General features: G+C 57.2%; 96 protein-coding genes and 1 tRNA gene (2 of these 97 running past the window's edge). 45 read left to right on the top strand and 52 right to left on the bottom strand.

The window, feature by feature from the left end; all coding sequences use genetic code 11:
• Positions 1 to 506: the 5' end (the start) of an acyl-CoA dehydrogenase family protein gene (locus NCG89_RS15095; RefSeq protein WP_251087393.1), read on the bottom strand. Its footprint begins 721 nt before the window's first position; the window shows 506 of its 1,227 coding nt (coding positions 1-506); its start codon is at positions 504 to 506; its stop codon lies beyond the left edge, outside the window.
• Between the two features lie 59 nt (positions 507 to 565).
• The gene (locus tag NCG89_RS15090; RefSeq protein ID WP_251087392.1) at positions 566 to 1,222 is read right to left on the bottom strand and encodes a histidine phosphatase family protein; all 657 of its coding nucleotides are present in this window, start codon (positions 1,220 to 1,222) and stop codon (positions 566 to 568) included.
• A 159-nt stretch (positions 1,223 to 1,381) separates the two neighbouring features.
• Between NCG89_RS15090 and NCG89_RS15085 the strand changes: the two genes are divergently transcribed.
• The gene (locus NCG89_RS15085; RefSeq protein WP_251087391.1) at positions 1,382 to 2,275 is read left to right on the top strand and encodes a LysR family transcriptional regulator; all 894 of its coding nucleotides are present in this window, start codon (positions 1,382 to 1,384) and stop codon (positions 2,273 to 2,275) included.
• A 5-nt stretch (positions 2,276 to 2,280) separates the two neighbouring features.
• Here the strand turns inward: NCG89_RS15085 and NCG89_RS15080 are convergent, their stop codons facing one another.
• From NCG89_RS15080 to NCG89_RS15065, 4 genes are all read right to left on the bottom strand, one after another.
• Positions 2,281 to 3,540, bottom strand: a complete 1,260-nt coding sequence (locus NCG89_RS15080; RefSeq protein ID WP_251087390.1) for a glycosyltransferase — start codon at positions 3,538 to 3,540, stop codon at positions 2,281 to 2,283.
• 15 nt (positions 3,541 to 3,555) lie between these two features.
• On the bottom strand, positions 3,556 to 7,527 hold the full coding sequence (locus NCG89_RS15075; protein WP_251087389.1) for an amino acid adenylation domain-containing protein: 3,972 nt from the start codon (positions 7,525 to 7,527) through the stop codon (positions 3,556 to 3,558).
• A 391-nt stretch (positions 7,528 to 7,918) separates the two neighbouring features.
• Complete coding sequence (locus tag NCG89_RS15070) at positions 7,919 to 8,875, bottom strand: sulfotransferase (protein ID WP_251087388.1); 957 nt, start codon at positions 8,873 to 8,875, stop codon at positions 7,919 to 7,921.
• A 69-nt stretch (positions 8,876 to 8,944) separates the two neighbouring features.
• The gene (locus NCG89_RS15065; RefSeq protein WP_251087387.1) at positions 8,945 to 9,253 is read right to left on the bottom strand and encodes a hypothetical protein; all 309 of its coding nucleotides are present in this window, start codon (positions 9,251 to 9,253) and stop codon (positions 8,945 to 8,947) included.
• A 274-nt stretch (positions 9,254 to 9,527) separates the two neighbouring features.
• Between NCG89_RS15065 and rimO the strand changes: the two genes are divergently transcribed.
• The 9 genes from rimO (at position 9,528) to NCG89_RS15020 (ending at position 21,708) form a co-directional block, all read left to right on the top strand.
• Positions 9,528 to 10,844, top strand: a complete 1,317-nt coding sequence (rimO, locus tag NCG89_RS15060; RefSeq protein WP_251087386.1) for a 30S ribosomal protein S12 methylthiotransferase RimO — start codon at positions 9,528 to 9,530, stop codon at positions 10,842 to 10,844.
• The gene (locus NCG89_RS15055) at positions 10,841 to 11,551 is read left to right on the top strand and encodes a 16S rRNA (uracil(1498)-N(3))-methyltransferase (protein WP_251087385.1); all 711 of its coding nucleotides are present in this window, start codon (positions 10,841 to 10,843) and stop codon (positions 11,549 to 11,551) included. Before rimO ends, NCG89_RS15055 begins: the two co-directional genes overlap by 4 nt.
• Positions 11,552 to 11,930: 379 nt before the next feature.
• Entirely contained in the window at positions 11,931 to 13,163 is a 1,233-nt protein-coding gene (locus NCG89_RS15050) for a porin (protein WP_251087384.1), read from the top strand.
• Between the two features lie 11 nt (positions 13,164 to 13,174).
• On the top strand, positions 13,175 to 13,600 hold the full coding sequence (locus tag NCG89_RS15045; protein ID WP_251087383.1) for a type 2 periplasmic-binding domain-containing protein: 426 nt from the start codon (positions 13,175 to 13,177) through the stop codon (positions 13,598 to 13,600).
• Positions 13,601 to 13,615: 15 nt separating this feature from the next.
• Entirely contained in the window at positions 13,616 to 15,919 is a 2,304-nt protein-coding gene (locus tag NCG89_RS15040) for a putative bifunctional diguanylate cyclase/phosphodiesterase (protein ID WP_251087382.1), read from the top strand.
• A gap of 205 nt (positions 15,920 to 16,124) precedes the next feature.
• Positions 16,125 to 18,773 (top strand): aconitate hydratase AcnA, encoded by a 2,649-nt coding sequence (gene acnA / locus NCG89_RS15035; RefSeq protein WP_251087381.1) that lies wholly within the window; start codon positions 16,125 to 16,127, stop codon positions 18,771 to 18,773.
• An 89-nt stretch (positions 18,774 to 18,862) separates the two neighbouring features.
• A complete protein-coding gene (locus NCG89_RS15030; RefSeq protein ID WP_251087380.1) occupies positions 18,863 to 19,162 on the top strand; it encodes a DUF6489 family protein in 300 nt (99 codons plus the stop codon).
• Between the two features lie 34 nt (positions 19,163 to 19,196).
• Positions 19,197 to 20,786: a bifunctional GNAT family N-acetyltransferase/carbon-nitrogen hydrolase family protein gene (locus NCG89_RS15025; RefSeq protein WP_251087379.1), complete on the top strand. Its 1,590-nt coding sequence runs from the start codon at positions 19,197 to 19,199 to the stop codon at positions 20,784 to 20,786.
• 109 nt (positions 20,787 to 20,895) lie between these two features.
• A complete protein-coding gene (locus tag NCG89_RS15020) occupies positions 20,896 to 21,708 on the top strand; it encodes a peptidoglycan-binding protein (protein WP_251087378.1) in 813 nt (270 codons plus the stop codon).
• A 33-nt stretch (positions 21,709 to 21,741) separates the two neighbouring features.
• Here NCG89_RS15020 and NCG89_RS15015 read toward each other — a convergent pair whose 3' ends face one another.
• The 4 genes from NCG89_RS15015 to NCG89_RS15000 all read right to left on the bottom strand — a co-directional run bounded on the left by NCG89_RS15015 (position 21,742) and on the right by NCG89_RS15000 (position 26,778).
• Positions 21,742 to 23,361: a carboxylesterase/lipase family protein gene (locus tag NCG89_RS15015; protein WP_251087377.1), complete on the bottom strand. Its 1,620-nt coding sequence runs from the start codon at positions 23,359 to 23,361 to the stop codon at positions 21,742 to 21,744.
• Positions 23,361 to 24,845: a wax ester/triacylglycerol synthase family O-acyltransferase gene (locus NCG89_RS15010; RefSeq protein ID WP_251087376.1), complete on the bottom strand. Its 1,485-nt coding sequence runs from the start codon at positions 24,843 to 24,845 to the stop codon at positions 23,361 to 23,363. Before NCG89_RS15010 ends, NCG89_RS15015 begins: the two co-directional genes overlap by 1 nt.
• 63 nt (positions 24,846 to 24,908) lie before the next feature.
• On the bottom strand, positions 24,909 to 25,406 hold the full coding sequence (locus NCG89_RS15005; RefSeq protein ID WP_251087375.1) for a DUF2505 domain-containing protein: 498 nt from the start codon (positions 25,404 to 25,406) through the stop codon (positions 24,909 to 24,911).
• A 478-nt stretch (positions 25,407 to 25,884) separates the two neighbouring features.
• A complete protein-coding gene (locus NCG89_RS15000) occupies positions 25,885 to 26,778 on the bottom strand; it encodes a bile acid:sodium symporter family protein (protein WP_251087374.1) in 894 nt (297 codons plus the stop codon).
• Between the two features lie 195 nt (positions 26,779 to 26,973).
• On the opposite strand from NCG89_RS15000, the gene NCG89_RS14995 reads away from it, so the two are divergent.
• Complete coding sequence (locus NCG89_RS14995) at positions 26,974 to 28,068, top strand: tRNA nucleotidyltransferase/poly(A) polymerase-related protein (RefSeq protein WP_251087373.1); 1,095 nt, start codon at positions 26,974 to 26,976, stop codon at positions 28,066 to 28,068.
• Here the strand turns inward: NCG89_RS14995 and folK are convergent.
• The 3 genes from folK to tsaD are packed head-to-tail and all read right to left on the bottom strand — an operon-like array spanning position 28,065 to position 29,976.
• A complete protein-coding gene (gene folK / locus NCG89_RS14990) occupies positions 28,065 to 28,604 on the bottom strand; it encodes a 2-amino-4-hydroxy-6-hydroxymethyldihydropteridine diphosphokinase (RefSeq protein WP_251087372.1) in 540 nt (179 codons plus the stop codon). The two genes, NCG89_RS14995 and folK, sit on opposite strands and share 4 nt — an antisense overlap.
• Entirely contained in the window at positions 28,570 to 28,932 is a 363-nt protein-coding gene (gene folB / locus NCG89_RS14985; RefSeq protein WP_251087371.1) for a dihydroneopterin aldolase, read from the bottom strand. The genes folK and folB overlap by 35 nt, the downstream gene beginning before the upstream one ends.
• A gap of 3 nt (positions 28,933 to 28,935) precedes the next feature.
• Complete coding sequence (gene tsaD / locus NCG89_RS14980; protein WP_251087370.1) at positions 28,936 to 29,976, bottom strand: tRNA (adenosine(37)-N6)-threonylcarbamoyltransferase complex transferase subunit TsaD; 1,041 nt, start codon at positions 29,974 to 29,976, stop codon at positions 28,936 to 28,938.
• Positions 29,977 to 30,256: 280 nt separating this feature from the next.
• Between tsaD and rpsU the strand changes: the two genes are divergently transcribed.
• The 5 genes from rpsU (at position 30,257) to NCG89_RS14955 (ending at position 35,425) form a co-directional block, all read left to right on the top strand.
• Positions 30,257 to 30,472 carry a 30S ribosomal protein S21 gene (gene rpsU, locus NCG89_RS14975; protein ID WP_251087369.1) on the top strand — a complete coding sequence of 72 codons (216 nt, stop codon included), beginning with the start codon at positions 30,257 to 30,259 and terminating at the stop codon, positions 30,470 to 30,472.
• A 21-nt stretch (positions 30,473 to 30,493) separates the two neighbouring features.
• Positions 30,494 to 30,946 carry a GatB/YqeY domain-containing protein gene (locus tag NCG89_RS14970; protein ID WP_251087368.1) on the top strand — a complete coding sequence of 151 codons (453 nt, stop codon included), beginning with the start codon at positions 30,494 to 30,496 and terminating at the stop codon, positions 30,944 to 30,946.
• A 67-nt stretch (positions 30,947 to 31,013) separates the two neighbouring features.
• Entirely contained in the window at positions 31,014 to 32,948 is a 1,935-nt protein-coding gene (gene dnaG / locus NCG89_RS14965; RefSeq protein ID WP_251087367.1) for a DNA primase, read from the top strand.
• A gap of 104 nt (positions 32,949 to 33,052) precedes the next feature.
• The gene (rpoD, locus tag NCG89_RS14960; protein ID WP_251087366.1) at positions 33,053 to 34,837 is read left to right on the top strand and encodes an RNA polymerase sigma factor RpoD; all 1,785 of its coding nucleotides are present in this window, start codon (positions 33,053 to 33,055) and stop codon (positions 34,835 to 34,837) included.
• A 66-nt stretch (positions 34,838 to 34,903) separates the two neighbouring features.
• Entirely contained in the window at positions 34,904 to 35,425 is a 522-nt protein-coding gene (locus NCG89_RS14955) for a hypothetical protein (protein ID WP_251087365.1), read from the top strand.
• Positions 35,426 to 35,440: 15 nt separating this feature from the next.
• Here NCG89_RS14955 and NCG89_RS14950 read toward each other — a convergent pair whose 3' ends face one another.
• Genes NCG89_RS14950 through NCG89_RS14940 form a run of 3 tightly spaced genes read right to left on the bottom strand, consistent with a single transcriptional unit; the run spans position 35,441 to position 39,925 of the window.
• Positions 35,441 to 37,645 (bottom strand): ATP-binding response regulator, encoded by a 2,205-nt coding sequence (locus tag NCG89_RS14950; RefSeq protein ID WP_251087364.1) that lies wholly within the window; start codon positions 37,643 to 37,645, stop codon positions 35,441 to 35,443.
• Positions 37,642 to 38,013, bottom strand: coding sequence for a response regulator (locus NCG89_RS14945; protein WP_251087363.1), 372 nt, complete (start codon positions 38,011 to 38,013; stop codon positions 37,642 to 37,644). Before NCG89_RS14945 ends, NCG89_RS14950 begins: the two co-directional genes overlap by 4 nt.
• Positions 38,014 to 38,020: 7 nt before the next feature.
• On the bottom strand, positions 38,021 to 39,925 hold the full coding sequence (locus tag NCG89_RS14940; protein WP_251087362.1) for a response regulator: 1,905 nt from the start codon (positions 39,923 to 39,925) through the stop codon (positions 38,021 to 38,023).
• A gap of 166 nt (positions 39,926 to 40,091) precedes the next feature.
• Here NCG89_RS14940 and NCG89_RS14935 point away from each other — a divergent pair.
• Positions 40,092 to 40,168: transfer RNA gene (locus tag NCG89_RS14935), tRNA-Ile, on the top strand.
• 101 nt (positions 40,169 to 40,269) lie between these two features.
• Here NCG89_RS14935 and NCG89_RS14930 read toward each other — a convergent pair.
• The 7 genes from NCG89_RS14930 to NCG89_RS14900 form a co-directional block, all read right to left on the bottom strand.
• Positions 40,270 to 40,983, bottom strand: a complete 714-nt coding sequence (locus tag NCG89_RS14930) for a M48 family metallopeptidase (RefSeq protein WP_251087361.1) — start codon at positions 40,981 to 40,983, stop codon at positions 40,270 to 40,272.
• Complete coding sequence (locus NCG89_RS14925; protein ID WP_251087360.1) at positions 40,983 to 44,072, bottom strand: type I restriction endonuclease subunit R; 3,090 nt, start codon at positions 44,070 to 44,072, stop codon at positions 40,983 to 40,985. The genes NCG89_RS14930 and NCG89_RS14925 overlap by 1 nt, the downstream gene beginning before the upstream one ends.
• A gap of 42 nt (positions 44,073 to 44,114) precedes the next feature.
• Positions 44,115 to 45,182 carry a type II toxin-antitoxin system antitoxin DNA ADP-ribosyl glycohydrolase DarG gene (darG, locus tag NCG89_RS14920; RefSeq protein ID WP_251087359.1) on the bottom strand — a complete coding sequence of 356 codons (1,068 nt, stop codon included), beginning with the start codon at positions 45,180 to 45,182 and terminating at the stop codon, positions 44,115 to 44,117.
• Positions 45,182 to 45,835, bottom strand: coding sequence for a type II toxin-antitoxin system toxin DNA ADP-ribosyl transferase DarT (gene darT, locus NCG89_RS14915; protein WP_251087358.1), 654 nt, complete (start codon positions 45,833 to 45,835; stop codon positions 45,182 to 45,184). Before darT ends, darG begins: the two co-directional genes overlap by 1 nt.
• A gap of 6 nt (positions 45,836 to 45,841) precedes the next feature.
• On the bottom strand, positions 45,842 to 47,767 hold the full coding sequence (locus tag NCG89_RS14910; RefSeq protein WP_251087357.1) for a restriction endonuclease subunit S: 1,926 nt from the start codon (positions 47,765 to 47,767) through the stop codon (positions 45,842 to 45,844).
• Positions 47,767 to 50,172 (bottom strand): type I restriction-modification system subunit M, encoded by a 2,406-nt coding sequence (locus tag NCG89_RS14905; protein ID WP_251087356.1) that lies wholly within the window; start codon positions 50,170 to 50,172, stop codon positions 47,767 to 47,769. The genes NCG89_RS14910 and NCG89_RS14905 overlap by 1 nt, the downstream gene beginning before the upstream one ends.
• Positions 50,173 to 50,275: 103 nt before the next feature.
• Positions 50,276 to 50,515, bottom strand: a complete 240-nt coding sequence (locus NCG89_RS14900) for an HTH-like domain-containing protein (RefSeq protein ID WP_251087355.1) — start codon at positions 50,513 to 50,515, stop codon at positions 50,276 to 50,278.
• Between the two features lie 366 nt (positions 50,516 to 50,881).
• Here NCG89_RS14900 and folE point away from each other — a divergent pair, with 366 nt between their 5' ends.
• The 3 genes from folE (at position 50,882) to NCG89_RS14890 (ending at position 52,371) form a co-directional block, all read left to right on the top strand.
• The gene (gene folE / locus NCG89_RS14895; RefSeq protein WP_251087354.1) at positions 50,882 to 51,559 is read left to right on the top strand and encodes a GTP cyclohydrolase I FolE; all 678 of its coding nucleotides are present in this window, start codon (positions 50,882 to 50,884) and stop codon (positions 51,557 to 51,559) included.
• Positions 51,560 to 51,706: 147 nt separating this feature from the next.
• Positions 51,707 to 52,003, top strand: coding sequence for a thiol-disulfide oxidoreductase DCC family protein (locus tag NCG89_RS16940; RefSeq protein ID WP_432757876.1), 297 nt, complete (start codon positions 51,707 to 51,709; stop codon positions 52,001 to 52,003).
• Positions 52,004 to 52,092: 89 nt separating this feature from the next.
• On the top strand, positions 52,093 to 52,371 hold the full coding sequence (locus NCG89_RS14890; protein WP_251087353.1) for a DUF3081 family protein: 279 nt from the start codon (positions 52,093 to 52,095) through the stop codon (positions 52,369 to 52,371).
• Positions 52,372 to 52,398: 27 nt separating this feature from the next.
• On the opposite strand, the gene NCG89_RS14885 is transcribed toward NCG89_RS14890, so the two are convergent.
• Entirely contained in the window at positions 52,399 to 52,650 is a 252-nt protein-coding gene (locus NCG89_RS14885; protein WP_251087352.1) for a TIGR03643 family protein, read from the bottom strand.
• 63 nt (positions 52,651 to 52,713) lie between these two features.
• Between NCG89_RS14885 and NCG89_RS14880 the strand changes: the two genes are divergently transcribed.
• Positions 52,714 to 52,932, top strand: a complete 219-nt coding sequence (locus tag NCG89_RS14880) for a hypothetical protein (RefSeq protein ID WP_251087351.1) — start codon at positions 52,714 to 52,716, stop codon at positions 52,930 to 52,932.
• Between the two features lie 130 nt (positions 52,933 to 53,062).
• Here NCG89_RS14880 and NCG89_RS14875 read toward each other — a convergent pair whose 3' ends face one another.
• Positions 53,063 to 54,292 (bottom strand): ABC transporter permease, encoded by a 1,230-nt coding sequence (locus tag NCG89_RS14875; protein ID WP_251087350.1) that lies wholly within the window; start codon positions 54,290 to 54,292, stop codon positions 53,063 to 53,065.
• Complete coding sequence (locus NCG89_RS14870; protein WP_251087349.1) at positions 54,292 to 54,972, bottom strand: ABC transporter ATP-binding protein; 681 nt, start codon at positions 54,970 to 54,972, stop codon at positions 54,292 to 54,294. Before NCG89_RS14870 ends, NCG89_RS14875 begins: the two co-directional genes overlap by 1 nt.
• 48 nt (positions 54,973 to 55,020) lie before the next feature.
• Between NCG89_RS14870 and NCG89_RS14865 the strand changes: the two genes are divergently transcribed.
• Positions 55,021 to 55,704 (top strand): DUF3299 domain-containing protein, encoded by a 684-nt coding sequence (locus NCG89_RS14865; RefSeq protein WP_251087348.1) that lies wholly within the window; start codon positions 55,021 to 55,023, stop codon positions 55,702 to 55,704.
• Between the two features lie 35 nt (positions 55,705 to 55,739).
• On the opposite strand, the gene NCG89_RS14860 is transcribed toward NCG89_RS14865, so the two are convergent.
• From NCG89_RS14860 to NCG89_RS14835, 6 genes are all read right to left on the bottom strand, one after another.
• Positions 55,740 to 56,795: a CobW family GTP-binding protein gene (locus tag NCG89_RS14860; protein ID WP_251087347.1), complete on the bottom strand. Its 1,056-nt coding sequence runs from the start codon at positions 56,793 to 56,795 to the stop codon at positions 55,740 to 55,742.
• Between the two features lie 164 nt (positions 56,796 to 56,959).
• A complete protein-coding gene (locus NCG89_RS14855; protein ID WP_251087346.1) occupies positions 56,960 to 57,361 on the bottom strand; it encodes a MerC domain-containing protein in 402 nt (133 codons plus the stop codon).
• 22 nt (positions 57,362 to 57,383) lie between these two features.
• Positions 57,384 to 57,845, bottom strand: a complete 462-nt coding sequence (locus tag NCG89_RS14850; RefSeq protein ID WP_251087345.1) for a Fur family transcriptional regulator — start codon at positions 57,843 to 57,845, stop codon at positions 57,384 to 57,386.
• Between the two features lie 20 nt (positions 57,846 to 57,865).
• Complete coding sequence (locus NCG89_RS14845) at positions 57,866 to 58,474, bottom strand: DUF2796 domain-containing protein (RefSeq protein WP_251087344.1); 609 nt, start codon at positions 58,472 to 58,474, stop codon at positions 57,866 to 57,868.
• 62 nt (positions 58,475 to 58,536) lie between these two features.
• Positions 58,537 to 60,930: a TonB-dependent receptor gene (locus NCG89_RS14840; RefSeq protein WP_251087343.1), complete on the bottom strand. Its 2,394-nt coding sequence runs from the start codon at positions 60,928 to 60,930 to the stop codon at positions 58,537 to 58,539.
• 27 nt (positions 60,931 to 60,957) lie between these two features.
• Entirely contained in the window at positions 60,958 to 61,650 is a 693-nt protein-coding gene (locus tag NCG89_RS14835; protein ID WP_251087342.1) for a DUF1826 domain-containing protein, read from the bottom strand.
• 327 nt (positions 61,651 to 61,977) lie between these two features.
• Here NCG89_RS14835 and NCG89_RS14830 point away from each other — a divergent pair, with 327 nt between their 5' ends.
• A complete protein-coding gene (locus tag NCG89_RS14830; RefSeq protein ID WP_251087341.1) occupies positions 61,978 to 62,421 on the top strand; it encodes a YkgJ family cysteine cluster protein in 444 nt (147 codons plus the stop codon).
• Positions 62,422 to 62,699: 278 nt separating this feature from the next.
• Here NCG89_RS14830 and NCG89_RS14825 read toward each other — a convergent pair whose 3' ends face one another.
• The 4 genes from NCG89_RS14825 to NCG89_RS14810 form a co-directional block, all read right to left on the bottom strand.
• The gene (locus NCG89_RS14825; protein ID WP_251087340.1) at positions 62,700 to 63,470 is read right to left on the bottom strand and encodes a 3-hydroxyacyl-CoA dehydrogenase; all 771 of its coding nucleotides are present in this window, start codon (positions 63,468 to 63,470) and stop codon (positions 62,700 to 62,702) included.
• Positions 63,471 to 63,677: 207 nt separating this feature from the next.
• The gene (locus NCG89_RS14820) at positions 63,678 to 64,073 is read right to left on the bottom strand and encodes an NUDIX domain-containing protein (RefSeq protein WP_251087339.1); all 396 of its coding nucleotides are present in this window, start codon (positions 64,071 to 64,073) and stop codon (positions 63,678 to 63,680) included.
• Between the two features lie 238 nt (positions 64,074 to 64,311).
• Positions 64,312 to 65,154 carry a BLUF domain-containing protein gene (locus tag NCG89_RS14815; protein WP_251087338.1) on the bottom strand — a complete coding sequence of 281 codons (843 nt, stop codon included), beginning with the start codon at positions 65,152 to 65,154 and terminating at the stop codon, positions 64,312 to 64,314.
• Between the two features lie 386 nt (positions 65,155 to 65,540).
• Complete coding sequence (locus tag NCG89_RS14810; RefSeq protein WP_251087337.1) at positions 65,541 to 67,217, bottom strand: GMC family oxidoreductase; 1,677 nt, start codon at positions 67,215 to 67,217, stop codon at positions 65,541 to 65,543.
• Between the two features lie 272 nt (positions 67,218 to 67,489).
• Between NCG89_RS14810 and NCG89_RS14805 the strand changes: the two genes are divergently transcribed.
• From NCG89_RS14805 to NCG89_RS14790, 4 genes are all read left to right on the top strand, one after another.
• Positions 67,490 to 69,271, top strand: a complete 1,782-nt coding sequence (locus tag NCG89_RS14805; protein ID WP_251087336.1) for an SLC13 family permease — start codon at positions 67,490 to 67,492, stop codon at positions 69,269 to 69,271.
• Between the two features lie 567 nt (positions 69,272 to 69,838).
• Positions 69,839 to 71,686, top strand: a complete 1,848-nt coding sequence (locus NCG89_RS14800) for a monovalent cation:proton antiporter-2 (CPA2) family protein (protein WP_251087335.1) — start codon at positions 69,839 to 69,841, stop codon at positions 71,684 to 71,686.
• Positions 71,687 to 72,439, top strand: a complete 753-nt coding sequence (locus NCG89_RS14795) for a sulfite exporter TauE/SafE family protein (protein WP_251087334.1) — start codon at positions 71,687 to 71,689, stop codon at positions 72,437 to 72,439.
• Positions 72,440 to 72,826: 387 nt separating this feature from the next.
• Positions 72,827 to 73,384, top strand: coding sequence for a hypothetical protein (locus NCG89_RS14790; RefSeq protein WP_251087333.1), 558 nt, complete (start codon positions 72,827 to 72,829; stop codon positions 73,382 to 73,384).
• A 15-nt stretch (positions 73,385 to 73,399) separates the two neighbouring features.
• Here NCG89_RS14790 and NCG89_RS14785 read toward each other — a convergent pair whose 3' ends face one another.
• The 4 genes from NCG89_RS14785 to NCG89_RS14770 are packed head-to-tail and all read right to left on the bottom strand — an operon-like array spanning position 73,400 to position 77,694.
• Positions 73,400 to 75,478, bottom strand: a complete 2,079-nt coding sequence (locus tag NCG89_RS14785; protein WP_251087332.1) for a TonB-dependent receptor domain-containing protein — start codon at positions 75,476 to 75,478, stop codon at positions 73,400 to 73,402.
• Positions 75,479 to 75,509: 31 nt separating this feature from the next.
• Entirely contained in the window at positions 75,510 to 75,833 is a 324-nt protein-coding gene (locus tag NCG89_RS14780; protein ID WP_251087331.1) for a DUF3325 domain-containing protein, read from the bottom strand.
• Complete coding sequence (locus tag NCG89_RS14775) at positions 75,830 to 77,401, bottom strand: PepSY-associated TM helix domain-containing protein (RefSeq protein WP_251087330.1); 1,572 nt, start codon at positions 77,399 to 77,401, stop codon at positions 75,830 to 75,832. Before NCG89_RS14775 ends, NCG89_RS14780 begins: the two co-directional genes overlap by 4 nt.
• Complete coding sequence (locus NCG89_RS14770) at positions 77,398 to 77,694, bottom strand: hypothetical protein (protein WP_251087329.1); 297 nt, start codon at positions 77,692 to 77,694, stop codon at positions 77,398 to 77,400. The genes NCG89_RS14775 and NCG89_RS14770 overlap by 4 nt, the downstream gene beginning before the upstream one ends.
• 270 nt (positions 77,695 to 77,964) lie before the next feature.
• Between NCG89_RS14770 and NCG89_RS14765 the strand changes: the two genes are divergently transcribed.
• The 4 genes from NCG89_RS14765 to NCG89_RS14750 all read left to right on the top strand — a co-directional run bounded on the left by NCG89_RS14765 (position 77,965) and on the right by NCG89_RS14750 (position 81,423).
• Positions 77,965 to 78,879, top strand: coding sequence for a LysR family transcriptional regulator (locus NCG89_RS14765; RefSeq protein WP_251087328.1), 915 nt, complete (start codon positions 77,965 to 77,967; stop codon positions 78,877 to 78,879).
• Between the two features lie 80 nt (positions 78,880 to 78,959).
• Entirely contained in the window at positions 78,960 to 79,373 is a 414-nt protein-coding gene (gene arfB / locus NCG89_RS14760; RefSeq protein ID WP_251087327.1) for an alternative ribosome rescue aminoacyl-tRNA hydrolase ArfB, read from the top strand.
• A gap of 212 nt (positions 79,374 to 79,585) precedes the next feature.
• Positions 79,586 to 80,815: a S1 family peptidase gene (locus NCG89_RS14755; protein WP_251087326.1), complete on the top strand. Its 1,230-nt coding sequence runs from the start codon at positions 79,586 to 79,588 to the stop codon at positions 80,813 to 80,815.
• 17 nt (positions 80,816 to 80,832) lie between these two features.
• Positions 80,833 to 81,423, top strand: a complete 591-nt coding sequence (locus tag NCG89_RS14750; RefSeq protein ID WP_251087325.1) for a hypothetical protein — start codon at positions 80,833 to 80,835, stop codon at positions 81,421 to 81,423.
• A gap of 22 nt (positions 81,424 to 81,445) precedes the next feature.
• Here the strand turns inward: NCG89_RS14750 and NCG89_RS14745 are convergent, their stop codons facing one another.
• A complete protein-coding gene (locus NCG89_RS14745; RefSeq protein ID WP_251087324.1) occupies positions 81,446 to 82,294 on the bottom strand; it encodes a universal stress protein in 849 nt (282 codons plus the stop codon).
• A gap of 28 nt (positions 82,295 to 82,322) precedes the next feature.
• Positions 82,323 to 83,813: a SulP family inorganic anion transporter gene (locus tag NCG89_RS14740; protein WP_251087323.1), complete on the bottom strand. Its 1,491-nt coding sequence runs from the start codon at positions 83,811 to 83,813 to the stop codon at positions 82,323 to 82,325.
• Positions 83,814 to 84,139: 326 nt separating this feature from the next.
• Here NCG89_RS14740 and NCG89_RS14735 point away from each other — a divergent pair, with 326 nt between their 5' ends.
• Complete coding sequence (locus NCG89_RS14735) at positions 84,140 to 84,766, top strand: glutathione S-transferase family protein (protein WP_251087322.1); 627 nt, start codon at positions 84,140 to 84,142, stop codon at positions 84,764 to 84,766.
• 64 nt (positions 84,767 to 84,830) lie between these two features.
• Here the strand turns inward: NCG89_RS14735 and NCG89_RS14730 are convergent, their stop codons facing one another.
• A complete protein-coding gene (locus NCG89_RS14730) occupies positions 84,831 to 86,762 on the bottom strand; it encodes a sigma 54-interacting transcriptional regulator (RefSeq protein WP_251087321.1) in 1,932 nt (643 codons plus the stop codon).
• A 320-nt stretch (positions 86,763 to 87,082) separates the two neighbouring features.
• On the opposite strand from NCG89_RS14730, the gene NCG89_RS14725 reads away from it, so the two are divergent.
• From NCG89_RS14725 to NCG89_RS14695, 7 genes are all read left to right on the top strand, one after another.
• Positions 87,083 to 87,565 (top strand): MSMEG_0572/Sll0783 family nitrogen starvation response protein, encoded by a 483-nt coding sequence (locus NCG89_RS14725; RefSeq protein WP_251087320.1) that lies wholly within the window; start codon positions 87,083 to 87,085, stop codon positions 87,563 to 87,565.
• Positions 87,566 to 87,662: 97 nt separating this feature from the next.
• Positions 87,663 to 88,727, top strand: coding sequence for a Nit6803 family nitrilase (locus NCG89_RS14720; RefSeq protein ID WP_251087319.1), 1,065 nt, complete (start codon positions 87,663 to 87,665; stop codon positions 88,725 to 88,727).
• Between the two features lie 2 nt (positions 88,728 to 88,729).
• A complete protein-coding gene (locus NCG89_RS14715) occupies positions 88,730 to 89,857 on the top strand; it encodes an MSMEG_0568 family radical SAM protein (RefSeq protein WP_251087318.1) in 1,128 nt (375 codons plus the stop codon).
• Positions 89,850 to 90,485, top strand: coding sequence for an MSMEG_0567/Sll0786 family nitrogen starvation N-acetyltransferase (locus NCG89_RS14710; protein WP_251087317.1), 636 nt, complete (start codon positions 89,850 to 89,852; stop codon positions 90,483 to 90,485). Before NCG89_RS14715 ends, NCG89_RS14710 begins: the two co-directional genes overlap by 8 nt.
• Positions 90,485 to 91,537, top strand: a complete 1,053-nt coding sequence (locus tag NCG89_RS14705; protein ID WP_251087316.1) for a sll0787 family AIR synthase-like protein — start codon at positions 90,485 to 90,487, stop codon at positions 91,535 to 91,537. Before NCG89_RS14710 ends, NCG89_RS14705 begins: the two co-directional genes overlap by 1 nt.
• Entirely contained in the window at positions 91,513 to 91,803 is a 291-nt protein-coding gene (locus tag NCG89_RS14700; RefSeq protein WP_251087315.1) for an MSMEG_0570 family nitrogen starvation response protein, read from the top strand. The genes NCG89_RS14705 and NCG89_RS14700 overlap by 25 nt, the downstream gene beginning before the upstream one ends.
• Positions 91,804 to 91,822: 19 nt before the next feature.
• Positions 91,823 to 93,067, top strand: coding sequence for an MSMEG_0569 family flavin-dependent oxidoreductase (locus NCG89_RS14695; protein ID WP_251087314.1), 1,245 nt, complete (start codon positions 91,823 to 91,825; stop codon positions 93,065 to 93,067).
• A 708-nt stretch (positions 93,068 to 93,775) separates the two neighbouring features.
• Here NCG89_RS14695 and NCG89_RS14690 read toward each other — a convergent pair.
• Entirely contained in the window at positions 93,776 to 95,641 is a 1,866-nt protein-coding gene (locus NCG89_RS14690) for a fatty acid desaturase (protein WP_251087313.1), read from the bottom strand.
• 280 nt (positions 95,642 to 95,921) lie between these two features.
• Between NCG89_RS14690 and NCG89_RS14685 the strand changes: the two genes are divergently transcribed.
• The 4 genes from NCG89_RS14685 (at position 95,922) to NCG89_RS14670 (ending at position 101,495) form a co-directional block, all read left to right on the top strand.
• Positions 95,922 to 96,530, top strand: coding sequence for a TetR/AcrR family transcriptional regulator (locus NCG89_RS14685; protein ID WP_251087312.1), 609 nt, complete (start codon positions 95,922 to 95,924; stop codon positions 96,528 to 96,530).
• A gap of 290 nt (positions 96,531 to 96,820) precedes the next feature.
• The gene (locus tag NCG89_RS14680) at positions 96,821 to 98,002 is read left to right on the top strand and encodes an acyl-CoA dehydrogenase family protein (protein WP_251087311.1); all 1,182 of its coding nucleotides are present in this window, start codon (positions 96,821 to 96,823) and stop codon (positions 98,000 to 98,002) included.
• Between the two features lie 27 nt (positions 98,003 to 98,029).
• Entirely contained in the window at positions 98,030 to 99,082 is a 1,053-nt protein-coding gene (locus tag NCG89_RS14675; protein ID WP_251087310.1) for an acyl-CoA dehydrogenase family protein, read from the top strand.
• A 133-nt stretch (positions 99,083 to 99,215) separates the two neighbouring features.
• Complete coding sequence (locus NCG89_RS14670) at positions 99,216 to 101,495, top strand: TonB-dependent receptor (RefSeq protein WP_251087309.1); 2,280 nt, start codon at positions 99,216 to 99,218, stop codon at positions 101,493 to 101,495.
• Positions 101,496 to 101,637: 142 nt separating this feature from the next.
• Here the strand turns inward: NCG89_RS14670 and NCG89_RS14665 are convergent, their stop codons facing one another.
• From NCG89_RS14665 to NCG89_RS14640, 6 genes are all read right to left on the bottom strand, one after another.
• Positions 101,638 to 102,831 (bottom strand): cytochrome P450, encoded by a 1,194-nt coding sequence (locus NCG89_RS14665; RefSeq protein ID WP_251087308.1) that lies wholly within the window; start codon positions 102,829 to 102,831, stop codon positions 101,638 to 101,640.
• A 514-nt stretch (positions 102,832 to 103,345) separates the two neighbouring features.
• Positions 103,346 to 103,762 (bottom strand): hypothetical protein, encoded by a 417-nt coding sequence (locus NCG89_RS14660; RefSeq protein WP_251087307.1) that lies wholly within the window; start codon positions 103,760 to 103,762, stop codon positions 103,346 to 103,348.
• A 619-nt stretch (positions 103,763 to 104,381) separates the two neighbouring features.
• Positions 104,382 to 104,693: a hypothetical protein gene (locus NCG89_RS14655; RefSeq protein ID WP_251087306.1), complete on the bottom strand. Its 312-nt coding sequence runs from the start codon at positions 104,691 to 104,693 to the stop codon at positions 104,382 to 104,384.
• 62 nt (positions 104,694 to 104,755) lie between these two features.
• Complete coding sequence (locus tag NCG89_RS14650) at positions 104,756 to 105,331, bottom strand: hypothetical protein (RefSeq protein WP_251087305.1); 576 nt, start codon at positions 105,329 to 105,331, stop codon at positions 104,756 to 104,758.
• 352 nt (positions 105,332 to 105,683) lie between these two features.
• Complete coding sequence (locus NCG89_RS14645; RefSeq protein WP_251087304.1) at positions 105,684 to 106,223, bottom strand: hydrolase; 540 nt, start codon at positions 106,221 to 106,223, stop codon at positions 105,684 to 105,686.
• A 52-nt stretch (positions 106,224 to 106,275) separates the two neighbouring features.
• Positions 106,276 to 106,872: a protein tyrosine phosphatase family protein gene (locus tag NCG89_RS14640; protein ID WP_251087303.1), complete on the bottom strand. Its 597-nt coding sequence runs from the start codon at positions 106,870 to 106,872 to the stop codon at positions 106,276 to 106,278.
• 350 nt (positions 106,873 to 107,222) lie between these two features.
• On the opposite strand from NCG89_RS14640, the gene NCG89_RS14635 reads away from it, so the two are divergent.
• Positions 107,223 to 111,500: a bifunctional diguanylate cyclase/phosphodiesterase gene (locus NCG89_RS14635; protein ID WP_251087302.1), complete on the top strand. Its 4,278-nt coding sequence runs from the start codon at positions 107,223 to 107,225 to the stop codon at positions 111,498 to 111,500.
• Positions 111,501 to 111,667: 167 nt separating this feature from the next.
• Entirely contained in the window at positions 111,668 to 111,952 is a 285-nt protein-coding gene (locus NCG89_RS14630) for a late competence development ComFB family protein (protein WP_251087301.1), read from the top strand.
• A 136-nt stretch (positions 111,953 to 112,088) separates the two neighbouring features.
• On the opposite strand, the gene NCG89_RS14625 is transcribed toward NCG89_RS14630, so the two are convergent.
• A complete protein-coding gene (locus NCG89_RS14625) occupies positions 112,089 to 113,216 on the bottom strand; it encodes a protein-glutamate methylesterase/protein-glutamine glutaminase (protein WP_251087300.1) in 1,128 nt (375 codons plus the stop codon).
• A 257-nt stretch (positions 113,217 to 113,473) separates the two neighbouring features.
• On the bottom strand, positions 113,474 to 115,343 hold the 3' portion of the coding sequence (locus NCG89_RS16895; protein ID WP_285236379.1) for a methyl-accepting chemotaxis protein. It continues 956 nt past the right edge of the window; 1,870 of the gene's 2,826 nt are visible here — the last part of the coding sequence; the start codon falls outside the window, past its right edge; it ends in the stop codon at positions 113,474 to 113,476.

The raw sequence follows: 115,343 nt of genomic DNA, 5'->3' as shown, positions 1-115,343 counted from the left end.
CGACCGTTAAGAACCCACTCACCGCCATCTTTCTCAATGCGCAGCTCAATATTGGTGGCATCACTTGAGGCTACCTGGGGCTCGGTCATAGCGTAGGACGACCGGATGTCGCCGTTCAGCAAAGGCGTCAACCACTGCTCCCGCTGGGCATCGGTGGCGTAGTTCATGAAGACTTCCATGTTGCCGGTGTCGGGGGCATTGCAGTTAAACACCTCCGGCGACCACAGCACTCGCCCCATCTCCTCGCACAGCGGCGCGTAATCGAGAAAACTCAGCCCACCGTGGGGGCTGAGTTCGGCGTGTTCCTCGGGAATAAACAGGTTCCACAAGCCAGCGGCCTTGGCCTTGGCTTTCAGCTCATCCATCAGCGGCATCGCCTGCCAGCGATTGCTGGCGTTGTGTACCTGCTCGGCATAGGCCTTTTCGTTGGGGTAAATATGCTCGGCCATAAACTGCTTGAGCTGGACCAACAGTTGCTCTGCCTTGGGCGAAGGGCTCAAATCCATGGTGTTTCTCCGATACGAATTATCATTTTTTTGACTGCCTTGACGTAACAAGCCGTCCCTCAGGTATAGCTGATCAAGTGCTGAAGTTCAGCGTTGTCCAAGTGGGGCACGCTGTTGAACTGATTCATAGACCACCGCCCGTTTTTGCAGAAATAGCGGCTCACTCCGGTGTTGCGGGACTGAAGATTGAGATTCACCAGGGTGGCCACATCGGCGCCCAAGACCTCGGCAGCAAGGGCACTGGCGGCACCCCCCGAGGTCACGACCAGCACCGGCCCCGTTGCCGCGGCCAGGGTATCGCGGGTTGCCAGCACCCGCTGATGAAATTCAGCAAAGGTCTCGCTGCCCTGCAACTCGCGCCGCTCCCAGGCCAGCAGGGCAGCGCGCAGCGAACTGTAAAACGCCTTGGTATTGGTGTGGTCGATGGTTTGCTGCTGAAGTCGCCCATACTCGGCTACCAGGCCGTGGAAGTCGTATTCATTCAGCCCCGGCAAGACCGCGACATCCGGCAGGGTGTCAAAGGCATCGGCGATGCCGGCAAGGGTCTCTCGGTGACGGCGCAAGCTCCCCATAAACACTGAACCAAGTGTCACGCCAACGCTGCGAAAATAACGGCCCAGCAATTGGGCCTGGCGCCAACCCTGCTCGGTTAAACGGTCGTAATCGTCGGTACCGAATGCGGCTTGACCGTGTCGAACGATAAGGATTTCTGCCATGTTTTCCGCCCGCTTGCGTATTGGCCGACAGTAGTCGCGGCAATGCGCTTTCAACAATGAGCTGTCACTGTACGCCGCTCACATTTATTATTTAAATTTATTTTTTTTATTTTTAACCATAAAATTTATTTATTTTGAAACACTAGGAACGCCAGCGCCTTGCCCATTTCGCGATTCGATCTCAATCTGTTTGTGGTATTCGACACCATCTACAGCCAGCAAAGCCTGACCAAAGCGGCAGAAGTGCTCCACGTTACCCAGCCCGCTATTAGCAGCGCCCTGGCAAGATTACGTGAGCGGTTTGACGACCCCTTATTTGTTCGCACCCCCGCCGGCATGAGCCCCACGCCACTGGCGCGGTCACTCATTGAACCCGTTCGCGCCGCGCTGGGCACCCTCGACGACTGTATCAGTGCGCGGCTGGACTTTGACCCCGCCAGCGCCCACCAGACATTTCGCCTGCACGCCACCGAGGTCGCCGAAGTGACGTTGCTGCCTTCGCTGGCCGAAGCGCTGCAGGGCACCTCGCCTGAATCGAACCTGGAGGTTTTCAGCGGCAGTCGCAAGGAAGTGCCCTTGGCCCTGGCCAGCGGTGACCTGCATGCCGCCGTTGATACTCCCCTGCTCAACCAGCGCGACCTGATGAGCACGCCGCTGCGCGATGATCACTATGTCTGCGTGATGCGTCGCGCTCACCCCCTCCTCGATCGGCTCGACCTGGATGGCTTTTTGGCTTGCCCGCAAATCCATATTTCCAGCCGAACCCGGGGCGGCGGCCATATTGATCTGGCCTTGCGTTCTATCGGTCAGCGCCGCCGCGTTGCACTCCGCCTACAACACTACACGGCCCTGCCAGAGCTACTTCAGCGCAGCGACTTGATTGCCGCCGCGCCCAAAAGCCTGGCCGACACCTGGCCCCTCGCCCAGGCACCACTGCCCTTTGAAACACCTCGACTGGAATTGTTATTGTTCTGGCACAAAAGCGTGGATAGCGATCCCGCAAATCGCTGGTTTCGCCAGGTCATTTGCGAGGTCATGATGGGCGCCGCCTGAGGCGCTCAGGCCAGTAACCCCCAGCGCTGCATCTGCGTAATCGCCGAGGCGATGCCCTGCTCCCCAGCCACCACTTCGCCAAGGGCCGCCGCCCGCTGCCGGGTCGCAGGCAGGAGCGCTGTCTCCAAGGCCCGTGCAATCGCGTCAACATCAAGTTGAGTTGCTGGCAGCGCGGGAGGCGCCACACCCAGCCGTTGCAGACGCCAGGCCCAAAATGGCTGGTCGCCGAAGAAGGGAATCACCACCGAAGGAATACCTGCCCGCAGGGTGGCCGCGGTGGTGCCCACGCCACCGTGATGAATCGCCGCGCTCACCCTGGGAAACAGCCAGTGATGAGGGGCTTCTTTGAGCTGAAAAATTTGCTCGCCCAGACCATCCGATTCTGCCAAGCCGCCCCATCCTGTGGCCAAAATTGCCCGATGCCCGCTACGGCGTAGCGCCGCCAGCAAGGAGTCGGTCAAGGCCGCCGAAGTACCGCTGACCATGCTGCCAAAACCGATGTAAACCGGCTTTTCCCCAGCCGCCAGGAAGGCCTGCAGCGCGGGCGGCGGCTGCCAATCTGCGTCATCAAGAAACCAGTTACCGGCAACGTGAACGCCGGCGGGCCAGTGGGGGGACGGTGGCAGCAAGGTGGGACTGAAGCCATACAAGAGTGGGTAATGATCCGGGTCCCGCCCGCGGTAGGGTCCCCGCCAGGAAATCGCCGGCAAGGCCAAAGCCCGACGCAGAGGATCAATGGCTGCCCGCAGCATCTGCCAGACAATCAGACGGTAGAAATGTGCAAGGGCCAGATTCATCGGCCCCCAGGGACGCTCCCCCTTTGGGGTCACCACCATGGGTGGAATATCCGGGCAGGGTGTCACCGGCTGTAATTGGGTTTCCAGAAAACCAATTCCCAGCTTTTCAGCCAGCGACCCAGCCAGCATCGACACCATGCCATTGCCAATCAGCAGCTCCTGCCCCTCGGCCGCTGCCAAGCCCTGCTCAGGCCAGCTTACCGACATCTCGGCCAGCAGCTGCCGGGCGGTGCGCAGGAAGGTGAGCGGATGCTTGCCCCGCTGCAAGACGCCGGGGTCCTTGGCCATGGCTTCGAGAAAATCTGCCGTCAACGGCGCAAATTCCAGACCGCAGCGCACAACCAATTCCCGGCAGGCCGCCCCGCTGGCAATACGCACCTGATGGCCCTGGGCCGCCAACCCCAACCCCAGCGCAACAAAGGGCCTGACATCACCCTGGGTACCAATAGAGAAAAGCGTTATACGCATGGATATGACTGCCGACTATTCACCGTAGTTTGCTGCTGACTTGCCAGCGGTCGACAGCCGCTGACCCAGTTCGCGTCCGATTTGCCGGGCCGGCTCCGGGTCTAGCATAGCCTGATGATGACAGGCGATGCCGACACGCTCTAACTTCCCCTTCAGCTGACGCGCCCACACCTCTGGGTGATGATCCACCACACCGCTAGTATCCTCGGCGCCTTCCAGCGCCTCAAAGAACAGGAGATCGCTGTCGAGCTCCCCCGGCGAATAGGCCCGTAACAACCCCAGGTTTTTCTCGACGACGCTACGCAAGCGCTGCAGAAACCCCGGGTCGCTGCGCAGCAGCTCGGCAACCACCGGGGTGTCGTGAATATCGTATATCTCACTCAGCCAGTCGGCGAGTTGATCGAGGGTCTGTGGCCACAGTTCCCCCGACGCTGGCGCAATGTTTAGAAAGGCCAGCGCACTCGAGACCAGGTGCGCTGACGACCAGTCTTCGGCCCGATCCCGCTGAGTAAAAGGGTAAGCGTCCAGCATCGCCACCAGTTCCACCTGGTCACCTGCCAGGCGCAGCTGGCGCGCCATCTCGTAAACAATCGCGCCGCCCATCGACCAACCGAGCAAGCGATAGGGTCCCTCGCTCTGCTTAGCGCGCAAGCTGTCTAGGTAAAAGCCTGCCAGCCCCGGCAGGTCGGTAATGGGTGGCGAGACATCGGTAAGGCTGGGTGACAGCCCTGGTGATTGCAGGGCGTAAACGGATAGCTCATCGGGCAAGTGCGGTAACAGCGCACCGAAGGCCCAGCCCAACCCAACCACCGGGTGAGCGCAGAACAGCGCTGGTGCGCCCGGGACTTCCCGCAAGGTAATCAGACTGGCCAATGGGTCCAGCCCGTCGACGGTCAACAGGCGCTGCGCCAGCTTGGCGATGGTGTCGGCTTCGAACATCACCACCAGCGGAATCTCCCGGCGTAGGGTCGTACGTAGCTGGCCAACGACTTTCGCCGCCATCAGCGAATCGCCGCCCAGATCAAAAAAACTGGTGTTCACCGAGAGAATGGGCCGGGCAAAAGTCTCCTGCCAAATTTCTGCGATGGTCTGCTCCAGGGGGGTGCGCGGGGGCTGCTCGGGATCGGCCGTTTGCCAGCGGGGTTCCGGCAGTGCATTGCGGTCCAGTTTGCCGTTTACATTCAATGGCAGCGAGGCAAGGGGCTCGAAATGTGCTGGCACCATATAATCCGGCAATCTGGCCGCCAGCGTACGGCGCAGAGCTTCCGCTGAAGGTTGCGCCCCATTCGACTCATCACGCTGGTAGTAGGCCACCAGCCGCGAATGTAACCGACCGTCTTCCCGCAGCACCACTACCGCCTGACGAACACCCGGGCACATCTCAAGTTGCCGGGCGACCTCCTCGGCCTCAACCCGGTAGCCCCGCACTTTGATCTGAAAATCATTGCGCCCCAGGTACTCCAGCACACCATCGCTGCGCCAGCGCGCCTGGTCACCGGTGCGATATAACCTGCCGGGACCAAATGGATTGGCAATAAAACGCTGGGCGGTCAACTCAGCCCGGCGAAGATAACCCACCGCCACTCCGTAACCGCCAATATATAACTCGCCAACCGCCCCCGTGGGCGCCAGGCGAAGCGTCGAGTCCAACACATAAACTTGGGTATTGGCCAGCGGCCGACCTATAGGCGGATTGGCCAGGTCAGCGGGGCCGATAGGCATAGCGGTTGACCAGATGGTGGTCTCTGTCGGCCCATACAAATTCACCACGGCCGCGGCGCTCCGGTGCAGTTGAGTTGCCAGCTCACCCGGTAAGGCTTCGCCACCGACCAGCGCGCGGATATGACCCATCTCCCCGTCCATCTCGGGCAGCAGCACCCGCCAATGGGACGGGGTTGCCTGAATCACGCTGACTCCCTGGTCTTTCACCAGGGCGGCCACCGCCGCCGGGTCCCGCGCGCTGTCCCGGTCACACAGCACGACCTGCCCCCCCTTCATCAGGGGCAGAAACAATTCCAGGCCAGCGATATCGAAGGCAACCGTGGTCATCGCCAACAACCGGTCTTTGCTCGACAAGGGCACCACCTGACCAATGCCGAACAGAAAATTGGCCACATTGTCGTGGCTGACAATCACGCCCTTGGGGCGCCCAGTCGAGCCAGAGGTGTAGATCACATACGCCGGCGCGTCGAAGCCATCCCAATGGGGCGGGTTGGTATCGGCGTAAAGGGCCAGGTCCATCAAATCTGTCAGCACGACCCGCGCCCGGCACTGGGGCAGATCGATACTGCTGTGACTGATCAGCACCGCCGGCTCTGCGTCTTCCAGAATGTGCTGCTGACGCAGGGCGGGGGCGGTCAGATCGAGGGGCAGATAGGCCGCACCCGACTTCAATATTCCCAACAGGGCGACGAGTAAAATCGGCTCCCGCGGTAACAAGACGGCAACCAAATCGCCCTCACCCACATCCTCGTCTGCCAGAGCGTGAGCGAACTGATTGGCCAGGCCATTCAGTGCCCCATAACTCAGGGAGCCACCCCGCCAGTGCAGGGCCGGCGCCGCGGCCTGGAATTGGGCGTGGTTTTCAAAGGCCTTTATCAGGGACAAGGTCGGCGGTACCGACGGACCGTTCCATTCCACTAACAAACGCCGGTATTCCTCCGGCGGAATCAAATGCAGGTCGCTTACCCTAATCTCCGGCTCGGACCAAAAGTGATTGATCATCAGGTCCAGCCGGTCACGGTGACCGTCAAGTGCCGACTGGGAATAGAGCCCGGGGTTGGCGTCTAAATCAACACGCAGCCCGCCCTCATCGCCCCGGTCATACACGAAGAATGTCAGGTCATCCACAGTGCCATTGGACAGGTTATGAATCGCACAGCCTCGGCCACCCAAGCCAATCCGGTAATCGAAGGGCTCAATGTTGATTCCCAGCCAGGCAATTTGTTTACCTTGCCCCAGCAACCCCAACTCCCTACGCAGCGTTTCGTAGCGATACTGCTGATGCCGCAAGGCGCTGCGCACCACTTTGGCCACTTGCTGCAGCAGTGCTGTCATGCTCATGTCAGCCGACATTTGCAGGCGCAGTGCCACGGCATTGGCAAACATGCCGGGTGTCGCGCGCTGGCTGGCGCCGAGCCGGGCAGACACTGGCATCACAATCACCAGATCGTCGACACCAGTAAGGCGGTAAATATAAGAGGCCAGCAGGGCAATCATTAATTGCGGCAAACTGTGACCCCTGTGGGTTGCGTTAGCCTTAAGCGCGCCATAACACTCTCTGCTCAGCACCAGACTGCTGCGGCGCAGGCCACCGCTGGGCAACCCACCTCCCACGGCCAGTGACGGCGAATCCGCCAGGTCTGTCATGCGCTCAAGCCAGTATGCCTGGTCCCGCTGCCGTCGCGATGACGCCTGGTAATCCCGTTCCGCGTCAAGCTGAGTTTCAGCGGAAAGAAAGGGCGACGCGGGCGGAACCCGCCCTTCACTGATGGCATTGTAAAGCTGAGCAACGCGGCGGCTAATCAAGCTGGCGCCGAAGCCATCCAAAATAGCGTGATGGCTGCGGTGATACCAAAAAAACCGCTCTGGCCCGATTTTGAACAGCGCACAACACCACAGTGGATCAACACTTGGGTCAACCGGCCGGTGCAACTCGGCACGCATCCAGGCCACCGCATCCTCTGCGGCACAAGCGCGATCCGAATAATCGAAGTACGGCACCTCCCGGTAACCCTCGGCAGAAATTCGCTGCACAGGGCCGCCGCCGGTCTCAACAATCTGGGTTCGCCAGGGATCCGCTTCCTCGGCCACCTGTTTGATCACAGCGACAAACAACTGCGGGTCAACCGAGGCAAAAAACTCGACGTATTCCGCCAGGTTGAAGACCACGTCGTCGGCACTGATCTTGTCACTTACCCACATGCTGCGCTGGGCGATGGAGAGCGGCACCTCGCGATAGCGCGCCTCTTTTAACTGAACTTGCATAAAAAGCTGTCCGATCCGTACGACATTTGAAGACTCGGTCCCTGAGAGGGGAATCTCCCCCACACCACGCAAACAACAGCCGCACCTGGCTGACGCAAATATTGCCATGGTGATCAATGAGTAAAACTGAGGACCCCATTACCTCTAACGCATAGGACGAGCCCCAACGCCAGTCACAACCCATACTATGACACATAAACAAAATTCAGTGCTGCGACTGGATCTCAACTCCACCCATGCCACACTTATACAAAGCTACCGAACAAAATTAAAGCAGAGCCTTAAATTTATAATGATTTTATTATCGACACACAGACGAGCAGCAAAACAGCGCCCACGCAGCCATCTCACATCAGATGCAGCTATGACACATTAAAATTTATGCGCTAATTTATAAAAACATCTCGGCAGACAGTGCGGCGACCAGCGGGTGCAATGGCCGGGGGGACGCTGCGGAAAACTGGCTTGGGGGCACGTAATCCTGCTCGAGAAAGGACGACAGACTGGCCATCACCGCGCCCGGGTCGGCCATTAAGTCAGCATAAGCGACCTCGGTGACCTGGTGGGAAGGAAGCAACTGTAGTTCTTGCGCCAGCGCGTGGTTCTGTGCCCGAACCTGCCGCACCAACCGCGGCAACGCCAACCGCGCCAGCACCGCTTCACCCACCAGTGAGTGCAGTTTAGAAAGCACCCACCACAGGCGATACCCATTGCGATAGCTTCGCCGGTCTCCCCGGGGGCTTAGCAACAATTCCAGGTAAGGTTGCGGTCCACGCAGGTAGCTCAGCAAGGCGTTCAGCGAACTGCTGAGCACCTCCCGGGCATCCCGCCGCAGATAAATAAAGCGAGCATCGGGAAACGCGCGGATCAGTGCATCAGCGTTGCCGGTATCCCAGGGATTTTTCAGCAACACCGCCTCTGCACCCGGGCTGATCTCCAGCAATGTCCGACAGAGGCGCACCAATACCGCTTGGTTGTGCGCACTCACCCTGAAACCGCCGCCACAGCGGCGCAGTAAAAAGCCGTATTCCTCGACCGCCTCCGCCGTTATCGCTGTGCTGTCTAATCCACGGTCAACAATCCCCAACTGGCCCAGATAGCGGTTGAGGGCCTGCTTGTCATGGCCCTCACCGCCCTCATAGTGATTTTTCAGCAACCTGAAAAAGTAGAGGAGTCGATAGAGATTAAGATGACTGAAAGAGAAACTGCGGGCGAGACAGTCATACAAAAAGGTCGTGCCCGACCGGTGCAGCCCCATAATAAAAACCGGCCTCAGGGGCCCATCGCCAAGCCGGGGCAGATACACCTTATCTTCATCGCCCGACGGAAAATCCGGTCTGCTGGGCATTTGCTTGCCAGGCAATGTCGGCACTCCCTGTGATAAATATTGACGAGATCCCAACCCACTGAGGCAAGATCAGCTACTGCCGTTGAGCTCCTCAAATTGAGACCAGATCAGGCCCTGGTATTGCCCCGGCAGATCGTGCCATTCAATGCGCCGACCCACACCGGGCTTTGGCCGCCCCTCAAAGACATCCACCACACCAACATTGCCCTTACGATCAACCCCGGCAGCCACCGTGTGCGCCCGACCGGCATCATCAACAAAGACCACCGCGAAGCGATCACGCATGTCGGGGCCGTTGTCAATCACCACTTCAATGTATTCGTCCTGCTCCTCCTCGTTGGGCAGTGACGCCGAAATAAAACTCTCTGGCTGGGCCATCAATTGTCTCCCTCAACACAAATCCCGGCGGGCACTGACAGCGCCGCCGCTCAATCACCCTCTTTGCACTTGCCGACAGCGCCTGGCAGATCCCAAAGGCTGGCATGAACTTAAGCCCGACGAACTTCCGACACTATTTTCGCTATCTATACGCCACCAACCTAGGGGGATGCAATACCGATATTCCGACCCTGCGAGCCGGCATAGGCGAGAGCACCGCGATCGGCTAGAATGCGCGGTTTTCTCCTGAGCATTCTTCCCCGAGGTTCCAATTATGGCCACGCCCCCTAAAGTCGGCTTTGTCAGTCTGGGCTGCCCCAAAGCGCTAGTGGATTCTGAGCGCATCCTTACCCAATTGCGTATGGAAGGCTACGATCTGGTGCCTAGCTACAACGACGCCGACGTGGTGGTAGTCAATACCTGTGGGTTCATAGACAGTGCCAAACAGGAATCCCTCGACGCTATCGGCGAGGCGCTCAAGGAAAATGGCAAAGTCATCGTGACCGGCTGCATGGGCGATGATGCAAAAATTCGCGCCGTTCACCCCGACGTGCTGGCGGTCAGCGGGCCTGCCGCCTACGAGGAAGTGGTCACCGCGGTACATGAATGGGCACCGCCGGTGAAAGCCCACGACCCCTTTACCGACCTGGTGCCGCCCCAGGGCATCAAGTTGACCCCCCGGCACTACGCCTACCTGAAAATTTCTGAGGGCTGTAACCACCGCTGCAGCTTTTGCATTATTCCCTCCATGCGCGGCGATCTGGTCAGCCGCCCCATTGGCGATGTGCTTGAAGAAGCCCAGCGCCTGGTCAAAGCGGGTGTTCGCGAACTGCTGGTCATTTCCCAGGACACCAGCGCTTACGGTGTGGACATTAAATACCGCACCGGCTTCTGGAACGGCCGCCCGGTCAAGAGCCGAATGTTGGAGCTGTGCGAAGCCCTTGGCGAGATGGGGGTGTGGGTACGGCTGCATTATGTCTACCCCTACCCCCACGTGGACAACGTGATTCCGCTGATGGCCGAGGGCAAGATCCTGCCCTACCTGGACATCCCCTTTCAGCATGCCAGCCCGAAAATTCTCAAGGCCATGAAGCGCCCGGCTCATCAGGAAAAGACCCTGGAGCGAATCAAGGCCTGGCGGGAAATCTGCCCCGACCTGGTCATCCGCTCTACCTTCATCGTCGGCTTTCCCGGCGAAACCGAGGAAGACTTCCAGATGCTGCTGGACTGGCTCAAAGAAGCCCAACTCGATCGGGTCGGCTGCTTCGAGTACTCCCCGGTGGAGGGCGCCAGTGCCAATGAACTGCCCGACCAGGTGCCCGACGAGATCAAGAAAGATCGCTGGGAGCGCTTTATGGCTGTTGCCCAGGAAATCTCCAGCGCTCGCCTGCAGGCCAAAATTGGCAGTCAACAGGAAGTGCTGATCGACTATGTCGACGAAGAAGGCGCAGTGGGCCGCAGCATTGCCGACGCCCCAGAAATTGACGGCAAGGTTTACCTCGACGGAGTGACCGATGTGCAACCCGGCGACGCCCTGGTCGTGAATATTATCGGCGCCGACGAATACGATTTGTGGGCCGAGCCGGCGTGAATTTACTTCTGCTCACGGAGGCAGATTTCACCCGCCCCGGGCGGGTACAACTCACCGATCAGCGGGCTCGTCACATCATCCAGGTACTGGGCAGCGCCGTGGGTGACTCACTCAAGGTTGGCCAGCTGGACGGCCTCCGGGGTAGTGGTACGATTATCGAGTTGAGCAATAATAGCGTCACCCTGGAAGTGACCCTCGATACCCCACCGCCCGCAAAACTGCCTTTAACCCTGTTACTGGCCTTACCTCGCCCCAAGGTGGCCCGCCGCGTTCTGGCCGCCGCCACCGAGCTGGGGGTCGAGAACATCATTTTGATCAACAGCTACCGGGTCGAAAAGAGCTATTGGCAGAGCCCGCTGGTAGACGATGACCACCTTCGCAATGCCATGCTCGAGGGCCTGGTCCAAAGCGGCGACACCCACCTGCCGAGCCTGACCCGGGCTACCTTGTTCAAACCCTTCGTGGAAGACCACCTGCCCGAGTGGTTGTCGCAGCGCACCGGTTTACTTGCCCACCCCTACGCCGAGGTTGCCTGTGATGGGGCTCCCCAGAAGCCCTGCCTGCTGGCGATTGGCCCCGAGGGCGGATTTATTCCTTACGAAGTGGACAAATTGCTCAGCGCGGGCATGACCGGGATCAGTCTCGGCCCACGCATTCTGCGAGTGGAAACCGCCGTCCCCGCCCTGATCGGCGCCCTCTACTACTGACCTTCAACCAGCAGCATGGCACTGGCGCAATCTGATTGCGCCGCTCGGCGCCTTACTTCCATAGCCCCTCCCCCGGAGGCCATCCCCTCAAACCCCAACCAGGGACCCTCTGCATAACTACGGATAGGCGGCAGTTTCGCTTTGCTCTAGTGTTATTGCTGTGAGAATTAGCGCCGACCGGGAAACTCCGACCACGGTGAGCGCAAACCTAATAAGAACATCAAAGAAAACGACGGGCGCAACATGGAAATACGCAGCCAACACGTTAACCAGGAAAGGCCTAACTACCATCACTATGCGTTACCACCCCAATCGTAAATTCAGCCGGCACCCGCTCGCTCCCTGTTTCTGGACGCGCGCCGCTACCGGCCTGGCGTGCTTGCTGCTGTCACCCGTGATCGCGGCCCAGCCCTGGTCACCGGACTACACCTTGCACGGTTTCGGCACCCTCGGTGCCGTGCACTCCACCCAGGATGACGCCGATTTTAGCGGCAACCTGTTCCAGCCTAACGGCGCCGGAAAAACCCGGGACATTAGCACCAGCGTCGACAGTAAAGTCGGGCTGCAGCTTGACGCCGACTTCGCCAATGACATCACCGTCATCGCCCAGGTGGTCTCGGAATACCAGTACGATGGCAGCTACTCGCCGGAAGTCGAGTGGGCCTTCGTTCAATACCACCCCTTGCCCGAGCTGAGCCTGCGCGCAGGACGCATTGTGACCGCGCCCTTTATGGAATCCCAGACACGACTGGTGAGTTACAGCCAGACGTGGGTACGTCTGCCCAATGAGCTGTACAGCCTCAACCCCATCACCCACAAACAGGGGTTTGATGCGCGCTACCAGATCCCCCAGGGCCATCTGACCCATACCGTCAGCGCATCCTGGGGCACCACCAAGGAAAACTTTGCCAACGGCGCCAACGTCAAAGCTCGCGACCTGTGGGAATTCGAGTATCGTCTCGACATCGCCGCCACCACCTTCCGGCTGGCCTACTCCAATATTAATTTTGACCTGAACTCCACCGAGCTCAGCGCTCTGGCCACCGGTTTGTCTGCGTTCAAGGATGATCCCGGCAGCAACGGCGCCGCCGCCCGAGACAATATTCGCTTGATCCGCAACCGCGGCGGCACCTACGAGATTTTTGCCGCTGGCCTTCAGCATCAACCCAACAACTGGCTGTTGCGCAGCGAACTTGCCGTGGTTCGCACCGACGACCGCACCTTTATCTCTGATACCCACGCCTGGTATCTGACCGTCGGCCGCCGGCTGGGCGCCTTCACTCCCTACCTCAGTGTTGCCCAGGTCAAAGCAGACCGGCGAGATGAGGCGCAACTGAGCACCGAAGGCTTGAGCCCCGAGGAGGCCGAGCAGGTCAATCAACTCAATCAGGGTGTGGCGCTGACCATCGACTCCTTCACCTTTGATCAACGCAGTTTCGGGGTCGGCCTGCGCTGGGACTACGCGCCCGGCCTCGCCCTCAAACTTCAGTTCGACCACGTGGAGTCGAAGGACGGTGCCCGCAACATCGGCCGGTTTGTAAACCCGACAGGGGACTTTTCAGCGGGTAATTCAGCCAATGTCATCAGCCTCAGCATGGACTTTGTTTTCTAATGAGATACGCAATGAAACTGATTAGCTGCCTGGCGGCCTCGGTCATGCTGTCTCAGATGGTGCATTCGGCCAGTGCCGAGGTCGTTGTGGTCGTCGCCGCCGACAGCCCAGTAAATTCGCTCAGCAAAAGCCACATCGCCAATATCTTCTTGGGCCGCAACAACTACCTGGATGGGCGCATCAGGGTCACCCCCGTCGACCAGCCCGAAGGCAGTCAGGCCAGACAGGAATTTTATGAAAACGTGGTCAACTGGAATCCCGCCAGTGTTAAGGCGCATTGGTCAAAAATGATCTTTACCGGCCGGGGCAAGCCGCCACGCCAGGTTGCCAGCGACACCGCTGTGAAAGCACTGGTGGCCAGCAGCCCGGGTGCGATCGGCTACATTGATGCTGCCAGTGTCGACAGCTCCGTCAAAGTGCTAAAGCTCGCCCAATAGCCGGGCGCTATCTCAATGGCCGATATGATGAAAACAAAACCCTTCAAACGCATGGCTCAGCGCGTCACCGAAACACAAATTCTGTTTCCGGCCTTGGCCCTGATCGTCAGTGCCGTGCTATGGATGGGCACGGTCTTGCTGATCCGGGTCGATACTCAAGCCACCCGCGACAGCGCCCTTGCCATGACCCGGGAACTGACAGAAACCTATGAGGCCCAGGTACTCAGAGTACTGCGGGAAATTGAGCAGAACTTCAAAATCATTCAATACGCCTTTGATCAGCAGCCACGTGATCAAATTCTCGCCGAACTGTCAGTGCGAGAACTGCTGCCCCCAACCCTGTTGTTCAACATCGCCATCTTGGGCCCAGGCGGCCGGCCCTTGCCCGGCTCTGCCACATTGGCCTACCCCGTGGACGAAGACACCCTGGCGACTCACGCCCAGAGCGATAACCTGATTATCGATGCACCGGCAGCCACGACAAGCTCAAGCGAGTATTTGCAGTTCCGCCGCCGCCTGAGCAATCAACAGGGCGACTTCGTTGGCGTGGCGGTTATCGAAGCAGACGCGGCCTTTTTCACCAGCAGCTATGACGAGAGCCGAATGGGTGAAAACGGCATGCTGGCGCTGATCGGCACCGAGGGGCAGGTCAAAGTGCGCCGCTTGGGACAGCAGGTCATCGCGGGCGAACCGATGAACTATGGCGAGTTCATGGAGGGCCTGGCCAGCGACATGGAAACCGTATCGCTGTTGCGCCGCTCCCCACTGGATGGCGAGCTGCGCTACATCTCCGCCCGCGCGCTGTTTGGTTTTCCGCTGGCGGTCGCAGTGGGGCTGTCGGAGGCAGAGCAACACGCCCCAATGCAAGCGCGAGCTGACACCTATATCGCGCGCGGAGCCCTTATCAACCTTTTGTTATTGCTGGTCATTGGCTTGCTGTGGCGGCTCAGCGCCCAGCTCGCCCGCAGTCGCCGACTCGAGGTGGAAAACAAGATCGCCCATGCAGAGCAGATCGAATACCTGGCCTACCACGACGGTCTCACTGGCCTGCCCAACCGCAGTCTGTTCAGCAAACTGCTGAGCCAGAATATCGCCCAGGGGGTACGCGCCAACACCCAGTTGGCCTTGATGTTTCTGGACCTGGATCACTTTAAATACATCAACGACACTCTTGGCCACGACGCCGGGGATGATTTGCTCAAGGAGGTGTCCCAGCGCTTGCGCGATGCCCTGCGAGAAAGCGATATCGTCGCCCGCCTGGGCGGCGACGAGTTTGTGGTTATTTTGCCCGTGGTGAAAACCGCGGAAGAATGCGTGACCGTCGCCCGCAAAATTATTCAGACCGTTGCAAAACCCTACCAGCTCGCCGGTCAAAACTTCAGCGTCACCGCCAGTATCGGCATCAGTATGTTCCCCGAAGACGGCCGCGATGAAGAAACCCTTACCAAGCACGCCGATATCGCCATGTACAAGGCCAAGCAAGAGGGCAAAAACACCTTCCAGCTTTACTCCTCTAATTTGCACGCCGAATCCATTGAGCGCCTGGCCCTCGAGAGCAACTTGCGACAGGCACTGGAGCGCGACCAGTTCACGCTGATGTTTCAAGTCAAACAGAACCTCAAACGGGACGGCATTTCCGGCGTGCAGGCGGTGCTGCGCTGGCAACACCCCCATATGGGCCTTGTGACACCCTCTCGCTTCCTGAAAGCGGCTGAAGAGATGGGCCTGTTGGTCCCGATTGGCCGATGGATGCTCAACCAGGCCTGCCGCCTGCATCAGCAATGGTTGGCGGCCTCGGGCCAAACCCTGTGCATCGCTGTGGAGCTGTGGCGGCCAATGTTTTACGCCAGCCACCTGCTTGCCGACATTCAATCAGCACTCAAGGATGCCGGCCTGCCACCCGAGTGCCTGGAGGTCGAAATCAGCGAAAGCGTGTTGATGGAAGACATCGACAAAAGCATCAAAATACTCAGCAACCTCAAAGCCCTCGGTGTGCGCATCGCCCTGGGCAACTTTGGCGTTGGCTATTCCTGCATGGGCAATTTGCGCAGCCTTCCTGTGGATGTGATCAAACTCGACCGCAGCTTTGTCAGCAATCTCAGCCCGGACAACGAGGACCGCGAACGGGCAGAGGCAATTTGCACTTTGGGCAAAAGCCTCGGCATGACGCTGATCGCCGACGGCGTGGAGACAGACAGCCAGATGCAATACCTCAAGGCCAACTCCACGCGTTGCCTGGAAGGCTTCTACCGCAATTCGCCCATGACCGCCGAGGCCTTCTCAAACCTGATTCAAAGCCTCGAACGGCAGGCGAGCTAGTGGCCCTTGCAATGGGCCGGGCCAGAGCCTGCCCCATGAGCGCAGCGAGTGCTTTGGGTATTCCGCGGGCTACGCCTTGCCAAAAGCCCTTGTGCCGAAGCTGGACGAGACATTGTTTAGCGCATGGGCCACTACGACCTGTCTATTTTGTGGGCCTGTGCTAGGGTAACTGCTGTGGATTACGGAGAAGCCAGAGGAGCTTGCCATGCAGTCTACCCAACATCTGTTGACGGAGCTGACGTGCAACAACCAGCAGTACCGCTACTTTGATCTGACCAAACTCAACGACCCCCGGGTGGCGAAGCTGCCCAAATCCCTCAAGGTGCTGCTGGAAAACCAGCTGCGCCATTTCGATGGCAGCACCATTACCGACGACATCATCGAGGCCTTTCTCGATTGGGTCGACTCGCCCACCGGGGGCGACGACCTGAACTTCTCCCCCGCCCGGGTGCTGATGCAGGACTTTACCGGTGTACCCGCCATCGTCGATCTGGCAGCGATGCGCGATGCGGTGGCCAAACGGGGTGGCGACGTTCGCGCTATCAACCCGCAAATTCCCGTGGATCTGGTCATCGATCACTCCGTTACCGTTGACCAGTTTGGCTCCGCCCAGGCCTTCGCCGAGAACGTGGCCCTGGAGATGAGCCGCAACGTGGAACGCTATCGCTTTCTGAAGTGGGGGCAATCGGCCTTCAAGAATTTCAATGTGGTGCCCCCTGGCACCGGCATCTGCCACCAGGTCAATCTCGAGTACCTGGCCCGGGTAGTGTGGCATGAGAACACCGACGACGGCGCACTGGCCTACCCCGACACCTGTGTGGGCACCGACAGCCACACCCCTATGGTCAACGGCCTGGGTGTCCTAGGCTGGGGGGTCGGCGGCATTGAGGCCGAAGCAGCCCTGCTGGGCCAGCCTTACTCCATGATCCTGCCCGAGGTGGTCGGCTTTGAATTACAGGGCAAACTGCAGGAAGGCGTCACCGCCACCGACCTGGTGTTGACCGTGGTCGAAATCCTGCGCAAGGAAGGAGTAGTCGGTAAGTTTGTCGAATTCTTCGGCGACGGCCTGGCCCAGCTGACCGTGGCCGACCGGGCCACCATCGCCAATATGGCACCCGAGTACGGCGCCACCTGCGGTTTCTTTCCTGTGGATGATGCAACCCTCGATTATCTTCAACTCAGTGGCAGGCCGGAGGAGACCGTCGCCCTGACCAAAGCCTACTGCCAAGCTCAGGGGCTGTGGCGGGCGCCCGGTGACAGCCCGGTATTCAGCAGCACCGTCAAACTCCAGCTCGATACCGTAGAACCCAGTCTGGCCGGGCCCAAACGCCCCCAGGACCGGGTGGGGCTGAGCGGCCTGCAAAACGCCATGCAGGAGTTTATCGAGCTCGGTGGCGCCAGTGTCGACGACCGCCTAGCCATCGAGGAAATGGACCTGGAGCTGCACCAGGGCGCCGTCGCCATTGCTGCTATTACCAGCTGCACCAACACCTCCAATCCCGATGTGATGATCGCCGCCGGGCTGGTCGCCCAAAAGGCTCGCCAGCGCGGCCTACGCGTCAAGCCCTGGGTCAAGACCTCGCTGGCCCCCGGCTCAAAAGTTGTCAGCCAATACTTGAGCGAGAGCGGCCTCCAGGAAGACCTCGACGCGCTGGGCTTCGACGTCGTGGGCTACGGCTGCACCACCTGCATCGGCAACTCAGGCCCCCTGCCCGAGCCCATCGCCAAGGCGCTCGAAAATAACAACCTCACTGTATCAGCCCTGCTTTCCGGAAACCGGAATTTTGAAGGACGAATTCACCCCCAGGTGAAGGCCAGCTGGCTGGCATCGCCGCCACTGGTGGTGGCCTTTGCCCTTGCCGGCACCACCATGACCGATATCCAGTCTGACCCGCTGGGTCAGGACAAAGACGGCAAGGACGTCTTCCTGAAGGACATCTGGCCCACCGGTGATGAGATCCAACAGATCCGTAAACTGGTCAGCGGCGACATGTACCGCCAGGCTTACAGCGATGTCTATCACGGCACCGAAGAGTGGCGCGCGCTCAGCGTGGAGGCCAGCGATACCTACCCCTGGCAGGAAGACTCCAGCTATATTCGCTGCCCAACGTTTTTTGATCAGCTGGACATTCGCGAGCCCGTTTTTCCGGAAATTCGCGGCGCGCGCATGCTCGGCCTGTTCGGCGACAGTATCACCACCGACCACATTTCCCCCGCCGGCAAGATCGCCCTGGACAGTCCCGCCAGCCACTACTTGCAGAGTCTCGGCATCAAACCGGAGGACTTTAACTCCTACGGCTCCCGCCGAGGTAATCACGAAGTGATGATGCGCGGCACCTTTGCCAACACCCGGCTGAACAACCTGCTGGTCGATAAGGTCGGCGGCTACACTCGGGGGCCCAAAGCCGACGAAGTTTTGAGTTTCTTTGATGCAGCGATGAAGTTCGCCAAACAAGGAACCCCGCTGGCGATCGTCGCCGGCAGTCAATACGGTACCGGCTCGAGTCGCGACTGGGCGGCCAAGGGACCGCTGCTGCAGGGTGTCAAAGTGGTCATTGCGGAAAGCTTCGAGAGAATCCACCGCTCCAATTTAGTCGGCATGGGCATCGCCCCGGTGGAGCTCGACCCCGAGGTGCCGCTGTCGATGCTCGATTTGCAGGGCGATGAGCAAATTGACGTGCTGCCCTGCGACCCCGAGCTTAGCCCCAAGCAGAACCTGCGGGTGATTTTCTCCCGCCAGGGAGGCAGCCGCCACGAGGTGCTCGCCCGTTCCCGAATCGATACCGCCCAGGAGGTGGAGTACTTCCGCCACGGCGGCATCCTGCAATACGTACTGGCCAAGCTCGATCGCTGACTTGAATGACGGCCGAGGCTTTGCCGCGGCCGTCGCCAGTGGCATACTCACCCCCGAAGACGGGTACACTTTTTGTGGAGCAAGGCGGCATGAAAATAAACCTGGAAGTCGATATCACCCCGGAAGAGCTGCGCCGCTTTATCGGCCTGCCTGACGTACAGCCATTCTGGGACGCTATCTCCAAACGCATCTCCGATGGCGATTCAGAAATGGTCCAACAGATCGCCAAAACCGCCTTCACCGAAGGCATGAAAACGGTGGACCTGTCAGCGCGCATTCTCAAATCCCTCAGCGCCTATGCCACCCGCCGCAATACGGAAGAGCCCGAAGAAGCGGAGGAAGACAAGCCGCGCCGGCGCGCCCCCCGAAAAAAAGCGGCCAGCAAATAGGCGTCATCTAAGCCAATCCATTGAGTTGTAAATCATGAAATCCAAAACCTCCTCCGGCAGTAAGAATCTGACTGCCTCTGGCAAAGTGTTGCGAGTACGAAATGCGGCGCTCGGCGATATTCCGTCCATCGAGGCCCTCTCCAAACGGGTTTACAAGGGCACTGGCATCGACCCCTACACCCGCGCCGAACTGCGCGGCCAGCTGAATTATTTTCCCGAGGGCAAGTTCGTTGTCACTCTCGATGATGACGTAGTCGGCTACTGCGCGACCTTCCGCATCAGCAGTGAAATAGGGCTTAAACCCCATACCTGGGAGTCAATCACGGCAGATGGTTTTGGCTCCCGCCACGACCCTCAAGGCGAATGGCTCTACGGCATGGAGGTCTGTGTCGATAAAGAAGTACGCGGCTATCGAATTGGCCAGCGCCTCTACAATGCCCGCAAAAAGCTGTGCGAGTCCCTGGGTCTGAAGGGCATTGTATTTGTGGGCCGCCTGCCGGGATTGTCCCGGCGGATACGACGCTACGGCAGCGCAGACGCCTACCTTGATGCCGTGGTTAACAAGACCGCCAGAGACCCCGTGCTGTCGTTCCAGTTACATAACGGCTTTGAAGTCCTGTCTTTGGTGCCCGGCTATCTGGTCACCGATCTGGACTCGATGGGCTACGGTGTTCACCTGGTATGGCGCAACCCCAAAATCGACAGCGCCGCCAGCGATGCCCACATCAAGCGTTATGGTGGTCGTCAACCTGATACGGTTCGGGTGGGCACCGTGCAGTACATGCAGCGACGGGTTCACTCCTTCAGCGAATTCATGTCCTTTGTGGAGTACTTTGTTGACGTGGTCGCCGACTACAAGGCCGACTTCGTGGTGTTTCCCGAACTGATTACCCTCCAGCTACTGTCGATCGAAGACCAGGAGCTGACCCCGATTGAATCGATCGAGGCACTCACCAAGTACACCCCCCGGTTCAAAGAGGCCATGCAAGACCTGGCCGTGCGCTACAACATCAATATCATCGGCGGCAGTCACCCGACCCGGGTACCAAACGGTCGCGTGGAAAACATTTCCTATGTGTTTCACCGGGACGGCCGCATCGACGAGCAGGCCAAAATCCATCCCACACCCAATGAGGTATTCTGGTGGAATATCGAAGGCGGCAGCGATCTGAACGTGATCGACACCGACTGCGGCCCCATCGGAGTGCTGGTCTGTTACGACTCGGAATTTCCCGAACTGTCCCGTCACCTGGTAAACCAGGGCGCTGAAATTTTGTTTGTGCCCTTCTGTACCGACGAGCGCCAGAGCTATTTGCGAGTGCGCTACTGCTGTCAGGCCCGCGCGGTGGAGAACCAGATTTACGTGGTCATGTCGGGCAACGTGGGCAACCTGCCCAACGTTGCCAACATGGATATCCAGTACGCGCAAAGCTGTATTCTTACACCCTGTGACTTCCACTTTGCCCGGGACGGCATTGCGGCCGACACCACCCCCAATGTCGAGACCGTGGCCATTGCCGATCTTCGCCCAGAGGCCCTGCGTATTGCCCGCAACAGCGGGACCGTGCAGAACCTGCGCGACCGCCGCCACGATTTGTACCAGATGAAGTGGCGCGGTAAATAAATTCACAGACCGCACACCGGGCAATACCCGGTGTGCATTTGTCGATTTATCCGCTGACGTCTACACTGAGCCATACATTTGTAATGCTAGTAATGGGCGAAAGGGAACCATGAGCGCAGATCTCAAACTTGGCTGCAGAGGGGACGAGGTCGCCCGACTTCAAGCCCATCTGTGCCTGGCGGGATTTGATGCGCATCCCATTGACGGCCATTTTGGCCCGACCACTGAGGCCGCCCTGATCGCCTGCCAGCGTTTTTTCGGACTGTTGCCCAACGGCGAGGCCAGCGACGAATTGCTCACTCAGATTGGCGTGACGGGCCCAGACCTGAGCTGTCAATTCCACCCCATCTGCCACCAGATCGACGTGGATTTCGTGGCCGCTATTTTCCCTGAAAGCACCCCGCGAAAAAACATCGAAGCCAATTTGCCGGAAATCTTGCTGGCCATTAAATACGGCGCCATGGACGACCGGGACCTGGTGCTGATGGCCCTGGCCACCATCCGGGCCGAAAGCGAAACCTTTGAGCCCGTCTCGGAGGCGGTATCGAAGTACAACACCTCCCCCAATGGCCGCCCCTTTGATCTTTACGACTATCGCAGTGACCTGGGCAACATCGGCCCACCGGACGGCGCCAACTATCGTGGCAGAGGCTTTATTCAGCTGACCGGCCGGGCAAATTATCAACACTTCTCCCTGCAGCAGGGTCTTGAGGATCGCCTGCTGGCGCACCCAGAATGGGCCAATCATCCACGCCTGGCAGCACGGCTGCTGGTCGCCTACATCCAGAGCAAGCAGGCACGTATCAAATACGCTCTGATCGGCAATGACCTTGCCAGCGCCCGCAGACTGATCAACGGCGGCAGCCACGGCCTGGCGCGATTTATTGATACCTTCGAAAAAGGCAAACAGCGCCTGACCTAACAAGCAAGATCAGGCGAGAACTTATCGGCGCCATTACCAAAATGAAAACTCGGGGTGGCGCGCCCAAAACTGACACTGTTCCTGACGCAGGGCACTACCCACCTCAGGACCAGCGCGCAGCTTCAGGTAGCGGGGCTCGGCCTCGCTGTAGCGCGGCCACTGCGGTAGCTCCGCCGCGCTGGGTGTCCCGGAGCGGGCGAAGGCAGACCAGTAATCCATCACCAGAGACCGGGTACGCCGCTGTTGCTCATTCCCCACGCGACCGGCAAAGCTGTTATATCCAAAAACATAGGGCATCTCTGCCCCGTGATACGTGCCCAGCTCAGCGGCGCCATCGTTGAAAAACCAGGTCATGATCGACAGCAACGGCGCACTCGCTTCCTCTTCAAAGTGATAGAAAAACACCGCATTTTGCGTTGACCACAGGTCAGCCAATTCACGACTGGGACACACCTGCATCACGTCGTTAAACAGTTGCGAGAACGCGCTCCCGATTGGCTGGTAATCGTCATAGGGATATAACGTCGCCAATTCCTGGCCACTGCCAGGCACCATTTCCTCCAACCGCTGCAGATATTCCGCCTCGCTTTGGGGAAATTCCAGGTTGCCGGTGAACAAACTCCCCTCATCTCGATTGATCCCCACCACCATGGGTACGCCAGCTTTAGGCTGCGCCGCCAAACTCGACATCGCCGTGTCGTGCAGAAAGTGCTGGTCGATAACAGGTTTGGGAAAGTAGGAAAACGACTCAGAGCTGGAGGTCAGCAGATTACTCGGGGTAATACCGCGATCTTCAATCTCCTCGGGGCTCAGGGATCGAGCACAGTCGATCGGCGACGCAGCGTCACTGCAGCCGATAGTCGACAGGAATTTTTGCTGCTGGGCTTTGGCCTCTTCGGCACTGAGGGCACCCAGGGCCTCGCACACCCCACTTTGCAAAATAACGCGATGCATCAGCCCCTCGGTCAGGGGCGAGGCCAACAGCAGGCAGGTCGCGACGCCGCCGCCGGATTCACCAAACACGGTTACCCGTTGCGGATCGCCGCCAAATGCGCGGATATTTTCCTGCACCCATTGCAGGGCAGCGACCATATCCAGCAAGCCCTGGTTGCCGGGGACCCCACTCCCTTCAAGATCGTCAGTTTGTAAAAATCCGAGGTAACTCAAGCGATAGTTGAGGGACACCACAACCACGTCCTGGCGGCCGCTGAGTACTTCGCCGTCGTACTGCGGCTCATTGGCGGAGCCCAACATTAATCCGCCGCCATGAATCCAGACCATGACCGGGTACTCGCCCGGTGCAGCCGGCGCCCACACGTTCAGATACAAACAGTCCTCATTGGAGCCCGATGCCATTTCAGGCTTGGCCCCCTGCACACAGGCATCGGAGAAGGAAGCGGCGTCACGCGGACCTTGCCAGGGGGTGACCGGGCGCTGGGGCGCCCGCCAACGAAGTTCACCCACTGGCGGTTGCGCATAGGGAATGCCCAGGAAGCGCTGGACACCATCGCGTTGCTTGCCGATCAAGGTCCCCGCGGCTATCGCCAGGTGCACATCATCGCCCGCAGGCCTTCGACTTAGCAGCCAAACACCCATGACGACGATGACAATAACCAGCAGCACAACCAAACGCCGACTTGCTTTGCCTGCCATCAGGACTTCGCCTTAGCGCGTCCTGTGGTTGCCTGCTGGCGCCGGGCAAGGGAGGCCGCGCAAAGTTCGTCAAAACTTTCTTGCAGGCACTGCGCCAGTTGCTGAGGATCGCTAACCCAACTCGGGCAGGCCGACACCCCAATGGTCAATCGACCGTTATAACTTGTGCTGGCCACCAGCAATCCCATACCGGGAACCAGAGGACCCACACCCGTAAAAATCAGCATCTCGGCACCCAGGAAGTAGAGCGGCTGTTGCGGACCTGGCACATTGCTCACCACCGCATTGGCAATCGGCCTCGATTCAAACTTGCTCAAGGCGAAGGGCAGCAGCGCACGCGCACCGGCAGCCACCAAGACATTGGGAATATTTTCACTGATCGCCAGCATTTCTTTGGTTGAATTCGCGCGCTGAATTTTCTTGGACTCTCGGGTCTCCTCAGCCACCAGCTTCATGCGCACAGCGGGGTCGCTCTCCTCAGTGAACATACACGCCCGCATCAACGAAATGTTGTTGCCAAAACTGCTGCTATTACTAAATTTATCCTCGCGCATGTTCACCGGGCACATCGCAAACAGATGGTCGCTTGGCGGCGCATTCTGGCTTTCCAGGTAGCGACGAAGCGCGCCCCCCACTAGGGTCAGCACCACATCATTGACGGTCGAATTCTCGGCCAGCACGCGCATGCCCTTGATCGCATCCAGGTCAAAGGCCCTGGCCTGGAACACGCGTCGGTACTCCATCGGACCGTTAAACAATGTCTTCGGCACTGCCACTTGCTCGTCAATTTCAGCATCCTCAAACAGTGACTCAATACGATTCACCGCCAGTTTGCCGAGGGACTTCCCAAGCATGGGCACTTTGCGCAGGAAGGAGGCTTCTGTCTTCCACCCTTGCTTGAAATTATTGACCATCGCCCGACGGGACATGGTCAGCAGCGATGGTTCCGGCTGCGCTTCATAGTTTGCCGGTGGTTCATAGCTCACACCGGCCGGCTGATGCAGTGCCGCCAACAAACCGCGAACCGTATCGCCGTCGGCAAGGGAGTGCTGCATGCGGGTGAGTATGGCGAAGCAGCCCTTGGGAAGATCGTCACAGTTATCCAGCCCCTCAATCACGTGCATATCCCACATTGGCTTGGAGTTATCGATTGGGGTCGCCTGAATTTGGGCGCATAGAATGCAGAACTGCCGCCAATCCTTGGGGGCTGGCAGGGCAATGTGTTTGATATGCGATTCAATATGAAAATCCGGATCATCCACCAAGTAAGGGGCATCCAGATTGAAGGGCACACCGCAGACTTTACGCCGAAAGATTGGCAGCCCTGCCATCACTTTGTCGAAGTAACTGAGAATTTCCTGAAAACCCAGCTTGCCGCCCTTCACCGTGGACTGATCATAAATGGTCACCACAGTGAAATGGGTTTTCACGGCAGCCGTCTCCAATTGAAACATCGCCGCATCTTGACCTGTTAGCTGTAGCATCGCATCCCGCCCACTTATTGATTAATGTTGTTATTCACGCCACATCGGTCGCCGCCAGCTGCGCTAAACTGCGCCGTCGATATCCCCGCGCAGATACGCCTGTAGAAACGTCAATTCCTGCTCCACCCCCTTGTCGGCCTGGCTGATCACAAATTTCTCCAGGCGTCGGCCAATAAGGGGGACGCGGGCAGCACACTGATGATTGATCGTATAACGGCAACCCGCACGATGGGGTTCAAGGGCAAAGTCGCCATAAATATCAATGCTTTGACCTTCAATCGCGACCTCAAACTCGCCGTTCCAGCCCTTCACTGTGTTTTGCCAATTTTCTCGCAAATGGAATAGCTGACTCGGCTCAAAGAATTTGCTGAACATCGCGGGCAAGGACCGAGTTACCCGACGCGACATGAGAAACTCGTGACCCTGACTGGCCGTCTTCTTCACTTTGCAGCTTACCTGGCTCTCGCCAAGACGTTCACTCCTGAAGCGCCTGAAGTCCGGGCTTAGAAAAAGCGCCGCCACCTCGGGCAAGTCCCGATCAAATACAAAGGTTACCGCCAATGCCAACTCCTTGAGCGCTATTTATGATTATTAACGTCGCAGATTTCTGCCGCGCTTTTGCTCCGGTCCACCATCGTGACTCACCCGGATTTGGCTTTTATCGCACGAATTTTGTTAATCAGCAATTAAGCAAATAGCCCCTTGATAGGGCTCATTGATGAAAGTCGCTCGAGCTGCTGCCCTAAGGTGTCAGCCATCATCCAACAGAAGAGACAAAGGATCACCAACGGGGTGAGTAGGACGCAATGACGGGTAGATCACGATCCACCAACAGGCAACACGGCAGAGATCAAAATGGCTAACACGACGGAATGCGCCCTGCATAAGACGCACAACGAAAATGGGCAGGAGAAGAATCAACCGATAAAATTTAATTCCAGAAATACAGCTTAATTTAGTCGTTATTACTTTTTGCTATTTTTCTTCGCAGCAGAAGCCACCCCTGCGCGAAAGCAATCGAGCTGCCGAAAAAATGGGGCTACGCTGAAACCTGTGCCCCAGCCACCTTCTTACCCAGCTTGGCATTCACCAGGGCAAACGCACCGACTACAAACATCATTAATGCGCCGTAGGTTGCTGGCAACATCCCAATGGCTTGATTCTCAAGCACGACCGTTGCCACAAACACGGCAACCGAAGTATTCTGCAAGCCGACTTCTATAATGATGGTAGTACGCTGCTGCCTCCCCAATCGTCCGAGGGTGCCTAACAGCCAACCCGCCGCCATCACCGTCAACATAAAGCCAATGACCAGCACACCCATGCTCGTCAAATTCTGCAGCAACAATGCTCGCTCGCTCACCAGATAACCCGTTAACACGAAGGCCATTGCCACCGCTGCTGCAATCCGCATTTTACCTTCCATGCCAATGGCAAAGGCGGGAAAATAGCCCCGCACTAGCATTCCTACAGCGACCGGCACAACACACAGCATCATCAGCTGTTTGATCAGTAAGCCCACCGGAAGCGAAAAGGCGGCCAGCTCCTGCAGAGACAACAAACTGGGCGCCAGCCCCAGGATCAGCGGCATGGTAACCACAATCAGCAGGCTATTCATCGCCGTTAGCCCCACCGACAGCGCAACATCGGCCTTCGCCGCAAAGGACACCGCGTTTGAGGTCACCCCGCCCGGGCAGGCCGACAACAACAGCAAGCCCAACGCGACGTGATCAGGCACGGTCACCAAGCTTAAAATGGCAAGAGCGATTAGTGGCAGCAACAGCATTTGGCCAAGCAGGCCGAGCAACACTGGTTTGGGCCGTCTGGCCAGCACCGCAAAGGACGATGGCGTTAAACTCATGCCCATCCCCACCATAATCAAAATCAGGGTAGCGGGAATAATCACGGTAAAAAAAAGGTCAAACGAACTCATGAAGTGACAACTCTTATTATCAATTGGCCCCATGATACGCGAAGCTCCAGGACAGACGAAGCGGCCCCCGGCACAGCGCAGTCAGCACATCACCGCGGGCAGACGTTGCCGTGTTGCCCACGCACCATTGCAAACGCTCGGGGGGATGGCACTATACTGCCCCTACTTTGCGGTAATCAGGACATTTCGACGCAGATGCAGACCTATCTTGTGGGCGGCGCAGTCCGCGACCAATTGCTGAACTACCCCTATCAAGACAAGGACTGGGTGGTGGTCGGTGCCACCCCCGATGAGCTGATCGCGCTTGGTTATCAGCAGGTCGGCAAGGATTTCCCGGTGTTTCTCCACCCTGAAACCAAAGAGGAATACGCACTGGCCCGTCGGGAGCGCAAACAAGGCAGCGGATATCACGGTTTTGTCTGCGACTTCGGCCCGGAGATCAGCCTGGAGGAGGATCTCAGTCGCCGTGACCTGCGTATCAACGCGATGGCAATGGACAGCGAGGGCACGATCATCGATCCCTACGGCGGCCAGCAAGATATTGCCGACCGCCTGCTGCGACACATCGCCCCCGCCTTTCGGGAAGACCCCCTGCGGGTGATCCGGGTGGCCCGCTATGCAGCCCGCTATGCCCATCTGGGTTTTCGAGTTGCCGAGGACACCCTGGCGCTGATGACGGAAATGAGCGACAGCGGTGAATTGCGCACCCTCTCCCCCGAGCGCCTGTGGACCGAATTCACACGGGCCCTGGGGGAACGCAGCCCGGCGGTGTTTTTCAAAGTGCTACTGGATTGCCGGGCAATCGCCAGCCTGCACCCCGCTTGGGCTGAGGCCCTCACCGACCGCATTCTCAAAGCCGTTAGCCGGGCGGCTACCCTACAGCTCGCCACGCCAGTGCGCTTTGCCATCAGTGCGGCGGCACTGGATACCCAGCAGGCCAACCAGCTGTGCCAGACCCTGCGCTGCAGCGCCAGCGCCCAGCGACTGGCTACCCTGTTTGCCGCCCATATCCCGCTGCCCGCCCTGGACAACCCGGAGAACATCCTGACCTTGATTGAGCAATTTGACTATTTGCGCCGCCCCGAGTTGCTCAAAGACTTTTGCGATGGGGTCCGGGCAATCAGCGGCAGCCATGATGCGATTCTGCAACTGATCGAAAAGGCAGCCCGCAGCGCTGCCGAGGTGAATGCGGCAGAATTAATGGCGGAGGGATACAACGGCAAGGCCCTCGGTACCGCCCTGCGTCAGAAACGCTGCGACGTCATCGCCAAGCTGATGAAACCGAATTAATCGCTGGTGGAAATGTGCTGATCGCGCCACCGGAAAGGTACGGGCTGCAACACTTGCTGCCCGGGATAATGGCGCCAGAGTTGCTGGTAACTGCGTTGTGCCACCGGGTGCACCAAATTCGGCGCCAGCTCGCTCAGCGGCCACAACACAAAAGCATTGGTCAGCACCTCGCCCCGCGGCAGCTCCACACCATCGATGACCCCGGTGGCATCGCCATACAGCAACAGATCAATATCGAGGGTGCGCGGGCCATATTTGGGCGCATTCGGCTGGCGGCCGTGGCGATATTCGATGGCCCTTAAGGTCTCGGCCAGCGCCGCCACCGACAAGTCGGTGGTCAACGAAACCACCATATTCAGGAACAGGCTGCCCTGAAAACCAACTGATTCGCTCTCAAACACCCGGGACAGACCCAGCTTGCCGAAGCGCTCACTCAGCTCGTCCAGCGCCCTGGCCAGGTGGGTGTAGCGCTGGCGGTTGCTGCCCAGGCCGAGATAAACCTCAACCACCCGTGCGACTGCCCCGCTCAATGACAATGCCAACATCCTGAGCCCGGCCGACCGCCTGGGGTTTGCTCAAGGTCAGGCGCAACCAGGGAATGCCGAACTCGCGCCGCAGCAGCGCAGCGCACTCTTCGGCCAGGGTTTCCACCAGCTCATAGCGGCTGGCCTCGACAAAATCGATGAGCGCCTCCGACACCGCTTTGTAATTCAAAGTCAGGGCGATATCGTCATCGGCCGCGGCTGGACGAATATCGGTCGCCATTTCCACATCCAACACCACCGGCTGACGGTGCTGCCGCTCCCAATCAAAAATGCCAATAATAGTGTCTATGCGCAGGCCGCGCAGATACACAATATCCATAACTTACTCCTGAGCGTTGCCAACCGCCGCCAATTGATCCATCGGCCAGCGCGGGCGCACTTTGACGCCCAGCGGTTCGAACTCACCTGCCAGCAGACGACAGCATCCGGCGTAGGCGATCATGGCCCCGTTATCAGTGCAAAAGGCAGGCCGCGGATAGAACACCCGGCCGCCCAGTTTTTCCAGACGAGTCGCGAGCTGTGCGCGCAACATGCTATTGGCACTCACGCCACCGGCAATCACCAGGCGGTTGAGCCCCTCCTGCTCCAGGGCCCGGGTGCATTTAATCACCAGGGTCTCCACCACCGCCCGCTGGAAAGCAGCGGCGATATCGGCGCGATCGGTTTCACTGAGCTCACCGTCACCACGGCAGTCAGCAATCGTATTAAGGGTGAAGGTCTTGAGCCCGCTGAAACTGAAATCCAGACCGGGGCGGTTCACCATTGGCCGGGGAAAGGTGAATCGGTCGAGGTTACCGCGATCGGCGAGCCGGGCCAGGGCGGGGCCGCCGGGGTACCCCAACTCCAGCATCTTTGCGGCTTTGTCAAAGGCCTCGCCGGCGGCATCATCCAGTGACTCGCCCAGCATCTTGTATTGGCCGATGCCCTCTACCCGCACCAACTGGGTATGACCGCCGGAGACCAGCAGGGCAATAAAGGGGAACTCGGGGCGGTCCGCCTCAAGCATCGGGGCCAGCAGGTGGCCTTCCATATGATGTACGCCGATTGCAGGCACCCCCCAGCCATAGGCTAGCGCCCGGCCGCCGCAGGCACCGACCATCAAGGCACCGGCCAGGCCCGGCCCCTGAGTAAAAGCCACCGCATCAATATCGGCAGCACTGAGGCCCGCCTCGTCAAACACCTGACGCACCAGCGGCAACATTTTGCGCACGTGGTCCCGGGAAGCGAGCTCGGGCACCACACCACCAAACTCGGCATGGAGCGCCACCTGGCTGTACAAAGCATGGGCGAGCAAACCCGCATCACTATCAAAAATAGCAACGCCGGTTTCATCACAGGATGTTTCCAGACCTAAAACCCGCACAACACCATCAACTCAATTTGCCGCCGTATAAGGAGGGGCCGCAATGATACTGAGTTCAGACGCCTCTGCACAACTTGCGGCCCGCCGAGCGCCGACGCGCCAAAGCACTGTTTAGGCGGTTAATATCTCCTTTCGGGCTTTGCTTTTTCGCCCGCTTGGGTTTAGAATTCTGCGCCCTTGGAGATGTCGCTAACAAAACGTGCGGCATCATTTGCCAGAAAACTGCAAATTTCCGTTGTTAGACTGCAATTTGCCCACAATTTCAGGACAGGTTTTACGAATGCCTTCAGTGAAAATCAAAGAGAACGAGCCGTTTGATATTGCCCTGCGCCGTTTCAAGCGCTCTTGTGAAAAGGCCGGTGTACTGGCAGAAGTACGTCGCCGCGAGTTTTACGAGAAGCCCACTTCTGTGCGTAAGCGCCAGGCAGCGGCTGCCGTAAAGCGTCACGCCAAAAAAGTTTCTCGTGACCTGAAAAAACAAACCCGCCTCTACTAAGCCGGCCGGGGCTTGTTGACCATGGCAGATCAGACGCTAAAACAGCAGCTCACCGCGGAAATGAAATCCGCGATGCGAGCCAAAGAAAAAGAGCGCCTGGCTGCCATTCGTCTTATCCTCTCCGAAGTTAAACGCATCGAAGTTGACGAGCGCATCGACGTTGACGATGAGCGCATGCTCGTTGTCCTGGACAAAATGTGCAAGCAGCGTCGCGACTCCATCAGCCAGTACGAGCAAGCTGGCCGTGACGACCTGGCAAGCCAGGAGCGTTTTGAGATGGAGGTGATCCAAACCTTCATGCCCACCCCTCTGACCGATGCCGAGCTCGACACCCTGATTGCAGACGCCATCAGCCAAACCGGCGCCACCAGCATGAAAGATATGGGTCAGGTCATGGCGATCCTCAAGCCGCAATTGCAGGGCCGCGCCGACATGGCCGCCGTCAGCAAAAAAATCAAGGCTGGCCTTCAGTAAGTCGGTAATTGCCGACACCCATCGGCACTGTTACGCTCTTTCGTCTCGCCGATAACGGAATCCTGACGTGGCCGCCAAAGGACTCATCCCGCAATATTTCATTGATGACCTGCTGTCCCGGGTGGATATTGTCGACGTCATCAACCGCCGGGTGGCCCTGAAAAAAGCCGGTCGCAATTACACCGCCCGCTGCCCCTTTCACGAAGAGAAAACCCCCTCTTTCAGCGTTAACCCTGACAAACAGTTCTATTACTGCTTTGGTTGCGGTGCCAGCGGCAACGCCATCGGCTTTTTGATGGATTACGAGCGCCAGGACTTCCCCCAGGCGGTGGAAACCCTGGCCACCAGCGCCGGTGTTGACGTGCCCCGGGAGGAGCTCAGCCCCCGCCAGGCCCAACAGCAGGAACGCCGCAAAACGATATACGATCTGATGGAACAGATCAGCAAGCACTACCAGCAACAGCTGCGCGACCACCCCCAGGGCAAGCGTGCCGTCGACTACCTGAAAAAACGCGGCCTCAGTGGCCGCATCGCCCGGGATTTCGAGCTCGGTTATGCCCCGCCCGGCTGGGATAATCTGTTGCGCGAATTCGGCCAAAGCGATAGCCAGCGCCAACAGTTAATGGATGCCGGCATGCTGGTCGAGCGGGAAGACGGCAAGATCTACGACCGCTTTCGCGACCGCATCATGTTCCCTATTCGGGACAACCGCGGCCGGGTGGTGGCCTTTGGTGGCCGGGTGCTCGGTGACGAAAAACCCAAGTACCTCAACTCCCCCGAAACCGACATCTTTCATAAAAGCAAAGAGCTGTATGGCCTTTACCAGGCCCGCCAGCGCAACCGCCAAATTGAGCAATTACTCGTGGTTGAGGGCTACATGGACGTGGTTGCCCTGGCCCAGAACGACATTAACATCGGCATTGCCACCCTCGGCACCGCCAGCAACACCGACCACCTGCGCACCGCCTTTCGCTACTGCAGCGAGGTTGTCATTTGCTTCGATGGTGACGAGGCGGGTCGCCGCGCCGCCCAGCGCGCCCTTGAGAATGCCCTGCCCGCCATGGAAGACGGCCGTCAGATTCGCTTCCTGTTTTTGCCCGAGGGCGAGGACCCGGATTCACTGGTGCGAACCAAAGGCAGCGCTGGCTTTCGCCAGTTGCTGGCCAAAGCCAGCCCGCTGGAAAGCTTTTTCTTCGAGAGCTTTTACAGCCAGGCCGACCCAAACACCCTGGAGGGCAAAGCGCGACTGGCAAAATTGGCAGCACCGATGCTGAATCAGCTACCCGATGGCGTGTTCAAGCAACTGATGCTTGACGCCCTCGCCCAGCGCACCGGGCTGAGCCGCAGCGCCCTCGACCAACTGCTCGCCGCTCAGCCAGAAGCGGCACCAGTCCAGAGCACAGCGCAAGGTGACGAGGCACATCCCGCTGCCGCCAGCCCCGGCCCTGTCACCCGCCGGGCCGACCGCCCCCTGGTCGCCAAGCTGCCCAAGGGCCAGCAGGACCCGCTGCGCTTCGCCCTCGCCATGCTGCTGTTCAACCCCCGGTGCGTAAACACCGGCGCCGCCATGAGCCTGCCTACCCTAGAGGGCTCAGCCACCGCGGCGCTGCTGCAGGAGCTGATCAGCTTGCTGCGACGACGCCCCGACACCAACACCGCCGCCCTGCTCGGCTACTGGCAGGGTCAGCCGCAATACCAGGAATTGACCCAGGCACTCAAAACCATCGAGCTGTTGGGCGCGTCATTAAACGACGAGCTGGCCACCGCCGCCTTTGTCGACGTCCTCAAGCACTTGGAAAAGCAGAAAATGGCCCAATATCTGCAGGAGGAATTGGAAAAATTACAGGCATTGTCGCGCCCTGCGAAGGCGCCAGACCCCGCTAAAGAAATGGGTCAGAAAGTCGACAAAGCCCCTCAGCAGAACTACGCTCAATTGGACGACGAGCAGAAAAAACGCTTGGCCGCCATTCAGGAAATGTTGCGCCAGCGCCACAAGCAGTAAGCACCTAGCGAAACAAGCCGGTATTTTGCTGGTCGTAGCCCTAGCCGATGCAGTATAATTCGCGGCTATTTTTTCAACGCGCAGCCCACGAGTACATTGCCAGAATGAGTGACTTCAATCATCAATCTCGCCTCAAACAACTCATTGCCAAGGGCAAAGAGCAAGGTTATCTGACCTATTCTGAGGTGAACGACCACCTTCCGGAGGACATTTCTGATCCGGATCAGGTGGAAGAAATCATTCAGATGATCAATGACATGGGCATCCAGGTGTTTGAACACGCACCGGATGAAGACACCCTGATCATGGCTGGCAGCGATTCGCCTGACGATATCGCCGCCGCCGAGGCCGCCGCCGCCCTGGCCGCGGTTGAGACCGAGACCGGCCGCACCACCGACCCCGTACGGATGTACATGCGGGAAATGGGCACCGTTGAACTGTTGACCCGCGAAGGCGAGATTGTGATCGCCAAGCGCATCGAAGAAGGCATCCGCGAAGTGATGGCGGCCCTGGCCTTCTACCCCGGCGTGGTCAATGGCATTCTCGGCGAGTACAACAAGGTCGCCACCGAAGAGCGCCGCCTGGGCGACATCATCAGCGGTTACCTAAACCCCGAAGACAATGTTCCCTCGCCCCAGGCCCAGGCTGCTGCCGCGGCGGAGAACAACGACGACGAAGAGACCACCTCTGGCCCCGACCCCGAGGAAGCCGCCAAGCGTTTTGGCGCCCTGCAAAAGCAGGCCGACAAGGTCGAAAAGAGCATTGCCAAACACGGTCGCTACAGCAAGCAGACCGCAAAAGAGCTGACCGAGCTGGCTGAAATCTTCAAGTTCTTCAAGCTGACCCCCGCCCTGTTTGAGCCGCTGGTTGAGGAAGTGCGCACCACCCTCAGCTCTATTCGCGCGCTGGAGCGTGAAATCATGATTATCGCCGTCAAAAATGTCGGCATGGATCGCAAGGATTTCATTCGCAGCTTCCAGGGCAGCGAGGCCAACCTGAAATGGGTCGACGAACAGGTTAAAAAGACGCCCCGTCTGGCGGACTTCAGAGATCTGATCATTCGCACCCAAAGCAAGATTGCCCAGATTGAAGAGCGTCAGGACCTGACGATTTCCGACATTAAAGAAATCAACCGCCGCATCTCCATTGGCGAGGCCCGTGCCCGTCGCGCCAAGAAAGAAATGGTCGAGGCCAACCTGCGCCTGGTTATCTCCATTGCCAAGAAATACACCAACCGCGGCTTGCAGTTCCTCGATTTGATTCAGGAAGGCAACATCGGTCTGATGAAAGCGGTAGACAAATTCGAATACCGTCGCGGCTACAAGTTCTCAACCTATGCAACCTGGTGGATTCGTCAGGCAATCACCCGCTCCATCGCCGACCAGGCCCGCACCATTCGTATTCCGGTGCACATGATTGAGACCATCAACAAGCTCAACCGAATTTCCCGGCAGATGCTCCAGGAGATGGGTCGTGAACCCACCCCTGAGGAATTGGGCGAGCGCATGGAAATGCCCGAGGACAAAGTCCGCAAGGTGCTGAAGATCGCCAAAGAGCCGATCTCCATGGAGACCCCCATCGGCGATGATGAAGACTCCCACCTGGGCGACTTCATTGAAGACAACACCATTTCTTCACCTGTGGATTCCGCCACCGGCGAAGGCCTGCGTGAGGCGACCCGCGAAGTGCTGGCCGGCCTGACGGCCCGGGAAGCCAAGGTACTGCGGATGCGTTTCGGTATCGACATGAACACGGACCACACCCTTGAAGAAGTGGGCAAGCAGTTTGATGTTACCCGGGAGCGTATTCGCCAGATTGAAGCCAAAGCGCTGCGCAAACTGCGCCACCCCACCCGCTCCGATCATTTGCGTAGCTTCCTGGACGAGTAAGCCGCGTTTGGAAGCGTCCGTTCCACAACGGGCGCTTCCGCTGTACTACCAACGTTGAGGAGCCCCGTGGCCAATCCCTTCCTTTCAGCTGTTTTTGTGATGGCGCTGGGCCTGACAGGCTGCGCGCTACACGCGCCCAAGCCACCTGCCGACAACGAGGTCGACCCGCCCCCCGCAGCGGCCACATCCACCACCCCCGGCGACATCGAGACCGCCAACGATGCGTTGATGAAGGGTCGCTACGCCGAGGCCGAAGCCCTGTACACACCGCTCAGCCAGCAAGGTGACACAATACTGCGTCGCCAGGCCCTGACCGGACTGACCTTGTTGTACCTGTCACCTGAGAATCCCGACTTTAACGTCAATATTGCTATCGACGTGATGGATCAGCTCAACGCGCTTCTCGACCAAGAACGAGATCAGCAATTGCTGTTTGCCACGCTTAAGCAATTGCTGGAAAACACCGTCACCCTCACCCGCCAGCAGCAACTCGGGGTGACTCAGGTCGCAGAAATTCGCCGATTGAAAGAACGAATCGAAGGCCTGGAAACCGCCCTCGAACGCCTGCGCCGCATCTCGCTTCAGTAGCGATACCTGCGCAAGCTAGAAACTTCTGAGGTAATGGGCCAGCTGCTCATTCAGACTCTCCCTGTCAGACTCTGACCTTGCCAGCATCACCGGCACCCTGCGCCACTGCTCCTGACGCAGCACCTCCAGCAGCCTGGTAATGCCCGCCTCATCCTGATGGCGGCCGATCACAATCAGCTGCCAGGGCAGCTGATCGAGCAAGTCTTGTACCTCACCCAAATCATGGCGACTGTAAACCGCCCAGTGCTCGGCACCCGGCAGCGAGGCAATGGCCTTGGCCAGTACCGGCTCGTCTTCTATCAGCAGCAAATTGCCTACCGCCGCGGCCGGCAGCAGGTCCCGAACCGCATTGCTCAGGTCCGAGCGCTCCACCGGCTTGACCAGATACTCATTCGCCCCCAAAAGCAGACCCAGGTCACGCTCATTAAGCATGGATTGCATCAGCACGGGAACTGCGGCCAGCTCCGGGTCGCCACGCAGAGCGTGCAACACCTGCCAGCCATCCATGCCCGGCATCATCACGTCCAGCACCACCAAGTCTGGTTTGGCCGACCGGGCCAATGCCAACCCCGCCGGCCCCGATTCGGCAGTGCGCACCCGATAGCCATCTTTGCCCAGCACCCGTCGCGCCAGGTCCAGGGCGGCAGGATCATCGTCAATGACCAGCACATCGCCACGATCGGCATCACCACCCTCCTGCTCTTCCTGCAGGCCCAGCGCATGCTGATGCAGTGGCAGGCGCAGGGTAAACACCGAGCCCGCGCCTTCGGTGCTCTCAGCTTCAATGGTCCCGCCCATCAATTCAGCAAATTTCCGGGAGATGGTCAGCCCCAAACCCGAGCCACCGTACTGCTTGGTGGTGGAGAGGTCGGCCTGCACAAAGGCGTCAAACACCCGATCCAGCTGCGCCGCCGTCATGCCGATTCCGGTATCGCGCACCTCGACCACCAGCCACGGCTGATGGTGTTCGCTAACCTGTTGTACAGTCAGCACCACCTCGCCCTCACGGGTGAATTTGGCGGAATTGCTTAACAAATTGAGCAGTATCTGCCGCAGGCGGGTTACGTCGGTGCGCACAACAGACTCGGGCAAATCGTAATGGCAGGTAAGGCGATTCTGGTTTTTCTCCATCAGCGCACCGGCCGTGCCCTCAATGTCATCCAGCACACTGCGCAGATCAACATCCTCCCAGTACACCGCCATGCGTCCGGATTCAATTTTGGAGATATCCAGCACATCATTGATCAGCGTGAGCAGATGCTTGGCAGCCCGCTGCACCTTTTCCAGATCAGGCTGAAGGGCCTCGGCAGGCAGGTCTTGCTCCTCTTCAATTTCTTCGAGCAGCATCTCAGAGTAGCCAATAATGGCGTTCATCGGTGTGCGCAGCTCGTGACTCATGTTGGCCAGAAAGCCGCTCTTGGCCTGGTTCGCCGCATCCGCCCGCCGCACCGCCTCACGCACCCGGCCCATGGCGCCCCGAAGATTTTCCGCCATGTCGTTAAAGGACTCCGCCAATTGGCCAAACTCATCGTGCCCCATCGGCGGGATGCTGTAATCCAGATTGCCGTTACCCCACTCTGCCGTGCCACGCTGGAGCTGGCGAATGGACCGCCGGGTATAGCGGGTGATGTAGTAGCCAAGCACGAAGGTCATCACCAAGGTAAACAGGAACACCGCCAAAGCGATCTTGTTGGTTAAGCTAACCACCTCTTTAAGACGCGCATTTATTTCATCTGAGCGGCTCAACAGAAACCACTCGTCGGCACTGAGCCGGCTGCTTAAGTCTTCATAGAGGGCGATCATTTTGTCGCTGTCGATGCCCCAGCCCCGCTCTAAATAGCGCTCCCAGGCGGCTAACAAGGGCTCTGCTTCCAACAATTGGTAGCGCCCTTCCTCCAGGTACTCCTGCAAATCATTATTGAGAGATTTCTCCAGCTCGCGCAGCTCGGCAACCGACGCCAGTATTTCCTTCCGTTCCTCGTCGCTGATCTGGTTGCCCGCCACCGATTGACTGAGAGCGTCGATCACCAGAATTTTGCGGTGGGTGGTGTAGAGGCGCTGACCAAAATTATTAACCTGGGACTGGGCCCTGATCACGTGTTGCAGCAACCAGACATTGCGGCGTCGGGTGTCATTACTCCATACCTGAATCATCACACTGACCAGCGACAGCATCAGGATAGCAACGAAGGAAAGGGTCAGTCGGCGGGTAAAACTCATTCAGCGCGATCCAGCAATGCCTCAATTTTGGCCAGCAGACGGGGCAGGTCTACCGGCTTGGTATCATAATCATCGCAGCCAGCAGACAAAGCCCGCTGACGGTCGTCGGCCATGGCATGGGCGGTAAGGGCAATAATCGGCACCGATTTCAGTTCGTCGTCCGCCTTCATCTCCGCCGCCACCTGCCAACCGTCCTTCACCGGCAAACTCATATCCAGCAGCATCAAATCCGGCTTTTCCCGGCGGCAGCTTTGCAAGCCGGCTTCCCCGTCCACCGCCAGTGTCACCGTGTAGCCCTTACGCCCCAACCGGCGACTCAGCATGTCCCGGTTCATTTCGTTATCTTCAACCAGCAGCAGCGTCTTCATATTTTCATTACTTCTCGCGGGGTCGACCATTGGCGGAGCGGCCTTCGGCAGATAGCGCAGCCAGTGCACTGCGCAAGGAGTCGCTGGCAGACGTCAGGGTCACCAGCCAATTGCCCTCCCGGCGCTCGGTAAGCTTGCCATAGGCCACCTCGCCCGCGGCCAGCCCGGTAATTTGCAGGTCAGTGAACAGCGCAAATTGCCGGGTACAGCGAATCTGCAGCACCTCCCCCGCCTGCGCCAGCAATTCAGCAGCCACTGTCTCGGCTCCCAGCTGTTTACCACTCATTTCGGTAATCTGCAGCGCAAGCGGTTGGGCGAGGGGCAGCCAATCAGGTTGTGAGCGTGGCAGCAGAAGGTCATATGGCAGACCGACGCCGAGAATTTCCGAGAGCGGCAACGGCTCCTCGGCCCCTTTCACCGCCACCGACAGCGTCTTGCCACGCAGCACCTGCAGGGCCGTTTTCTCGAGGGTGCTCGGCGCCGCCAGAATTTGGCCCCCAACGGTACACGATTCAATCCGGGCGGTCAGATTGACGTTATGGCCCACCACCCCGTACTTGGAGCGCAGTTCTGAACCAATATTCCCCGCCACCACGTCGCCGGTATTCAGACCAATGCCCATTTGCAGTTCGGGCAAACCATCGGCCCGGTTGCGCTGATTGACCTCGTCCATACCAAGTTGCATGGCCACCGCACAGGCCAGGGCGCGATCGCAATCGTCCTCCTCGCTCACCGGCGCCCCGAAAATGGCGAGTATGGCATCGCCGACAAACTCATCCACCGTACCCCGAAAGCGCTGAATGACCTTGGTCATCACGGCCAGATAATTATTTAGCAGCTGTACACACTGCTCTGGCTTGAGCTGCTGACTGATCGCCGAAAAGCCGCGAATATCGGCCATCAAGATCGTTACCGAGCGGCGTTCCCCGCCCAAGCGCAGCCCATCCTGATCATCCAGTAAGCGCTGCACAATTTCGTCGGACAGATAGCGACCAAAAACCTTGCGCACAAAGCGCTGGCTCTTTTCCAGCTCGGCCAGATACTCCCGCTCCCGATCTCGCCAGCGTTTGGTCTCCAGCAGCGCATCCAACCGCGCCTTTAACAGCGTTGCATTCACTGGCTTGAGCAGATAATCACTCGCCCCCGCGTCAATGCAGTGCACTGCCCCGGCCTCATCCTGCATGCCACTAATAATCAGCACCGGGATGTGACGCAAACTGTCGTCGCCCCGAATTGCCTGCAGCACCTCGTAACCGTTCATGTCGGGCATCACCAGATCCAGCAACACCAGATCAGGCCCCGCACTGCGCATCACCTCCAGGCAGCGCGCGCCGCTGCTGGCTTCGATCACCAGGTGGCCCTGACGCTGGAGTTGATGGCCCATTAACTCCCGACTGCTATCGTTATCATCCACCACCAGAATGGTGCCGGTATGTTGCTGGCCATTTTCGCGAATCACGCCCCGCTTGAAACTGCGAAAAATCCCGGCAATCGGGTCCTTGCGGTTGGGGGTATCGTTGCGCAGCGAGAATTTCTCCAGCCGCTCCTGAAAGAGCTTGGATTGACGCTGGATCAGCCCCAAAAAATGCTGGACCTCATCCTCATCGCAATCCTCCCGCAGCATCTCGCCAAAGCCATCCACCACGCCGATGGCGTTGCGCAGATCGTGACGCATTCGGGATATGCCCACCTCATCGCCCGGGGTAAGTTCATACAATGTCGCCAGGGTCTGGATCATTTCTTCCAACGCCTGAGAGATGCGGCTGGCATCTGCCCGCAATGGCTCACGCACGGCCACCACCGGGTGCTCCAGCAAGGCTTCAGTATAGGCAGCCATCGACTGCAAGGGGGCCTGCAACGACTGGTTGAGATCGTCGAGATAAGCTTTGAAAATGCGGTCTTTGTCAGACAAGGACAGCGCTCCATCATCGGCAAATTAGGTCCCCGATTATGGCATTTCAGCGTGAAATTGCTACCGCAGTTCGCGCCTGGCCGGCCACCGGACAGCGCTGGCAATGGGGCTTCGCCGCCATTATAATGCGGCCTCCTTTCGACGGGCCCCGGCTCGTCAGCGCTAGGGGCCTATAGCTCAGTTGGTTAGAGCATCCGACTCATAATCGGCAGGTCGCAGGTTCAAGTCCTGCTGGGCCCACCATCTCCACACGCTTGTTTGTTCTTGTAAGCACAAGTTGGTCACCGGGCTCTACCCCACCTAAGACTCGGGCCATCACTTCCTGATCAAACATTGATCAAAAATCAATAAATCCAGCGCTCATTGGCCAACGGTGACTGATTAAGTAACGTACGCCGTTCCCGCCAATCAGGTAAAAAGCGATCCATGTGCGCTTTAAAACGGTCGTTGTGCCTGCGCTCCAGAAGATGAACCAGCTCGTGTACTAAAATGAATTCCAAGCACTCGGGAGGCTTTTTGGCGAGTTCCAGATTCAGCCAGATCCGCTTCGCATCAGCGTTACAGCTGCCCCACTTGGTCTTCATTTTTTTTACGCCCCAGCACACGTCTGCAACTCCGATATGTTGCTGCCAGGCAGCCATTAGCTCCGCAATTCGAGCTTTAAGAGCGTCGCGATAAAACTCGCTTAATACCAAGCCCTTTTTGTCTAGGGACGTTCCGGGATTGACGTACAGATGGATCTTCCCGCCCCCCACACTGAGCTCATGACGACCCTTGCGCTCCACCAAATTCAGGCGGTAGCGCCTACCCCAAAGGTAGTGACATTCACCGCTGACCATCTCCCGATCAGATTGCCGAGGCTGCCTGGCGAAGTCACTTTGCTGTTTTCTAATCCAGGGAATGCGACTGATCACCGCCATACGGATCGCGGTATCCGTCATCGACGCGGGAGCAGAAATTCGCACCCGGCCATCGGGCGGCAGCACACTGATATGCAGATTCTTGATGGCCTTGCGATTGAGCTGCATGGCGATTGATCCAATCTGAATCATCGCCATCAGTGGTACTCTTTCTGGGCTCGGGCCAGCTCCATCACGCTTCCCACATCCACTTCATAGCCGACGGTTTCCTCCCGCACGGCATTGGCAATCTCCCGCTCCTTAAAGCGGTCGCCAACCCATTCTGCCTTCTTGGTGTATCGGATCGCCGTATCGATCTTCGTCGCCAACAGCTCGTCCTTGCCAAAATTATCGTAGAACGCTCGCTTGGCGCCGGTATCCATAGACGGAGGATATTCAGCCGATGACACGGAAGGCCGTATCACTTTCCTGGAAAGCTCCCGAATTCGCTCCAGGTATTCCTGATACTCAATGGCCTTTTGGCGGCGAAGCAGGATCAGCTCATCTAACAATACCGACATTTGCTCGTAGTATTTCGGGTTAACCGGGTTCTCGTCGACAATGGTTTTGCGCACATTGTTTTCTATGGTTTCGGCCATGGCCTCAGGGTTATTGCGAATGTTGTCAGGCAGCGCATCGCCCAAATCGCCCTTGTCCACAATCAATTCGATCAGGCCCAGCTCTTCAAAATCCATCAGTACTTCGCTGTCGTCGGCACGAATATACATATCAAGCAGATGCCGCATGGCAGGTTCGTAGCGCTTCATATCCAGTAAATCGCCGCTGGCCAGCTTGACCTCATCCCGCACCTTTTCATAGTGCGCGACTTCCGCCCGCACCTTTTCAATGTCCGCACCCGAATAACCGGCATCGGGCATTTCGTTGGCGATATTGGCAAAGGCCCGCAGCAACTTGGCCACATTCTGGTAAAGCGTCAGTCGAAGAGCTTCTTTTTCGGTGATTTCGTCCTGATTGACGCCAGACTCACCACAAAAATAATGGATAAAATCCTCGGTGGCGCGGGGCGCCTTCACCGGTTCGCACAGCGCCCGCACCATCTCCAAGGCATTATCCAAATCCAACGAGGCCTGCTCCAGCCGGTTCTTGAGCAAGCCCGCTACATCGTCCTTGTCATAGCCCTCAAAAGCGCCCTGGGTGTAATCAGAAATCGCCTTATCCAGCGAACGGAACAGATCTTTGTAGTCGATAATGTAGCCGTATTCCTTGTCATCACCATCCAGGCGATTAACACGGCAAATGGCCTGAAACAGATTGTGATCGGCCATCTGTTTATCGATATAAAGATAAGTCGCGGAGGGGGCGTCAAATCCCGTGAGCAGTTTGTCTACCACAATCAGCAGGCGCATTTGGCCGGGCTCATCGATAAAGCGTTTTTTGACCTCCTTTTCGAACTCCTCCACCCGGCCTGCAGCCTGATCTTCCGGCTGTTCAAAATGCTCCGCCAGCATCTTGCGGTAGGTGTCGTACTTGAACAGCTTTTCGGTCAGCCCCTCGCCAGCTTCTTCGCCCTTGATGGTGGATGCGGCAGGCTGAAAGCTGGTAACAATGGCCAATTTGCCCGCCAAGTCGGTCTGACTGAACATGTCGTAGGCCTTGCAGGCTTGATAGACACTAGAGCAAACCAGCATGGCGTTGCCATGGCCATCCATCAGCCGGGGCCTAGTATCCATATCCAGCAGGATGTCATTGACGATTTGCTGCAAGCGCGACTTACTGGACAGCACCTTCTGCATGGTGCCCCATTTCTGCTTGAGCTGGGTTTTGGCGAGCCGGGACAGACCACGGGTTTTGGCCTCAAACCATTCGTCCACCTTCTTCTGAGAGGTGATATTCTGATCGATGTCCCGGGCCTCGTAGCGCAGATCCAACACCACGCCATCGGCCACCGCCTCATCAAACTTATAGGTGTGGATATAAGGCCCAAATACCTCCACGGATTTTTTCTTGTCTTTTTTCATCAACGGCGTGCCGGTAAAACCGATGAACATTGCCTCGGGCAAAATCGCCTTCATCGCGTCATGTAATTTGCCTGACTGGGTGCGATGACACTCGTCCACAAACACAAACAATAGGCCCTTGGCCTTAAAATCCTTGGGGAGGGACTGCTTCAATTCAGCGATAAATTCGTCGGTGGCGGCATCACTTTCCGCATCCGACTGCCGACCAAATTTATGCACCAGGGAACACACCAACCAGGGATCAGGCTGATTTAGGGTCGCCACCAAATCCGCGCCGCTCTTGGTGCGGTAAATGGCCTCATCAACCCCGGTAAACACTTTTTCAATCTGCTCATCCAGCTCGGTGCGGTCGGTAACCACCAATACCCGGCTGCCACCGACATTCTCCCGTATCCACTTGGCCAACCAGACCATGGTCAGGCTTTTACCCGAACCCTGGGTATGCCAGATAATGCCGCCTTCCCGTTTGGCAATATGGCGCTTGGCTGCTTCTACACCAAAAAACTGGTTGTGCCGACAGGTCTTTTTCACCCCGGCGTCATAGACGATAAAGTCGTGGATAATTTGCAGAAATCGCGGTTTGCTACAGAGGCATTTCAGATGGCCATCCAGCTTATGCTCAAGATCAACAGCAGATGGCTCCTTCCACTCGAGGTAGTATTTTTCCGGGGTTTCAATGGTGCCGTAGCGCAGGCCCTGAGTATCGTTACCCGCCATCACCAGTTGTATGGTGGTAAAAAAATTGCGAATGAAATCCTTTTTTTGATTATCCAGGTTTTGGCGAATCCCCTCGGAAACCGACACCGACGAGCGCTTTAGTTCCAACACGCCCAAGGCAATGCCGTTTACATAGAAAACAATATCCGGGCGTTTCTTGTTTTCGCCCTTGATGGAGACTTCTTCGGCGAAGGCAAAATCATTCTCTTCAGGGTGTTGCCAGTCAATCAACCATACGGTCTGATTTAACTCGCCCGCACCTACCTTGTCTTTCACGCCATAGCGCAGCAGCCCGTAAACATCCTTGTTGGCGTAGTAGAGTTTCTTCCCTTCACCCAGAGCGGCGGCACCATCCAGCTGGCGCAGAGCGCGGCTGATCAGCGCCTCGCTAACACCACGATTTCGCAGCCAGGCAGTAAGAATGGCAACATCAATATTGCGGTTGTCGGGTCGATCCTGCCAATTGCCGAGATAGCGGTAGCCAAGCTCCTTCTGCAGGAATTGCACTACCCGATCCTGCGTCACCCGTTCGCGCTGCCCGACCTGTGTCATTCAAACTCCCTCTACACCAACGTCCTGTTACCGGCCGAGCAATCACAGCGGCACAGCCTTCAAACGATCAATCGCAATCTGCAGGCTCTTGTCATCAAACAGATTCAGCTTACGCTCCGCCCACTGTTTGCCCGCTGGCCAGCGGGCCATGCCTTCTTTGATCGACCCCAGCGCCAACTCACAATTGTCCTTCACCACTAACCAATCCACCGTGGACAGTAATTCCATCCCGAAGGGCGATTCAAATCCATCGATAAGCTGACTGGTTTGTTCAAGCGTGGGCAGGTAAGCCTTGGCCTCAGTCGCCAAATAGGCTTCCACAAAGTCTTTCTTATTATCGTTAAAGGCGATCACATCCAGCGGCTGACTGTCGGGTATCCGTTTGTCGGCCTTCAGGTAGCTGCCATCCAGGGCATTCAGCAAATGGGTAAGATTATTGGCATAGGGCCCGTAATAATTGGCTTCAAAATCCAGCTTCAGCTGATTATCCAGCCCTTTGGCATCAATCACCCGCTGCAGGAACCAGGCGAGTTTTTGAATCTCAAGCAGGCTGCACTCCATGCCCAATATCCAATAGCGGCGCACCAGCTCGGCCACCAGAGCCCGAGCAGGAGTTAAGGTGTTTACACCGGATTTTTTGCTGACATTCTGATATTTGGCGGTAGGCTCAAACACCAAGATATTCACGCCCTCCAGATCGCCCAAAGCTCGCTCAACCAGAGGCTTGACCTCCTGCCAATTCAGGCCGCCGTTACCCGCGCCCAAGGGCGGAATGGCAATGGACTGCAGGCGGTTTTCCTCAATAAAGCGGCGCAAGTCCTCCAGGCCACTTTCAATCCATTCCATTTTGGACTTGGCCTTCCAGTGCTGCTTGGTGGGGAAATTCACCACCCACTTGGGACCCATCAGCTCACCGGTTTTGGTGACAAACATACGCCCGGTTTGCACCTCTCCCGCCTTACAGGCCTGGGCATATTCCTGCATATTCTGAGGAAAGCGCTCTTTAAACATCAGTGCAATACCCTTGCCCATCACCCCGACGGTATTGACGGTATTCACCAAGGCTTCCACCTCGGCATCCAGCAAATTGCCTTGTAGGTATGTGATCATCAGAAGTACCACCCTGAGCGTGCGTAAACCGGCATGCGTATCTGGCGGGCTTGCAGCCAGTTATCCAGTTGAGCCTGAGTCTTGGCAGTGTAACAAATCATCCCTTCCAGAGCAGCGACCGGGCAGTGCTGGTGAATCAGGGCCTCGGCCTGATAGCGCTCAAACTTGGCCGGGTCATCCGGGTCTCGCTTGAAGTCCCGGGCCTGGATAATGGGCCAGTCGATTTTGTCCAGATCCGCCAGATCGGTATAAAAGTTCGACCAGGCGTAATAGGCATGGCCGTCGCTGAATACAAAGGGCAGGCCCAGGTTCTGCACCTTGTACAGACTCGATACCAAAATGACAATTTCGTCATTGCGTCGCCGGTGGACGCCTGCACGACCGCTGTGGATATTCTTCATCATTGGCGAAAAGGGGGTGAAGTAAAACGGCACATAGTCATTCAGATAACCGCCCGGGCCTGCAGGTACTGCATGGGTAGCACGTTTATCGGTCAACTCCGGGTTACCAATCGGGACCCAACCCGGGGATTGCACGGTGCTGTTGCCGCTATGCAACCCGTTATCCAGAATCCAGGGGATATTGTCCCGGTGGACAATTCGCCAGATCAGGGCCTTTTGTGGGTTAAGGGTCGCGCTGTAGTCGTAGGCCATCAGGTATCACTCAAAGTCGAATAAAGCCCGGGCTTCATCAATGGCTTTGCCAATATTGGCGTCAGAAAAAATGTCACGCTTCAACTTCGCTTTCCATTCTTTATCCGCCGCCAATACAGCCTTAACATTCAGGGTATTGATCGCTTTACCTTCGCTCTGCAACTCCACCATTGCCATATCAACCGTTGCCAACAGCTCCAGTTCCTCATTTTTCTTGTAACGCACCTTCTCCAACCATTGCAGCACCTCCGGGCCATACCACGTATCAAAATAGCCCTCTGCGTCAACCACGCTATCGGCAGCCACAAAGCCGGTAAATTGCGCTGATTTCGCCTCCCGAATGTAGCCATTCTGGAGGGCAATTTTTTCGGGGCCAGCATATTTTGTCCGTGGATTGTATGGGCCTGCCGCCTTTTTCAAATAACCTTCTGTCTGCCTTTCTACATGACGGTGCATTAAATAAGCCAGCTTGGTATAGCGCATTCTACCCAGCGGAAACTGTGTGCTGCCGAACTTGTTGGTCAGTACAGAGATAACGACAGCCTCATTAAACGCCCAGTTATGCTTGGGCTTTACGTCGTCGCGTACACTTTGTGATTCGCTTTCAGGGAGCGTAGATATAGGCAGCCTGATTTTGCCGGTCAGCAGCTCCTGCATCATGCCTTGCTTGATTTGCCGGGTTTTGGTGAGGCGCTGCTCCAGCGCTTGGATATCGTCGTCCATGTCGGAGAGGATAGTGGCTATGGCGGCTTGCTCCTCCTTCGAAGGGAAAACTACTTTGGTTGATTCCATTTTTTCTTTAGTGACATGCAACATTGTTCCACCGCTAGAAGAGCCGCGTTTCAATTTTTCTGTCATGTCATCAAGCAAATAGAATAAGTAGCTTTGGCTATAACCTCTTTCACAGGAAATCTTCCAAATATGATAGTGATAAATTGCCTTTTTTCCTCGCCAAATTACAGGACCAAAGGTCGCAGACCACATGAATAACAAATCACCGTAGTTGCAATACTGCTTCTCCGGCAGCGGCAAATTTGAATAATAATATTCCTCGCCACGGCCAGTCAGGTTTTGCAACCTAATAACTGGTATTCCACTATTTTCCCACTCATGTAAGGAATAAGCTCTGCCGTTTAAAAATGAACTGGCGTTACCTAGTGTTGCAACTTCCCAATCTTCAGGAATCTCCCCCAACTCACTTTGCTTATAACCCTTTGACGAACCATCAGCGCGCAAGGCAAATTGGGGCAGACGGGTCCGGCCGGTGAGCAGTTGTTGCATGGTGGCGGTTTTGATGGACTGCTTTTTGGCGATCAGTTTTTCCAGCTCGCTGATTAAGGCATCCACATCGGATAGGGCGTTGGCGATGGCGGTTTGTTCTTGAATTATCGGCAACGGGATTGGGTAACTTTTTAGCGCGGGCAGTTCAACACCAGTCTGTCCGGAGCTTCGCTGAGAAAGCATATCCATCAGTTCGAAAAGCTTTTCTGATTTTAGGACGTAAAATAGATATTCCCTAGTTACATTACTTTTAGGAGTGGCCTTAATCAGCGCAACATTATATGCCCCTTCAATTCCGCGAAGAATTTGAAAGATCGGCGGGCCATATCTCCCAATCATAATATCGGTTGCAGAGCATTTTTTGCGAGCTAGAACCTCAGGAATATAGGTTTCGTATTCAGACGTTTTGTAGTCTCTTATCTGAATTAGTCTGATATAGCCGGATCTCTGCCTAGATATAAACGTGCTGCGTGGTGGCTGCGAGCCTCCAGAGAACTGAGCAATATCGTCAATTGTCAATTGAATCCAATCTTCGGGTATAGTACCAATTTCAGTTTGCTTATACCCAACCGGCACTGGATTCCCGCTTTCGCGGGAATGACGATCCTTTAAATAGGCTGGACTGACCTCAGCCACATGATCCCCGCTCATCACACCCACTCCAAGCCCATGGCTTTTAAGTGGCCAGCCACCTTTTCACTTAGGGCCTCCACCGACTGACTGATCTTCGGCAAAGGTTCTGCGTAGCGCTCCTCCAGCTCCTTCACTCGATTAGCCATCCGCTGGGTCACTCGCTCAATCTCGGCGATAATATTGGCCTGCAAGGTAGCCTGCCATTTATCGGCAACGATCAGGTTTTGAATCTCGGTTTCTGTGAGTTGTGGGTAGTGTTTAAACACCGCCAGATCCAATGCGTCTTGAGCAGCCTTCAACACCTTTTTGGCTTCTGCTTCTGCATCAAATAGCCTTCTGACCTTTTTCAGCGCGGCCTTTTCCTCGGCATCAATGGACAGCTTCAATCTAGCAGTCACGGTAGCTTTGGTGACTTTGTCTTTATCATTCAGGGCATCATTTAACAGCCCTTCGTCGCCAGCCGTATTTTCTTCAATAAAGCTTTCCAGCGCTTGGCTGGCGCTATCGAGCTCAGTCTGCAGGCGGTCGATTTCGGCCTGTTCACTGGTAAAGTAGCGGGCAATAATAAGATTAGGCGGAATCAGCTCGGCTTTGTATTTGCCTTTGTTAATGACCAGATCCGGCGTTTCTTTCAGCTTCTCGCCCTTTTTAGCAACCAGCTCCCGCAGCATTTTTCCTGCGGCCCAACCGTCCTGCGTCAGCACATAGACATCGTCCTGCATCTGCTCAGCCCAGTAATCCATCAGAATCTGGTAGATATCGTATTTACTGAGCAGGGGAACCTGACTGTAGCTCTCCAGTAGGTCTTCACTGATGCGATGGATAATGGCCTTGGGGTTGGTGTCCATGGCTGGACGGTATGCCGGATCGCCAGAAGACAGCGATCCGGCACTCCCAAATGGAATGGCTTTTACATCAACCCGCTGACACCAGGCCTCAAAAGGCTTGAGGCTGTCAGCGGCAAAGCGTTTGAATTCAGGGTGACTCAAAATGCGGCTTTTCACATCGCTGGCCTTGACCAGCGCCTGGCTATAACCTTTACGATCTGCTGCAAACAGCGTGGCGCGAATACTGGGGAAGACCTGCCAGTAATGCTCCAGAGCGTCAATGTCCCGGTTCGGAATGCCGCCCTGCAGGTGGGCACTAAGGTCGTGCAGGTCTTCGGGCTCGCTGGAATCGATATAGCGGGGAATATTCAGGTTGTAGTCATTCCCGGCTACCTCGGCCAATGGCACCACGCGGCTGTAGCGGGGCAACTCCAGTTGCTTGGTAAACACATCAACAATTTTGTGAATATCCTGACTGCGCAACCGGTTTTTGTTGCCGTCTTTCATAAAGCCTTTGCTGGCATCGATCATAAAGATGCCTTTGCGATGGGCGGCGTTTTCTTTGTCGATCACAATTATGCAGGCGGGAATGCCGGTGCCATAAAACAGATTGGCAGGCAGTCCGATAATACCCTTGATATAGCCCTGTTTGATCAGGTTCTCCCGAATGCGGGCTTCGGCATTACCACGGAACAACACCCCGTGGGGCAAAATCACTGCGCCCTTGCCGGTGCTTTTCAGGCTTTTGAGAATATGCAGTAAAAAGGTGTAGTCGCCGTTTTTCTCCGGCGGAATGCCCCAGGTAAAGCGATTAAACTCGTCCTCGGCCGGGTTGATGCCGCTGGTCCAGTTTTTATTGGAGAACGGCGGGTTGGCCACGGCAAAGTCAAAGGTTTTAAGCTGGCCATTGCCGTCCTTCCACTGGGGCTCGGAGATGGTGTTGCCCTTCCAGATTTTGGCGGTGGCAGTGTTGTGTAGAATCATATTCATCCGCGCCAGGGCGCTGGTGGCGTTATCCATCTCCTGCCCGAAGATAGACAGCCCGCGCGGTGCTTCATCGCTGGCTTTCAGCAGCAGCGAGCCCGAGCCACAGGTAGGGTCGTATACCGTTGCATCCTGCGGAGTATCGGCGCAAATCCCGATCACTTTTGCCAGAATGCGTGACACTTCAGAAGGCGTATAAAACTGGCCCTTGGACTTGCCCGACTCCGTGGCAAAGTGGCGCATCAGGTATTCGTAGGCATCCCCCAGTAAGTCGTCGCCATCGGCGCGGTTGGCGGACAGATCCAGGCCCTCGAAAATACCGATCAGCTTTTGCAGCCGGTCGACCATTTCCTTGCCCTTACCGAGCTTGTCCTCATCGTTAAAGTCGGCAACATCGATCACGCCTTTAAGGTCGTTCTCCTCCGCCAGAGCCCCGATGATTTTATTGACCTTGTCGCCGATCTCCTTGTCGCCCTTGAGGGCCACCATATCGTCAAAACTGGCGCCCTTGGGCACCACAATCATGCCGTAAGGGTCGCCTTTGTATTTATCGGACACATACTTCATAAACAACAGGGTCAGCACATAGTCTTTGTACTGACTGGCATCCATGCCGCGCGCAGCTCGTCACAGCTCGCCCACAGCGAGGAATAAAGCTCGGTTTTCTTAATGGCCATACAGGCTTCCGTTACATTCTGGTGTTGAAGATGAGCGTCTACAGCAGAGTGGTGTCGAGCCCTGCCGCTTTTAAACGCTGAGTGAGATTACGCATTTTGCTGAATTCCGTGCCAAAGCTGGGTTTTAAACCTACGCCTTCGCAAAACTCTTTGGAGGTGACCGTTTTCAAGGCATCGGCGTATTTCAGCATTTGCAAATGCATTTCCACGGTGTATTGATTCCGCGGCGCCGCCGCTAGCACCTGTTTGATACTCTGGTAGATGTCGTTTTCAGTCATTTTGGTCCAGGCACGCTATCTTTTTATATAATTTTGCTAAATTAGCTTACTTGCCTGTGAATGGCAACATGGTCAAATTATGCTTTCAAAACCCAGCCACATTACGCTGTCAGGAACAAGACTATCAAACTCGCGTGCGCCGCTTGCGCAGTCATACTTCCCACACCTGTTGCACAGCATCCGCGCTCTCCATGCCCTCAATCATTAACTCGAGCGATATTGCCATTGTCTTTTGGTTCAAAAAACGACGCAAATGATGCCGACGCTCAAAACAGCGCGGGACGATCCAATCCCCAATAATTTACGCCGCTGTGAAAACCACCGAGAACAAAAGCGCGTACATTAATCAAAACTCGGAGTGGTCCTATGGCGTCTAACGCAGAAAAATATCACGTGCCCCCCTCTAAGATTTCAGAGGAAGCCCTGGCCGTCAGAAACGCGCTTATCTCGGCCGGTTTGGAGACGCCGCTCATTGAAAACCACCTTAGCCATCAGCAAAAGTACGACCAAATCAAAGAAAACTTCGCTGGGATCATGACGGCACTCGGCCTCGATCTGAGCGACGACAGCCTGTGCGAAACGCCCCACAGAATCGCGAAAATGTACCTCGACGAAATTTTTGGCGGGCTGGATTACGAGCAGTTTCCCAAAATCACCAGCATTGAAAACAAAATGCAGCTTGATGAGATGGTCATGATTAAAGACATCAGCCTGACCAGTACCTGTGAGCACCATTTCGTCACTATTGATGGCGTCGCGCGAGTTGCTTACATTCCCGAGGATCGCATTATCGGGCTGAGCAAAATTAATCGCCTGGTGCACTTCTTTGCTCAACGGCCGCAAGTGCAAGAGCGCCTCGCCCGCCAGATTCTGGTCGCATTGCAGACGCTGCTCAACACAGAGAACGTTGCCTTGAGTATTAATGCGACGCACTACTGCGTGAAAGCCAGAGGCGTGAAGGACGCGAATTCAAACACCCAAACCACCGCCCTCGGCGGGGTTTTCAAGTCAGATATTCGCACTCGTACTGAATTCTTTTCCTAGCACCATTGCGAGCAACATCCGCGCACTGCGTTGATTGCTAACCCTTCGACCGTAGTACAACCGGGCGTAACGTTGACGGCACCAGATAAGAATTGCGACAGACTTTATTACGACGGTACCTGCCCGCTATGCCGTCGGGAAATCGCTGTGCTGGAAAAAGCCAAAGGCGCGCAACTGACGCTTGTCGACCTGCACAAGGCAGACAACCTTCCTCCTGGGCTATCCTTACCGGACATGCTCAAATCCTTACATCTGATCAAGCCAAATGGCGACGTTGTAAAAGGCCTTGAAGCCAACATCATCGCATGGGAGCACACAAGGCTCCGTCTGCTAGTGGGTATTCTGCGATGGCCTGTCATCTCCACTGTCGCCCATTGGGTTTACAATAGATGGGCCATTCGAAGATATGAACAGCGGTACCACCAACGCAGCGCAAATCAATAGCAACATCGAATCGGTGAGTACGCCATGACTTTCCCCATAGCGATATTCACCTTTTGCCTTCAGGCTGACATCGCAGGCGCCTATTCACTATGACTAACGAATCGCCATTTAAAGCGGCCGACCTACTTCGCGCCTTTCAATGGATTTTTGACAATGGCAAAGCCGTGGACGGCATCGACGGCAGGACCTTCGGACCACTCAGCGCCTCTATGGGCTTCGACGGCTACACCATCACATTGGAGAACGCCCACGCTGCCGTCACGGTTAATTTTCATAACACGCTCGTTTTTTCTACCGAAGACAAAGCCGCCCTGAAATCTCTACAGCAGGACCTCGCCGCAATAAAGGATGAGCTATCGTCGCGTTGATCATCTTGCGGCGGAAAATTCCGGTGTTCACCGGCTCTTATACTGCGTGGGACAATAGCCTCGACTCACGTCGGGGCTGCGCAATTTCAGATGCTTGGTTTTGCGCCCAGTAACGCGCTGTCGCCACAGCCGAAAGGCACTGCCCTTCATGTGACGGCGCATGAACGTAATCGTCTCCGCCTCCGACATACCAAAATTATGTTCGATGGCTTCAAATGGCGTTCGGTCTTCCCAGGCCATCTCAATAAGCCGCGACACATCCTCTGATGATTTACGCATCTGTCACCCTAGCGTCTAGTCGTCGTTACTGCCGACTCCTACGTACGCGCTCAGGAACTGGACGTGAGAAGCACAACCGCTGCAGCGCTGATCGAAAAAGGTGAACTCGCCGTACCGGTTCTAGTTTTTTTGCTGGAGAGAAACGCCATGCTCGCACGCATTGTTGCCTACTTCGCCAATTTACTCCGGCCCAAGCGGAGTGCCATCCGAGGACCAGTGCCTGACGAAAAGAACCCGTCGCGAAACTGCTATCGCTGGGCTGACGAAGACCAGGAGTTTTAGCCAAACCCTCTGATAACCGATGCCACGCAACAAGCGCCTTAAATCACTGGGCTTTCTCCATCTCGTCGCGCCACCATCTCGTCGCGCCACCTTCTCGCCCCACCACCTCGCACTACCGCCGCACTCGAAATTAAGATAAAGCCCGCCGATAGGCGCTAACTCCCGGTACCACGCTCACGATCCAGGCACTGACCAAAATCCCGCCCATCTGCACCGCCAGCTGCGGCGTCAGTAGATGGCTGTCGATAAACAGGCTGTAACGCTCGGCCAAGAAATTGCCAGCAACTGCAATACCCAGTGCGAGCAGCAAATTCGCCACCACGATACTACCCAGCGTGATCAGCAAAGCCTCTGCCTGAATCAGCGCAAATATAAACCGAGGCGGTGCGCCGATGGCCCGCATCACGGCAATCTCGCCCTGTCGTTCTTTTATCGACGCCAGCAGCATTGCAGCCAAGCCCAACAGCGACGCCAGCAATACCAGCGCAGCAATCAGCCGCAGGGTGTTTTCCATGGCTGCCATCATCTGCCAAAGCTGGGTCAGGGTCACCCCGGGCAAAATGGCCTGCAGGGGCTCATCGGGGTAGGTATTGATAGCTCGCTGTAAACGGAAGATCGCCAGCTTGGACTTAAGGCCCACCATAAACGCCGTGATGGTTTCGGGAGTCAGGTCTTTCTCACTGGGCCCGACACGGGCCGCACCCGGCACGTTAACCCCGTTTTGCCAGCCCAAGTGGATGGCCTCTATGGCTTCTAAACTGACATGCAAGGTCTGGTCTACCGGCGTGCCGGTCGCCTGCAAAACACCGACAACCTGAAAAGGTTTGTCCTTGTGCAGGCTGAAGCTGGTGCTGCCCAGACCATGCGCTAGCACCAACTTATCGCCCAGTTCATAGCCCAGTGATTTAGCCACCTCACTCCCTAGCACCACATCATAAAGCTGGGCAAAAGGTGTGCCCCTCGCCAGGGCAAGCGGCCGGTTTTGGCCGAAGCGAAAATGAGTGAAGTAATCCGCTGTTGTGCCCATCACCCGAAAGCCTTTATGGGAGTCGCCAAGGGCGATGGGGATCGTCCAGGCCACATTGGGATTAGCTGCGAAGTCTTGGTAGCTCTGCCAACTGATATTGTTGGTGGCATTACCCAGGCGAAACACCGAGTACAGCAATAAATTAATATCGCCAGTGCGGGCACCCACGATCAGATCAATTCCAGAAACCGTATTACTGAAACTACTCTTGGACTGATGGCGAATCTGCTCGACACCGAGCAGCACGAACACGCTGACGGTGATGGCAAGAAAGGTCAGCAGGACCGAACCCATGCGACTGCGCAGACTGGCCAGGGCCAGACGTACAAACATCAGCGCCCCCTCCCGAGCTGGTTGATGGTGTCCAGCGCTTCTACTCGACCAAAGCCATTTGCCAAGCTCATGTCATGACTGACAAAAATCACCGCCGTGTTGTGCCGGTCCAACTGCTCGTGCAGCAGCGCCATAAACGCACCACGGTTTTTGCCATCGAGGGCGGATGTGGGCTCATCGACAATCAGTAATTCCGGCTGATTAATCATGGCCCGGGCAATGGCAACTCGCTGCTGTTGGCCGATGCTTAACTCCGCCGCGGCTCGATATTGAAAGCGATCATCCAGACCCAAAGCCTTCAACAAGGCCGCCGCGTCAGACGCGATGGCACTGCCGCCGCGCCGGGTACGGCCAAAGTGCGCGGCAAGGCGGATGTTGTCGAGGGCATTCAAATACGGGATCAGATTGAATTGCTGAAAAACAAAGCCGAGATGGCGAGCCCGCCACCGATCGCGCTGGCTGCTGCGCAAGGATTCCAGCGGTTGGCCCAGCATCGCAATACTGCCGGCATTGGGAACCAACAGCCCCGCCAGCAGCTTGAGTAAAGTGGATTTGCCCGTACCGGAGGGGCCGTGGAGAAAGACGCGCTCCCCCGTGTCCAAAGACCAGCGCGGAATATCCAGCACCGCTTGTGTCGTCTTGGGATAGCAAAAGCGCAGGTCTTGAATGCGAAGCAGCAAAACCGGATCTCCTGTTGCTGTATCAAAATGGGATATAACGTATCATAAATGACTCAACACGCCATCGCCCAGCAGACGAATGGAAGCGATGGTTTGGTGGCCCGGCAGCCCAACGCAGGCCCAGCCATTGTCAATCTAGAGGAGACCCCCTTGGCCTTCATTGATTCCCGCCATTTCGCTGCTATTGCGCTGTTTTTCTTACTGGCAGCGCTGGGAAATGTGGCCCGTGGCGAAGACAACTACCAGACCATCGAGTGGACGGAGCTCATGCCCAAAGACGACCTGGAAGCGTTTTTGAACCCGCCCGACACTTACAACGAAATTGAAGATGGCTCTGAGGCAGACGAAATTGCCAGCCAGATCAAGGCTGCACTAGACGCCCCGGGGGACAGCCGCTACGAACAGGCGCTGGTGTCAACGCGAGTCGTCCCTGAGTTTGATGGCAAGGCGATTCGAATGCCGGGCTTTATCGTGCCGCTAGAATTTGGTGCCAATCAGCAGCAGGTCACTAAATTTTTCCTGGTTCCGTATTTCGGTGCCTGCATTCATGTGCCACCGCCGCCGCCCAACCAGATTGTTTACGCAGAGTATGCCAAGGGCTTCAAGCTGGAGTCGCTATACCAGCCCTATTGGCTGTCCGGCACACTGCGCACCACACTGATTGAAAATGATATGGCCACCGCCGCCTACGCGATTAAGGTTGATCGCCTAGAGCCCTATACAGAAGAGTAAACCCTGCACAGAAGCGTGAGCTTTACACCGATGATTCAGCCCTGCTCCACCGCGGGTGCCTTGTGAACAACACAATCAAACAGTGCGCTTTCCATATCGGTTAGCGCGCTCTGCTCTAGTGCAATACACTCGATGCGGCTGTCCAGGCAGTCGTCCAACTCATATTCGGTCACCACGCCATCGGCTTTGTTAAAAGCCTTTATGCCATCTTCGGTGATAAACAGCCCTTTGATCCGTTCAGCATCTACCTCAACGAGCAGGTTATAGAGCCTGCGCGCATCAAACACCCAGTCCGGTGAAAACACCCAGCCGCGACTAACAAAGCCTTCCCCCTGATTATCAATGCAGACAAAGCCGGCTTCTGGAATGGCGACCGGCGGAAGATCTTCCACACTATTTTGCTGATCACCGTGTTCGCCGTGGTGATGATGGTGGCTATCACGTTGATGTTCACTTGCCGGTGCGGCGAGCCACTCCAGCGCTAGCTCCCCGTGGCTCACCTGAAACACCGATTTACTATTGAGCCCCAGTTGCTGCTCGCCAAAACGCAATTCCAGAAAATCCAGTAAGGCGGGGAAGTCATCCGTCTGATACTGGTCGGCCTTGTTGGCCACAATCACATCGGCAATCGCCAGTTGCTGATTAAAGGTTGCATGCTCGGTGTAACGCGGCGAGGCCACCTTACGGGCATCTACCAGAGTAATCGTGGCGCGCAAATCCAGCACCGTTCGGTAGTGCTCGGCAGACAGCACCGCCAGCACCTCTTGCGGATGCCCTAAACCGGTTGGCTCGATCAACAGACGATGGGGCCGGGCGTGGGTCAGCAGCCGGTTCAAAGCGATCTGCATCGGCAGACCCGCCGCACAGCACATACAGCCGCCAGGCACCTCTCGGATAAATACCCCAGCGGCTTCGCTCTCGCTGCCCCTGATCAGATTGCCATCAATACCGACTTCACCAAATTCGTTGACCAGAATGGCCCAGCGTTCGTTGTCGGGCTTTTGTTTGAGCAGGTGCAGAATGGCGGTTGACTTACCCACCCCCAAGAACCCGGTAATCACATTGGTGGGAATGGCGCTGAGCTTGTCCATGCTGTTCTATAACTCCTGAAAGGGTGAGGGTGATATCCCGACATTGGAGCACAGTCCATCGCAGCCTTGCTCAACCGATCACAACATCGGAATGGAAATTCAGGCGCATCTGATATTTCGCGATTCGAATCGCTTCAACGGCATGTCGGAGGATAAGTAGAGTGCTACTGGTGGTGACAGTCGCAGCGCCGCTGGTTGCACAAACGGTGATTACGCCAGTGACTGAGCGATAGAAAAGCAGCGCCCATTAAGGTGGCGACCGTTTCACCTATTTCGCCCAGCTGGTCGTGGCCGATAAAAGCACCGGCTACCAACAAAAGTAAGCCGAACGCACCCAATACGGCAACCCCTCGCTCACGATGTTGACGACAGCCAAGCGTGAGTGCCAGCGCGCTGGTTGGCAGTACCGCCAACAGCATCCACTGATGGAAATGCGCATCATCCATATTGGTGGCGGCCAATGCAGGTAACACGATAATGGCCACCGGCAGTAGCAGGCAGTGCACGGCGCAAAAGAGCGAAAGGCCAATAGCCGCTTTATCAAGCTGAGTCGATGAGGGTGTCACGTTATCTCCTGAAATGCCGCCCTCAGGCGGCTTGGTGAGCGCAGTCCTGGCAGAGGCAGTGCAGCTCCAGTTGGGGGCTTTTGAGAACATAACCAGAGTCTTCGACGTTGCGCCGAAGCGTATTAATCAGGGTTTTCTTGATGCCAATTTCCTTTACATTGCCGCACTCGTCGCAAATCAAAAATTGCGGCACCTCATGGGCGTGATCGCAGCTGATGTGGGAACAGGCCACATATTTATTGGCCAGGTGCAGCTTGTGCACCAGGTTTTCGCTGGCCAGAAAATCAAGAATCCGATACACCGTAGTGGGCGGCAGGGATTCGCCAAATTCCTTTTGCATATAATCAATCAGTTCGTAGGCCGATTGCGCCTTTTCGGATTGCAGAAGCCCGGTGAGGATGCGCTTGCGCTTTACCGTGAGCCGGGCGCCCGTGGCGGCGCAGCTGGCTTCAGCGTTCTCAAGAATCTGGTTGATTTTATTCATTGCGGTTTCATCCCTAATAACTACCTGAAACGAACGTGACGGTGGTTATTATCCAGTGTTGCCGCGCCCTGTCGACTGCCTGCTATCCACTGCACTTGCAATGACGCGACCCCCGGGAAAAGTGCCGGAATATCGGTGACAAATGAAAGGAGCTTATCGGGCTGCTCACAACGGTATCGATAGCCAGCCTGAATATCGCTGTGCTTGGCCTGCGCGTGGCCAACCTCAGGATCGTGCTCGTGCTCGTCATGTTCAGAGGCATCCGCGCCAACACCACCAAAATCAACCGCATGTTCAAGCAGCTGACAGCGCCCGCTTTCAAGCTGAAACAGCCTTTCAGCATCGGCCAACAGGCCGCGCACACGAACCAGCTCCGCCTTTTGCTCCGGGTTTTGGGCACGCTGCTCAAAGCCCAATAAATTCATGGCCGGGGAATGCAACTCAATATTGAGCTGCTCCCCTTCCAGCGCAATCAGCAGCTCCGCGACACCGTGCACATGGGCTTCATGGGAATGCCCCTGGTGATGCCCCTCGCCGGCGTCGGCTTGAGCCAGCCCAGAGACCATGCCCAGTAATGATCCCAGAAACAGCAGCAATATCGGCCAACCATCGCGTCGCAGAATCATCATGCCTCTCTCCCGAATATTTGCATTGAAACGCCTAGCATGCACTTATTCAGCCACTACTTGCTTTAGAAGGTGCCGCGCAAACCTACGCTGATGCCGCGACCTGGCAGCGGCGCTTGATTCTTCAGGAAGGAGGAATGCACCCGCGCCTCTTCATCCGTCAGGTTGCTGCCTTTGAGATAAACGGTGAGGTCACTAGCATTCACGCTGAAGGTGTAGGCCAATTCTGCATCCACCAGGGTGTAACCCTCCGTTTCGGTTTCCAGATCGGCGTTGCTGTTTTGATCAAAGTAATGCACCACACCAATCTCAGCCTGCCAGCCCATTTGTTCAAATCGCAGCTCACCACCTATCCGCGCCGGCGGAATGCGAGGCAGGTTGCCGCCATCATCCAGTTTGCCGCGAATGCTGTCGCCCCAGAGGGTCAGGGTGAAAGGGTCAGCAAACTGCCAGGCCATTTGCGCCTCGATGCCGTAAAGGGTGGCATCGGCCTGTTCAAAAACGTACACCGGTAGCACGCCATGTTCGTGCTCATGCTCCTCGTGGTCGTGGCCTTCTTCCTCTTCGTGCTCGTGACCTTCAATGTCCTCGTTGGTGTAGCCGGTATTACGCTCGTAGTAGAAGTTGTCCACCTTGTTGTAGAACAGATTCACCACCCAGCCGACATTGCCAGCGTGTTTGCGCAAACTGATGTCGATATTGTTGGAGACTTCCTCTTCAACATCATTGCCATCGTGAAAATGGGGATGCTCGCCATCGTGCAGCCAGAACAGGGCACCCACTTCAAAGCTGTTGGTACCGATATGGGCACCATAGGAAAACAGCTCTGAGGCACTGGGTGCGCGCTGGGCATGGGTCAGCGACACACCGAGGTTGTAGTCCTCGGCAAAATCCCACACCACGCCGGCCGACAGGCTGTAAGGATCAAAGTCCAGATCATCAAAGTACAGCAAGTCATCTTCATCGTGGCCAAAGGCGATGGGGTCCGCCTCCAGGCTGACTTTTTCAACCCGCGCACCAAGCTGCCACAGGAAATCGCCCACATGTTTTTCCTGCATCACGGCAATGGCGTAACTATCAGTTTTGTTCGGCGGCGTGAAGGCCTCCTCACCGGTGGCCTCAAATTCTGACGTTTTCGCTTCGAGCGACAAGGCACCCCGCCAACCGGCAAATTCCTGCAGAATCAGGTCAACCCGGGCCTGCAGAGTCTCATTACCGAACACAGTCCCAACTGCGCCTGCTTCGATTTCAGCGTGTTGGTAATCGGTGTAGCCGATGCGGGTGTTCACGCCGCTGAGCCAGGCGGTGTCCAACGCCAACTCACTAATTAGCTGGAGACGATTCTGCTCAAAGTCAGAAACCACACCGACCTCTTCGTGCGCTTCGCCCTCATGCTCACCCTCATCTTCTCCAGCATGGCCGTGACCGGGAATGCCATTAACCCGCTCCAGGCGACCGTAGGACAGCCCCACATAGCCATTGTCTAGCAACAGGCTACCGCCGATGTTGAAGCCTTTACTTTCCGAGGCACTGCTTTCCAACACGCCACTGCGATGTTCTTCATGCCCTTCTTCCTCGTGTTCTTCTTCGGTTTCCAGCACGGCAATACCGGGGATGTCGTAGTCGCCACCATCGCGCCAAAAACCATCAACGTGAATAGCAACGTGATCATTACCACCGGTGTAGGCCATGGAGGCCTCGTCTTCGTCCGCCACGGTGTTGTGTCCCAGCGAGAAGGCGCCCTTTGCTTCACTGGAGGATGGCACCCGGTCGTCCACCACATTCACCACCCCACCAATGGCACCAGAGCCGTAGAACAGGGTGGCCGGGCCGCGCAGAATCTCGATCTGCTCAGCGGTGCTCGCCTCGGTGGCCACTACGTGGTCCGGCCCGACCCGGGAAGCATCACTTACATCCAGGCCGTTTTGGGTGATCAACACCCGGGGACCGTTCAAGCCGCGAATAATCGGGCTGCTGGACACGGGCCCAAAATAACTGGAATGCACACCCACTTCGTTCTTGAGGGTTTCGCCCAGGGTGGCCGCCTGCTTGCGGCGCAGATCATCCCCTGAAACAACCGTCACGGGCTGGGCAGATTCCATAATAGAGGCATGAATGGGCAAGGCCGTAACGTCAACCTGCTCGATCACCGAACGCTTCAAAGCGACCTGCAGACCATCAAGCTTGCCGCTCTCCAGATGTAGGGTTTTATGGCTATAGCCCGAGGCATTGATGTGTAGCTCCTCTACCACCGCATCGCCGGTATCCAGGCTGAATTGCCCGGCAGCATTGGTGCGGGTTTGCAGGGCGCTGCCCACCACTTCAATTTCGACATTGCTGATCGGCTGCCCCTTGGCATCGGTGACGGTACCCGACAAGGCATGCGCCATACCGGATGCCGCCAGACCGGCCAGCGTGGCTAAGGTGATAAGGGCAAGTGCGCCCGGTGTGTGTTTCATTCTGTACTCCTGCTTGCGTAAGCGGTGTTAGTTAAAATCAAGGGTAAGTAGCAGCCGTTTGTCACCGGGCGCAACAGCGGGAGACCGGTGGACCAGCCCCGCCCCTTCGTTGCCTTCCCACATTTCCCCTTTGAGCAGGGCGACGTCCCCCGCTGCCAAGGATTGAATACTGGCAATCTCTGGGAACAGGCCACTGTCCTCATCACTAAGGCCCTGGCTTCCCGCGCCAAGCTTGCTGCGGTCAATGCAGTGATGAGGAAGCCACTCGCTGCCGCCCCCCGCATAGGTGGCGATCAAACGGCAGGGCACCCTGTCGACATGAAATCGGGGACACATACTGCTGGTAAGCGGCGTCAGGCGCAGCCCAATGGCCTTAAGTTCAAAAAGCGTGGTGAACATCTCTGCTAATAACTGGATGTCATTTTTAAGATGAGGAAAACGCGCCAGCGATGGCAATGCCTCACCCAACTCACCGAGTTTGCTGGTGGGCAGGGCCACCCTCTCCCCCGTAAAGCGCGGATCCGTCAGCAGCGCCTCGCCGTTTTTCTTGACCGACGCAGACAGCGACCGCCGCCAGACCGCTAAATTAACCTGGACATCGTAAATGTCTGCCAGCCCCTCAGCGGCGTGACTAAACACAGCATGACGGCTCGCAGGCACTCTCTCACACAAGGGAATCGGCACACCGTCAGCCGACTTTGTTTCACTGCGCTTAAGCATCGCGCTGCACACCGTTCTGTCCGCCTGGTCGATAATCCTTGTACTGAGGCCAACCGATTTTTCCGTCAAGCAAAGCAACGCCCAACCCCCTATGGAATGATATAACATATCATAATTATGTTTCTCGGTTGAAGCAACCGCCACAACCATTTGCTGCATTAAGAGAAGAGACCCTGCGGACTGATGCGCCAAGAGAGCAGGAATCTATTTTTTAAATTGACGTGCATGAAGAGAGGCAATCCGATCGGCATTTTGCCGACTTGCTTTTGCCAATACTGAAATTAGAATAGCGCCGCCGAATTGCCGGTTCACTCGAGGTGGCCTTTCGTGGTCACGACCCTGACACCTGTTTCCCTTTTACCTGTTCATGATCAGCCCACCCACCCCTGCCTGAAATGCGGGGCCTGTTGCGCTTATTTCCGGGCGTCTTTTTATTGGTCAGAGGCTGATGATGCCAGCCCTGGCGGTGTGCCCGTGGAGATGACCCAGCAGCTCACGCCTCACCTGCGGGTGATGGTGGGTACCAATCAGGCTAAGCCGCGCTGCACCGCCCTGGATGGCGTGATTGGTCAGCAGGTGCTATGCCGTATCCATCCGCAACGCTCAAGTACCTGCAGAGAATTTGCCGCCAGCTTCGAAGATGGCACGCACAATCCACGGTGTGATTCAGCGCGATCTGCCTATGGATTGCCGCCGCTAACATCGGCTGATTGGATTTCTGAGCCCGGCGATAACCAACCCGAGCCGCCCCAATGGCCACGGGTGGCATAGCCTTTTCAGCACAGGACGAGCAACTCACGGCTTAAACCGCCTTTTTGGTACCCTGGCCGCGCTACGATCTCCCAGAGTATGAGCACGCCAGGGAACAACTGCACCTGTTGCAAGACCTGGGCTGCGATCAGGGACAGGGCTACTTCTTTGCAAAACCCGCCTCACCCTATGACAGCGACGAAACCAACTTTCAGGTTGATAAAGCGCTGTTTCGCTCGCCCCCACAGCTAAAAAGCCAGTAGCACGCGCTACTGGCGTTCAGGAGAGGCTGCCACCGGTTACTTCGGTTGCATCCGCAAACCCGCATCCATACGAATACACTCACCGTTGATGTAATCGTTCTCCAGGATGGAGGTAACAATGTGTGCAATGTCTTCGGCCTTGCCGAGACGCTGGGGAAACAGGGGCGTGCGGCTCAAGGATTCATAGACTGGCGCGGGCAACGATTCAAACATCGGCGTGTCAATCAAGCCCGGCGCAATGGTATTTACCCGAATACCGAAGGTCGCCAGGTCCCGAGCCACCGGCAAGGTCATACCCACGATACCGCCCTTGCTGGCGCTGTAAGCCGCTTGCCCTACCTGGCCTTCAAAGGCCGCTACCGAGGCAGTATTCACAATGCAGCCACGACAGCCATCGGCAGTTACCGGTTCATTTTTAATCATCTGCTCAGCGCACAGCCGCAACACATTGAAGGTGCCGGTCAGGTTAACAGCCAGGGTTTTGTTCCACAGGGCCAAGGGAAAGGGACCGTCCTTGCCAACGGTCTTGCTACCGGTGGCTATACCGGCGCAGTTAATGCAGAAATGAATAGCGCCGAAACGCGCCATCACATTGGCCACACCGGCACTGACAGACTCTTCGCTGGTGACATCCACCTTTACAAAGATCACCCCGTCACCGAGTTCGGCGGCGACGCGCTCACCCACCTCGGCATTAACATCAAAAATGGCGCCCTGGGCACCCATGCCCACCAAGCGACGGAGAATGGCCAACCCCATTCCAGATGCGCCGCCGGTAACGACCGCGACTTTATTGTTGATATCCATAGTTTGCTGACCTCATTGCTGACCCAAAAAGTGATCGGCGGCTCGTGCGTTGCGCCGCGATGACAAACGGTAAAGTGTCGCCGAGCCAACACCTCGCCACCATGATGATCAAGGCATTACTATTTGACATTTTGTTATAACACTATGGGCAAGAAGGGGCAGATCGCTCTAGCTGGCGCGGCCTAAGGCCGAACGCTATAGGCGTGTTCAGTGGCCGCCCCGACGCAGAATATCTGCGGCCGTTGAATCCAGCAGCCACATATCCCGCTGGCCAAGCTCGTCCAGCGCCACCCAAGCGGCATCATGATAGTCCGTCAGCGCGGGATTGCCCTCTGCCTCCACCAGAAAGAAGGTCTCCTTCATCGGCACAAAGGCTTCATCGGCGGCAAAAACCACGTCACCAACCTGCTTCACCGCCATTCCCAGACGGCTTCTCACCACTCTTGCCACCGCATCGATCAACGGTTCATCACCTTCAACATGGCCACTGGGAAACTCCCATTTTCCCGGCCCTTTACGGCCGGCAAGCTGACAAATCAGGGCGCGGTTGTCAGCCAGAATAAGGGCCGCCACGCGGTGGGAGGGAGAGGATTTCTTTGTCATGGCCAGTCTGCTAATCGGTTGCTCGGAGTCGGGCAAAGTGTATCGAAAGGCGAATGGCCCAAGCAAAATTTTACACCGCCCAATGCCGCATTGGCGCTCGGCACCAAGGTGCACAACTCAACGCCCGGCAGGATCAAGCACAAACAACAGCGCGCCAATAAAAAAGGGCGCCGAAGCGCCCGAAAAACCCCAAGTGGGAGGTAAAATTATTGCGCGTCCTGCACAAGCCGGTGATACCTCAGGCTTTGCTAGCTAACAGAAACCGTCGCAGTACCGTGCTGAAACGGTCCGCGCTGTCCTCACCTTGTAATACATCCCGCTCATCCTGACGAATAGGATTAGTCTCGGATTCGATATGAGTACGCAACAACCCGAGATGCTCGAGGCTGGCAAGATACTGCAGAAGCACAGGTTCAGACTGACAAATGCCCGTGGCACACAAACGCTCATACAGGACTGGCTTGCGGACTAACCGGGAGCAAAGTTTGATCATGTCGTGGGTCAGTTTGAGTTGGCTCGGCTTCGGCCAACGCACCAGTGAAATCACCGACTTTTGATAGGCATTGCGCGCGCCTTGCCCCTCAGCTGGCACACCATTCGCCGGAGCAGCTGGATTCTCAGTTACCCCTTCTGTCGAGTCAGCGGGCTGCGCCAGGCCACTGCCGACACCGCCTTGAAAAAACAGCTTGAATCGCTCGCTGTCCCGGGCAAATGCAAGATCCACCCGGCCGCCAAGCAGGTGCTCCAGCTTTTGCATAAAAGCGTTGTGATTGTTTCCGCCCTGACCGATAAAGCGAATTGTCCAACCCTGAAACTGGGTCGAGCTTGCCTGCTGATCAAAAATAACCGATAGATCCTGGCAGCGGGGGTCGCGGCGAAATCGGTGGATCAACTTAGCCAGGGCAGTACTGTCGCCTTCAATAATCTGCAGCACATGCTGTTGGCATACCAGGCAAACGCCGGTGATATCGTGCTCCCGATTGAAAATGCGGGTGGAGTTGTACATATCAACCAGTTGCGCCGAGGTATTTCCCCGCTCGGACGGCTCCGATAGCGTGCTCAGGCAAGCAATTCTTTTCATAGGCGCAGATCTTTTGGGCGAAAGTGAATTTATTTATCAGAGAGCGCGCCATCAACGGCAGCGACAGCCAACAGAACTGGCTTACAACACGCGCGCTCGGTAATGACACCACCGACTTGTTATACGATGACTTCACTATCAATTTCGGAGGGTGGGAATTGTATTCGTAAATTTACTAACATTTACGATTAGTCGCCTATTTCTGTGAACAAGCGCAATTCAATCTGGCATATCGACCTGTTTCAGGGAGTCGACTTGCGCTTCATCCCCGCCGTATTTCTCAAAGTATCGCGCCCGTTGCTTTGATGAGAGCGCGATATTGATTACGTCACTGTCTGCCCGCCAAACACGTTAACCATCGCGCAGATATGCCTTCGCTAAAACGATTATTCCATTGTTTTTGTCGCGCTATCACCCTTGTCGGGGATAAAGGACATTGCACGCTCGGCAAGCGCGGTGATGGTCAGACTTGGGTTCACACCTAAATTCGCCCCCAGCATGGAACCGTCACAGACATAGGCGTTGTGGTAACCGAACAGTACATTCTGTGCATCAATAACGCCCCGTTCGGGGCTGTCCCCCATGGCGCAGCCACCCATGCAGTGCGCCGTTGCGGGCACATTAAACAGAATTTCCGTCAGGGTGCTGGCCCCCACACCGCCACAGGACTGCGCCGCAGCTGCCACAAATTGATTGGCTGCCGGAATATAGGTTGGAATGGGATCACCAGCGCTGCACAACATTTTTCGAAAGGGAAAATACCAGGGCCGTCGCCACCGCATATTCAAGTGGCCCTCAATGGTTTGCATACATAAGAAGATGATGGACTGCTGGGCAAAACCGCGAGGGTTCAGACTTTTCAGAAAAATTTTCGGCCGTCGGAGCAGTAATTTCACGCAGGCGAGCAACCACAAAACAATTCGTCCCGGTCCAGGTCGCCCGTGGGTCAGGGGGGTGAACAGCATCCCCATCAGATCGTGGCCGGCGCCGTAGCGCACCGCCTCAATATGGGTGTCCTTATCGATATAAATACCCGACCCGATGGCGATGCCTTTTGACATGTCATGTCCCTCAGGCATGCGAACCGCCAGTAGGGATTCCGCATTGGTGCGCACCCGTTTGCCCAGCTCATCAGAAATATTAGGCATGGCACCCGATTGTTTTAGCTGAAACAACAATGCCTGGGTGCCCAGGGACCCGCCAGCAAAGACCACTTTTCGTGCCCGAACCCGGCGGCGATGTTTTCGAAACCAGGCCAGGCTGTTTTCAATTTCAATCTGGTAACCGTGGCTACCATCGCCAGCATTGCCCTGTGCATCGGCCAGGGGTCGAACGTCGGTGACCCGGGTTTCCGCAAAGACCTGAGCGCCGCGCTTCTCCGCTAAATACAGGTAATTTTTGTCCAGCGAGTTTTTGGCATTGTGGCGACAGCCCGTCATGCAACTGCCGCAACCGTGGCAGCTCTGGCGCGGCGGGCCTTCACCGCCAAAGAAGGGATCGTCATAGGTTCGCCCGCCCGGATCATCAGCGTCGCCAAAAAATACCGCCACGTCGGTACGATAGAACGTGTCGCCCACACCCTGTTCGTCGGCGATTTTTTTCAAGGTCCAATCGGCCGGTCCCATCCGCCGGTTTTGCGTCACCCCAAGCATTCGCTTGGCCTGCCGGTAAAAACCGGGCATGGCCCCGCGCCAGTCATCGAGGCCACGCCAACTGCCGTCCTCCCACACCGTCTCAGGGGGAACCAGCAAGGTATTGGCATAGGTAACCGAACCGCCTCCCACTGCGTTGCCATGCAAGACCATCACATGACGGAATACCCGCAAACTGAAGAATCCCCGCAGCGCCAGACCGGGGCGCCAGAGAAACCGCCAAAAGCGCCAGTTACTCTTCGGCAGGGTGTCCGGGTCCCAGCGACGGCCCATTTCCATCACTGCGACCGAGTAGCCCTTCTCTGCCAATCTCAGCGCCGCAACACTGCCACCAAAGCCCGAGCCGACAACCACCACATCCACATCGAAATCACCGTCTGCCGTCTCGGCCACTGGCCTTTTATTGTTCATATACTCACCGCTAACATTGCATCAGCGTCTTTTTATCACTATCCGACCGGCAAGAAAAGCGGGATGCGGCCACCGCCCTGACCACCCTCAGACCGCAACGATCAACATGGGCAGAGTAAGCGCGCTTAGATTTAAATAGAACAAAAAAGAATATTTATATCGAATAATATTCCTTATCGAAATACAAAATCCTCACTATATTGGCCACAGCCGGGGGCTGTGCATTGCGCCGGCACTCCACTATTCACTACCCACAAGGGGTTTCGTACATCATGGATTGGCAGGCTTGGCTGACCCTCTCCCTCACCGTCTCTGCACTACTCTCCCTCATCTTTACCCGAATCGCCGCCCACATTGTGATGATGGCTGTGCTGTCGGTGCTGAGCCTGAGCGGTGTCCTCAATCCGGAGCAGGCGCTTGCCGGTTTCGCCAACGGCGGACTCATTACCGTTGCCGCCATGTTTATCGTGGCGGCAGGTGTCCACGCTTCGGGCGGCATCGACTTGTTGGTGGAGAAAGTCCTCGGTAAGCCCCAGGGATTGCGCCCAGCGTTACTGCGGATATTTGGCCCGGTGGTGGTGCTGAGTGCATTTCTCAACAACACCCCGGTCGTTGCCACCATGATTCCGGCCATTCACAGCTGGTCACGGCGAATCAACATTGCGCCCAGCAAATTGATGATCCCCCTCAGCTATACGGCAATCCTCGGCGGCACGCTGACGCTGATCGGTACCAGCACCAATCTGGTGGTTAACGGGCAGTATCAGGCGCTAACCGGACAGCCGGGCCTGTCGCTGTTTTCCATCACCCTCGTGGGTTTACCGGTCGCCATCGCCGGCCTGGTATTCATGTGGTTATTCTTTCCCCGCCTGCTGCCCCAGCGCGGCAGCGAGGAGCTGGTCGACAACCTCCGGGAGTTCACCCTGGAGGTAAAAGTCGCCGCCAATGGCCCCCTGGTCGGCAAGAGCATCGTCGATGCCGGTCTGCGCAATCTTAAGCGGATTTACCTGGTTGAGATTGAGCGCGACGGCAGCATCGTCACCGCAGTGCCCTCAGAGGAAATTTTGCGCGGTGGCGACCGGCTGGTCTTTGCTGGCGACACCGAAGCCATTTCTGATCTGCTCCGCATTAACGGCATTGAACCGTCAGATCACGACGGCGAATCCGCCAGTCTCAGCATGAAGCGCCCCGAGCGGCGTCTTGTTGAGGCGGTGGTATCGCCCCACTGTGAGGCCATCGGCAAGGCCATTCGCGACAGCCGCTTTCGGGATCGTTACGGCGCTGCCATTTTGGCCGTGGCGCGCAACGGCGAGCGCATCAAAGGCAACCTGGGCACCATTGAGCTTGAAGCCGGCGATACCCTGCTGCTGGAAGCCCGCCCCGCCTTTGTCAGCCGGCAACGCCACAACAAAGATTTTTTGCTGATCAGTGACCTCGGGCAAGACCGCCCCCGCCACGAGCGCGCCTGGCTATCCCTTGCGATACTCGTCGGGATTGTGGGTGCCGCCGGCCTTGGCTGGATCAGCATGCTCAATGCCTCGCTGATTGGCGCCGGGCTGATGATCGCCAGCCGGTGCTGCTCGGTCAAACAGGCCGAGCAGAGCCTGGATCTGACGGTGATTGTGACCATCGCCGCCTCCTTTGCCTTGGGCAGCGCCATTGAAAAGACGGGCCTGGCCGCCATGTTGGCCGAAAATATTGTGGCCTTGAGCGACGGCCGCGCCTGGCTGATTCTGGTGCTCACCTACGTCACCGTGTCGCTGCTCACCGAAACCATCACCAATAATGCTGCCGCCATTATCATGCTGCCCATCGTGCTCGGCACCGCCGAACAGGCCGGGCTCAACCCGGAGCCCTTTGTGTTCGCCATTATGATGGCCGCCTCAGCCAGCTTCGCCACGCCACTGGGCTACCAGACCAACCTGATGGTGTACGGCCCCGGCGACTATCGCTTCAGCGACTTTCTGCGAGTGGGGATACCGATGAATATCTTTATCGGGGCGGTGACCTTAGCGGTGTTGATGATTGGCTGGCCGCTGGAGCTGCCGCGGTGACTGGGTGAGCGCTTTGGGTCGGAGGTCGCACGTCGGACGCAAGAGTCCAATCCCACTGGGTTCCGGCTCGCAAACAGCGCGTCCGGAACGACGCAGAACGCAGAACGCAGAACGCAGAACGCAGAACGCAGAACGCAGAACGCAGAACGCAGAACGCAGAACGCAGAACGCAGAACGCAGAACGCAGAACGCAGAACGCAGAACGCAGAACGCAGAACGCAGAACGCAGAACGCAGAACGCAGAACGCAGAACGCAGAACGCAGAACGCAGAACGCAGAACGCAGAACGCAGAACGCAGAACGCAGAACGCAGAACGCAGATTAGTGTTGCTGCATGGCTGGCAGCGTCAAGCTTTTGCGTCTCCGGAACGCCGGCCGCCCGTCTCCCGTCCAGCGCCTCCCGCCCTACTCCCTCCCCAGAAACATCAATTTTTCCGACCATACCCCGCAACATATTCCGTTTTTAATCTAATTTTCTAACCTTATACTCGGTTGCTGAGTTGCGGCGCCGGGCGCCAGGAGTGGTCATCATCGGTCTGTGAGCGGGCCAACAAAAGGAACATCATCATGCTAGTCAGCGCCGTTATTTATCTCTGTGCCGCGGTTCTCTCGGTCCCCATTGCCAAGCGCCTCGGCCTCGGTGCGGTGCTGGGTTACCTGCTGGCCGGTGTGCTTATCGGCCCTCATGTATTGCACTTGCTGGGCGATCAGACCGAGGTTATGCACTTCGCCGAATTCGGGGTGGTGATGATGCTGTTTCTGATCGGCCTGGAACTGCGCCCCAGCCGCTTGTGGGAAATGCGCCGCCCCATTCTTGGTCTCGGCGGCCTGCAAGTGCTGCTCAGCACCGGGCTTATTGCGCTGCTGCTGAACACCATCGATTCGCTGGCCTGGCAAACGGCCTTGGCCATCGGCATGACCCTGGCACTCTCTTCGACCGCCATCGTCATTCAATCACTCACCGAGCGGGGCCTGCTGAAAACCCAGGCGGGCAACAACGCCTTCGCGGTACTGCTATTTCAGGATATTGCCGTGATTCCCATCCTCGCCCTGCTGCCGCTGTTGGCACTCGGCAGCGGCGATCTGGTGGGAACAGACAGCCATCACGGCGGAGGCTGGATTCACAACCTCCCCGCCAGTGTGCGGGTAGCCGTCACCCTGGGCACCATCGCCGCCATCGTGGTGGCCGGCAAGTACCTGGCCACACCGGTTTTTCGGTTTATCGCTGAAACCCGGCTCAGGGAGATTTTTACCGCCTTTGCCCTGCTGATTGTGGTGGCCATCGCTGCGCTGATGACCAGCATTGGTTTGTCGCCCGCACTGGGCACCTTTCTGGCTGGGGTGGTACTGGCCGAGAGTGAATTCCGCCACGAGCTGGAGGCCGATATTGAGCCTTTCAAGGGCCTGCTGCTGGGGCTGTTCTTTATCACGGTGGGCGCCAATATCGACTTTCCCCTGCTGTTTGAACAGCCGGTACTGGTGCTGGGCGCGGTGCTGGGCCTATTTCTGGTCAAAGCGGCCGTGCTGGCGCTGCTGGCAAGCATCTTTCGCATGGGCGCCCGCCAGGGGCTGCTGTTCACCCTGGCCCTGGCCCAGGGCGGCGAATTCGCCTTTGTGTTGGTGTCAGTGGCCCGGGGCGCCAATGTGTTCAGCGCCGAAATCGGCAACCTCATCAGTCTGGTAGTGGCGCTATCCATGCTGATTTCGCCCCTGCTGATACTGCTCTACGAACGCCTGATGAGTCGTGCCACCCAGCAGCCACGCCCGGACTACGACAAGGAGATTACCCCGACCTGCCAGATCATTCTGGCCGGGTACGGCCGCTTCGGTCAGGTCATTGGTCGCCTGCTCAGCGCCCAGGGACATCATTTAACCATTCTTGATCACAGCCCGGGCCAGGTGGAGTTGGTGCGCCGCTTCGGCAACACCGTTTTTTACGGTGATGCCTCTCGCAAAGACCTGCTTGCGGCCGCCGGGGCCGACGAGGCGAACCTGCTGATTATCGCCGTGGACGAACCGGACAAAACGCTGGAGATTATTCACACCGCCAAGACCCACTTCCCCCATCTCAAGATTCTGGCCCGGGCCATCGACCGCCGCCACACCTACGAGCTGATGCGCAGTGGCATCGACGGGCTGCGCCGCGAAACCTTCGACTCCGCCCTTAACCTTGGCCTGGATGCGCTGCGCCTGATGGGGCTGTCAGCGGCCCAAGCCAGCCGTGCCGGCGAGCTGTTCAGAGCCCACGACGAGCAAAGCCTCAAGGTGCTCGCCGATCTGTGGGGCGACGACCGCAGTTACGGGGTTGCCGTGCGCCAGCGCCTGGAAGACCTGCGCCAGGTGCTGGCTGCGGACCAGCAGCTCGCCAGAGAAGCACAGCAAGCCACTCCCAGCCCGCCCGAGGAATCCCGTTAGATGGCCATCGAGGTCTATCTCTCCAGCCCGGCATTTTGGGCGCTGGCGCTGGTCGGCCTCACCTTAACCGGCATCTCCAAATCGGGTTTTGCCGGCGGTGCCGGGGTGCTGGCGGTGCCGCTGCTGGCCCTGGTGATGCCGGTATCCCAGGCCGTCGCCCTGTGCCTGCCCCTGCTGTTGGTGATGGATGCCAAGGCCGTTCATTACTACTGGCGTGATGTTGACTGGCCCACGCTGAAAAAGCTTATCCCGGCGGCCGTCGTGGGTATCGCGGCGGGCGGCCTGTTGTTTGGCCTGCTTCCTGACAACGCTCTGCTGATCGGCCTGGGGCTATTGTGCCTGTTGTTCGGTTTGTGGACCCACTTGCTCAAACACCTGGCGGCGCTGCCGAGGGCGAGCTACCTGTGGGGCAGTCTGTCGGGTTTGACCAGCACCCTGGTTCACGCCGGTGGCCCGCCGCTGAATATTTACCTGCTAAGCCTGGCCATGCCCAAACGCCGCTGGCTGGCCACCGCTGCGATGTTCTTCGCCGCCATGAACCTGATTAAAATTGTCCCCTATGCCATTAACGGTCAGTGGCACGCCGAATTGCTGTGGCTGTCACTACTGCTTATCCCGGTGGCGGTGTTTGGGGTGTGGCTGGGATATCAGATTCAACGCAAACTGGACGAAGCCCGCTTTATGCAAATCTGCCGCCTGCTGTTGTTGGGCTCAGGTCTGGTGCTTATCGGCAAAGCCCTGGGCGGAGCGTGAGCGCCCCGACGGGCGCGCCTAATTTTGGGGCAGACCGACCTATGTCACATTTCTAGCCATTTCTCATCGCTCGTCACCCACCCGCCGTAACCGCCCACCCTGGGCCGATCAGTGCCGCGCTTACCAGAAATAATCTCTTAACAATCATTAACATAGAATACAAAACCACGGGGAGCGCCAAGAACATGCCGCCGCGGGACGCGCATATGTTGCGCTATCGGGGAGCGACACCGGGATGAAAGGCACACAACTTGCTTTGCATCATGCAGACGCCATGAATAACAATTGCACCCGGTGCTTGTTGATGTTTTTGTTCATAAAAGCGGAGACAGCAGCGGACAATGTGCGCAAATCACGCCTCCTGCGATGGGGTAAGGACACCAGCAAATGATGTTAGAGCAGTTGATCACCCGCAGTGACACTGACAGTGCGCTAAGAGCGCTGGGCCCCTATCAGCTTATCGACGAAACCCGATTGGCCGAAGACAGCTATGTCATCGAGGCCATGCCGGCCATGCTCAACACCCAGCCCTTTATTCGCCTGCGGGTGGTACGTACCAGCAAGCGAAAGCGGGACTGTTTCAGCCGCAGCATTGCCTGGCCCGTGGCCGATGCCGAGAAGCCCGTGGAGCTGGCGGCCATCGCCCGCAAGATTCTCGACGCCACCCTGGGCATCCGACCACGGCGCGACCCCCGTGGCCTGCGACTGCGCCTGCGCGACCAGTTCAACCGCCGGCAACTGGTCAACCACATCGAAGATCTGGCGGTCACCCGGGTGGACGGCATGGGTAAAATCCGCCTGTCGGTGACCATTTTTGAAGATGCCCTGGACGAAGAAACGGCCACCATCTATCAAACGCGGCACCATAGCCGCCTGATTACCATCACGCTGCCGGTGACCTCCGTGCAACGCGTTCTGACCTGGGCCAAAGGCGAGGCGCGCTAAGCGCCCCGCCGCAGCTCAAAACTCCAGCGTCATACTCACCGTCAGGCGGCGTCCATCGAGCACCACACCGTAAGTGTCATTGGTGATTTCCTTGTTGCCAACGTTGTAGACACCTGCCATCACGCGCAGGGCTTCATTCAAGTAGCAAGACACGCCAAGGTCGACAAAGGAGTAACCGGGACTGCCATCGCTGATGCTCGTCCGGCCAAGGTAATCAGAGGTTTCACCCCGGTAGTTCAGCCGCGTCCACAGATTCAGCTTTGACGTCGGGTCCCAGTCCAGGCTGATATTGCCCATTTTTCTGGGAATTTTGTTGAGTGGGCTACCAGCAAATTCACCGGTCTTTTGCTCCGACTCGGTGTAAGTCAGATTGCCCTTCACCCGCAGGTTATCGCTAAACCCGTAGGAGAACGTCATCTCTACCCCTTCCATCTCCGCTTCATCAATGTTTTTGCGGGTGCTCAAAAAGTAATAGGTGTTGCCGCCAAAATCGCAGGTGTAGTTTTGCCAGTCATCCCGATCCACGCCGTCACTGGTGCAGTATCTATCTTCAGCAATCTTGTCTTTAAAGTCGGTGTGAAAAACCATCGCGCTGGCGGTCACCCGGGCAGGCTTGTTTCGGTAATACGCGCCGATCTCATAGTTCACGCTGGTTTCGGGCTTAAGATCCGAGTTGCCCACAATCAAGGCGCGAGAAATGCTATTGCCATCGGGGGATTGGTTGGGTGAACCGCCGCCGCCCGTACCCCGACCAAAGCCCTCGGTAGCACCGGACAGAGAAGGCTGTGCATACCCGGTAGAGATACCGGATTTGATGGTGAGGTTTTCCTCTGCCTGCCAGTTCACGTAGACCCGCGGCGAAAAGTGCCCCCCGAAAAGTTCGTCGTCGTCGTAACGCAGCCCGGTCGTCAGGCCCACGTCTTTAATGAATCGCCACTCAGCCTCGGCAAACACGGCGCCAATCCAGCGATCCACCACCGCGGTCGCGCCCTCTACGTTGGCATCCAGCAGACCGTTAGTTTCGTCGACAAGCTCTTCGGTTTTGTAGCGGCCACCAAAGGTGTAAATGTGACGGTCACCCGCATAGGTCGCCATGGTGTTCAGAATAATGATTTCTTCTTTTTTGTCCTCGGTCTGAACGCGCTCGGATAAATCCTGTTGCAAATAGGTGCTCACTGACAGCTTGCCGTAATTACCATCATGGGTCAGAGTCCGCAGCTCTTTCTCGTACTCGTAGGAACTCTCCGAGTCGGTATCGGGAATGGACTTGCCCGGGGTGTGAGTGAAATCGAGGGTGGACTGATCTACGGCCAGCGCAAATTTGTTGGCCTCATCCAGTCGCCAATTCAGCTTCCCGCCCAGGCGCTTGATGTCCTGATCGGGATTACTCGCCGCGCTGTCGCCACCGCCGGCAAAATCGCTCTCCTGAATGTGTTGGAAGCTACCGTTTAACTCCAAGCCCAGTTTGTCCGCAATCAGCGGGCCACCCAGATAAAAGTCGGTGTTGTAGCGGTCGTTGCTTATATCATTCAGGGAGTAGGTGTAATCGTAGGCGACACTACCGCCCCAATCTTCCGGGGTCGTCCGGGTAATGACGTTCACCACGCCGCCCATCGCCTCAGAACCATAGAGGCTCGACATTGGCCCGCGAATCACCTCAACTCGCTCGATCATCGACAGGGGCGGCATGCCAATCTGCTTACCCCCATCGGCACCATTGGTATTGACCGAGCGGCCCGCCGAGATGGGACGACCATCGACCAGATACAGGGTGTAGCTGTCATCCATTCCGCGAATACTGATGTCCTGCATGTTTGAGCCGCCGGTAAGGTACACCCCGGGGATATCCCACATCGCGTCTACAATGGTGCTATAGGCAGCCTTGCGCAGCTCTTCGTTGGTCACCACCGATACCGAAGCCGGCGCATCGATAATCCGCTGCTGGTAACCGGCGGCGGTCACCACCACCTCCTCTACATCCTTTTCCGCCTTTTTGTCATGCTCAGCCAACGCCAATCCACTGGCCACCAGCGGCGACAACAACAGTCCCATTTTTACAGCCGGCACGACTTTTCGCGCCACAAAAAATGACATAACAATCTCCATAGTCATGTTCACAAGAACGTTATTTACAACGAAACAAATAGCCACCGGGACAGACCCGACGCCATAAATAGCTGGCAACGACTGGCCCCTGGCTGACCAGAAACGTGGTGCACACCATCGATAGCACCAACAGACCAAACCAGGCGCACACACCAATTTCTCCGCCCCATATCCGAATGCAGGGCCACAGCGAAGCGAGTAGGAATGCCCACCCCAGAAGACGAAGCCAGCGCGCCTGGCCGGTGGAAAAGGTGCTTCCCAGGCAGTCTTTCGCGTGGCGGGACAGGATCATCGACAGGTGCAAAAAGCCCTGCAAACTCAGAAAAAAGCTCAACGCGATCATGGCGCACTCACCTCCGCCGCCCTACCCTTTGGCGCGCGCTTGTTTCTGACCGGCGCAGTGGACTGGCGAGTCGCGAGGTGACGCACCAGCACCAGCAAGGCCAGCCCAAACAGCGCCGCCAGAGTGTCGAAGGTCAATCGAATACTGTCAGCCATTGCCAACGCCTCCAGCAGTGATACCGGCGAGGTGAGCTGATCCAGCGCGGGTACTAGCAGCAACAGACCTCCCGCCACCGACAGCTGCAGCAACCAGCCGCGGGTATGCCGAAACACCAGCGCAGACAAGCCAAAGGCCAGCCAACAACTGAAAAAAACTCTGACCTCCCACAGCTCGCGACCGGCCAGTTCGGCCGGCAGCAATCGGGACGCCCAGAAGAAGGCGGCAATCGATGCAGTCAATCCACCAATGGCGGTTACATTCAGGCCGCTGACCAGCTCGTAGCCAACACTGCCCAACTTGTGTTTGGCGCGCTTGGCCGTCCAGAACAGCAGCCCGGTGGCAGTCATGAAGGTGCCCGCCAGACCACAGACAAAGTACAGCCAGCGCAACGCCACATCGGCAAAGCGCCCCTGGTGGAGCAAACCCAGAAAGTTGTTCACCCCGGCAATGGAGAATTCGCCTTCGGCCAGCGGCTTCTCGTCGAGCAAGCGGCCATCAGCGGCAAAGGTCATTTCTGCACTGGCGCCTCGCCCGGCGCTGACGCTGGTACGCTCAGCCGAGCGCAGGGTGACTTTCATCTCTGGCCGCTGGGGCTTGTCGATGGTGATATCGCTGACCGACGCCTGCCAGTGCTGCTGGGCCTGCGCTATCAGCGCAGCAATATCGGGCAGCGGCTGCGACAACAGCGGCAACTCGTCCGGTACCTGCTCGCCACCGCCCCGGCGATCGCCGCCCGGGCCACCGCCGTGACCACCGCCTTCGTTATTCCAGAACACCAAGGTGCCAGCCAGCAGCAACAGGCCCGACCAAGTGATCATCAAATGGAAGGGCAGCGCCGCCACCGCCGAAACCGCATGGGCATCGAGCCAGCTGCGCTGGGGTTTGCTAAACCGGAGGGTAAAGAAATCGACAAAGATTTTTTTGTGAATGATGATCCCGGTGATCAGGGCGATGAGCATCAGCATTGAAGCAATGCCCACAATGCTGCGCCCCCATTCTCTGGGCATGCCATAGAGCTCAAAGTGAAAACGATAGAGGAAGTCAGCCCCGGCTGTCTCCCGGGGTGAAAGCACTTCACCGGTCGCCGCATCCAGGTGGGCCCCTTCGCCACGACGTGACTGCTGTCCCGGCTCAGACCAGCGCACTTCGACCGCCCGTTCACGATCATTAGGCAAGCTGATGCGCCACTGCTCGGCGCGGGGCGCCATCGTTTCCATACGGTCGACAACGCGCGCCAGGGAGAATTGCGACGGGTCAGAGCCATGCAGCTCGGGCTGCATCCAGTAATTGATTTCCTGGCGGAAAAACACCAGGGTGCCGGTGAGAAAAATCGCAAACAGTAACCAACCAACTACCAGGCTCGTCCAGGTGTGCAGCCAGGTCATTGAGTCGCGGAAGCCGCCCTTCATGCCTCAGCCCCCCAGGCAAACCATCCCAACCACAGTGCAGCACCCAGTCCCGATACACCGGTTACCGCTGTGGCATGGCGACGAACCGCAAACACCCAGATGACGACGGCAGCGTAAATCAGGAAGAAAATCATATTCACAAGACGGCGGCCGTCGTTGCCATCCAGCACCGGCAGGCGCTGAAGCCACAGGCATAGCGCCATGGTCAGAAAATAGCCGCCGACACCGGCAGCAAGCACCCGAAGCCCGATGCCTAAGCGGCTGTTTGCTGGCACGTTGGTTGATTTCGCCACGAATCCCTCCCAAGACTGCACAACGCTAACTCGCCCTGTTGGTGGCGATAGAGAAGCTGATAAATGGATAGAAAGATCGCCTGCGAAAATGCCGCGGAGCATGGACTTTCAGAAAACGAAGATGATAATGTTTATCAATTGCAACGGATAGCGCCTTGAACGGAACATTCGGTTCCACAAATTGCAACAACCCATTTTCTTAAGCCGCATCCACTCAGCTAATCCGGCCTTATAACGCCGCTTTCACCCGCAAACCTAATTCGAGTCGACATGAAAGGTAACTACGACATTTCCAGCCTGCAGGCCTTCGCCACCATCTTTGGCAACCGCAGCCTTTCCCAGAGCGCCGCCGAGCTGGAGCTGGCTAAATCTACCCTCAGCCGCAAGCTCCGCGCCCTGGAGGAAACCGTTGGACACAGCTTACTGCGCAGGGAGTCCAACCGAATGATCCCCACGGAAGCCGGTCATGTGTTCTACCACTATTGCCAGCGCATTCTGTCCGCCGCCGAAGAGAGCAACCGCCAGCTCGACACATTGAGTGGCGAAGTCGAAGGCGATCTTCACATTCATTTGCACAACAGCTTTGTGCGCGGCTGGTTTCCCAACGCGCTGGAAGAGTTCATGCAGCAACACCCAAGCTTGCTGGTGAACCTGCATACCGGCGGAAAATTACCCGAGGCCCCCTGGCTGGAGCAGATCGGCGTGTGGCTGGGCCCGGTGCCCGATCTACCAGTGAGGCAGGAACACCTGGGTGTGCTCTCCCAGGGGGTGTATGCCGCCCACGGCATGTTCGACACGAGTTCGGCGCCCCGCCACCCCAAAGACCTTCTCGATGTGAACTGGGTCGACTTGCCGGGCCAGCGCGAGAACGGCCTGGTGCTGGAACACCGCAGTGGTGAAACCTACCGGCTGCCATCCATGCAGCGAGCCCTTCGCGTCGACCTCGTGATTATGCAGGGCGACGCCATCACCCGCGGGGGGGTCGGGCTGATGCCAAACTGGCTGGCGCAGATGCGCATGCGTGCCCACCCCGGCGAGATTCAGCCCTGCCTGCCTGAATGGCAAGGGCCACCACTGTTTGTCACCCTGCTTTATCCCCACGGCAAATTGCCCCGCCGGGCCCAGGCCTTTGTCGAACACATCCGCCGTTCAACACCGCCAGAGTGGCGCCAGAGCTTGCCCTGACCGCGATCTGCTTTGCTGCCGGGACAGTCGCCCTCGGTCCTTGTTACACTGGTGCGCCAACACCGAATCCCCGCTCAAGCATGTTACAGATTACCAACAGCGTCTCTCTGCCCGAAAACGAAATTGAACTGGATGCCATTCGCGCCCAGGGCAGCGGTGGCCAGAACGTCAACAAGGTGTCCTCCGCCATCCATCTGCGCTTTGATATTCGCGCCTCCTCGCTGCCTGAGGTGTACAAAGAGCGGCTGCTGAATTTGCGGGATCAGCGCATTACCAAAGACGGCATTGTGGTGATCAAGGCCCAGCAGTTTCGCACCCAGGAGCAAAACCGCCTCGACGCCCTTGAGCGCCTGCAGGCCCTGTTGAAAACAGTCACGGTTGTGCCCAAAACACGCCGCCCCACAAAACCCAGCAAAGCAGCCAAAGCCAAGCGCATGGACAAAAAATCCCAGCGGGGCAAGGTTAAGGCGCTGCGCGGAAAGATCACTGACTGACCTCGGTCTACCCTCGAAAACCCTCACCTAACGACCAAATAAAGTCCGACTGGGAATCCGCCTCGACCGACAGAACCGGCAGATCACGCGACATTGCCGAGACGCTATCGGCGAAAATCACAACCTCGGAAATCTCCCACCACACGACGCTTGCCAAGCCCGGGTTTCGTGGCTATGGTTCGCCTGACAATAACTGACACGACAAGGACGTTATGAGATACCTAGCTATCGCCGTGGCCCTTCTGGCCTTCCTGACCGCTTGCGCCACCTCACCGGTAGACAATGCCGCCGATGTCAGGGGCAAGGTGCTACTGAACGAAGGCATCACGGTGCCGGCGTCCTTGAAAGTGGCCTATCACACCAGCCTCAAAGAGCGGAATAAAGTTATCACCACCGGCGATGGCTACGGCCGCTGGAACCAACTGGTTGGAAAATCGCTGCATAGCGCCACCGAACTGATGGTGCCCAGCGTTTTTGACGACGCCGAGTCGTTAGTGGCCGACGCCCCGTTTCATTATCTGTTGAGTTTTAAAGGACAGCCCTCTTTCAGCAGCTTTATGGGCCACTTCACTGTTGAGCTGACAGTGACGGTATTTACACCGGACGGGATGCAGATTTATCAGGCGACCACCAAGACCGGCCGCTCGGGCGGCGGCGCGGGCGACGGCCACGCCTTTGAAGCAGCCTACGCATCAGCCATCAAGGACGCCCTGCATACCTTTCTCAATCAAGAGGGCAATGCCAAGCTTCAGCAGCTCGCCAAGCAGCCGCCGGGCGAGCTGACCGCCGCTCTGGAAGACAAGCTCGATATCGATACGGCTTCTACTGGCACTGGTTTTTATATCAATCGCCAAGGCGAACTGCTGACCGCCTATCACGTGGTTAAAAGCTGTCTGAAAACCGAGGTGCAGCAGCGCGGTGAAAAATACCCTGCCGTCTTGAAAGGGCACTCCCAGGTCCTCGACCTTGCTCTGCTCAGCGCCAGCCATCAGCCCGAGGCCGTGGCACCAATGCCGCAATTTTCTGAATCCGACGGCCTGCTCGGCAAGCAGGTATTTGTGACCGGCTTTCCGCTGTCTGACATTCTATCGCCCTACCCCAGCCTGACCGTCGGCAATATCAGCTCGGTGGGTGGCCTGCGCGGCGGCCAGGGGAATTTCCAGTTCAGTGCACCGATCCAGCCCGGGAACAGTGGTGGACCGGTACTGGATTACAAAGGCAATGTTCTCGGCGCGGTGACCAGCACCCTCAATCAGAAGATGATGCTCACCAAAACCGGCACCACCTCCCAGAACTTGAATTTTGCCTTGAACGGCCGATTGATTGGCGCCTTCCTTGAGAAACACGGTACCGCTTACAGCCGCGCGCCCTCGTCGCTCAACTTCGAGCAGGCCTCAGCCGAAGCGGTGAAGTTCACCACCCAGATCATCTGCTACCAATAAGACAAGGAGGTTGACCGGTGAAAAAGATTTCTGCGCTTGCCCTTTTCCCCATGCTGTTGACGCTGGCAATGCCTCTGCAGGCTGCCGACAGCAACAACGAGGCGGCAGCCGCGCCCGAGGTACTGCAATACCAGCACGAAGGGCGCAAATACCCGCCACTGTTCTACCAGAGCAATATTGAGGATGAGAAATTTCGCGAGTCACTGCTGGCCCGCCAGGCCTTTAACCGACTCGATAAAGACGCCGTCGGCTTGCCCATCGGCCTGATGGTACTCAAAACCCTGCGGCCCAAGGCCGACGCGGCGGGATTTACCTCAACCATGCTCGCCGCCGGCACATTGGGCCTAGTGCCAATGGTGAACAGCAAAGAATTTACCGTGTACTACATGGTCTTTGTACACGGCGAGCGCATCGCCCGCTTTGAGTACTCCATGTCGAGCGCAGATGTAGAAATGTTGTGGGGTGCCGGTCAACAGCGGGATATCAAACCCGAGGAAGAAGTGTTTTTGGAAAACACCATTCCCCGGTTCTTGAACGACCTTAAGAAAGACGAGAAGGTTAGCGCACTTTTCGACGAGTACTACGAGTACTTCCCCGAGGGAAGCTAAACGGGCGCAAGCGCGCCCCGCCTCAGCGCAGCAGCAATACCGGAATATCGCTCAAGCTAACGATACGACTGGTATTGCTGCCCACAAAAAACTGACGAATGCGGGAGTGCCCGTAGGCCCCCATTACCAGCAGCTCAATACCCCGGTCTTTTTGGTACGCCGCCAAGGCATCGTGAACATCCCCTTCCAGACGCTCATTGACTACCTCAAATCCGGCACTGCGCAGTTTCTGGGCGGCATGTTCAACCTGACTCAGGCGCTCGTCACCGGCCGGGCAGACCGTCACCAAATGACAGGGAAGGCCCTTTAACAGCGGGCTGGCCACGACCATGTCCAATGCTTTTTCGGCGGTGCTGGAGCCGTCGTAGGCAATCATAAAGTTGCCGGGGACGGAAAACTCCGGCATCGCTACCAGAATAGGCCGGTGGGAGGTGCGAATCACATTTTCCAGATGGGAACCAATGGTATGGGCGGAGCACTCGTGACCCTCACCAAGACGCCCCAGCACCATCACCCGAATATCCTTGTCCATCTCGGCCACTGTATCAACGAGGCTACCGTGGCGCTGCATCACACTGACCTGCTTCACGCCATCTTCGCGCACCCGATCTTGAGCGGCTGCCAACATATGCTGGCCATGCTCCAGGGCGAGTTTACTGCGGCGCTCGTCCAGGGCCACCAACTCGTCGAGCAAATGCTCGCGGCTGTCCATGCCCAAGCTACCGGACAGATCACCACTGAGATTGGTCTCAGCACGCTCCAGCACATGCACCAGCTTCAGCGGCACCTGTACCCGTAGACTGGTCCAGGCGGCAGCATCACACACGGCTGTGGCAATGGGGGAACCGTCGATAAAGGCGTAAACCTGCATGCTGCTATTCTCCTTATTCTTCTGTCGCTCAGTGGCCGCCCAACAGCTTTTCCACTTCCTCAGGTTTATCGTGCACGCCAAAGCGATCCACGATGGTCGCGCTCGCCTCGTTCATGCCGATCACAACCACTTCAGTTCCTTCCCGCCGGAACTTGATCACCACTTTGTCGAGCGCCGATACCGAGGTAATGTCCCAGAAATGGGCCTGACTGACATCGATGATGACACGCTCCAGCACCTCCTTGAAGTCAAAGGCGGCGATAAAGGCATCAGCAGAGGCAAAGAAGATCTGACCCGCCACCGTGTAGCGGCGCTCGGTGCCCGCCTCGTTGGCAGTGCTCTTGACCAGCATCAAGCGGGCAATCTTGTTGGAGAAGAACAGCACCGCCAGCAACACCCCCACCAGCACACCCAGGGCCAGATTGTGCGTTGCCACCACCACCGCCACGGTGGCCAGCATCACGATATTGCTCGACAGGGGATGCTTGCGCAGGTTGCGCAGCGAATCCCAGGAAAAGGTGCCAATGGACACCATAATCATCACTGCCACCAACGCGGCCATCGGGATCTGGCCGATCCACTCATCCAGAAACACCACCATAATCAGCAGAAACACCCCGGCCACAAAGCAGGACAAGCGGCCCCGGCCACCGGATTTCACATTGATTATCGACTGGCCGATCATCGCACAGCCCGCCATCCCGCCGAGCAGACCGGCACCAATATTGGCCAGACCCTGGCCCTTACACTCCCGGTTTTTGTCACTGCTGGTGTCGGTAAAGTCATCAACGATGGTGGCCGTCATCATCGACTCCAACAGACCCACCACCGCCATGGCAATAGCGTAGGGGAAGATAATCTGCAGGGTCTCAAAGGTCAGCGGCACGTCCGGCCACAAAAATACGGGCAAGGCATCGGGCAACTCGCCCAGATCCGCCACAGTGCGAATATCCAGGCCCACCGCGAGGGAAACGGCGGTTAGCGTAATGATGCATACCAGCGGCGACGGCAGCGATTTACCCACCACCGGCACATAGGGAAAGAGGTAGATAATGCCGAGCCCGGCAGCGGTCATGGCGTAGACATGCCAGGTCACGTTGGTCAGCTCCGGCAACTGGGCCATAAAAATCAGAATGGCCAGCGCGTTAACAAAACCGGTGACCACCGACCGGGACACAAAGCGCATCAAACTGCCCAGGCGCAGATAACCGGCCATAATCTGAAACACCCCGGTGAGCAGGGTGGCCGCCAGCAAATATTCCAGCCCGTGATCCTTCACCAGCGTGATCATCAGCAGCGCCATGGCCGCCGTGGCGGCAGAAATCATCCCTGGCCGACCACCGGTAATGGCGGTAATCACCGCGATACAGAAGGAGGCGTACAAGCCCACCTTGGGATCTACCCCGGCGATGATCGAGAAGGCAATCGCCTCGGGAATCAATGCCAACGCCACCACGGTGCCAGCCAGTAAATCGCCGCGAATATTGCCCAGCCAATCTCGCTTGAGGGTATCAATCATGTGTTCAGATCTCGATGAATCCCGACTTTAGCGACACAGTCAGTCCCGGCGAACGCTGCCACGATGGGCGCGCGGGTGGTGTCACAGCGAAAAACGTCAGGGTGAAATAAACTGTTGCGGAGGGCAGCAATACGCGCTGCGAAAAGCCCTAAATCGGCGCGCACCTTACCACAGATGCCCAACCGGTAAAACCGCGCGGGCCCGCCCCGGCGGGAGTGCGAGCGGTAAATCCTTCTGGGCGCTGCGTGCGTATGTATGCGAAGCTGGCCCCACTTTTGGCCTGTACTGGCATCTGCCTCACCCTCATCAATAACAAGGAAAAGTGCATGATCACCCTATACCACCTTGGCGTCTCCCAATCCGACCGCATCGTCTGGCTGCTGGAAGAATTGGGCCTGCCTTACACTCTGGAATGGTTTGACCGGGGCCCTGACAATCTCGCCCCACCGGCTTTTACCGCCCTCCACCCGGCCGCTACCGCCCCCATTATCAAAGACGGCAACACGACTCTGGCCGAGTCGGTAGCCATTTGCGAATACCTTTGCTGGCGCCACGCCGATGGCAAACTCAGCGTCGCCCCTGCCCAAGACAATTACCCGGACTATCTCTACTGGATGCAGGTCAACAATGCCCTGATGGCCGTGTTCTTCGCCAAGATGGCCGGTGGCGAGCAGGGTATCAGCAACCCGGTAATTGCCAGCTCAGTCACCCGCCGAGAGAAGGGTTACTTCGATTTTATCGAACAGCGCTTGGGTGAAGTGCCCTACCTGGCCGGCGACGAATTTACCTGCGCCGATATCATGATCATGTTCAATCTCACCACCCTGCCCATGTTTAGCGGCAAGACTGTCACCTTTGGCCCCAACACCCAAGCCTACATCAATCGGGTTACCGACAGGCCGGCCTATAAAAAGGCGATGGCGATTGCTGGACCGGCGGCCAGGCGACCCTGAGTGATTGGGCGCTACTGAACACCGCGGAGGGGCGGCACGGCGAAAAAGGCGAGACCATAGAGCCCTATCTATTTAGGGCCTTCTCTCCCCGTACCAACCCCATTCGCTTGATCCGTGAAGCCAGCGTGGTGGGTTTCATTCCTAACAGTTCAGCGGCGCCATCGTCGCCAAACAATTTCCAGTCACAGCGATCCAAGGCGGCAAGCATGTTGCGCCGCCACTGGGCCTGCATTTCCTCGTCGGTCAATATATCGCTGCCATCCGCCCCGTCCACCGCCGCCGGAGCCGTAACGACTTGCCCGGCAACTGGCAGGTCAATCGCTGCCCGTCCATTGCGTGCCGTAATCGCCGCCCGCTCCATCACGTTTTGTAATTCGCGGATATTGCCCGGCCAGCTATAGGCCTGCAGCATGCGAAGATCACCCTGGGTCAACCGGCCACCGCCCTGATTGAATTTCTGACAGGCCTGCTCGAAAAAATGACTGGCCAGTAACGCAATATCATTCTCCCGTTCACGCAAAGGCGGCGAATGAATAGGAAACACATTCAGGCGAAAATACAGATCTTCCCGAAAGGCATGGCGCGCCACCTCCGCTTTCAAGTCCTTGTTAGTGGCCGCCACGATGCGCACATTCACATTCCGGGTGCGCTCCTCGCCGACCCGCTCCAATTGTCCTTCCTGTAGCACCCGCAGCAATTTACTCTGCAATTCCAGGGGAATTTCACCGACTTCATCCAAAAACAGGGTGCCGCCGTTGGCCAGCTCAAAGCGGCCAATGCGATCACGCACCGCCCCGGTAAAGGCCCCTTTGATATGGCCGAAGAATTCGCTCTCAAACAGCTCGTGGGGAATGGCGGCGCAGTTCACCCGAATCAGCGGACCGTCCTTGCGCGGGCTGGCCTCGTGAATGGCCCGGGCAATCAGTTCCTTGCCCGTCCCCGATTCGCCCGTTATCAGCACGTTGGCCTGGGTTTCGGCCACCATCTCAATTTGTTGCAACAGGCGGCGCACGGCCTCACTGTCACCCAGAATGCCGTGATAGCGCTGCTCAATCAGAATTTCCTGTTGCAGGTAGGCGTTCTCGTCCTCCAGTCGGGCTTTCAGTTCACTCAGCTCGGTCAGGGCATCGCGCAATTTGCGCTCGGTTTCCATGCGGGCGCTGATGTCCCGGAATACCACTACCGCGCCAATAATGGCGCGATCCTTAATAATCGGTGTGCTGGTGAACTCCACCGGAAAAGGTGTACCGTCCTGCTTCCAGAAAATTTCCTGACCACCTTCATGAACGACCCCGTCGCGAATTGCGGCGTAGATAGGGCACTCCTCGACCGGATAGTGGCGCCCGTCCTCATGGGTATGGTGATGCACGTAATGCACGTTGTGGCCCAACACATCCCGGTCACTGCGACCAAACAGGCGCATCGCCGCCGGATTCATAAAGGTACACAGCCCCTGGGTATCTACGCAGTAAATGCCATCCCCCACTGAGGTCAGCATCAGCAGGTTTTCACGTTCCCCCTGCTGAAAAATATTCTGCAGGTGCTTCCATTCCAGCAAGCCACCTCGAACAATCCGCTCGGCCTCAGCAGCGTCCCGATTTAGCTCAGCTGACACCACATCCCGAATGGCCACCGCCAGATATTCCCGCCGTTTGATTACCACTCGGGCACCCGCCAACTCCACCGGAATATGCTCGCCGTTTTTCAGTCGACAAGAGATGCGCGTGCTCCAGGCCTTGTCCTGGGCCAGCACCTGCTCGGTGAACACAATCAACTGGCCCAACTCACGACCGTGAATGCGGGAAATCGGCATCCGCAAAATTTCCGGGCGGCTGTAGCCCAGTAGTTCACAGGCGGCGATATTGCAGTCCACGTACTGGTTGTTTTGGGGGTCTAGCAGCATCATCGGTTCGGTGGACTGCTCAAAGGCAGCATGGCGCATCCAGTAGGCCAGCTTGCCCCACTCCTCATTGCTATCAGCCGCATCAAAACTCATCGCCCGTCCCTCGCCAAGACCCCGTCAGAATCACCCCAGACTACTACGCACATGCGTAATTTGGAAAACGAATTTGCGTAGCGCTACGCATTTGCGGAGGAAAATCCTGTCGATCCCACCAGTTCAAGATCGTCCCTCTCGTCAGCAGACGAATCGTAAGCACATGATTTAAAAAGGGTAAAAAAATAGTTTCGCAAGTTTCTGCGCCCCAACGCGCACCTGGTACAGCTTTCGCTCTAGCACTGTCAGGCGGGACCCAAATGCACGGCCATTAACGCCGCCCAAACAGTTAACCAATTACACGCTGAGAGGAAACAACGATGCCTACTGTGGACAAACCCCATTACAAAGACGGCGACTTCCTGGTCGATTACGAAGAGAAAGTGTTTGAGGACGTGCAGGCCGCTCCCGGCGCCAAAGCCTTGATCACCTTCCACACCGTCGCCTTCGAAGGCTCCATCGGTCTGGTCAACCTGCTCCAGGCCAAGCGACTGTTGCGCAAGGGCTTTGAAACCAAGGTGCTGCTTTACGGACCGGGAGTACAACTGGGTGTACAACGGGGTTTCCCCACCCTCGGCGCCGAAGCCTTCCCCGGCCACCTGGTCTGCAACAACCAGCTCAAAGCCTTTATGGAGGAAGGCGGCGAGGTCTACGCCTGCCGCTTCGCCTTGCAAGCCCTCTACGGCCAGACAGAAAAGGCGCTGATTGAAGGGATTCGCCCCATCAACCCCCTGGATGTGATGGACCTGCAATTATTGATGGCGCGGGAAAACGCCTTCGTCGTGCACACCTGGACCACCTGACGAAGCCCCGGCGGCAGGCGGCGCTGCTCGCCCCTGTCCGCCCACTCGAAAACAACCAGGACCACTGCCCGCAAAGCCAAGAATGAACGAGGCCCCCATGACAGAAATACTCGCCGCCGCCGTGCAATGCAGCCCCGTGCTCTACTCCTGCGAGGGCACCGTCAGCAAAATTTGCGACTGGATCGAAAAGCTCGGCGCCCAGGGTGTGCAGTTCGCTGTGTTTCCAGAAACCGTAGTGCCCTACTACCCCTATTTTTCCTTCGTCCAGCCCCCCTACGCCATGGGCCAGCAACATCTCAAACTCATGCAGGAATCGGTCATTGTGCCGTCGGTTCACACTGAGCGCATCGCCAAGGCCGCCGCCAAAGCCGGCATGGTCGTATCGGTGGGGGTCAACGAGCTGGACGGCAAGACCCTGTATAACGCCCAACTATTGTTTGACGCCGACGGCAGCCTGATTCAGCACCGTCGCAAAATCACCCCCACCTATCATGAGCGCATGGTCTGGGGGCAAGGCGATGGTAGCGGCCTTAGCGCAGTGGACTCCAAGGTCGGCCGCATTGGCTCCCTGGCCTGCTGGGAACACTACAACCCATTGGCCCGCTACGCACTGATGGCCGACCGGGAGGAAATCCACGTTGCCACCTTTCCCGGATCCTTAGTCGGCGAGATTTTTGCCGAACAAATCCAAGTCACCATTCGCCATCACGCCCTGGAATCTGGCTGCTTTGTGGTCAACGCCACCAGCTGGCTCAACCCGGAACAACAGCAGCAGGTGATGGACGATACCGGCGGCCCCCTGGCAGCGATTAGTGGCGGCTGCTTCACCGCCATCGTGTCGCCCGAAGGTCGCCTGCTGGGCGACACCTTGACCAGTGAATCAGGCGAAGGCGCCTGCATTGCCCGCCTGGATATGAACCTGATTGCCAAACGCAAAAGGATGATGGATTCGGTGGGCCACTACAGTCGCCCCGAGCTACTGAGCCTTCTGATCGACCGCAGCCCCCGCCACCATACCCAACCAATGACCGGCAGCCCCGCCACGCTCAATGGCAAATGCGCTTTATCTACCACCGACCCCGGCGACGCTGGCGCGCAATCCATTGCGCAAGACGACGCCGTTTCGCCATTTAAACCCGCTGCGGTTAACACAGGAGCGTGATCATGCCCCTCAGTCAGCAACAACTTACCCGCCTGCAAAGCCAGGGCCTGCGTTGGCTCGATGGCGATGCCCTGGGCCTTGCCCGCCAGGGTGGCGCTGGCCCCACCGATCACAAGGCGCTGAACTTCGAAGATCAGACCGCGATGATTCCGGTCTTCAACCAGCAGGTTAATCACTCCCCTTTTTCGGCGCGGCCAGACCCACGTACCCAAGAGGTAAAAATCTACGAAGGGGCCGAGCTGATCGCGAGAGCCGGCGCCCCCGACCGCCCCCGCTTTTACGACCTGCACAGCGCCGACGGCACCCCCTACTCCCACATTGCCACACTGCACAGCAAGGATGTGCTGGCCACCACCGTGTTGCAGCAGTGCGTGCGCTATCGCAATCGCGACACCTCCTGCCAGTTTTGCGCCATTGAAGAGTCCCTGGCCAATGGCAAAACCATTGCCCACAAAAGCCCGGCGCAACTCGCTGAAGTCGCCCTGGCCGCAGTGCGCCTGGACGGGGTCAAGCAAATGATCATGACCACGGGCACCCCGAAAACCAGCGACCGGGGTGCTGCCGTGTTGGTTGAATCAATCCGGGCCGTCAAAGCCGCCGTTAACATCCCGATTCAGGCGCAATGCGAACCCCCCGCCGATGACATTTGGCTGGACCGGCTCAAGGCCGCCGGTGCCGATGCCCTCGGCATGCATATGGAGGCGGTCAGCGACCGGGTGCGCAAGGCCATCATGCCCGGTAAGGCCAGCGTGCCCCTGAGCCGGTATCTCTCGGCCTTTGCCCACGCGGTTACTCTGTTCGGACCCGGCAATGTCAGCACCTATATCCTGGCCGGGCTAGGCGACACCGAAATCGAAATTATCAATATGGGGCTGCGCCTGATCGACATGGGTGTTTACCCCTTTGTGGTGCCCTTTGTGCCGGTGGCCGGCACACCACTGGCCAACCACCCCATGCCCGACCCGGCGATGCTCGACGGCATTTTTCAGGTGCTCGGTCCGGCACTGGTCAACAGCGGCATGCAGTCCGACCAACTCAAAGCGGGCTGCGCCAAATGCGGCGCTTGCTCCAGCATGAAGAGCTACGAAAAGGCCGCAACCACTCCCTCTGCGGAGGTGAGCTATGCCTAGACAACCCGCCCCCCGTCGCCGCTATGCTTTCAGTGACGCAGACCACCCTTCGGCACCCGGCGATACCTTTGGCGATTTCCACGCCACCCGCATTCAGGTCCGCCCCGCAACCGCCTCCTGGGAGCGTGCACGCTATTTTGCCTTGCGCCAACGAGTTTTTTCCCAGGAGCAACAACTGCCGATTCGCGATCAGGACGGCGAGGATTTTCGCGCCACCGCTATTGTCGCGGTCACTGACCTGTGCGGCATCAACGACGACGTGGTGGGTGCGGTGCGCATCTTTCCGGTAGCCGACCCCAATCTGCCAAATCTCTGGTTTGGCGGGCGCTTGTGTGTGGCACCCACTTATCGAGGCAGAGCCGATATAGGCAAAGCGCTCATTAATACCGCCGTTAGTCGCGCAAAAATGCTGGGCTGTGAGCACTTTCATGCCTTTGTACAAAAGCAGAATGGTCGCTATTTCAGCAGCCTGCACTGGCACACACTTGAAGAACTGGAGATTGCCGGGCGACCCCATTTGCGTATGCGCGCCGACCTGGACCACTACCCGCTGGCGCAATTGCCGCCGCCCAATATCGACCTGCCCAGTGAGGCCCCGCGCCAGACCAACATCGAGGAGGCACGCTAATGCGCCCCCTCCACAAGCGCCCCAGTTTCACCTTGACACCTACCGAGTGCGAGCAGCAGTTAGCGGCGCTGTGCGCCGAGCTGCACGCATTGCCCGAGATCGCCAGCAAGCGCGCCATTCGTCACGCGGCGGCGACCAGCGCCAAAGACTTGTCCAAGGCAAGCATGACCGAGCGCTACGCCGCCCCCGGCGATGACTGCGCCGCCTTTGCTACCGGCGATGGTTATCAATTGCTGGCCATGGAGGGCATGCTGCCCGACTTTGTCGCCAACGATCCCAAGGCGGCGGGCTGGTCATCGGTGATGGCCAACGTCAGCGATATTGCCGCCATGGGTGGCCGGGCCACCGCCATCGCCAATGCCTTCTGGCACTGCGACGACGACGCCAGCCGGATATTGCTGCACCACATCAAACGCGCCTGCGACACCTTTGGTGTGCAGTTCTCTGGCGGCCACAGCAGCATTCGCCACGACTACCAGCCTCACCTGGCGGTGGCCATTATCGGCCACGCCCGCAAGCTGCTCTCTTGTCACCATCTGCGCCCGGGCCAGCGTCTGTTCATGCTCAGCGACCTCACCGGTAGCTGGCACGGCAACCAGCCCTATTGGGGCTGCGTGGGCGGCAAAAGCCCGGAGCAGATTCGTCAGCAATGGCAGCTTCCTGCTGAGCTGGCCGAGCAGGACCTGGCCGTGGCCGCCAAGGACATCAGCGGCGGTGGCGTGCTCGGCACCCTGTTGATGATGCTGGAGCTCACAGGCTGCGGCGCCCATTTAGACCTCAGCGCCATTCCCAGGCCACCCGGCGATCTGCTGCGCTGGCTGCGTGCCTTTCAGGCTTTTGGCTTTCTGCTGGCGGTGGAGCCTGATCAGGTCAGCCGCCTGATCGCCTTCTTCCAGCACAGCCACCTCAGTTGCGTGCCAGTGGGCAGCATCAATGCCAGTGCGCGCATCGAACTGGATTACTACGGCAGCCGCCAAATCTTCTGGGATCTTCACCAACGCACTTTAACCAATATGGGAGGCCAACCGTGCCCGCCGTCAATTTCACGCTGATCTGGCCCGATGGTGAGCGGCGCCAGTATTACTCACCCTCCACCGTGATCTACCAACATCTTGAATCAGGCGCGCAGTACAGCCAGCAGGAATTCGCCCGGCGGGTACGCACCGCCCTTACCCAGGCATCAGAACGAGTGCGGGACAAGTTTGGCTATGCCTGCTCCGCCGCCGGGTCCGAGCTCGCCAGCCTGGAATCCAAACTCTCCCAGCTTCAACAACACAACATTACCGGCGACATCCAGGTTGTGGACCTGCGCCAGTAACTTAACTTCAGGAATGACCATGAACAGCAAAACCGAACACTACACCTGCATCATCATTGGGGCCGGCCAGGCCGGCCTGTCGATGAGCTACTGCCTCAGCCAACAGGGCATCCATCATCTGGTACTGGAGCGCAGCGATCGGGTGGCCAACAACTGGCGAAGCGAACGCTGGGACACCTTCTGCCTGGTCACCCCCAACTGGCAGTGCCAGCTGCCGGGCATGCACTACAGCGGCGATGACCCGGATGGCTTTATGGTGAAGGACGAAATCGTCGACTATGTTGAGGCCTATTATCAATTCAGCCAGGCCCCGGTGCGCTTTAACAGCCCGGTGACCTCGGTCAACAAAACCCAAAGCATTTATCGGGTCGAGTGCGGTGACCAGAGCTATCAGGCAGACCACATTGTGGTCGCCACCGGCGGCTATCATCGCCCCTACATCTTGCCTGCCGCGGCGGAAATGCCGGTCACCCACGTGCACTCCCGGGATTACCGCAACCCCGATCAACTCCCGAATGGTGCCGTGTTGGTCGTAGGCACAGGCCAATCCGGCTGCCAGATCGCCGAAGATTTGCACCTTGCCGGACGCCAGGTGCACCTGTGCGTGGGCAATGCGCCCCGAGTTAACCGGCGCTATCGGGGCAAGGACGTGGTCAACTGGCTGGAAGAAATGGGCTACTACGAAACCACTATCGACAACCATCCCGAGGGGGAAAACGCTCCCCACGCCACCAACCACTATGTCACCGGCCGGGACGGAGGCCGGGATATTAATCTGCGGATCTTCGCCGAGCAGGGAATGAAACTCTATGGCCGCTTAAAGTCGGCCAAACAGGGCACCTTGCAATTCGAAGATGATTTGCACGACAACCTCGACTACGCCGACAGTGTCGCCAAGCGGATTGTCGACGGCATTGAGAACTACATTCAGCAGCAGGGTATCAATGCCCCCGCCGACGACAATCGCCATAGCGACTACGCGCCCCCCACCGTCAACTCCCTGGATTTGCAAGCTGCTGGCATTACCAGCGTGGCGTGGGCCACCGGCTTTAAAAGCGATTATCAGTGGTTGCAGGTCCCGGCACTGAATGAGCGCGGCGCCCCACTACAGCAACGCGGCGTAAGCCCGGTGGCGGGGTTGTATTTTCTCGGTCTGAACTGGATGAATACCTGGGGTTCAGGGCGCTTTTTTCATGTTGGCAGAGATGCCGAGTATCTCGCCCAGGTGATTGCCGAGCGCAACAACGCGCGCAAGTCTGCCTAGGGCCTGCTAACACTAATTAGATTGTCACGGTTGACGCTGAAAACGCCGCATCGACGGACAATATCATCTGTGGCGCCGCAGGGACGGGGCAGGTAGAGATACCGAGCCAGAAACCTCCCCTGCCCGTCATTCCGGACGCGCTGTCTGCGATCCGGAATCCAGAACGAACACAGCTGCATCTTGACCCCGGCTCGGGGCCCAGCTGCTGTACGGAATAAATTGAGTCACAGCTTGTAAATACTTTACATCGTGGACGGAAACAGAACCTGCCAAGGGCGAGGCTTGATTTACGAATGCGTGAAATATCGCCTTACCCGCGAATGCAGATATCCAGTCTTTTGCTAACGTCGCTGGGGCTATGGATGCCGGCTCGGGGGCCGGCATGACGAGGGTGGAAGTATTCCGGACAGCAGTGCGCTGTTCGTAAGCATAGCGACATAAAAATCATTTCGGACAGTAGTGGCCTCGAGACCGGGGCGACGAGACCTTTCAGAGACACCGGACCATAAACCACCCCCAGCCCGTCATTCCGGACGCGCTGTTTGCGATCCGGAATCCAGAACGAACACAGGTGCATCTTGGCCCCGACACAGGACTGGGGCGGTCGGTACTCCAGTTCGTGCCAACGCAATACCCAAAGAAAACAGAGCCCGTGACGGATCACCGTCACGGGCTTGTTCTTTCAGGCAGGATATCAGCGGAAACTGATTACAGGTTAACCGTCAGGTTTTCACCTCTGGCCCGGGACACGCACAGACACATCGTTTTACCTTCGGCTTTTTCGCTTTCCGACAGGTAGGCGTCCCGGTGGTCCACCTCGCCCTCCACCACCTCGGTGGCGCAGGTGCCGCAGGTGCCTTGCATACAGGCGTACGGCACATCGAGGCCGGCGTGATGCAGGGCGTCGATCACGGTCTGGGACGGATCAACCTGCACCACCTGGCCGGACTTGGCCATGGTCACCGTGAAGGCATGGTTGTCGGTGGCATCGCTGACCGGCGCCGAAAAGGATTCGATGCGAATATTCTCTTCCTTCCAGCCCTTGGCCAGGGCCGCGCTTTTCAGCCAGTTCATAAAACCCTGAGGACCACAGATATACACCAGCGTTTGATCGTTGGGCTTGCCCAGTACCACATCCACATTCAAGCTGCTGCGCCCATCCTCGCCATCCAGATGCACCTCGGTTTTTACAGCTAAATCGCCCTGTTTGACCTCATCTACAAAGGGAATGGCCGCCTGATTGCGGGCACACAGATGCAGCGAGAAGGGCTTGTTGATTTCCTGCAAGCGGTTGGCCATCGACAACAACGGTGTCAGACCAATACCGCCGGCGATCAAAATAAAGTTGCTCGCATTTTCGTAGAGCACAAAGTTGTTGCGCAGCGGGCCGACCTTCACCTCGTCACCCACAACCAGGCCATGCATAGCCTTGGAGCCACCGCGGCCCTGCTCCTCGCACTTCACCGCAATGCGGTAGCGATTGGCGGCCACATCGTGATTGATGAGCGAGTACTGACGCACCAACCCATTGGGCAGATGTACATCCAGGTGGGCACCAGCTTCGCCGGCTTTCAGGGCACTGCCATTGAGGGGTTCAAATTCAAAGGCGCGAATGCCCTCACCCACGTCGCGAATCTGGGCAACCCGCATGGGGATGGCCGCAGTATCTTCAGACTTGGGCAGGATGATCTCACTGGGCCCCGCCACCCAGCTGCGGCCGGGAATGTTTTGCCGACGCAGTACCCCGTTAGCCAGCGCCCACACCTGACGGTATTTGAACCAGGGAATATGGGGCACCAGATGGTGAATGGCGTGATCTTCCTGACCGAACAACAGGCGGCGCAGGGGCGAGTTGCCTTTCATGTACATGGTGGATTGAAAGGGTTCGTTCTCCCAGGTCAGCCCCTCGGGGTGCTGAATATGGGCAAAGGTGTAGGCCACCACACCCAGCCCAACGCGTTGGGGAATCACATAGAGCAGCAGAAACTCTTTCCACCAGGGCGACAACAGAAATGCGGCATGAGACACCACCACCGCCGCCAACATCAGGTAGAGCGAGATGCTCACCCGGCGGGACCAGATATTGCGACCATAGCGAAAATACCAATGCACCCAGTGCAGGTCGGCAAACATCAAATAGGCCAGCCCCGCCCATTTGGGCGGGCTGACAAAGCCGGTATCCGGGTCGCGACCTTCTTCGCCAGTGTAGCGGTGATGGTCCATATGAATGGCCCGGAAGGTGGTCATGTTGACCCCGGGCAACAGCAGCTGCCCGGTGAGCACACCCAGCCAGTCGTTAATGCGCGAATTGGACGACACCGCCCGGTGGGACGCATCATGCAGCGGGGTAAAGGCAATATACACCGCAGCCAGGTTGACCAGCATCGCCAGCAACAGCGGAATGCTGCCATTGAGATAGGCGATGCAGGACAGGGTAAAACCGCCCAATGCCAGCGACGACAAGATAATCTGCGGCGCTGACCACTTGGGCACCGCCATCACATCAGCGTAGCGGGGATCGTGAACAATCTGGTTGAGTACCGCCCTTGCGGTGGTGTTATTAGTAAAGGACATAGCATTAACCCTGATCTGAAAGTAAATAAGCAACAGGGGTGGCGAGTCCGTTCCAATCAGCCCTCAGCGGCGCGCCCCTCTGCATGGACAGGCTCATTCTGGTCAAATGCTTCGCAGGCGAACTTGATTCAAATCAACAGAATTTTGGCTTGGCAAGAAATGACAGGGTAAACTCGCCCAATCTGCACGATTCGCTTTTTCGACCGGGCACTTCGTATACTTAGCCCAAAAAACGGGCCTCAAATTACGGGTATCGCGGAAGAGAAGGACACACCCCAACATGCTTTCCAAGGTGAGCAACGACCAACCGGCAGCCGTCAGCGAGATGGAAAAACGCATCCTCGCCGCCGCGGAGCACTGCTTTCGGGAATACAGTATTCAGAAAACCAAGATCGACGATATCTGCATGGAGGCGGGAATCAGCCGCCCCTCTTTCTACCGCTTTTATAAAAACAAACAGGACTTACTGCTGTTTATTGCCCAGCGTGAGATCGTCAGCGTGGTCCAGCGCCTGGATCAGCTGATTGAGCAACACGACGACATTGAAGAGGTGTTTGTCGAAGCTATCATGATCTGTGTACTGGACTTTCCCAAAAGCGAGACCGTGCGCTTTCTGCTCGGCACCAACAACCTCGAGTTCACCCTCAAGGAAGTCAACAAGGCCAACCTGGGCACCTCACTCCACCTGGAGCTGGGCTGGAAGCGCATTATTGAGGTCGCCCATCACCAGGGGCGGTTGCGCGAGAATTTTAGCGCCGAAGAAATGGTGGACTGGCTGCAACTCCTCGAAACCCTGCTGATTGTCAGCGGCGAAATACTGGAAACCCCTGAGGAAAAGCTGCGCCGTCAGGTGCGCGCCTTTGTGGTACCCGCCTTGTTGACGCCCTGATACTTTCGCGGCCGACCGCCCTCGCTGCCAGCCCGTCAAATATTACATTTTCAAAATATGTAATATCATGTAGCATATCTAATCACATAAGGTAGAGTGTCAGCTGCGCACTAGTTCCGCGCCCCGCTAACACTCGGGCGGCAACGCCACAGAATAATGCCAATAACAGGACGCCGACGTGGACTCTTCACCGACTTTGTCTGCGCAAATCAACACCACCGCGCGCCGACGCCAGCCGACCCTGTCTGCACGCCGTCAGCAAGCCAACCATGGCTGACCGTGAGGTAAGTATGTCCGATTCTTTTCGGGCCGAGCTTCGCCAATGGCTCGAAGCCAACCTGCCCCCCAGCACCCGGGGCAGTCTGCCCGAGCAAGAGATCCCCTGGGGCGGGCGTCATCCCGAATACCCCAACCCCGATACCAAACTCTGGCTGGAGCGCATGGTTGCCCGGGGCTTTACCGCCCCCACCTGGGCCAAACAATATGGCGGCGCTGAACTGAGCCCCGAGCAGGACCGGATTCTCAAAGAGGAGTTACAGCGCCTGCAAGCCCGCCCGGCCCTGTTCTCCTTCGGCCTGTGGATGCTCGGCCCGGTGCTGCTGGAATACGGCACCGACAGCCAGAAGGCAGAATTTTTGCCACCCATCGCCCGGGGCGAAATTCGCTGGTGTCAGGGCTACTCCGAACCCGGCGCCGGTTCAGACCTGGCCTCTTTGTCCACCTTTGCCGAAGACTGCGGCGACCATTGGAAGGTGAATGGCCAGAAGGTCTGGACCAGCTACGCCGACAAAGCCGACTGGATCTTTTGCCTAGTGCGCACCGACAAGGACGCGCCCAAGCACAAGGGCATTTCCTTTTTGCTGATCGACATGAACAGCCCCGGCATCAGCACCCGGCCTATCAAATTGATCTCCGGCAACTCCCCCTTCTGCGAAACATTTTTTGACGACGTGAAAGTGCCCAAGAACCAGTTGGTCGGCAAGGTCAACGAGGGCTGGGAGATCGCCAAAAAATTGCTCCAATACGAGCGCCAGAATGTGTCAGCGGCCGCCTTTGGTGGCGACAACAGCTTTCCCCTCCACCAAGTGGCACGGCTTAGCGAAGGCCATGATCAGGGCCCCATCGTCGACCCAATAAAACGGGTTGCTGTGGCCAAGGGCGAGATGCGCGAACAGGCCCTGAGTTACCTTGTTGCCCGGGCAAATCGGGAGATGGGCGCCGGTCGTATCAGCGCCCTCACCTCGGTAGTCAAAGTGGCGGCAGCCGAGATCAATCAGCAACGTCAGGAACTGGCCGTCTCCCTCCTCGGCATGGACGGCCTGGGCTGGAGCGGCGAGCAGTTCGACAGCCGCGCGCTGAAAGAAACCCGGGCCTGGCTGCGCTCCAAGGGCAACTCCATTGAGGGCGGCACCTCGGAGGTGAATCTCAACATCATTGCACGACACATTCTGCGGCTGCCGCAAGAACCATGAACCGGGAATCCTAAACGAGGCATTTGAGTGAGCAGCGCACTATTTGAAAACCAAGACCTGGTCCTGTTGCAGAGCAGCGTCAGTAAATGGCTCGACAGCCTGCCGGTGGAAGACATTGTCCGGCGCCGGGTGGATGGCAGCGCCAGCCTCCTCGACGGCCTCGTTAGCCTGGGGGCCTTTGCGGTAGCCGTGGACGAAAACTGCGGCGGCGCAGGCCTGGGCTTACCCGGAGTTGCCGTGATTACCCAGGAACTCGGACGCAGGGGATTGCAGGCGCCGGTGATCAGCCAGGGCCTGCTCGCCGTGGACCTGTTAAGCGCCTGCGACACCCCGGATGCCCACACCTGGCTCAGCAAAATCGCCGAAGGCCAATGCCACCTGGCGGTGGCGCCCTTTGACGGCGCGCCCCATCTGCAACTGGCAACCAACGGCACTATCACCGCCCAGTGGCGCTATGTGGCGGACACTCGCCACGCCGATCATTTATTGATGGTTACCCCCGGCCCAGATCCCGCACTGCGCGTGTTGCCGGTATCAGCCCTGACGATCACGCCCCTCGATATGGTCGACGGCAGCGATTTTGCCCATGTGGCCGTTGAGCAGGCCCAAGCCCTGTCGCTGGGAAGCCTGGCTGACGGCGACACACTGGCCCGCATTATGGATCGCACCCGCCTCGCCCTGGCCTGGGAGATGATCGGCCTTGCCGAAACCGGCCTCAGCACAACCTGTGAATACCTGCGGGTGCGCGAGCAGTTTGGCCGCAAGATCGGCAGCTACCAGGCGCTGCAACATCGCCTGGCCAAGGCCTACATCAGTATCGAACTGGCCTCGGCCAGTGCAGAGAGCGCGCTGATGGCTGGCGACGCGCAGGCATTTTCGGTCGCCGCGACCACCGCCAACACCATGGCGGCGGAAGCCCTGCATGCAATGAGCAATGAAACCGTGCAACTCCACGGCGGTATTGGCATGACCGACGAACACCTGACCGGGCACTATCTCAAGCGCGCCCGGGTGTTAGAAACGGTATACGGCGGCCGAGCACCCCTGGCAGCGCGCTTTGCCGAACTCAACGGCTATTAAGATGACCGCGCAGCCAGCGCTGCCTTAACAAGGAATACCCGGCATCGAGCAGTACCGCTAATAAGCAACACCCGCAGCACGCGGCAAACAATACATTGAGTTGTGTCGAATAAAATAATAAGTGGAGCACGACATGAAGAAGATGGTGACGCTATTCGCCCTGCTAGCTACTAGCAGCTACACCCACGGCCAGGACGCTAAGGCCAAACCCGCCAACCGGCTAATTGAAGAAGTGGTTGTGCTAGCCCAAAAGCGCGAGGAAAACATTCAGGACGTTCCTATCTCACTGGCGGCCTTCTCAGCCCAGGCGCTGGATGCCAAGGGTATCGACGACCCCGTTGGGCTGGCTCAGTTCACCCCCGGCCTGACCTACGGCCAATCGGTGAACTTTGCCGTGGTCTATATTCGCGGTGTGGGCACCGACGCCTTTTTGCCCGACTCTGACCCCAGTGTCGCCACCTATATCGACGGCATTTACTATCCCTTTGCCAATGGCCAGGCCCAGGCCTTTGGCGCGGTGGAACGGGTTGAAGTACTGAAAGGCCCCCAGGGTACCCTGTTCGGTCGCAACTCCACGGGTGGTGCCATCAATATCATCACCAAGTCGCCGGGAATAGAGCCCGAGGCCTCAGCCCAACTGATCAAATCCCGTTTCGACACCTTGAAGCAGCGCTACTACCTGAGCTACCCCGTTGGCGACATGCTGGCCTCCAGCGTGTCCTATGTGCGCAGTACCGCCGATCAGTATTACAAGGGCACCCGAGGTGATGGCAATGGTGGCACCACCGGGTTTCCGCAAGAGAACACCGACGGCTACCGCTACAAGCTGCGCTTTTCGCCCACCGACAATATCGACCTGAATCTGGCCTACATTGACTACCAGCAGTACGGCCTGGGCAGCACGGTGATGCCCAATACCGCCCCCAGCCTATTGGCCCAGGCGCTTCAGGTTGAGGCCGAAACCCGGGACTACCACGCCAATGTGGATGTCGCCTCCTACTTTTCGCTGGACAACCAGGTGCTCTACGGTCAGTTTGAGTGGCGTCTGCCCTGGTTCGACCTCAAGCTGCTGGCCAGCGATCAGGATATTTCCACCGACAACGTTTACGACCAGGACGGCTCCGACGCGCCCTTCATCACCTTTGACGCCAAGGGTCAGTTTGCCGATGTCACCACCCAGGAAATTCAGCTGGTCTCCAACGACAGCGCCCCCGACTGGCTGGAATGGATCGTGGGTGCCTACCATCTGGAGCAGGAATCCGGTTTCCCCCTCAACCGCCTGTCGCTGGCCAGCCTGGATATTTCCGACAACGAGCTCTACGGCATTCCGCTGCCATCCCAGCTGATTGATGTGCTCGCCGATTTCGGTGTGCCCGACGGCTTGTCGGTGGGCCTGGTATCACTGCTGGGCACGGAATCCACCGCCTATTTTGCCCAGTCCACCGTGCACCTGAACGACAGTTTCAGCCTGACCCTGGGCGGGCGCTATCAAGAGGAGCGCCGCTACGTGATCGAGTCCAGCATCGGTGCGGTCAATCTGGACGGCTCCCGCACCGACGCGCTATTTTTCAGCACCCCGGAAAAGGAGACCAGCAACTTTTCGCCCAAGGTATCGCTGGCCTACAACCCCGCCGACGATCTGATGATTTACGGCTCCTACACCATTGGCTTCAAGAGCGGCACCTTCAACACCACCAATATTTACGACGAACCGGAATACGTTGACCCCGAGGAAGTCACCAGCATCGAACTCGGGGTGAAATCCCAATGGCTGGACCGCTCCCTCACCTTGAATGGCGCCCTCTTTGAAAACACCATCGACGATCTGCAGGTGCAGTTTGTTTCGCTGATTAGTGGCGGCGCGGTGAGTCTGGAAAACGCCGGCAGCGCGCAAATTCGCGGCGCCGAAGTTGATTCCCAATGGCTACCCGCACCCGAGCGCAATCCCGGGCTAGTGATTACCCTCAGCGCGGCCTATCTGGATTCGGAATATACCGACTACAAGAATGCCAGCGGCTTTGACGAAACCACCGGTCTATACAACATGGGCTTTGGCGACTTCACCGGCAACCGGGTGGTGCGCACCCCCGAATGGACCACTAATCTGGGCGCCAACCAGGTGGTGGCACTGGGTGACACCGGTGAGCTGGAGTTTGCTGCCAGCGCCTATTACAGCAGCGGCCTGTACTTTTTGGCCCAGAACTCATCGGTGTCATACCAGGAGTCCTATACCGTGGTGGATGCCAGCGTGAGCTTTCTGCACTACGCCAGCAACATTCGGGCAACGGTGTTTGGCAAAAACATGACCGACGAGCACTACGCCACCTCACAGATTCACGGCGATGCCGGTCGGGTGGAATACCTCGCGCCACCCCCGGTGTACGGCATTCGCCTGAACTGGGAGTTGATGTAGCCCTCACCCGTACGCTTACGCCGGCTCTGTCCTCAAACCGAGTGCTACCAAAAAAAGCCGCGCCCAAATGGACGCGGCTTTTTTGTGTATTGATCACCTTATGGCGGCTAGCAACGCAGATAGCCAAACCATGCAGCGCACATCACCATTGCAGCGGCAGCGAGTCGATGCCCATTACGGTACCCAGCCGACAGCCATGATCGGCAGCGGGCACCAGCTCAAAAGCCGGTACCCGCTTAAACCATTCTTCGGTCAGAATGCGGATTTCGGCGCGGGCCAGAAAGTGGCCAACACACAGATGCGGGCCCTTGGAGAAGGTGAGGTATTCAAACTTCTCCCGGTCGATATTAAAGGTCAGCGGGTCACTGTTATGACGCTCATCCCGCCCCGCCATCGGCAAGCAGCACAAGATCATTTCGCCAGCTTTCAGTGACGCACCGCCAATCTCAATATCCTGCACGATCAATCGCGGGGTGTTCACCACCCCAAAACAACGCAGGCTCTCTTCCACAAAATTACCAATGCATTCGGGTTCTTTCTCCAGACGCGCCTGCAATGCCTTATCCTGGGCGAGCTGTCGGTACGCAAAGCCGGTCACGTTGGTCACCGTGTCCATGCCACCTAAAAACAGCAGGTAACACATATTCTGGATTTCATCGAGGCGCAGTGCCCTGCCCTCAATCTTCTGACCCAGCAAATAACTGATCAGCTTGTCGTCGGGCTCGCGGCGCTTCTGCTCAATCACCTCGGTCAGCATGCCCACAATCTGCTCGGTGAGTTGGTGAAACTCTTCCTGGGTGTGCGCCTTGAAAAAGGCCTCGGCCAATTCGCGGAATTCCCGCAGACGCGCCAGCGGCATCCCCATAAACTCCATAAAAATGGACACCGGAAACACCTTGGCAACGTCGTACATAAAGTCGCATTCGCCCTTATCCGCCACCTGATCGACAATCTCCGCCGCCCAGCGGCGCACATTATCTTCCATCTGCCGCACATTGCGCGGCGAGAAAAAGGGCATCAGTAATTGCCGGTAAGGAATATTTTCCGGCGGGTCCAGGTTGAGCGGAATAAACAGCGGTGGATTCTCAATGCGCGGAAACTGCATTTCCCGAGCAGAAAACACCGCCGGGTTTTGCACCATCTGAGAGATCAGATCATAACTGGTGGTCACCCAATGGCCGCCATGATGAGGCGTGTAATACAGATCGGGCAGGTCCTGATGGAAAAGCTTGAAATCCCGGTGCACTTCCTCAGAAATGCGGCCATCCGCATACATATCAAAATCAAAGAACAGATGCTCGGGAACGTGGGCCGGGCGTGACAGACTCTGTTGCATCGCAAAACCTCGCTGGCATTTTATTGTTATCTGGGCCGGATATTTGTGGGTCTGCCGGCCGAAGGAATTAGCACGAAGACCTCAACACAGTATAGATGCCATATTACAAATTTAAAATATGTAATATGGCGATTTCGCCCAGACTTTTATAACCCAGCAGCCCATTAACAGACTCGACTTACGTGGCGGGTATCTGCTTTTGCACTGGAAACCGGGCTGCACTGATATAGGCCCCAACCCATACCAGTGCAAAGCATCATCAGAGATCTGAACCGGCGAAGCTGCGACATGGCCAACAACTATTCCAGCCATTTCCGCCACAAGAGACAGCGACAATGCATCTGCCTGCCGAAGGGAATGCACATCCCCACTTCATTGTTGTGGCCATAAGGCGATGCCGAAAAGGCGGCCTCCGTCACGATTCCAATCACTTCGGATTCCGCCGGAAGCTCAGGTCTAATGGTTACATTCATTCACAAGCTTTCAATGGAGGAGCAGGTCAGGCCTAATCTTATTACGTTCCACCGTCATAAAATTGGTTTCGCTCATTAGCTTTATCACCTTGCCGACATAAAATTATAAAAGGAATCAAGGCTATAATGAAAAATGGAAAATCCAAACAAACAAAACTTAAATTATGAGAATTTTTGGCTACTGGCCCATATTTTTCGAAGATGAAGACTCCGGCGATGCAACTGGCGCTAAGAAATGATGCCACTAGAATATTCTTTGATCTTTCATAGAAAAAATTTCTTTTCCAGAAAGGGACTAGCATGAGAGAGAACAAAGGTATTAACAGTAATAATCCGACCCCCCAGTCGCCATTTCGAAATAACATTGGCACCATAAAATACGACGAAGAAAATGAGATCGGGTAAATTGACATCGTTTGCGCGTCATTCCATTGGCGCTCCTTATCATCTTCAGGCACAACCAAACCCCCAAGGGACGCTAACGCCAGATTCTAGAGCGCGCCACGCCGTTGGCGTCAGAGCCATAAGTGACAAAACCGATTTGTCAGATATCACTCGGCACTCCTAAATATAAAGACATTGCAAGGGTCTACTATATCTGCTACAGCGCCGGTAGGCGCGCTTTTGATTGACTTGTTATATTTGCCTGCATTTATACTCCGGGTCTACCACCCACGCACATTTCATTGTATTGATATCACAAGACCAACTAACGTAGTGCCATGAGTTTGTGCATATGAATGAGTCTATTTGTACAACGTACTTTCCGTCACTAAGATTGATGGAGTGGATATGATCCCCTGCACCTTCAGGAAGTGTATCTACTAAGACCCCACTAGATATTAGGGGTACGCCGGAATTAAACATAGATATGATTTCCCGAGCTTTACCTGGCTGAACGCCCTCTCCAAGCAGCAGCTCAGCCGCATGAGCCACTGCGGATAGAATGAGGAGAAGATTAAATAGATGCTTCAATGCATACCTCGAAAAATATAACGCCCTGCGACAGGGGCAGGCAAAAAAGCGCAGCCTTTTGACTGTCCCGCCGCGCTTTTCAGCGGCAACTGCCCGCGATTGCTATGCATTTTGCCGCTCACATATTTGTTGGTCATAATTGAATCTACCACCGGAATCTAAACAGCTATCAATTGCCGCTTGTGTAGAAAAATACTCGTAGCCGAAGTAGATTAAAACCCCAATAACAATCCAAGCAAACACGCCAACTATTGCCACCACAAAGCCATCTTGGTCTACGGACTTAGAAAAAATCCGACATACGGAATAGCCGAGACCTTTAACAAGGACTTCCAAAACTTTTTCAATAAAGAAGTTTCCGAGCAGGCGGAATAAGCCACCTAGCCACTCTCCTGTTACTTCAGCTATTGGCACAATCTCTCCCTAGATGCATAACGCCAAAATCAACGAAAAATACGTCGCGGTGCTTGGCCTTGTTAGGGCAAGCCACCGAGGGCAACCCGAAGACTTTGCATTGCCTTTATGGCGCGATTGTAATGTTTTATCTCGTATTTATTATACTCTCTGTCAGTTAGAAGCATTATATGAACGTTATTCCGAGTATCCCAAAGCCATTCGAGTTCTGCCTGCAACTCTTGATTGATGACGCCATCATCCAAAAGCTTTTGCACTTTCTTTTTAAAATTTTGCTTCCTTCCGCCTCCAGGTTGGCCTTTCAAAACCTCTTTAACGACTGTTTCTGCAACCGTTCCAACCAATGCAATCCCTTGCTTGATCATCATCTCCTTCGCTGTGATAGAAAGATCAGTCCTATTTAGGAGCCAGCGATAGATATCGGAAGTTAATTTTGCATATGCAATATTGCTCTTTAGGGTATGGCACGATAGAAATTGATACTTATGTCTGTGTGACGCGCAAGTTCGAATATAGCCTCGCGGAAATCGGATTTTTGCCTCACCCAGATTCCGATCACCGAGATAGTCGTGAAGAGCCTGCATACGTTCATTAATTTCAGATACTACCTTGGGTATATCTTCATCTGAATCAATCACTGGGAGACATCCTTTCTCAAAAAAGCCCTAACATTTGAATAATAAGCGCACTCGGTTTCTCGGCGAGAAAACCGTTAGAAATTTTCCTAACACATTGCATTTCATAGAATTATTGCGGCCACGCTGCTTAGCGGCGACTGGGCAAAGCGTGCATGCACGCTTCGTAGAATAACGAGGTCCCCATATTTATTTTCGTCACTGTCCTATGTGATTGATCTGCGTCTGTTTTTCTAAACATCAAACTGAGAAAGCGTGCACAGTTCACTGACAAACCGTGCATAAAATCGGCGCGCTCAAAAATATACCGTATATCTCACCCTGCATTAAACGGATTTTTCGCCGCTTGCCGCGGCTACTTCAACAGCGGCAACATCGCTTTAAAGGCTTCGCTTTTGCAATCTTGCATCAGTTCAAACAGGCACATTTCCACCGAGGTCAGCTCGGCGCCACGGCGCTGCATTTTGGCGAGGGCCATCGGGATATTGGCGGCCTCTCTTGAAGACACCGCATCGGTAATCACCTCGACTTCATGGCCTGCACTCAGCATGCCACTCACGGTCTGGTAGACGCACACGTGGGATTCAATGCCGCAGACCAGCCATTGGCGGCGGCCGGTTTTATTCAGTGCCGTCATAAAATCGGGCGCGCCACAGCCACCGAAGCTGGTTTTGGGGATGATCTCGTCATCTTTCAGTAAGTCGCGGAGCTCCGGTACGGTTTCCCCCAGGCCTTTGGGGTATTGCTCCAGGGCGATAACAGGCAGGGAGAGCACCCGGCTGGCCTGAACCAGCTTAACGATATTGGCGACGACGGCATCGCTGTTGTGCATCAGGCTGGCGAGCTTGCCCTGCACATCGACCACTAGCAGGCCGCATTGTTTGAGTTCCAGCATATTAGCTCCGTGATCTATGACTGTTTTGCTCCGCGGATCATGTTTGGTCGCGCTATTGTTCGCTCGTCTCGCCGGCCGCTTCGGCTGCCCCAAGGCGCTGGCGCACCAATGACTCCAGGCCGGTCAGGCCCCAGCGCTTACCCTCGGCGATGGCGGCTTCTTTTTCCACCCCCGCCATACTCGCTCTTAAGGCGATCAGCGCCCCTACCCGGTTGCCGCTCGCGCAGTGTAGCAAGACGGTCTGGTCGGCGGTTTGCGACAGCAGCCGGTCGAGCTTGGCGGCACTATCAAAGTTGATGTCACGCCCACCCGCAATGGGCAGGTGGTGGTATTGCATGCCTGCCGCCGTCACGGCGTCGGCCTCATCAAAACCGCCCTGCTCTGCCCGGGGGCGCAGGTTAATCACATGTTGTACGCCAGCCTCGGCCAGGGCACGCAGCTGGCCCGGGCTGGGCTGGCCACCGGCGTAGGTTTGCCGGGCGGGGTTGTGGTAGTGGTCCAGCACTTTGCCACCGGTCTCTGCCATCGCTGGGGGAACCAGGCAGGCAGAAAACAGGAAAAGCAGACGCAGGAATAAAGGTCGCAATAACCGGGAACCAAGCAGCACGGTGCCGGGCGGCATGCCATAAGGGTTTGTCGCTAATGTCATTATTTTCACCTCTGATATTTTTGGGCTGGCGGTATTGCGCCTGCCTGGTGGGAGCCCCGATGGAAGGCCCCTTTGTCTCGACCATACGGCCGGGCGACAAGTGAGCCGTCGAGCGCCACCGATGCAACTGCGCCATGCCAACAGCTGGTGTTATGACACCCAGACTAGCACAGCCATCGCTTATTCCGTGGCGCTGTTTTGCACCAAAACAATGCCAAAGTGCAAAATCTGTGCGGTTTTATCTCGGTTTTCCCTTCCTTTTACAACTTATTTATTCTGTTAGCCTTACCAAAAGATTCAAGCGTCGGCGCAATCACAGCCGCCCCTTCTTGGAGTTGCGGTACTCATCCATGACAGACCAGGCTAATCATCAATCCACTCAGGCGCTCGGTAGCGGTTTACCAGCCAATACCGTTGCCCTGTTGTACGCATTTATCGCGATGCTGTGGATATTTTTTTCTAGCTGGCTGTTGGATATTGCCCTCACAGACAAGTCGATGCTGGCCACCGTCGAGCAGCTTAAAGGCATTGCCTTTGTCTTTGTCACAGCGCTGCTGCTTCGGGGCGTACTGCGCAACCGGCGTCCGCCAAACCTGCCCACAGAATCCATCGCTCCCAGTAACACAAAACTATCGGTGTTGATTCTGGCATTGCTGCTGTTGGTGCCGCTCATCAGCGTCAGTATTCTGAGCTTCTACGGCCCCCGGCTCAAACGCGAGACCGGCGCCGAATTGGCCGCCGTGGCGAACCTGAAAAGCGCCCAGTTGGAACTGTGGATTAAAGAGCGCCTGCAGGATGTGAGCGCAATCAGTAACAACCCCAGCTTTATCGACAACCTTAACCGCTTTCGCAACAACAATGACGCCGATGCCGCCCAGCGGCTGCGCAACCAGCTCACCTCGGTGCACAACGCCTACCACTATCGCGACGCGGCCTTGATCGATGCCAGCGGCAACAATTTGCTCAACCCGGGCGACCAGGTTCATCCGCCTCTGCTGCAAGAGATGATCAGCTTGGGTGACTTGCAATCCGCTACTACCAGCGAACTCTACCGGGACGAAGACGGTACGCTGCTGCTGGACGTGGTAGACCGGGTAAAAGACAACGCGGGTGTTTACCTGCTGCTGCAGGGCGACCCGGAGCGCTTCATTTTACCAAACATTCTCACCTGGCCCGGCGAACGGAAAACTGCCGGTGTGACCCTTCTGACCCGTGACCAGACCGGGATGCGAGAACTGGCCAACACCGGCAGCACGCATTTTTCGGCCCACGATGGCCAGGAACTGGCCAATGCCCTGAGCCGTCAAAGCGGCAACAGCGGCTTTCTGGAAGTGGAGATGAACAGCGGCGACAGCCACTTTGTTGCCTACCAGCGAATCGCCAACAGCCCTTGGGTACTCGCCACCTCGGTCAACGCCGATGAGGCCATGCAACCGGTGCGGGAACTAGCCATGCTGATCAGCGCCATTTTGCTGGTGACGCTGCTGGCCATTACCGCGATGCTGGGCACCCTGTGGCGGCAACAGCGCCGGGCCCATTCGCTGTTGCTCAAGCTCAGCGTTGATAAATACGAAGCGTCGCTGCGCCAACAGGCCCAGACCTATCAGGAGATATTTGCCGGTAACCCCCACCCCATGTGGATATTTGACTGCGATACCTTCCAATTTTTGGCGGTTAATAAGGCCGCCGAGGTGCAGTACGGCTATAGCCGCGAAGAATTTCTATCGATGGATATCCGTCAGATTCGCTCGTCGGATGAGATCGAGCGCCTGGAAACCAGGGTTGCCAATCGCCCCAAAAACACCATTGTCAAAGCCGGTCTGTGGCGCCACCAACGCCGGGACGGCAGCGAAATCATGGTGGAAATCTCCTGCCATCCGTTGACCTTTGAGGGACGGGAGTCGCTGTTGGTGCTGGCCTACGACGTGACCGAAAGGGAGCAATTGGAAAACCGTTTGCGTCACTCTGAAGACCTGACCCGGGCCACCATTGACGCCCTGCCCCTGCAAATTGCAGTGCTGGATGAAAGCGGCACCCTGACTATGACCAACCGGATGTGGGACCAGTACACGCGGGAGACCAATGGTCGCCGCGGGAAAATGGTGGTAGGCAGCAACTATCCGACCATCGTTCAGGAATCGATAGCTGCAGGCAGCGCCGGCAACCCCGTAGCACCACCACTGCTGGCCGGGGTGAACAGTGTGCTCCGTGGCGAGCGTCAGGAGTTTTCGATTGAGTATCCTAATTTCAAAGGGACTGAAAAGGCCTGGTTTCTGGTCCGTGTTCAACGCTTCCCCGATTCCGCCGACACGCGCATTGTGATCTCCCACGAAAACATCACCGAACGCAAGCTAGCGGATATAGAACTGCGCAAGGTCAACCGTTACTACGGCGCTCTGACCAGTATGAGTAACGCCATTGTCCGCAACCTGGACAGCCCCGAGGAACAGGGTCGCCGGCAGCGCATACTGGATGAAATCTGCCGTATTGCCGCCTATCACGGCGAGCTGGAACTGGTATGGGTGGCCCAGCTCGGTGCGGAAGAAAACACCGCCGACCTGATCGCCTACTCTGGCCAAGCGGTGGGCTTTTTGAAGGACTACAGCGAGTGTAACGAGTTATCCAGCCTGACCCTGCAGGGCGCGATTCGCCAGGCGGTATGTTTTAAAGAGAGCCGGGTGATTCACGACACCCAGGACGATGAGCTCAATAGCGCACGGTACAAGCAGCTCACCGAAAAATGGCACCTACATTCAGTGCTGTCTTGCCCGATTGTGATTCGCGGTGACGTCTGGGGCGCAATTACATTTTACGCGGGTAGCAGTCATTACTTCTCGCCAGATCTGATTCACCTGCTGGAGCAACTGACCGAAGAGCTGGCATACAGCCTGGACATTATCGACATTGAACGCCGCCGGGCCGAGGCCGAAGCCAAGTTACTGCTCAATGCCCGTATTATCGAATCCAGTCATGAAGGGATGTTTATCACCAATGATCAGGGCCGACTGATCATGGCCAATGCCGCAATGTCCAGCATTACCGGCTACGACAACGATGAACTGCTTAACCTCACCCCTCAAGCACTGTCTGCGGAGCCACTAACCCGCACGATGCTTCAGGAAATTGGCAAGTCGCTGAAACTGCGCGGGCACTGGGAGGGCGAATCCTACCATCGCCGCAAAAGCGGTGATGTGTTCCCGGTGGGCCTGTCAATTACCCGGGTAGAGAGCCCCGAGGGCACCCACCACATCTCCATCTGCCGCGACCTGAGCGAACGCAAGGAATACGAAAACCGCATCGCCCATATGATCAGCCACGACGCGCTAACTGACCTGCCTAACCGCAGCCTGTTTGACGCCCGGGTCGCCGACGCCATTAAACAGAATGCCAACCGCAGCGGACAGAAGGTGGCGGTTTTGTTTATCGATATTGACCGCTTCAAGATGATCAACGACTCCCTGGGACACAGCACCGGCGACAAACTGATCAGCGAAGTGGCGACCCGGATTGTGGATTGCTGCGGTGACCCCCGGGCGGTGTGCCGGGTTGCCGGTGACGAGTTTGCCGTGCTGCTCAGCAATATAGAAGACGAGCGCCAGATCAGCCGGGTGGCTGCCGATATTGTCAGCAAGGTGTCCAGCCCCACCCGGGTAAACAATACCGATATTGTGGTAACGGTGTCTGTGGGAGTGGCGGTTTATCCAGACCACGGCAATGACACCGCGACCCTGGCCAAACACGCCAACACGGCCATGGTTCATGCCAAGCGCTCCGGTCGCAACCACCATCGGCTCTACACCAGCAGCATGGAAAAGGATATCGGCCAGCACATCGCCTTTGAGAACGCCCTGCGCAATGCCATTAGCAATCGCGAGCTCAGCTTGGCATATCAGCCCCAAATCAATCTGCTCACCCACGAGGTGGTTGGTGTTGAGGCGCTGGCCCGCTGGCACCACCCACATTATGGCAATGTATCACCAGGGGTGTTTATTCCGGTGGCAGAACGCAGTGGCATGATTATCGAGCTGGGTAACTGGGCACTTCAGGAGGCCTGCGAGCAATCCATGCGCTGGCGCAAACAAAAGCTGCTCGACGTGCCGGTATCCGTCAACGTGTCCTTTCTGCAGTTGTGTCAGGACAATTTCGTACGCCAGGTACGCAGAGTGCTCAAAAGCACCGGCCTGCCACCTCATATGCTTGAGCTGGAGATCACCGAAAGTCTGTTGATGCAGGATGTTGACCGTACCCTGGAAAAACTCAATGCCCTGGCTGAGATGGGTGTGCAGCTGGCCATAGACGATTTCGGCACCGGCTACTCCAGCCTGGCCTACCTTCGGCAATTCCCGGCCAACCGCCTGAAGATCGACAAATCCTTTGTTCAGGATCTGCCTGACAGCCACGATGCAACCAGCATTGTGAATGCCATTATCGATCTGGCCGCCAACCTGGGCATGCGCACCATTGCCGAAGGTATTGAGACCCACGATCAACTGTCGATGCTGGCCGGGTCCCAGTGTGTCGAGGGACAGGGCTATCTCATAGCCAAACCCATCAGCGCAGGCGAACTGGAGCAGTGGATGAAATCCCGGGAATGGGGCGCTATCCATGCGCAGGAGTCTCATGGCTGAGGCGACGCCATTGCGCCAGAAAAAATAAGCAAGACGCACCAATAACGCTCGCCACAGCCATGCCGTTTTCGGTTTTACCGTATAGTCGGCCGGGCCCGAAGCGAGCCAAACTGGCCACGGAATGTAGTGTTTCTGCCGTGCCGTCGCAAAACCCGGAGTAGCCAACCATGTTTAGCTCAGATGAAGTCGAAAATTTTATGGAAATTCTCGTGGCCGAAGAGTTTGAAGCCGCGCAAATTTCCCAGCGATATGATCACGATTATGTGCAGGACCTCTACTGCCTGACCCTCAACGCCCTTCCCGCCCACTATGTGCGTCACTCCATTGATGTGCGCATTAATATGGATCTTGAAGACCGCAGTGCATTGACCGGCAAGATTCAGGCAGCCATGCGCCATGCCCACGGTATTCTGGCGAACGACCGCCGCAAGATGGTTCGCGAAGCCATTTGATTGATGACCGGGGCACTGGCCGGCCCCGTTGAGTTGATTCGTTACGCTGCAGTACAAGGCCATCACACCTCGCGGCAGCCGCTGTCCCGCCCTGAAAAGGGCAAGCCCAGAAAAAAAGAAAATGCGCGTGAAACGCCTAGCGCGAGAGCGGCTTGTTTAACTTCGGCCGGCGATAAAGCTCCTGCAATCGTCCGGCAATTTTTTTCAGGGGCAGCACTTCGTCTACTGCCCCCACCTTGACGGCGGCGCCCGGCATCCCCCAGACGACAGACGAACTTTCGTCCTGGGCCAAGGTGCGACAGCCAAGGTTGTGCAGCGCCAGCATTCCCGCCGCGCCATCTTTGCCCATGCCTGTCAGCATCACCGCAACCGCATTTTTGCCGACCTGCTGCGCCACCGAATGAAACAGCACATCTACCGACGGCTTGTGGCGGTTTACTGGCTCGGCGTCGCTCAGCACGCAGTAGTACCGGGCCCCATCTCGCCGCACCAGCAAGTGTTGATCGCCGGGGGCGATATACACATGACCGTGCAATACCCGCTCGCCGTGGACGGCCTGTTTCACTGTCATTTGGCAAATGCTGTTCATGCGTTGGGCAAAGGGCTCACTGAACATGCCCGGAATATGTTGAACAATGACCATGCCCGGCGTGTCGGCCGGCAGGTTTTCTAGCACCTGGCGAATGGCCTCGGTACCGCCGGTAGAAGCGCCTAATGCAATGATTTGATCAGTGGTCTGAAAGTGCAGGTTGCTGTTCTGGCTGGCTGCAGGCTTGACGATACTGCCACTGCGCGGCGCTTCGCTGCTCTCTACCAGACGGGACACCTTGGCCAAGCGTGCCGCCTTCACCTTGTCGATAATCTGGTTGGCATACTCACGCAGGCCCTGGGCAATATCAATTTCGGGCTTACATACCACGTCAACGGCGCCAAGTTCCAACGCCTCGAGGGTGACCGCCGCCCCCTGCCTGGTCAGCGACGACACCATGACTACCGGCATGGGCCGCAACCGCATAATATTGCGCAAAAACTTCAGCCCGTCCATTCTTGGCATCTCAACATCCAGTGTAATAACATCTGGATTAAGCTTCTTAATTTTCTCTCTGGCAATGAAGGGGTCCGAGGCAACACCAACCACGTCAATCGCCGGATCAGAACTGAGGATTTCAGTGAGAACATGGCGCATCAACGCCGAATCATCCACTACCAAGACCTTTATTGCCGCCACCCCATCACTACGTGACGACTGTTGTTCTGTTTCCATACCACATACCACAACGTCTAAAAGTCCCTGCGGTCAGGCCAAACGCGGTGGCACATGCCGGAGGCAGAAGCGGCGTCCGTCCATTCCAGACCGACGCCAGGTGAACAGCTGATGGTGCACTTGCCCTGGATCAGAGGCGCTCTGTCAGATTGACTCCATTGTGTTTGCCCCCGGGCAATATCACCTCAGGTCGAATAATTTGGATTTGCACCCATTAACAAGGCCCGGGGGATTCCACCCGGGCCTTTTCAAGCGCTTTAGAACTCTTCCCACTCATCAGACTGGCTGCCACGACTGGCCACCTTTGCCTGGCTGCGCAGCCGCGGCGTGATGTCGTGCATCTCGGCAGCGGAAGACTGCGCTGCGCTGCCGCTGCGCGCGGTGCCCTTGTTCCCGACCCGATTGTGATCACTGGCCACCTGGGGCGCCAGCTGCCCCTCAACGTCGCCTGTTTTGAAGAAGGTCATCCGTTCAATCAGCCCTTTAGACAGGGTATCCATTGACTGACTGGCTGCGGCGGCCTGCTCTACCAGTGCGGCATTTTCCTGGGTGACCTTGTCCATCTCCGCAACGGCTCTGTTGACCTGCTCGATACCGGCAGACTGCTCCTGACTTGCCAGGGCAATTTCGGCGATGATGTCTGACACCTTCTTCACGCTGGATACAATCTCTTCCAGGGTGCTGCCCGATTCATCGATCAGGCGGGAACCCTCTTCCACTTTTTCAACGCTGTCGTTGATCAGCGATTTGATCTCTTTGGCTGCACCAGCACTGCGCTGAGCAAGGTTGCGCACTTCAGAGGCCACCACCGCAAACCCACGTCCCTGTTCACCCGCTCTGGCGGCTTCCACTGCCGCATTCAGCGCCAGCAGGTTGGTTTGGAAGGCGATCTCGTCGATGACACCGATAATGTCGGCAATGCGTTTGGAGGAGCTGTTGATCTCGCGCATCGCATCCACCGCGCGACTGACCACGGCGCCACCCTTCTCGGCCTGACTGCGCGCACCGGAGGCCAGATTGTTGGCTTGGGCGGCGTTTTCGGCGTTCTGTTTCACGGTAGCGGTAAATTCCTCCACGCTCGAGGCGGTCTCTTCCAGCGACGCGGCCTGGGCCTCGGTGCGGTTGGACAGATCCATGTTGCCCTGGGCAATTTCAGAGGCAGAGTGACAGATACCAGTAGCGGCTTCACGAATCTGGCGAACCATGTCGCGCAGGTTGTTTACCGAGCTATTTACGGCGTCTTGCATGCCAGCGAACTGGCCCTGGTACTCGCCGCTCATCACTTGCATCAAGTCACCGCTGGACAGCGACTCCATCACTTGCGCGCTTTCTTCCAGCGGCCGGGCGATCATATCCATGAGGTGGTTCATGCCTTTACCGAGGCGCTGGAGGAAGCCCACGGTGGCATCCACATCAATACGGGAATCGAGTTGACCCGCAATGGCACCATCAACCAGATCCTTGATCTGCCGCTCAGCGTTGTCCTGCTCCGCCACAATGGCGTCCATCAGACCGTTAATGGACACACTCAAACGATGCATAAACCCGTTGTAGCGGGACGACTCAAGACGGCTGTCGAGCTCGCCGCGGGAGGCACCCTCAATCAGCGCAGCAATCTGCCGCTCGGCATCTTTTTGTTCGGTGATGTCCTTCCACTCAACCATGTTGCCCATGTATTTACCCTTGGCGTCGAGCACCGCTGTGGCATTCACCTCGAACTCCAGCTCGCCGATCTTGATTTCGGCACGGGCAGGAAGCGCGCTGACATTTGCTAACAGGCCGCGCTGATGGGCGGGGTTTTTGTGGAACTGGTCAATGGATTGGCCGATCAGACGGTCGGCGCTGAAGCCGGGGAAGCGCTGGCGCAACTCGGTTTCACGATTTTTCAACATGGCCACTACGGCCGGGTTAACGTAGGTAATGGTGAGGTTCTCATCACACATCATGATGTTGGTATCGGCGCCATCAACGGCGGAGCGCATCCGCGCCACTTCGATCTCTTTGGCGCGCACATCGGTCACATCCAGCCACTCCAGGGTATTACCGATGTAATTCCCGCGACTGTCGATCTGGGCAGTGACGTTAATATTAAAGACCAGGTCGCCCACATGAATGTCCGCCGAATGG

Source organism: Spongiibacter taiwanensis, from assembly GCF_023702635.1.
In the GTDB taxonomy this organism is placed as follows: Bacteria; Pseudomonadota; Gammaproteobacteria; order Pseudomonadales; family Spongiibacteraceae; genus Spongiibacter; species Spongiibacter taiwanensis.
Note: the sequence above shows the minus strand (reverse complement) of the source record. Positions and strands in the feature narration are given on the sequence as shown.

Excerpts from the sequence above, each read along its gene's own strand:
- NCG89_RS14695 (WP_251087314.1), top strand. The coding sequence starts at position 91,823 with ATGAACAGCAAAACCGAACACTACACCTGCATCATCATTGGGGCCGGC.
- NCG89_RS14865 (WP_251087348.1), top strand. The coding sequence starts at position 55,021 with ATGACTCAACACGCCATCGCCCAGCAGACGAATGGAAGCGATGGTTTG.
- folE (WP_251087354.1), top strand. The coding sequence starts at position 50,882 with ATGGCGTCTAACGCAGAAAAATATCACGTGCCCCCCTCTAAGATTTCA.
- rpsU (WP_251087369.1), top strand. The coding sequence starts at position 30,257 with ATGCCTTCAGTGAAAATCAAAGAGAACGAGCCGTTTGATATTGCCCTG.
- NCG89_RS14705 (WP_251087316.1), top strand. The coding sequence starts at position 90,485 with ATGCGCCCCCTCCACAAGCGCCCCAGTTTCACCTTGACACCTACCGAG.
- NCG89_RS14715 (WP_251087318.1), top strand. The coding sequence starts at position 88,730 with ATGCCCCTCAGTCAGCAACAACTTACCCGCCTGCAAAGCCAGGGCCTG.
- NCG89_RS14820 (WP_251087339.1), bottom strand. The coding sequence starts at position 64,073 with ATGACAAAGAAATCCTCTCCCTCCCACCGCGTGGCGGCCCTTATTCTG.
- NCG89_RS14645 (WP_251087304.1), bottom strand. The coding sequence starts at position 106,223 with ATGCTGGAACTCAAACAATGCGGCCTGCTAGTGGTCGATGTGCAGGGC.
- NCG89_RS14945 (WP_251087363.1), bottom strand. The coding sequence starts at position 38,013 with ATGAAGACGCTGCTGCTGGTTGAAGATAACGAAATGAACCGGGACATG.
- NCG89_RS14735 (WP_251087322.1), top strand. The coding sequence starts at position 84,140 with ATGATCACCCTATACCACCTTGGCGTCTCCCAATCCGACCGCATCGTC.
- NCG89_RS15025 (WP_251087379.1), top strand. The coding sequence starts at position 19,197 with ATGAAATCCAAAACCTCCTCCGGCAGTAAGAATCTGACTGCCTCTGGC.
- NCG89_RS14875 (WP_251087350.1), bottom strand. The coding sequence starts at position 54,292 with ATGTTTGTACGTCTGGCCCTGGCCAGTCTGCGCAGTCGCATGGGTTCG.
- NCG89_RS15080 (WP_251087390.1), bottom strand. The coding sequence starts at position 3,540 with ATGCGTATAACGCTTTTCTCTATTGGTACCCAGGGTGATGTCAGGCCC.
- NCG89_RS14860 (WP_251087347.1), bottom strand. The coding sequence starts at position 56,795 with ATGGACAAGCTCAGCGCCATTCCCACCAATGTGATTACCGGGTTCTTG.
- NCG89_RS14775 (WP_251087330.1), bottom strand. The coding sequence starts at position 77,401 with ATGAAGGGCGGCTTCCGCGACTCAATGACCTGGCTGCACACCTGGACG.
- NCG89_RS14625 (WP_251087300.1), bottom strand. The coding sequence starts at position 113,216 with ATGGAAACAGAACAACAGTCGTCACGTAGTGATGGGGTGGCGGCAATA.
- arfB (WP_251087327.1), top strand. The coding sequence starts at position 78,960 with ATGTTACAGATTACCAACAGCGTCTCTCTGCCCGAAAACGAAATTGAA.
- NCG89_RS15045 (WP_251087383.1), top strand. The coding sequence starts at position 13,175 with ATGAAACTGATTAGCTGCCTGGCGGCCTCGGTCATGCTGTCTCAGATG.
- NCG89_RS14835 (WP_251087342.1), bottom strand. The coding sequence starts at position 61,650 with ATGCTTAAGCGCAGTGAAACAAAGTCGGCTGACGGTGTGCCGATTCCC.
- NCG89_RS15020 (WP_251087378.1), top strand. The coding sequence starts at position 20,896 with ATGAGCGCAGATCTCAAACTTGGCTGCAGAGGGGACGAGGTCGCCCGA.
- NCG89_RS14745 (WP_251087324.1), bottom strand. The coding sequence starts at position 82,294 with ATGCAGGTTTACGCCTTTATCGACGGTTCCCCCATTGCCACAGCCGTG.
- NCG89_RS14950 (WP_251087364.1), bottom strand. The coding sequence starts at position 37,645 with ATGAGTTTTACCCGCCGACTGACCCTTTCCTTCGTTGCTATCCTGATG.
- NCG89_RS14885 (WP_251087352.1), bottom strand. The coding sequence starts at position 52,650 with ATGCGTAAATCATCAGAGGATGTGTCGCGGCTTATTGAGATGGCCTGG.
- NCG89_RS14710 (WP_251087317.1), top strand. The coding sequence starts at position 89,850 with ATGCCTAGACAACCCGCCCCCCGTCGCCGCTATGCTTTCAGTGACGCA.
- NCG89_RS14840 (WP_251087343.1), bottom strand. The coding sequence starts at position 60,930 with ATGAAACACACACCGGGCGCACTTGCCCTTATCACCTTAGCCACGCTG.
- NCG89_RS14640 (WP_251087303.1), bottom strand. The coding sequence starts at position 106,872 with ATGACATTAGCGACAAACCCTTATGGCATGCCGCCCGGCACCGTGCTG.
- NCG89_RS14910 (WP_251087357.1), bottom strand. The coding sequence starts at position 47,767 with ATGAGCGGGGATCATGTGGCTGAGGTCAGTCCAGCCTATTTAAAGGAT.
- rpoD (WP_251087366.1), top strand. The coding sequence starts at position 33,053 with ATGAGTGACTTCAATCATCAATCTCGCCTCAAACAACTCATTGCCAAG.
- NCG89_RS14680 (WP_251087311.1), top strand. The coding sequence starts at position 96,821 with ATGTCCGATTCTTTTCGGGCCGAGCTTCGCCAATGGCTCGAAGCCAAC.
- NCG89_RS14925 (WP_251087360.1), bottom strand. The coding sequence starts at position 44,072 with ATGACACAGGTCGGGCAGCGCGAACGGGTGACGCAGGATCGGGTAGTG.
- NCG89_RS14690 (WP_251087313.1), bottom strand. The coding sequence starts at position 95,641 with ATGTCCTTTACTAATAACACCACCGCAAGGGCGGTACTCAACCAGATT.
- NCG89_RS14815 (WP_251087338.1), bottom strand. The coding sequence starts at position 65,154 with ATGAAAAGAATTGCTTGCCTGAGCACGCTATCGGAGCCGTCCGAGCGG.
- NCG89_RS14800 (WP_251087335.1), top strand. The coding sequence starts at position 69,839 with ATGCTAGTCAGCGCCGTTATTTATCTCTGTGCCGCGGTTCTCTCGGTC.
- NCG89_RS15010 (WP_251087376.1), bottom strand. The coding sequence starts at position 24,845 with ATGCTACAGCTAACAGGTCAAGATGCGGCGATGTTTCAATTGGAGACG.
- NCG89_RS15015 (WP_251087377.1), bottom strand. The coding sequence starts at position 23,361 with ATGGCAGGCAAAGCAAGTCGGCGTTTGGTTGTGCTGCTGGTTATTGTC.
- NCG89_RS14930 (WP_251087361.1), bottom strand. The coding sequence starts at position 40,983 with ATGGCGATGATTCAGATTGGATCAATCGCCATGCAGCTCAATCGCAAG.
- NCG89_RS14665 (WP_251087308.1), bottom strand. The coding sequence starts at position 102,831 with ATGCAACAGAGTCTGTCACGCCCGGCCCACGTTCCCGAGCATCTGTTC.
- NCG89_RS14995 (WP_251087373.1), top strand. The coding sequence starts at position 26,974 with ATGCAGACCTATCTTGTGGGCGGCGCAGTCCGCGACCAATTGCTGAAC.
- NCG89_RS15075 (WP_251087389.1), bottom strand. The coding sequence starts at position 7,527 with ATGCAAGTTCAGTTAAAAGAGGCGCGCTATCGCGAGGTGCCGCTCTCC.
- NCG89_RS15070 (WP_251087388.1), bottom strand. The coding sequence starts at position 8,875 with ATGCCCAGCAGACCGGATTTTCCGTCGGGCGATGAAGATAAGGTGTAT.
- NCG89_RS14740 (WP_251087323.1), bottom strand. The coding sequence starts at position 83,813 with ATGATTGATACCCTCAAGCGAGATTGGCTGGGCAATATTCGCGGCGAT.
- NCG89_RS14970 (WP_251087368.1), top strand. The coding sequence starts at position 30,494 with ATGGCAGATCAGACGCTAAAACAGCAGCTCACCGCGGAAATGAAATCC.
- darG (WP_251087359.1), bottom strand. The coding sequence starts at position 45,182 with ATGATCACATACCTACAAGGCAATTTGCTGGATGCCGAGGTGGAAGCC.
- NCG89_RS14730 (WP_251087321.1), bottom strand. The coding sequence starts at position 86,762 with ATGAGTTTTGATGCGGCTGATAGCAATGAGGAGTGGGGCAAGCTGGCC.
- NCG89_RS14805 (WP_251087336.1), top strand. The coding sequence starts at position 67,490 with ATGGATTGGCAGGCTTGGCTGACCCTCTCCCTCACCGTCTCTGCACTA.
- NCG89_RS14635 (WP_251087302.1), top strand. The coding sequence starts at position 107,223 with ATGACAGACCAGGCTAATCATCAATCCACTCAGGCGCTCGGTAGCGGT.
- NCG89_RS14890 (WP_251087353.1), top strand. The coding sequence starts at position 52,093 with ATGACTAACGAATCGCCATTTAAAGCGGCCGACCTACTTCGCGCCTTT.
- NCG89_RS14765 (WP_251087328.1), top strand. The coding sequence starts at position 77,965 with ATGAAAGGTAACTACGACATTTCCAGCCTGCAGGCCTTCGCCACCATC.
- NCG89_RS14810 (WP_251087337.1), bottom strand. The coding sequence starts at position 67,217 with ATGAACAATAAAAGGCCAGTGGCCGAGACGGCAGACGGTGATTTCGAT.
- darT (WP_251087358.1), bottom strand. The coding sequence starts at position 45,835 with ATGGCCTACGACTACAGCGCGACCCTTAACCCACAAAAGGCCCTGATC.
- NCG89_RS14900 (WP_251087355.1), bottom strand. The coding sequence starts at position 50,515 with ATGACTGAAAACGACATCTACCAGAGTATCAAACAGGTGCTAGCGGCG.
- NCG89_RS15000 (WP_251087374.1), bottom strand. The coding sequence starts at position 26,778 with ATGAGTTCGTTTGACCTTTTTTTTACCGTGATTATTCCCGCTACCCTG.
- NCG89_RS14685 (WP_251087312.1), top strand. The coding sequence starts at position 95,922 with ATGCTTTCCAAGGTGAGCAACGACCAACCGGCAGCCGTCAGCGAGATG.
- NCG89_RS14670 (WP_251087309.1), top strand. The coding sequence starts at position 99,216 with ATGAAGAAGATGGTGACGCTATTCGCCCTGCTAGCTACTAGCAGCTAC.
- NCG89_RS15090 (WP_251087392.1), bottom strand. The coding sequence starts at position 1,222 with ATGGCAGAAATCCTTATCGTTCGACACGGTCAAGCCGCATTCGGTACC.
- NCG89_RS14720 (WP_251087319.1), top strand. The coding sequence starts at position 87,663 with ATGACAGAAATACTCGCCGCCGCCGTGCAATGCAGCCCCGTGCTCTAC.
- NCG89_RS14845 (WP_251087344.1), bottom strand. The coding sequence starts at position 58,474 with ATGATGATTCTGCGACGCGATGGTTGGCCGATATTGCTGCTGTTTCTG.
- NCG89_RS14825 (WP_251087340.1), bottom strand. The coding sequence starts at position 63,470 with ATGGATATCAACAATAAAGTCGCGGTCGTTACCGGCGGCGCATCTGGA.
- rimO (WP_251087386.1), top strand. The coding sequence starts at position 9,528 with ATGGCCACGCCCCCTAAAGTCGGCTTTGTCAGTCTGGGCTGCCCCAAA.
- NCG89_RS14850 (WP_251087345.1), bottom strand. The coding sequence starts at position 57,845 with ATGAATAAAATCAACCAGATTCTTGAGAACGCTGAAGCCAGCTGCGCC.
- acnA (WP_251087381.1), top strand. The coding sequence starts at position 16,125 with ATGCAGTCTACCCAACATCTGTTGACGGAGCTGACGTGCAACAACCAG.
- NCG89_RS14630 (WP_251087301.1), top strand. The coding sequence starts at position 111,668 with ATGTTTAGCTCAGATGAAGTCGAAAATTTTATGGAAATTCTCGTGGCC.
- NCG89_RS14790 (WP_251087333.1), top strand. The coding sequence starts at position 72,827 with ATGATGTTAGAGCAGTTGATCACCCGCAGTGACACTGACAGTGCGCTA.
- NCG89_RS14755 (WP_251087326.1), top strand. The coding sequence starts at position 79,586 with ATGAGATACCTAGCTATCGCCGTGGCCCTTCTGGCCTTCCTGACCGCT.
- NCG89_RS14785 (WP_251087332.1), bottom strand. The coding sequence starts at position 75,478 with ATGTCATTTTTTGTGGCGCGAAAAGTCGTGCCGGCTGTAAAAATGGGA.
- NCG89_RS14905 (WP_251087356.1), bottom strand. The coding sequence starts at position 50,172 with ATGGATGCCAGTCAGTACAAAGACTATGTGCTGACCCTGTTGTTTATG.
- NCG89_RS15030 (WP_251087380.1), top strand. The coding sequence starts at position 18,863 with ATGAAAATAAACCTGGAAGTCGATATCACCCCGGAAGAGCTGCGCCGC.
- NCG89_RS15040 (WP_251087382.1), top strand. The coding sequence starts at position 13,616 with ATGGCCGATATGATGAAAACAAAACCCTTCAAACGCATGGCTCAGCGC.
- folB (WP_251087371.1), bottom strand. The coding sequence starts at position 28,932 with ATGGATATTGTGTATCTGCGCGGCCTGCGCATAGACACTATTATTGGC.
- NCG89_RS14795 (WP_251087334.1), top strand. The coding sequence starts at position 71,687 with ATGGCCATCGAGGTCTATCTCTCCAGCCCGGCATTTTGGGCGCTGGCG.
- NCG89_RS15065 (WP_251087387.1), bottom strand. The coding sequence starts at position 9,253 with ATGGCCCAGCCAGAGAGTTTTATTTCGGCGTCACTGCCCAACGAGGAG.
- NCG89_RS14725 (WP_251087320.1), top strand. The coding sequence starts at position 87,083 with ATGCCTACTGTGGACAAACCCCATTACAAAGACGGCGACTTCCTGGTC.
- NCG89_RS14780 (WP_251087331.1), bottom strand. The coding sequence starts at position 75,833 with ATGATCGCGTTGAGCTTTTTTCTGAGTTTGCAGGGCTTTTTGCACCTG.